Below are 108,904 nucleotides of genomic sequence, written 5' to 3'. Positions count from 1 at the left end.
GCGCGGCCGATGCCGCCGTACACCACCAGCTCCTTCGGGTTTTCAGCCACCTCCGGGTCGAGGTTGTTCATCAGCATGCGCAGCGGGGCTTCGGTGAGCCAGCTCTTGGCATTCAGCTGGTTGCCACGCGGGGCACGGATTTCGACGTCACGAAAACGGGTGGGCTTGGTCATGGGGGCCTCCGGAGAAGGGGGTTATCGCCTGTTCTTGTTCGTTTGCCACGTCAGGGCACGCAAATATGTAAGCATGTATATACAATCATAATCAAGAATATTTTTTGCGCCGCCGATAGCCGTTGCACGCCGTCTGCAAGCCCATGAATTACATGGTGCTCTCACTCCACCCGGGGACTCCGCCATCGTCCGGCAGCGAAGCCGGCACCGGAAAAATCGAGCGAAAAGGCCAGCCCCAAGAGAGCCCCGGTTGCCGCTCCGCCGTTCCTACGGCCTGACGCCACCCCCGACCCGAGCCTTCGATGACTCCCGGCACAGCCCATACGACGCGGGCTCCAGCGACTCGGCCCCGGCTTATGCATAACGGGAATAAAATTCCCGCGCGACGTAACAATGAGTAACAACGCGCTGCTTCCAGTCGCCTGTTCGGATTGTTCCCCAGCTGCAATGGCACCTTGCCGCACGGTTGTTTCCCGTGTGGGCAAAAGGCTTGGCCCGCATGTTGCTATCTACCTGTATATACAGGCTAGATCAATACAGCACGTATCCATAGCAAGCCCTCCTAAACAACAAGAGACGCCCATGAGAAAAATCCTGTCGATGCTCCTGCTTTCCACCTGCGCACTCACCGGGCTGACGGCCCATGCCGGCGCCATTGATGACGCGGTCAAGCGGGGCTCCCTGCGCGTCGGCATGGACCCGACCTACATGCCCTTCGAGATGACCAACAAGCGCGGCGAGATCATCGGTTTCGAAGTGGACCTGCTCAAGGCCATGGCCAAGTCCATGGGCGTCAAGCTGGAGCTGGTGTCCACCAGCTACGACGGCATCATCCCGGCCCTGCTGACCGACAAATTCGACATGATCGGCTCGGGCATGACCCTCACCCAGGAGCGCAACCTGCGCATCAACTTCTCCGATCCCTTCATCGTGGTCGGCCAGACCCTGCTGATCCGCAAGGAGCTGCAAGGCGAGATCAAGTCCTACAAGGACCTGAACGATCCGAAGTACCGCATCACCTCCAAGATCGGCACCACCGGCGAGATGGTCGCCAAGAAGCTGATCGGCAAGGCCCAGTACCACGGCTTCGATAATGAGCAGGAAGCGGTGATGGACGTGGTCAACGGCAAGTCCGACGCCTTCATCTACGACGCGCCCTATAACGTGGTGGCGGTGAACAAGGCCGGCGCCGGCAAGCTGGCGTTCCTGGAGAACCCCTTCACTTACGAGCCGCTGGCCTTCGGCCTGAAGAAGAACGACTACGACAGCCTCAACTGGATCAACAACTACCTGCGCCAGGCCCGGGAAGACGGCTCCTACGAGCGCATCCACAGCAAGTGGTTCAAGGACACCGACTGGCTGAAAGACATGGAATAAGCAGCCTGATATCCGGCGGGTCCCGGCATCGCTCCGGGCCCTGCCCCGCATGACCTCAACGCCTACGGTCGAGATCTCTCTATGAATACGCTTATACGACGCCTGCTGCCTGGCGCCGCCCTGGCCGGACAGCCGTCCGCGAAAAGCCCCCGCAAGCAGGGCCAGTGGCCCTGGCATGCGCTGACCATTTTCCTGCTGATCGCGCTGGCCTATGGCCTCTGGTACTCGACCTCGCTGATCTCCTACGAGTGGCGCTGGAACCGCGTGCCGCAGTATTTCGCCTACCACGCCGAGGACACCCAGCGCGCCGCCGAGGCAGGCACCGTGGCAAAGATCGCCGACGACGGCGACCTCGCCCGCGTGACCCTCACCGGCGAGAACGGCAAGGAGCAGGTACTGAGCGTTGCCCGCGACAGCCTGCAGGTCAGCCAGGGCGATGACATCGCCGAAGGCGACGCCGTCGGCGTGACCCGCCACTGGGCCGCCGGCCCGCTGTTCTGGGGGCTGTGGACCACCCTGTGGATCTCCTTCGTGTCCGGCGCCGTCGGCCTGCTGATCGGCCTGTTCACCGGGCTCTGCCGCCTGTCGAGCAACCCCACGCTGCGCGATCTGTCCACCGTCTATGTCGAGCTGGTGCGCGGCACGCCGCTGCTGGTGCAGATCTTCATCTTCTACTTCTTCATCGGCACCGTGCTGAACCTCTCCCGCGAGTTCGCTGGGGTGGCCGCGCTGGCGCTGTTCACCGGCGCCTATGTGGGCGAGATCGTCCGCGCCGGCGTGCAGTCCATCGCCCGTGGCCAGAACGAGGCGGCGCGCTCCCTGGGCCTGAACGCCGCGCAGTCGATGCGCCACGTGATCCTGCCGCAGGCCTTCAAGCGCGTACTGCCGCCGCTGGCCGGGCAGTTCATCAGCCTGGTGAAGGACACCTCGCTGGTCTCGGTGATCGCCATCACCGAGCTGACCAAGAGTGGCCGCGAGGCGATCACCACCTCGTTCTCCACCTTCGAAATCTGGTTCTGCGTTGCAGCGCTCTACCTGCTGATCAACCTGCCGCTGTCGCAGATCGCCAACAAGCTGGAGCGGAGGCTCGGGAAAAGTGATTGAAGTCCGTGATCTGATTAAGACCTTCGACGCCCGTGGCCAACTGGTCCGCGCGGTGGACAACGTCGGCACCTCCGTGGCCAAGGGCGAAGTACTGGTGGTACTGGGGCCGTCCGGCTCGGGCAAGTCCACCTTCCTGCGCTGCCTGAACGGCCTGGAAGAACTGGACTCCGGCTCGATCGTCATCGATGGCGTCGACCTGGCCAACCCGAAGACCGACATCAACGCCTACCGCCGCGAAGTCGGCATGGTGTTCCAGCACTTCAACCTGTTCCCGCACATGACCGTGCTGGAAAACCTCTGCCTGGCTCAGAAGGTCGTGCGCAAGCGCGGCAAGGCCGAGCGCGAGGAGAAGGCCCAGGCGCTGCTGGCCAAGGTCGGTATCGCTCAGAAGGCCAACGAGTATCCCTCGCGCCTTTCCGGCGGCCAGCAGCAGCGCGTGGCCATCGCCCGCGCACTGTGCATGGAACCCAAGGTAATGCTGTTCGACGAGCCCACCTCGGCGCTCGACCCGGAGATGGTCGGCGAGGTGCTGGATGTGATGAAGACCCTGGCCCAGGAAGGCATGACCATGGTCTGCGTCACCCACGAAATGGGCTTCGCCCGCGAAGTGGCCGACCGCGTACTGTTCTTCGATCACGGCAAGCTGCTGGAAGACGCACCGCCCGCGCAGTTCTTCGACCGCCCGCGCGATCCGCGTGCGCAGGCGTTCCTCAAGCAGGTGCTTTGAGGTCGGGAGCGTGTTGAAAGGAATGCCGCCTTCGGGCGGCTTTCTTGTGCCTGCTCGACGGCGATGGGTTGGCTCTGTGGCTCTCGTAGGAGCAACTGTCTTCTACCGGGCTAATCCCTGCCTGCACTTCCCCCTCACCCCAGCCCTGGCTACGCGCCCCGCTCCTCAGGGAGAGGGAGCCGTCCGTGCCGGCTGAGACTACGGCCTCATCCTGCACCGAACGGTCTCCTCTCCCGCTCCTCAAACGAGAAAACACTGGGGTGAGGGAACGCAGGCACAAATTGCCCAAAGGAAGACAACTACCGCGCCGCGTACAACCGCGAACGGTTGTACGCCCTACAGGGCTGCTCTCAGCGGGGAAGCAGCTCGATCAGGCAGCAGGCACCGCCCGCCTCGGCCCGCAGCTCGAACGCCGCCAGCTCCGCCTCGCCCTCGATACGCAGGCAATCATATCGACCGACTTCCGCCAGCGAGGCGCCGCCCCGGCGCAGCTCAAGCCCTTGAGCGGCACTGAACAGCAGCAAGGTGGCGGCGGAACTGAAGAAGCGTTGCGGCTGCTCCAGCGACAACCACTGCAGGCGCGCGCGGTAACGTACGGGGGAATAGATCAGGTTGAAATCACGGATGGCGCCGCCCAGCAGACGGCAATCCACCTCGCTGTCGCCAGAGAAGGCGAAGGCATCGAGCTGGCGCAGCGGCCGGGACTTCTCGCCATCGACCGTCAGTTGCATCCCCTCGCCTTCCAGCACCGTGATGATCCGCTGGTAACCGGTGAACGCGGAGAAGCCGCCGTCGGCGCCGACATCGGCAATCGACAGGCGCCAGCCGAAGCCATCCAGCCCCGCCCCGGCATCACGGGCGATTTCCAGCGTGCTGCCGGCACCATTTTTCCAGGGCATGCGCGGATAGTCGGCTGCCTTGAAGTGTTGAATCTGCGTCATGAACTGAAACGCCCCTCCAGGCGATGTCGCGAGCCCGGATGGATCAGGCGCGCGGAAGTAACGGCCTGGTTGCCGGACCAGGTACGGCGGCGAATCAGCAGGCAAGGCTCGTTATGCTCGATCTGCAGCAGCCGGCACTCCTCCGCCTCGGCGAGCACCGCCTCGACCACGTGCTCGCCCTCGGTCAGCGGGGCGACGCGGGAGAGGTAGGCGTAAGGCGTCTGGACGGTGAAGTCCTGCTTGAGATAGTCGGGTGCCACCGCCGCATTCACGTAGCGGTCTTCCAGCTGGATCGGCACCCCGTTCTCGTAGTGCACGATCAGCGAATGGAACACCCGCTGGCCGCTGCGCAGGTCGAGGGCCAGCGCCCGCTCGGAATTGGCCAGCTCCTCGGCCAGGCGAATCACCTTGCAGTGATGACGGTGACCCCGCGCGGCGATTTCATCGGCGATGTTGTTCACCGAAAACAGCGCGGAACGCCCCTTCGGCTCGGCGACAAAGGTTCCGACCCCCTGCATGCGCAGCAGCAGCCCTTCGGCGGTGAGCTCGCGCAGGGCGCGGTTGATGGTCATGCGGCTGAAGCCCAACTCCTCGACCAGCTCGCTCTCCGACGGGACACGGTGGTGCGCAGGCCAGGTTCCGCTCTGGATCTGCTGGACGATCATCTGCTTGACCTGGGCATAGAGCGGCGCAGGCGTATCGCTGAGCTGAGCCGCCAGCGACGAGGACCTCGACGGCGTTTTGATCACGGTGATTCTCCTTGTCATCTGCGAAAGCAGTTTACGCTCGATGCAAACACATGTATATGTATATACAAATAAATATGAGTTACACAGGTAACAAATCATGCCCGCTTTGATCGCACCCTGCGCATTGCTGCCCGAGGGCTGGGCCTACGACGTGCGCCTGGATATTTCCGCTTCGGGCGTCCTGGAGAAAATCTCCATCGGTGGCTCCAGCGAAGGCGCCGAGCGCCTGCGCGGCCCGGTGCTGGCCGGCATGCCGAACCTCCACTCGCACGCCTTCCAGCGTGCCATGGCGGGCCTGGCGGAAGTCGCCGGCAACCCCAACGACAGCTTCTGGACCTGGCGCGACCTGATGTATCGCCTGGTCGGCCGCCTGTCGCCCGAGCAGGTCGGGGTGATCGCCCGCCAACTCTACATCGAGATGCTCAAGGCCGGTTACACCGGCGTCGCCGAATTCCATTACGTGCACCACGACGCCGACGGCAAGCCCTACGCCAACCCGGCGGAGCTGGCCCTGCGCGTCAGTCAGGCCGCAGCCGACGCCGGCATCGGCCTGACCCTGCTGCCAGTGCTCTACTCCCATGCCGGCTTCGGTGGCCAGGCGCCGAGCGAAGGCCAGCGCCGCTTCATCAACAGCACCGAAGGCTACCTGAAGCTGATCGACGGCCTGCGCTCGCACCTGGCGCCCCAGCCGCAGCAGAGCGTCGGCCTGTGCTTCCACTCCCTGCGCGCGGTTACCCCGCAGCAGATCGCCGAAGTGCTCGGCGCCGACTCCACCGGTTGCCCGGTGCACATCCACATCGCCGAGCAGCAGAAAGAGGTCGACGACTGCCTGGCCTGGAGCGGCCGCCGTCCGTTGCAGTGGCTGTACGAGAACGTCGCGGTGGACGAGCGCTGGTGCCTGGTCCACGCCACCCACGCCGAAGCCGACGAAGTGACCTCGATGGCGCGTAGCGGCGCCGTGGCCGGCCTGTGCCTTACCACCGAAGCGAACCTGGGTGACGGCATCTTCCCGGCGGTGGACTACCTCGCCCAGGGCGGCCGCTATGGCATCGGTTCGGACAGCCACGTCTCCCTGAGCGTGGTCGAGGAACTGCGCTGGATGGAATACGGCCAGCGCCTGCGCGACCAACGCCGCAACCGCCTGTATGGAGCCAACCAGCCCATGGTCGGCCGCACCCTGTTCGACGGTGCCCTCGCCGGCGGTGCCCAGGCCCTTGGCCAGCCCACTGGCGCACTGGCCGCCGGCAAGCGCGCCGACCTGCTGGTGCTCGATGGCAGCGATCCGTATCTGCAGACCGCCAGCGGCGATGCGATCCTCAACCGCTGGCTGTTCGCCGGTGGCGACCGCCAGGTGCGCGACGTGATGGTCGCCGGCCAGTGGCGGGTACGCGATGGCAAGCATGCTCTCGAAGAACAGAGCACCCGCGAGTTCACCGATGTGCTGCATGAACTGCTGAACTGATCTGCGCGTAGCCGGCTTTTGTTCGCGATCCTATGAAGAGCGGTCCGGCGTACGTGTAGGAGCGAGCTTGCTCGCGAACCGCACGGCACCGGGGCAATCACGGACAAAGTCCGCTCCTACGCTTTTCCGCACCCAATAAAAAACGCCCCGAGGGGCGTTTTTTATTGGAATGCGAAAGCACGGTCGCATCCGACCCTGGCGCCAGCTTCCGCCGGCTTACTTCAGGCCCTGGGCGGAGAACAGCAGCACCTTGTCACCGGCGTACTGGATGCTGATGAAGGCCTTGTCATCACCCCAGGTGCAGCTGGATACGCCCAGCGCGCCGGAGCATTCGGTCGGCTTGCCGAGCAGGCCCTCGACCTCGGCCTTGGTCATGCCGGTTTTGATCTTGGAATAGTTATCCTGGTTGATCTTGCTGCAGGCAGCCAGGACGACACAGAACGCGACGAGCGCAAGGCGGCGGAAGGACATCGACAACTCCATTGTGTAAGGGGCATGCCAACAAGCTTGGCACAGGGCGACCGGATCGGCCGCCGTGTTGGAGTCAAAAACGCGAGCCGGGTTCCGTGAGGAACTGCGTTTCCTCGTCGCTGCATGGGCGCCCGAGAATGGCATTGCGGTGGGGGAAGCGGCCGAAGCGGGCGATTACCGCCTGATGCTTGCGCGCATAGGCGAGATACCCGGCGAACAGGACCTTTTCGCGGTCGCTGGATTCGGCCTGCAGCGCCTCGTACAGGCGCACCGCCTCGTCCTGGCTGGCCAGGTCCTCGGCGTGCTCCAGCACGATGTAGACGAACACCCGCTCGATGCGCGGAAGCTTGCGATCGAAACCAGCCTCCAACCCCCGGCGCACCAGTTGCTGGGCGCGGGCGTCACCGGCATAGGCGCGCGGGCTGTCGCGAAAGATCATCCGCGGCAGCTGGTCGAGCAGCAGGATCAGCGCCAGCCAACCCTGCGGCTCCTCGGCCCAGTCTTCCAGGCCACCACCGTCCAGGGCCTGGCGCACCAGGCCGCCGAAACGGTTCTCGGAGTCCACGTCCTGGCAGGCGCTCTTGCCGAACCACAGCGAGTTACGCTGCTCGGACACCTCGACGGCGTCCAGCGAGCTGCCGAACCACCAGTCCAGCAGTGCCTGCCAGTGAGACTCCGCGGCCATCAGCCTTCCTTGTGGTAGGCGGTGGCGCGCTCGACTTCTTCCTTGGAACCCAGGAACACCGCAACGCGCTGGTGCAGGTTCTCCGGCTGGATGTCGAGGATGCGCTGGTGGCCGTTGGTGGCGGCGCCGCCGGCCTGTTCGATGATGAAGGACATCGGGTTGGCTTCGTACATCAGGCGCAGCTTGCCCGGCTTCTCCGGCTCGCGGGAGTCGCGCGGGTACATGAACACGCCGCCGCGGGTCAGGATACGGTGCACGTCGGCCACCATGGAGGCGATCCAGCGCATGTTGTAGTTCTTGCCCAGCGGGCCTTCCTTGCCAGCCAGCAGTTCGCTGACGTAGCGCTTCACCGGGGCTTCCCAGTGGCGCTCGTTGGACATGTTGATGGCGAATTCGGCGGTGCTGGTGGGAACGGTGATGTTCTCGTGGGTCAGCACGAAGCTGCCCAGCTCGCGGTCCAGGGTGAAGCCCTTGACGCCGTTGCCCAGGGTCAGGATCAGCATGGTCTGCGGGCCGTAGATGGCGTAGCCGGCGGCGACCTGGGTGGTGCCCGGCTGGAGGAAGGCTTCCTCACGCAGGCTGTCGTTCTGGCTCAGGTACTCATGCGGGCAGCGCAGCACGGAGAAGATGGTGCCGACCGAGACGTTGACGTCGATGTTGGAGGAGCCGTCCAGCGGATCGAAGACCAGCAGGTAGGCACCTTTCGGGTACTTGCCGGGGATCTGGTAGGGATGGTCCATTTCCTCGGAAGCCATGCCGGCCAGGTTGCCGGCCCACTCGTTGGCTTCCAGCAGGATTTCGTTGGACATCACGTCCAGCTTCTTCTGCACTTCGCCCTGCACGTTCTCGGTGCCCATGCTGCCCAGCACGCCACCGAGGGCACCCTTGGACACGGCATGGCTGATTTCCTTGCAGGCGCGCGCCACCACCTCGACGAGGAAGCGCAGGTCGGCCGGGGTGTTGTGACTGCGGGTCTGCTCGATCAGATAGCGGCTCAGGGTAACGCGGGACATGAAAGGCTCCAGGGGAGAAGGGGAAAAATCAGGGCGCATTCTAGCGTGGAATCGGGCGCGTTGCCTCCTGCACGGTGGCCGCGCCGATTGCTTGGAACCCGCCAGCCACGGGCAGTTCCCCGGGCCAAAGCGCAGCTGCGGCCTTCAGCCGCGTCCCATCTCGCCGTTGAGCGAGGCCTGGACGATCTCGACCCAGTAACCATCGGGGTCGGCAATGAACGCGACGTTCTTCATGCCCCGCGCCAGCGGCTTGACGAACGGTACGCCCAGCGCCTCGAAGCGCGCGCAGGCCGCCTGGATATCCGGCACCGAGAAACAGATGTGGCCGAAGCCGCGCGGCTCGCCATTGCCGTTGTGGTACTGGCTGTCGTCGGACTCGGTGCCCCAGTTGTGGGTCAGTTCCAGCACCGACTCGCGGCCGAAGGTGTAGCGCTGGCGCTCGCCGGTGTCATCGGGCACGTCATGTCCCTTGGTGTGGGCGAGGAAGTACAGGGAGAAGCGGCCTTCCTCGAAGTCCAGCCGGCGCAGCAGGCGCATGCCCAGCACGCGGGTGTAGAAGTCCAGCGACGGCTCCGGGTTCTTCACCCGCAGCATGGTGTGGTTGAACACATAGTCCTGGGTGACGGCTTCCGGCTCGGCACAGACGCCGGGCTGCAGTTCGGTGGTGAAGGTCATGGCGGGTCCTCGTGAATCGGACCGCCAGTGTAGGGAGGCGCGGGATTGGCGGGGTAACAGCGGGGTATTACGGGGTACTGGTCTGGCATTGGCGCGGAAGCGAAACCCCCTCCCCCCAGCCCTCTCCCCAGGGGAGAGGGAGCGGGTCGGTGCGCGACTGCATTACGGAGTCATCCTTCCACCGAAACTGGGGCGAAGCTGCGCACGCGGTAACCGAGCACTTCGATCAGCCCCCTCTCCCTCCGGGAGAGGGTTGGGGGGAGGGCGACGCCTGGCACCAGGTCCCGCCCATCCCCGTACCGATCAGAAGTCCAGGCTCAACGCCAGGTTCACGCCCTGCTGCAGGTCATCGCTGCTGTGGTGCGCGCTGTAGCCGCCGCGCAACGACAGCTCCGGCGTCAGCTTCTGCGAGAAGCCCAGCGACAAGCGCTGCATGTGGCTCTGCGGGGTGTAGCCATCCAGGGTGAAGCCATTGGCCGGCAGGCTGGTGAAGTTCATCCCGACGTTCTGGGTGTCGTCGGCGTACTCGCGCTCCACCGCTACTTCGCCGAACAGCTGGGTGGCGGCGGACAGGTCGAGCTTGCCCTGCAAGCCTGCACCGAGACGACGGGAGTAGCGATCCTGCTCGTCGAAGGCCAGCGACGTGGAATGGCCGCCATCCTCTTCGTAGCTGTCCACTTTCACCCGCGCCCAGTCGGCGCTGACGAAGGGCGACAGGTGCCAGTTCTCGCCGCCCTGGGCGATGTCGTAGCCAAGACGACCGCTGAGGGCCAGCAGGCTGCCGTTGGTGTCGCCCTTTTCCTCGACGGTGCGGTCGACAAGGGTGAACTTGCGATTGGCCTCGTCGTAGTCGAGGTGGCCGCCGGTCACCGCGGCGTCGGCCCACCAGCGGTTCTGCTGGTACTGCGCGAACAGGCTGCCGAGGTAGCTGTTGAGCTTGTAGTCGGAGTCCTCGGCGCCGGCCTCCAGCTTCTGCCGGTAGAAGCCGACAGCGGCGCCGACGCGCCAGGCGTCGTCGAGGCGGTAGCTGCCGCCCAGGGTCAGGTTGTAGCCGAAGCCATCGCCGCTGGCGGCGCTGTCCTGGTCGTCGTAGTCCAGGTGCTGGCCGCCCCCGGAGATGAAGCCGCGCCATTGGCCCGTGGCCTGCCAGCTCTCCCAGTCCGCCAGCCATTGGCTGTGCAGCGTGTCCTGGAAGCCGTTATAGGTACCCAGCGCCATCTCCGGCAGCAAGGTGGCTTCCCAGGGGGCGGCCAGTACCGAATAGGCATAGTCGGCGATCAGGCGCTGGCCGGCGATGGTCGGGTGCACGCCATCGTTGAAGATCAGCTTGGTCGGGTCGGGGTTGCTGCCGTGGCGTCCGTAGACCGGGTTTTCCGGGCAGTTGTTGCCGCTGAAGCAGGTACCCACCAGGTTGGTGCCGGTAGCCAGGCCGTAGGCGCCCGGGTCGGTCAGGACTTCCTTGAGCAACCCCGGGATGTTCAGCGGGATGACGTTGGCGTCGGAGGCGGCGAGCTGGCTGACCAGCTCCTGGTTGAAGATGCCGGACAGCTGGGTGCCGATGGCCTGCAGCGGGCCGCCGTTGGTGGCCGGCGCCAGGCCCAGATCGGGCAGCAGCCAGACCATGATGTAGCGCGCGCCGGCGTTGTGAAGCGCATCCACGCTGTCCACCAGGCGCCCGGCCGCCGCGCGCGCGGTGGGGTCGTTGGTGATTCGCAGCTGGAGGAAGTCGTTGCCGCCGCCGGTAAGGTAATAGAGCGCGTTCGGGTCCGCCCGACGCCCCACCAGATAGCCGTCGCGGGTGCGGGTGTTGCCCCCGGCGCTGACCACCGAGCCCCCCGGCGCGGTGATGGAGTCGTAGATCTGGTCGGTACGGTAGCCGCCCACCGCCCAGTTGTTGCCGTCCTGGGTGCCGCTGACCAGCGAGGTGGAGGGGTTGAGGTCGGCGGAGGAGACGCCCAGCTTGCCACCGAGGATCATCGGCGCGGTCGGCCCGAAGGCTTCGCCGTGGCCTTCCAGGTAGGTCGGGCCGGTGCGGTTGGTGAAGCGCGTGGAGCCGCCCGCCGGGCCGCCGGCGTCGGGGAACTGGCCCGAATCGCTGAGGCTGTCGCCGAACACCACCATGGTCGAATAAGGGGAAGGGGCTGCCGAGGCCTGCGAGGCAATCGCCAATACGCAGGCAGCCGCCAACGGGGTGAGCGCCTGTCTGATCATCCTGCTACTCCGTGCTTGTTTTTATTGGGCGGACAGAACGCCCTCACAGTAGCAGAGTTTTCCCAGGCGGCACCCCTATCTCGCGGCTATCTCCGTGAACCTTGCTCAGTTTTGCGCTCGACTGCCGCGCAACAGGCTCAGCGCCATCAACCCGAGCAGGCCGACGCCGGCGAGCAGCACAGCCCACAATCCATAACGCTTCCAGCGGCCATCCGCCTTGGGCGGCGCGCCAGGTGTCTCGACGGCCTGGGTCTGCAGGCTTCCCTTCAGATGGGCTTCGCCCATGGCGGACAAGCGCTTGGCGTCGAAGCCCGGCACCAGGGTGGGCAGCGGCAGGCTGCCATCGGCCGCCGACGAACTGCCGACCGCCAACTGGTAGGGCTCGCCGCCACGGGCGAGGAAGACCACCTCGGTGGCGCGCACGCCAATGCTCAGGTTCGCCGTCGCGCCGCCCAGGCCACCGCCCCGTGCGTCCAGTTGCAGGCGCAGCTGGCTGACCGACGCGCCGGGCAGTTCCAGCTCTTCCTGGGTGATCTCGCCGCCCTCCCCCGGCAAGCGGTAGAGCACGCCGCGCGCCAGCGGCGTCCATTGCACATTGCCGTCGTGGCGGCCGGAAAGCGCCACCGGCGCCAGGGTGTTGGCCTGCGCCAGCGGAATCCGTACCCGCTCCACCGGCAGCGCCAGCGGCAGGCTCCAGCTGAACTCGCCATTGGCGTCGGCCTTGGCCACCAGCGGCGCGGACCACAGCATGGGGACAGGCCCGGTGCTGCTGCGGCTGCCGCTCAGGGTGGCGCCGCTCAACTGCGCGGCCCGCTCCGGCGACTCCCACCACAGGCGCAGGTAACGCGCGGTCTCGCCAGGCAAGGCGATGTCGTTCTGCTCGATGCGCTGGCCATTGAAGTCCAGCCGCGCCAGCTGCCCTTCGCCGAGGGAGCGCCAGTGCTCCAGGTCGTCGCTGGCCTCGATGCGCAGGCGCTGGAAGCCATCGGCCTCGGCCGTCCATTCCAGCTGCAGGCGATCCAGCGGCAGGTCGCCGCTGCCGGTTTCCAGCAGCCAGCCGCGCAGGACCTGCTGCGGGTCCTGGGCCGGCGCGCTCGGGGTGATCTCCAGAATGGTGCCCGTGGTGCTGCGTACGACTTTCACGCTGTCGGCGGCGGCGCTGCCGCTCTGCCCGCGCAGCGGGAAGATGCGCGCCTGCACCTCGCTGCGCACCCGGCTCTCACTGGCCGCGCCAGTGCGCAGGCTGTAGGGCAGCGCCTCGCCTTCGGCGTTGAAGATGCGCACATCGCGCAGGTCGCCATGACGGGCAGCGAACAGCACCTCGATCGGCAATTGCAGGCGGTACCAGGGCCCCTTGCCGGCGATCTCCAGCGGCACCTGGTTGGCGAAGTCCGCCGGGGCCGGCGCGGCGCCGGCGGTGGAACCCAGCACCCAGGCGCTGGCGATCAGGAAAAACGGTTTCAGCTTCATGCAGAGGGTTGCTCCTGTTGCGGCGGCGGGGCTGGCCGACGCGGCGGCAGCGGCGCGAAGTAGCCGACGATCAGCATCAGCACGCCGACGCCGATGAAGGAAATGATGCGTTCCAGGCTGCCGCCGCTGGCGCGGTCGACGAGGAACAGCTTGATCACCACGACCGCCAGCAGTGCCGCGCCGACCAGCCAGAAATCACGGCGGCCGCGCAGGTGCCCGGCAATCATCAGACCCAGCGCGATCAGCGCCCAGACGATGGACAGGCCCGCCTGTACCAGCATCGACTCGCGCAGGGCGAAGGCGTCGAACGGCACGCCACCCCAATGGTGCGCGGTCCGGCACACCGCCAGGGTCAGCAGGGCGAACAGCGAGGCGCCCAGCACGGCCTGCACCGGCAGGCGCAGCCTGGATTCGGCGAATCCGAGCTGCGGCAGGCCCAGGCGCGTCCACTGGAACACCGCCGCCAGCACGATCAGCATGCCCAGCTCCAACGGGTTGAGCAGCGGCAGATAAGGCAGCGGCTCCGCCGAACCGTCGCTGAACAGGTTGACCAGCCAGAACCAGCCCAGCAACGCCACGGCCACCGGCACGGCGGCAATCGCCCGGTACTCGCGCTCGAAGGCCGCCACCGGCCACGGCAGGCGCCGCACGCCGCCCATCAGGATCAGGTAGAAGCTCGGCACCAGCGCCCAGCCCAGCCAGCGCCAGGCGTTGTAGTGCTCGGCCAGGGCAAAGAACAGGTAGCGCAGCTCCAGCGCCGCCACCCCGAGGATCAGCCAGCAACCCAGCACATGGGCCGCCTGCGCCGCCACTCGGGGCAGCAGCGCATCGAGTCGGCGCAGCGCGAAGAAGTGCACGGCGAACAGCGCCAGCCAGCCGAGCCAGCCCAGTTGTGCCAGCGGGTGGTATTCCAGGTTCCAGGCACTGGCCAGCGCCACGACGCCCAGCGGCGACAGCGCCAGGCACAACAAGGCCAGCGCGCGCCATTGCTCGCGGCGCGCCAGCAGCGACCAGAGCGCCACGCTGACGGCGGCGACCAACAGCGCCACGTGCTCGCGCATCTGCGCCGGCACGAAGCGGGCGATTTCCCACAGCGCCGTCAGCGCCCACCAGCCGGCGCCCCAGATCAACAGCAGTTGCGACAGCTGCTCCAGGCCCAGCCCGCCCAGCGCCAGGCGACGTTCATGCTCGCTGGCCCGATGCAGGCGCCAGGCACCGACCAGCGCCGCCAGCGCCAGCACCGCCGGTGTCCAGAAGCCCATGTGCGCCAGCGGCTTCAGCCCCTCTCTGGGCAGATCGCCGAACAGCGCCGGGCCGCCGATCAGGAAGGCACCCGCGCCGATCACCTGCAGCACCAGGCCGAAGACGAAGGCCGCACGCTGCTGCAATTGCAGGCTCAGCCCGAGGATCAGCAGGCCGCTGCCGGCCCAGACGGCGGCCGCGGTCTGCCACGGCAACACGAAGAGCACGGCGAGGTTGATGAAGGCCAGGCCCAGCAGCAGGACGACGCTCAGGCCGAGCATCAGCCGGCGGTCGTCGCGCACCAGGGAATCGCGCGCGGCGATCAGCATGGCGGCGATCAGCGCCAGGCCGATCAGCGAAGCCGTCACCAGTCCACGCCAACCCGAGCCGAGCACACCGCTCCCCGCCTCGGCCCCGCGCAGGTGCAGGAGGAAGATCGCACCGCCCAGCAATTGCACCGCGAAGGCGCAGGCCAGGAAGGTGCGTGAACGCAGGCGCAAACCGGCGAACAGCGTGGCCAATCCCGCAACCGCCCAGACCATCGCGGTGCCGTCGGCCCGCAGGCACAGCGGCGCGATCAGGTAGAGGAAGCCCAGGCCGAAGGTCGCCAGCAGCGGGCGCACGTTCGGCTCCCAGCCGCGCAGCGTCTGCGGATCGGCATTACGCAGGTTCCAGAAGCTGAACAGCAGCGCCACACCGAGCATCAGTGCGCCCAGCGGCGCGCCTTCCAGCAGCTGCAGCGACAGCGGATCGGAGCGCAGGTCGGCGAGGAACGCCAGCGCCGCGCCGATCTGCAACAACAGCGCGAAGATGCGCGCCAGCGGCCGCTGCTGGCGCAGGCCCAGCCAGTAGATGCCGGCGCCCTCCACGGCCCAGGCGGCGGAGGTCCAGCGTGCGTCGAGGCCCAGCGGGATCGCCAGCGTGCCGAACACCACGCCCAGCGCCAGGCAGGTTTCCACCAGCAGCAGCGCGCGGCCGGCGGTGCGCCCGGCCAGCAGGCGGGCGAGGACCATGTAGAACAGACCGAGCGCCAGCGCACTGAACGCCGCGCCGAACTCCAGGTGCTGGATGACGCCGTATTGCAGGCCGAAGCCCAGCAGCGGCGTGCCGAACAGCACGGTGCCGTCAACGTAGTCGGCCTGCCGCGCCGACCAGCGCAGCAAGGCGTCACGGGAATCGTCCGATGGCCCGCCCGCCGCTTCATGCAGACGGCGACGGGCAAACAGCAGGCCGATGGCGACGTAGGTAAGGAAGAACAGGACCAGGAACGGCTCGGTGGTGGCGAGCAGCTCTGGTTTGTAGGAGCGCAGCCCCCAGGCCAGGCCGATGCCGAAGGTACCGAAGAAGCCGATCAGGTTGAGCATCCGCCAGGCCTTGAACCAGGCGATGGCGAAGATGCCGGCGTTGAGCAGGGCGAAGTAGCTGAACAGGGCGACATGGTTGCCGCCACCGGTGGATGCCAGAATCGGCGCGGCGAAGCCACCCAGCGCGGCGGCGGCGGCGAGGCCGAGGGCGTCCTGGAGAATGGCGAGGATCGCCGAGAACAGGGTGACCGCCACCAGCAGCAGGAAGCCGGCCTGCGGGTCGATCAGCACCTCGCCGTGGTTCATGGCCGGGTACAGCTTGATGCCGGCGAACACCGTCAGGTAAAGCACGGCAATGCCGGTGCCCTGCAGGACCAGCGCGTAGGCCGGGCGCCTCTGGCGCAGCCACCAGCCCAGGCCGAGGAGCGCCAGCGCCGCGGCGGCGGTACCGATGTAGGGCCCTTGCGGCGGCATGGTCATGCCTTCGGTGGCGTAGCGCAGCAGGAAGGCCAGGCCGAGGAACAGCAGCACCACGCCGACACGCAGCACGGTGTTGCCGCCCAGCAGCCAGTCGCGGGCGGCGCCAAAGGCGCGGTCGAACAGTGAAGGAGCCGGAGGCAGTGGCGGCACTGGCGGTGCGGCGGGAGATGCCTGGGGTTGAGGCACCTCGGCTCGTGCTTGCGGCGCTTCCGCGCGGGGAACAGGCACTTCCAGCGGTTCGAGGGCCAGTTCGGACCATTCGATGGGCGCTTCGACAGACGCAGCGGCGGCCGCTGGCGCGGGTACCGGCTCGGCGGGCAGCTCGATGTCCCAGTCGAGATCAGCGGCCTCGGCAACGGCAGGTGCCGGCTCGGGCGCTTCAGGCGCAAGCGCCTGCGCCAATGGCTCAGGTGCAGGTGCGCCCTGCCTGTCCTGGACGGATTGCTCAACCTTGAGCAGGCGCTCGTAGAGCTTTTCGGTACCGAGTTCGAAGCGATCAGCGAATGCCGACAACTCCCGACTCATCGCCGCGTTGCGCCGCTGCAACGCCTGCAGTGCGATCGCCTGCCCCAGCGCGAGGCCAACCACCGCGCCCAACACCGCCCCGGTGATCGACTCGCCCGCAGCGGCGCCGATGACCAGGCCGACCAGCATGAAAATCCATTGCATGCTTTCGAATCCTTGAAGTTCTGAACGAATCCATCCCGAACCGGGCGGCAACGCCCGAAAGGCTGAGTATACCGGTCCGCCTCCGTGACCGGTCTCCTACAGACTCACAGCCTTGAATATTCAGACGACACAAAACCGCTTCGCAGCCACGCGGAAACGAAAAAGCCGGGCATAAGCCCGGCTCTATCGTCGTACTGGTCGACTTAGACCTTGCTGCGCTCGTAGCGCTTGCGGTCGTTCTCGTCGAGCAGCTTCTTGCGCAGACGGATCGACTTCGGCGTCACTTCCACCAGCTCGTCATCAGCGATGAATTCCAGCGCCTGCTCCAGGGTGAAGCGGATCGGCGGAACCAGGGCGATGACTTCGTCCTTGCCCGAAGCGCGCATGTTGTCGAGCTTCTTGCCTTTGGTGGGGTTGATCACCAGGTCATTGTCACGGCTGTTGATGCCGGCCAGCTGGCCTTCGTAGATCTCGTCGCCTGGGCCGAGGAACAGCTTGCCGCGGCTTTGCAGGGTTTCCAGCGAGTAGGTCAGCGCGGTGCCGGTGGCCATGGAGACCAGTACGCCGTTCTGACGGTTGCTGACTTCGCCGGCCTTGATCGGGCCGTAGTGGCTGAAGGTCGAGGTCAGGATGCCGGTGCCCGAGGTCAGGGTCAGGAAGTTGTTACGGAAGCCGATCAGGCCACGCGCCGGGATGGTGTATTCCAGGCGCACGCGGCCCTTGCCGTCGGGGATCATGTTGGTCAGATCGCCCTTGCGCAGGCCCATCTGCTCCATCACCGAGCCCTGGTGCTGCTCTTCGATGTCGATGGTGACGTTCTCGTAGGGCTCCTGCTTCTCGCCGTCCTTCTCGATGATCACCACTTCCGGACGGCCTACGGCCATCTCGAAGCCTTCACGGCGCATGGTTTCGATCAGAACCGAGAGGTGCAGTTCGCCACGGCCGGAGACCTTGAACTTCTCCGGGCTCTCGCCTTGCTCGACGCGCAGGGCCACGTTGTGCAGCAGTTCCTTGTCCAGACGCTCCTTGATGTTGCGGCTGGTGACGAACTTGCCTTCCTTACCGGCGAACGGCGAGTCGTTGACCTGGAAGGTCATGCTCACGGTCGGCTGGTCGACGGTCAGCGGCGGGCGGGCTTCGACGTTCTGCGGGTCGCACAGGGTGTCGGAGATGAACAGCTCGTCCATGCCGGACACGCAGACGATGTCGCCGGCTTCGGCGTCGGCGACTTCAACGCGCTGCAGGCCCGAGTGGCCCATGATCTTCAGGATGCGACCGTTGCGCTTGGTGCCGTCGTCGCTGATGGCAACTACCGGGGTGTTGGCCTTGACGCGGCCACGGGCGATACGGCCGATGCCGATCACGCCGAGGAAGCTGTTGTAGTCCAGCTGGGAGATCTGCATCTGGAACGGGCCGTCGACGTCCACTTCCGGAGCTGGAACGTGGTCGATGATCGCCTGGAACAGCGCGTCCATGTTGTCGTCCATCTTCTCGTGGTCCATGCCGGCGATGCCGTTCAGGGCACTGGCGTAGACGATCGGGAAGTCCAGCTGCTCGTCGGTGGCGCCGAGGTTGTCGAACAGGTCGAAGATCTGGTCGATGACCCAGTCAGGACGCGCGCCCGGACGGTCGATCTTGTTCACCACCACGATCGGACGCAGGCCGGCCTTGAAGGCCTTCTGGGTCACGAAGCGGGTCTGCGGCATGGGGCCGTCCTGGGCGTCAACGACCAGCAGTACGGAGTCCACCATGGACATCACACGCTCTACCTCGCCGCCGAAGTCGGCGTGGCCGGGGGTGTCCACGATGTTGATGTTGTAGCCGTTCCACTTGATGGCGGTGTTCTTCGCCAGAATGGTAATGCCGCGTTCTTTTTCCTGGTCGTTGGAGTCCATCACGCGCTCGCTTTCCGCTTCTTTGCGGTCGAGGGTGCCGGACAGCTTCAGCAGCTTGTCAACGAGGGTGGTCTTGCCATGGTCGACGTGGGCGATGATGGCGATATTGCGCAGTTTTTCGATCACAGTGTCAGTCTCGAGAGTGAATCTTCGGCTGCCTTCAGGCAGCGGGGCCGGGCCGTGGCGCGGCAGTGCAAAAGGTCAGGGCGTGAGCCTACGCACCGAATGTGTCGGGTGGTCGATGGCGGATACTGCCGCCGAACAGTCCAGGCTGGCGGCGTTGGTCCGCACCTTTATTGCGGACGGTAAACACGCACATTGGTGTGCCCTTCGTTGACCAGGTGGTGGGCGTGCAGGCGACTCATCACGCCCTTGTCGCAGTACAGGAGGTACTGGCGGTTGGGGTCCAGTTCCTTGAACTTGCTGTTGATCGCGTAGAACGGCATCGGCAGCACTTCGATACCTTCGAGCGCCAGCGGTTCATCTTCCTGGGCATCCGGGTGACGGATGTCCACCACGATCTGACCCGGCAGCACTTCGTCGACCATCTCCACCGGCAGATCCTTGCCCAGCTCGTCGATCACCCGATCGACGGTCATCTGGGTGGAGCGCTCCAGGGCGCGGTCGAGCACGGCCATGTCGAACTTGGTTTCTTCGTGTTCGACGCGGTACGGCTTGGCCTGGGTGGTCGGGTTCACCGAGATCACGCCGCAGTATTCGGGCATGTGCTTGGCGAACTCGGCGGTGCCGATCTGGGTCGCGGTGTCGATGATATCCTGCTTGTGGCTGACGATCAGCGGGCGCAGCACCAGGGTGTCGGTCACCCGGTCGATCACCGAGAGGTTCGGCAGGGTCTGGCTGGACACCTGGGAGATCGCCTCGCCGGTCACCAGGGCGTTCAGCTCAAGGCGCTCGGCCACACGGCTGGCGGCACGCAGCATCATGCGCTTCAAGGTCACGCCCATGTAGCTGTCGTCGACCTTGGTGAGAATCTCGCCGACCACTTCCTCGAAGGGCACGCTGACGAACAGCACGCGCTGGGAACGACCGTACTTCTCCCACAGGTAGTGCGCCACTTCCATCACGCCTAGCTCATGGGCACGGCCACCGAGGTTGAAGAACACGAAGTGGCTGATCATGCCGCGACGCATCATCTGGTAGGCCGCCACGGTGGAGTCGAAGCCACCGGACATCAGCACCAGCACCTGCTCCAGCGCGCCCAGCGGGTAGCCGCCGAGGCCCTCGTGCTGGGCGTGGATCACGTACAGGCGGTCATAGCGGATTTCCACCCGCACCTGCACTTCCGGATTCTTCAGCGATACGCCCGCGGCGCCGCAGTGCTGGCGCAGGCCGCCGCCGACGTAGCGCTCGACGTCGATGGAGGTGAACGGGTGCTTGCCGGCGCGCTTGCAGCGCATGGAGAAGATCTTGCCCGGCAGCTTGTCGCCGAAGTGCAGCTTGCACTTCTCCAGGATGTCGTCGAAGTCGCCCAGCGGGTACTCGTGCACTTCCAGGAAATGGCCGATGCCCGGTGTGCAGGTCAGGCGCTCGATCATCTCGCGCAGGACCTTCGGATCGGTGACCTGGGTCTCGACGTCCAGGTTGTCCCACTCGCCTTCCACCCGCAGCTCGGGATCGAGGTCGCGGAGCACCGTGCGAATGTTCTTCGCCAGCTGGCGGATGAAGCGCTTGCGCACCGGCCGGCTCTTGATGGTGATTTCCTGGAAGACCTTGACGATGAGTTTCATGCGGACCGGGCGATTGCCATGGGACAGAAAAAAAGGGGCAAGATTATATCCGAAATTGCTCAAGACTTGAGCAGAATTCGGAGACTTTCTTTTAGGTGCACCAAAATGGACGGACGCACCATGACTAAGCACTAAAACGGTGCACAATTACCCTGCAATTCCTGGTTGCGCTCGCCAAAGCCCCGGAAATCAGCGCTTCTGCACGATTGCGGGCACTGGCACGCAACTTGCTCTCTTGTGAGGCAGGTTGCCCTGGCGGAGTATTCCGGCCGGCATCACCCGATACTGGGGCACAGAAAGCTCCCAGCTCTAATCCCTCCTGGAGGACAGCATGTCGTACAAGTCGCAACAACTGATCAAAGATCATGACGTGAAGTGGGTTGACCTGCGCTTCACCGATACCAAAGGCAAGCAGCAGCACGTCACCATGCCGGCTCGCGACGCCCTGGACGATGACTTCTTCGAAGCCGGCAAGATGTTCGACGGCTCCTCCATCGAAGGCTGGAAAGGCATCGAAGCCTCCGACATGATCCTGCTGCCGGACGACAGCACCGCCGTGCTCGACCCGTTCACCGAAGAGCCGACCCTGATCATCGTCTGCGACATCATCGAGCCGAGCACCATGCAAGGCTACGAGCGCGACCCGCGCAACATCGCCAAGCGCGCCGAGGAATACCTGAAGTCCACCGGTATCGGCGACACCGTATTCGTCGGCCCGGAGCCGGAGTTCTTCATCTTCGACGAAGTGAAGTTCAAGTCCGACATCTCCGGCTCGATGTTCAAGATCTTCTCCGAGCAGGCTTCCTGGAACACCGACGCTGACATCGAGTCGGGCAACAAGGGCCACCGCCCGGGCGTGAAAGGCGGCTACTTCCCGGTACCGCCGGTCGACCACGACCACGAAATCCGTACCGCCATGTGTAACGCCATGGAAGAAATGGGCCTGGTCATCGAGGTTCACCACCACGAAGTGGCCACCGCCGGCCAGAACGAGATCGGTGTGAAGTTCAACACCCTCGTTGCCAAGGCTGACGAAGTGCAGACCCTGAAGTACTGCATCCACAACGTGGCCGACGCCTACGGCAAGACCGTGACCTTCATGCCGAAGCCGCTGTACGGCGACAACGGCTCGGGCATGCACGTTCACATGTCCATCTCCAAGGATGGCAAGAACACCTTCGCAGGCGAAGGCTATGCCGGCCTGTCCGATACCGCCCTGTACTTCATCGGCGGCATCATCAAGCACGGCAAGGCCCTGAACGGCTTCACCAACCCGGCCACCAACTCCTACAAGCGTCTGGTTCCGGGCTTCGAAGCCCCGGTCATGCTGGCCTACTCGGCCCGCAACCGTTCCGCCTCGATCCGTATCCCGTACGTTTCCAGCCCGAAAGCCCGCCGCATCGAAGCGCGCTTCCCGGACCCGGCTGCCAACCCCTACCTGTGCTTCGCAGCTCTGCTGATGGCCGGTCTGGACGGCATCCAGAACAAGATTCACCCCGGCGATGCCGCCGACAAGAACCTGTACGACCTGCCGCCGGAAGAGGCGAAGGAAATCCCGCAGGTTTGCGGCAGCCTGAAAGAGGCGCTGGAAGAACTCGACAAGGGCCGTGCGTTCCTGACCAAGGGCGGCGTGTTCACCGACGAGTTCATCGATGCCTACATCGAGCTGAAGTCGGAAGAAGAAATCAAGGTGCGCACCTTCGTGCACCCGCTGGAATACGACCTGTACTACAGCGTCTGATCCACGAATACCTATAAATAGCGTCAGCATTAAGGCCTCCTTCGGGAGGCCTTTTTTATGGGCGATGGAAGCACCTATGAAGAGCCCAGGACGGAGGATGCTCGTCGTTATCCGCCGGCCAAGCATTGCCAGCGAAGCTCGCTCAGAGCAGTCGATAGCGAATCCCCATCTCGCCATCGCGAATCCGCCGGCCGTAACGCGCCGGCAGATTTGCCTCCAGCATCCCCTGCTGCACCGCGCCCTCGTAGGTGCAGATCTCACTCTGCCCGGCATCCTTGTGGTGCAGCGTCCAGACGACCCGGGTGCCGTCAGCCGCGTCGACCGGCAGGCTGAAGCACGTGGCGCCCTCCGCGGCACCGACGTGAAGCTCGACCGGTACGGTGCCGCCGGGGAAAGGCCGGCCATCCAGGAAACCGAACTGCGAGTCATGCTGCAGCAGGCTCTGCTGGGCGTAAGGCCAGACCCACGAACGCAGGAAATACTGGTCGGCGAAGTGCTCCGAGGACACTGGCTGGGCGAGGAAGTTGTCCATCAAGGTGCGCATCGGCGGCAAGGCTCCGGCGCAGACGCCCCAGAGGCCGGCGAGGATCAGCTCGGTATGGGTGGCGTAATCGCGCATGAGGTGGAAACGCTCGCCACCGTTGATCCACTCCTGCACGGCCTCCGCTTCTCGCTGGCCGATCACCGAGTCGGCATCGCGGAAGATCACCCGATGCACGTCCGGCAGGTCGTAGGCCAGGAACCGCCACATGGGCCCGGGCGCCTTCAGTAGCAGAGGATCGGAGACTTCGATCACCCGGCCGCCCTGACGCAGCCGCCCGACGACGGTTGGCGGAACGCTGCCGTCGACGAAGAACACGCAACGCCAATGGGGATAGACGGATGGCTGCTCCAGCACGTTGAGCACGGCGGTCTCGCAGTACTTGGGGTTGGCACCGAACAGCGAGAAGGCAATCAGGTTGCTGTCACGGGTCTGCTCGGAGGGCGGCGGCAGCAGGGGAGCACCCAGCACATCATGCTCCAGCGCCGGGGCGCCGCCGAACTGCTCCAGCCGGCGGTTCAGCGCGGCCGCGCCCCAGCGGCGCACCTCCTCCGGGTTCCGCTTGGCGCCCCAGGCGTGAGCCAACGCGTCATAGATGGCCAAGCCGCTGCCCTTGGCCTTCAGCGCACGCTGGGCGGACTGGATGGCATCGTCCCATTGCTCGAGTTTGATGTTGTAGACCGCCGCATCCATCCACAGCACGGCGTGCTGCGGAGCCATGCGCAGGGCCTGCTGCGCGCATTGCAATGCCGTGTGGTAGTCGCCTCGAGCGCTGGCCGCAATGGCGGGCACTCTAATTGGCCAGCGCTGACGCCCCCATCAGAGAAACCTGATCAGACGTACAGGGATGACTGAAGCCAGTCAGTCCCGCTTCGACGCCTCGTGCGGCCCGCCTTCTTCGCGCGAGCTTGGCGGCCGGGAAAGCTGCACGTTCAGGCGCGGCATCGACAGCTCCAGACCCGCCTTGTCCAGCCGCTGGCGCAGGCGCAGGTTGAAGGCGCGCTGCACCTCCCACTGGCGGATCGGCGCGGTCTTCAGGCGGAAGCGGAGGATCGCCTGGCCGTTGTCGAAGCTCTCCACGCCCTGCATCTCCAGGGCCGACCACATGGCGCGGCTGATGGTGCGGTCGCCGCGCAGGTCGCGGGTGACCTCGTGGACCAGCGCCACCGCATCGTCGATCGGCATGCTGGCGGGCACCGGCCAGCGGAACATCGCGTAGCCGAACTCCCGCGAGTAGTTCTTGATGCTCTTGATCTCGCTGAAGGGGATGGTGTGCACCACGCCGTCCAGGTCGCGCAGGCGTACGGTACGGATGGTGAGGCCCTCGACGGTGCCGAGGTGGCCGCCGACGTCCACGTAGTCGTCGATGGACAGCGAGTCTTCGATGATGATGAACAGGCCGGTGATCAGGTCCGCCACCAGCGACTGCGCGCCGAAACCGATGGCCAGGCCGATGACGCCCGCGCCCGCCAGCAGCGGGGTGACGTTCATGCCCATGTTGGCCAGGGCGACGATCAGCGCGATGACCGCGATGGTCACGAAGAGCACGTTGCGGATCAGCGGCAGCATGGTCAGCGCGCGGGTGTTGCTGCGGTTCTTGCCGCCCAGGCCGAGGCTGTGCTGGACCGCCGTGTCGGCCAGAATCCACACCAGCCAGGCCACCAGCAGGGTGGTACCGAAGCTGATCAGCTTGATGCTGATCGCCGAGCCGTCGCCCTCGGTGAATGCGATCAGCGACATGCCCCAGACGCGCAGGCCGATTTCCAGGAACACCAGCAGGGTGCCGATGTGCAGCAGGGTGTAGGCGAAATTCTGCAACTGCTCGACATAGGGCGCACTTCGGCGGCTGCCGTGGCGGGACGAGCGCAGGTGGGCGCGGCGGATCAGGCCGTTGACGGTCATCGCCACCACGGCGACCAGCGCGCACAGCAGTGCGCGGCGCAAGGCATAAGTGCTGTCGCCGGCGGTGACCACGGTGGCGAACAGGGAAATCCCCACCAGCACCAGTACCGGCAGGAACCACAGTGAGCCCACCAATTCGACCAGGTCATGCAGGCCGCGGCGCTTGATGCGGCGCTCCAGCGGCTGGTTGCGGATCAGGTGGGCGATGGGCCGGCGGAACTGCAGGACGAACAGCGCGGTGAACAGCGCCGCGAAGATGTTCGCCAGCGAGCCGACGCACAGCGCCGTGCTCGGGCCGAGGCTGTCGGTGACGCGCGGGTCGTGCATCACCTCACCCAGCGACGCCAGGCTGCCGATCAGCCACAACGGGCGGAAGGCGCGCCGCCGCAGGATGTCCAGCGCACGCATGCGGTGCGGGCCGCTGAGCAGCGACAGGGAGATCACGCACAGCGCGGAGAACAGCGTGCCGCACACCAGCACGTAAGCCATCACCATCGCCAGCAACTTGCCCAGGGAGCTGGGCAGCACCACCGACAGATAGAGGGTGATCAGGAAGGCCACCAGCCAGGGGCCGAGCTTACGAAGGGCGAACAGCAGCAGGTCGCGGGTCTTGGGGTGCTGCGGAAGCTCGTTGGCCAGCCCGAAGCGCTCCTGCATGCGCCGCGCCAGCCAGCGCAGCCCGAGGGCCACGCAGGCCCAGAGCAGGGTCACCAGGAAGAAGTCGAAGAGCATCCCCGACCACTCCTGCCAGGACGGGATGCGGGTCTCCAGTTCGTCGCGAGCCTGACTGAACAACTCGGTCCAGCGCAGCACCGGGCTGTTGGCGCCTTCGAACTGCTTCTCCAGGCTGCCCAGGGTATCGCCGATCAGGCCCAGCACGCCGCCCTGCTCGTCCGCGCTCTTCTTGCTCGCATCGCGCAACTGCTTGAGTTTCTTCAGCAGGTCAGCCCGCTGCTGGTCGTTCTCCAGCGTCTTGATGACCTGGTCCAGCGACTGCTGCAACTGCGCATCGCTGACCTTGTCGCCGCCCCCCGTCACATTGGCCAGGGGCCCCGGCAGCGCGGCCAGAGCGGTGCCTGTGAACAGGCCGACACTCAGACAGCACAGCAGCAGGCACTGACGAATACAGGAACGGAGCAGGTCGGTCACGGGCACACCCCAAGGCAGATAAAGGAAGGCTCGCCGGCATCATACAGAGGACTCGGGCCGGCAATGGACTACAGAGCCGTATGAAAGGTCCGTCAGCGAGCGGCAGCGCACACTGCGAGCTGCCATGCTGAATCACAATAGGCAACTTGCCAGCCGTCGTCGGCAGTGCAAGGCTTGGCATGACCATCCGGAGATCGCCCATGCGCCTGATCCTCACCGCCCTGCTGCTCGCCGCCGCGTTGCCAGCCAGTGCGCAGATCTACAAGTACACCGATGCCAACGGCAAGACGGTGTTCACCAACCAGCCGCCGAGCAACGTCGGCGCGCAGCCGGTGCAGTTGCCGCCAACCAATACCGTGGCCCCGCAGACGCCGGTGAACACCGACACCGGTGGCAACCCCGACGAGGCGCAGAACGCCTATACCATCCTGGCGCTGAGCAATCTGCCCAACGACGAGGCGATGCGCGCGAACAACGGCACCTTCGTCGTCGAGGTGGTGGTGCAGCCGGCACTGGCCATGGACCATCAGCTGCAACTGGTGCTCGATGGCCAGCCCTACGGCGCCCCGACCCATAACACCAGCATCACCATGGAAAACATCGACCGTGGCGATCACACCCTCGCCGTCGAGGTCCTGCAGGGCAGCCGGGTGATCCAGAGCAGCGCGCCGGCAAGCTTCACCCTGCAGCGCATCAGCACCAACAGCCCGCAACGGCCCCAGGTAGCCCCCAGGACGGGCGGCTGAGCATGCGCTACCTGGTGACTCTCGTGCTGTCGGCCCTGTTATCGGCGCTGGCCTGCCTGTCGGCCAACGCCGAGGTCTACACCTACATCGACAAGGACGGCAACCGCGTCTTCACCGACCAGCCTGCACGCGGCAACGCGCAGAAGCTGCAGCTCGCACCGCCCAACGCCATGCCGAACCAGCCCGGCGTGCGCATGCCGCCACCACTCTACGCACCCGTCACGCCGGCATTGCCGCCGGGCCCGCCGGCCTACCAGTTGCTGCGCATCCTCGTGCCGGAGCCCGATACCACCATCCGTGCCAACGATGGCGCGCTGATCGTTTCCGCTACCAGCGACCCGGCCCTGCTGCCCGGCCATCTCTACCGCCTGCTGCTCGATGGCAAGCCGGTGGGAGAACCCGGCCGCAGCCCAGTGTTCCCGCTGTACAACGTCGAGCGCGGCACGCACCAGTTGTCGGTGGAGATCATCGACACCCTGGGCCGCACCATCGAACAGACGCCCAACCAGCCCTTCCACATGTTCCGCGTTTCGGTAGCCGAATCGGCCACCTTGGACGCCAGCCACCCCCTCAGCGCCGCCAGCCATTGACGGAGGCGTGCGCTCCGGCGCAAATGCACCATATCGGTGCATTGGCCTGCACCACTTTCTATACTCTCCCCATTTCAGGTCACTTCCGCCGGCCGGATTGACTGTCTGCACTGCGCAAACCAGCGCCAGGCGGCGAAATACGCGGCCTTCCAGGGTCTGGTTTGTTTCTTGCATTTTCCCGCACAGTCTTGGGACATCTCTTACGCCATGCCTACAGAAACCCAGCTCCGCCTGTTGCTCGACAACCTCACCACGGCGGTGATCCTGCTCAACGCCGAGCTGCGCCTGGAGTACATGAACCCGGCGGCGGAAATGCTCCTGGCGGTCAGCGGGCAGCGCAGCCATGGCCAGTTCATCAGCGAGCTGTTCACCGAATCGCCCGAGGCGCTGCACTCGCTGCGCCAGGCGGTGGAAGAGGCGCACCCCTTCACCAAGCGAGAAGCGGCGCTGACCTCGCTGACTGGCCAGAGCATCACCGTGGACTACGCGGTGACGCCGATCCTCAACCGCCGCGAAACCCTGCTGCTGCTGGAAGTCCACCCGCGCGACCGGCTGATGCGGATCACCAAGGAAGAGGCGCAGCTGTCCAAGCAGGAGACCACCAAGCTCCTGGTCCGCGGCCTGGCCCACGAGATCAAGAACCCGCTGGGCGGAATTCGTGGCGCGGCGCAGCTGCTGTCCCGCGAGCTGCCGGACGAATCGCTCAAGGACTACACCAACGTCATCATCGAAGAAGCCGACCGTCTGCGGAACCTGGTGGACCGCATGCTCGGCTCGAACAAGCTGCCGCAGCTCTCGGTCACCAACATCCACGAAGTGCTGGAGCGCGTCTGCAGCCTGGTGGGGGCCGAGACCCAGGGCAGCATCCCGCTGGTGCGCGACTACGACCCAAGCATCCCCGACCTGCTGCTCGACCGCGAGCAGATGATCCAGGCGGTGCTCAACATCGTGCGCAACGCCATGCAGGCGATCGCCTCGCAGAACGAACTCAAGCTGGGCCGCATCACCCTGCGCACCCGCACCCTGCGCCAGTTCACCATCGGCCACACGCGCCATCGCCTGGTGTGCAAGGTGGAGATCATCGACAACGGCCCGGGCATCCCGGCCGAACTGCAGGACACCATCTTCTATCCCATGGTCAGCGGCCGTGCCGACGGCACCGGCCTGGGCCTCGCCATCACCCAGAACATCATCAGCCAGCACCAGGGCTTGATCGAATGCGAGAGCCACCCCGGCCACACCGTGTTCAGTCTGTTCCTGCCCCTGGAACAAGGAGTGCATTGACCATGAGCCGATCTGAGACCGTCTGGATCGTCGACGACGACCGCTCCATCCGCTGGGTGCTGGAAAAAGCCCTGCAGCAGGAAGGCATGACCACGGTCAGCTTCGACAGCGCCGACAGCGTGATGAGCCGCCTCGGCCGCCAGCAGCCTGACGTGATCATCTCCGACATCCGCATGCCCGGCGCCAGCGGCCTGGACCTGCTGGCGCAGATCCGCGAGCTGCACCCGCGCCTGCCGGTGATCATCATGACCGCGCACTCGGACCTCGACAGCGCGGTGGCGTCCTACCAGGGCGGCGCCTTCGAGTACCTGCCCAAGCCGTTCGACGTCGACGAGGCCGTCTCCCTGGTCAAGCGCGCCAACCAGCACGCCCAGGAGCAGCAGGGCCTGGAAGCGCCGGCCAACCAGGCGCGCACCCCGGAGATCATCGGCGAGGCGCCGGCGATGCAGGAGGTATTCCGTGCCATCGGCCGCCTCTCGCACTCCAACATCACCGTGCTGATCAACGGCGAGTCGGGTACCGGCAAGGAGCTGGTCGCCCACGCCCTGCACCGCCACAGCCCGCGCGCGGCCTCGCCGTTCATCGCGCTGAACATGGCGGCGATTCCCAAGGACCTGATGGAATCCGAGCTGTTCGGCCACGAGAAAGGCGCCTTCACCGGCGCAGCCAACCAGCGGCGCGGCCGCTTCGAGCAGGCCGACGGCGGCACCCTGTTCCTCGATGAGATCGGCGACATGCCGGCCGACACCCAGACCCGCCTGCTGCGGGTACTGGCGGACGGCGAGTTCTACCGCGTCGGCGGCCACACGCCGGTGAAGGTGGACGTGCGGATCATCGCCGCCACCCACCAGAACCTGGAAAACCTGGTGCGCGAGGGCAAGTTCCGCGAGGACCTGTTCCACCGCCTGAACGTCATCCGCATCCATATTCCGCGGCTGGCCGACCGCCGCGAGGACATCCCGGCCCTGGCCCGGCACTTCCTCGCCCGCGCCGCCCAGGAACTGGCGGTGGAGCCCAAGCTGCTCAAGCCGGAAACCGAGGATTACCTGAGGAACCTCGGCTGGCCAGGCAACGTGCGCCAGCTGGAGAACACCTGCCGCTGGATCACCGTCATGGCGTCCGGCCGCGAAGTGCACATCGACGACCTGCCGCCGGAGCTGCTGACCCAGCCACAGGACAGCCTGCCCGCCGCCAACTGGGAACAGGCCCTGCGCCACTGGGCCGACCAGGCCTTGGGGCGCGGCCAGTCGAGCCTGCTGGACACCGCCGTGCCGGCCTTCGAGCGGATCATGATCGAGACCGCGCTCAAGCACACCGCCGGCCGCCGCCGCGATGCCGCCGTGCTGCTGGGCTGGGGGCGCAATACCCTGACCCGCAAGATCAAGGAGCTGGGCATGAAGATCGACGGCCCGGACGAGGACGGCGACGACTGAATCGCTGGACGACAAAGGGGCCGCAAGGCCCCTTTTTTCATGCCATCAGGCTTTTTTGTAGGACCGAGAGGGGCGCCTGGCCCTTGCCCGCGAACCAACCCCACTGCAGCACCTTCCCGAACCCCGGCTGCGCGCCCCGTCCAGAGGGAGAGAGGACTGATCGGCGCACGCCGATGTCAGGGTTTTCGCCGGCTGACTCTGTTGTTTCCGCGCGCTCCGCACGGCCCCTCTCCCTTTGGGAGAGGGCTGGGGTGAGGCCAGTCGGAGTCATCGGCGTGCCCCCCTGTTCGCGAGCAAGCTCGCTCCTACAGACAGAGCACCTGAACTGGAATTTGGAGACCATTGCAGAAGCGCGATCAGCGTCACGTGCCGGCAATATCTACCCCCAAAACCTGTGGATAACACTGTGCACGGAACGGGGAAGGAACGTGCTACAGCCCAGAGCACGCGCGGTCTGCGGGTTTGCGTGGTTTCTGTGCAGGAAATTCGCGTTTGCCCACAAGCGCTGTGCGCCCGGCTGTGGATAAGCTTGGGGCAAGCCGCTGCACTCCCCGCCCCGCGCGGCTTTGCGCGAATCGCTCGAAAAACGCTCAGTCCATCGCGAAACCGTGCTGACGCCAGGCTTCGTAGACGGTCACCGCCACGGTGTTGGACAGGTTCAGGCTGCGGCAACCCGGACGCATCGGCAGACGCACGCGCTGTTCCGGCGGCAGGGCTTCGCGCACTTCTTCCGGCAGGCCACGGCTTTCCGGGCCGAACAGGAAGGCATCACCGCGCTCGTAGGCCACCTCGTGGAACGGCTGCGAACCCTTGGTGGTGAAAGCGAACAGGCGCGGATGGCCGAGCTGTTCCAGGCACTCCTCCAGAGTCGCGTAGCGGCGCACGCTGGCGTATTCGTGGTAATCCAGGCCCGCGCGGCGCAGGCGCTTGTCGTCCAGCTCGAAGCCCAGCGGCTCGATCAGGTGCAGGCTGCAGCCCGCATTGGCGCACAGCCTGATAATGTTGCCGGTATTCGGGGGAATTTCCGGTTGAAAAAGGATCACGTGGAACATGCAGCGCTCCGAGCCTGAGAACGGCGGGCATTCTACCCCCGCGCAGGCACAAATGCGGCCCAGGCCGTGGCTGAAGGTGATGGTTTCGCTGAGCATGCTGGGCCTGCTCGTCGGCCTGATGATCGGCCGCCTGGTAAACCCGCCGCCCGAGGGGCCGCCGCAGATCCTCGCCATCGAACCGACAGCGGACGGCCTGCTCGTTCGCTTGAATGCCCAGCCAGCGGTGCGCGCCGGTCATCTGGAGGGCGCCCTGGCCGTGCAGATCGATGCCAGAGGCAAGGCCCAGCAAGGCCAGCTGCGGATCGGTGACGCGCCGGTGCGCTGGAAGCTGGAGCCGCAAGGACAAGGGGTGCTGCTGACGTTGCTGTCGACCCGACGACTGCAAGGCGCCTGGGACGGCGCCGAAGCGGAGGGCCAGTGGCACCTGAAGGTCAGGGCGCGGCCTGAATAAAAGCGGGGTTCTCCCGGCCTGCCTGGTCCGGGGCCCCGAAGCGGGATGCAGGCCATCCACAAGGATGGCCGCGGGCATAAAAGGGGGGCTTACCCGGCCTGCCTGTACCAGGACCCCCAAACCGGTTGCGGCGGCCGCTGCTTCGAGCGGCGCACCCGCGGGGTGTAAAAGAGGGGTTCCCCAGCCTGCCTGTACCGAGGCCCCTGAAATCGCTGTTGTCAGGGGTATTGCAGAGGGCGTGCCAAGATCGCTCGCCGGACGTTTCGAGCAGACTCCTGCTCGATCCTGAAATGATTGAAAAGCGCGAAACCAGGGGCTTTCAGGGATATCTGCAATCTTCCGCAGCACGACGTGCCTGCGTCTGCGCCGGACATTTCCGGGCGGCACAGCAGCGCCCGGCCCTGCGCCCTCCCAGTGCGCACGCACCAAACTTGAACGCTCTACCCCGCGGATCATTACCCACAGCAACCTTGAGCAACCTACGGAACAGCCTGTGGATAAGCACCTCAGAGCGCGACCTGGCGTGGCCTGCAAGCCATCGTTCAAATTTCGACCAGAACGTAGGGCGTACAACCGTTAGCGATAGTACGCCGATACACCGCAGGCCCTCGCCACTCCATAGCCGCCCCGGAGCACCCTGACGCCAGCGCCCAGGCCAATCCCGAAGTGTCGGAAACCAAGGCCAATCGGCGGATAACGTCGAACGTTATCCGCCCCACGTTCAGCTCTTGGGCAAATCCCGGGCAAAGAAAAAGGCGCCCGAAGGCGCCTTTCTCATGCCGCAGCCAGGATCACTGGACTGCCGGGATCTCGCCGGAAGCCTGCATGCGGGCGATTTCCTGCGCGTACAGCGCATCGAAGTTCACCGGGGACAGCATCAGCGCCGGGAAGGAGCCGCGCACCACCAGGCTGTCCAGGGTTTCGCGGGCGTACGGGAAGAGGATGTTCGGGCAGAATGCGCCCAGGGTGTGGCTCATGCTGGAAGCATCCAGGCCCTTGATCAGGAAGATGCCGGCCTGCTGCACTTCGGCGATGAAGGCGGTTTCTTCGCCGTTCTTCACGGTCACGGAAACGGTCAGCACCACTTCGTAGAAGTCGCCGTCGAGCTGCTTCTGGCGGGTGTTGAGGTCCATGGAAATGCTCGGCTGCCACTCCTGGCGGAAGATTTCCGGCGCCTTGGGCGCTTCGAAGGAGAGGTCGCGGATGTAGATGCGCTGCAGCGAGAACTGCGGATTGCTGTCTTGCTGGCCTGCGCCGTTGGCTTGTTCAGTCATTTCGAGACCTTCTTGTGCATCGTTTCAGGATTGAGGATCACGCCGAGAGCAGCGTATCCAGCTTGCCCGCGCGTTCCAGCGCGTAGAGATCGTCGCAGCCGCCGACGTGGGTTGCGTCGATCCAGATCTGCGGCACCGAGGTGCGCCCCGCCTTGCTGGCCATCTCGGCGCGTACGCCGGGCATGCCGTCCACCGAGATCTCCTCGTAGGCGACACCCTTGCGGTCCAGCAGGGCCTTGGCGCGGATGCAATAAGGGCACCACGCGCTGGTGTAGATCAAGATCGACGGCATCTCACTTCACCAAAGGCAGGTTGTCGCCACGCCAGCTGCCGATGCCGCCGGACAGTTTGGCGGCGGTGAAGCCCGCCTTCTGCAGCACGCTGCACCAGGTGCCCGCGTGCTGGCCCATGCTGTCGACCACGATGATGGTCTTGGCCTTGTGCTTGTCCAGCTCGGAGAGGCGTGCGTTCAGCTTGTCCGCCGGGATGTTCAGCGCATCGACGATGTGGCCGGTGGAGAACTCCTTGGTCGGACGGATATCGAGGACCACGGCCTGCTCGGCGTTCACCAGGGCGGTCAGCTCGCGGGTCGACAGGGCGCGGCCGCCCTTGCGCATTTCGTGCAGGGCCAGCAGCACCAGCAGCACGACCAGGGCACCGACCAGCAGGTAGTGGTGGGTGGCGAATTCGATCAGACGGGGGAGGAACGAGGACATGGCGCAGGACATCCAGACGTAAAAATGCCGGCCAGTATACACGCGCGTATCTGACGGCTGCACCCTGCGGATCATGGCGTCTGTCGGCACCAATCGGTAAAATGTCGGTCCTTTTCTGACCCCTATTCTCGGAAAGAGCCGTACCTATGACTGCAACGCCCAAACCGCTGGTCCTGATCATTCTGGACGGCTTCGGCCATAGCGATAGCCCGGAATACAACGCCATCTACGCCGCCAAAAAGCCCAACTGGGACCGTCTGCTGGCCAGCCAGCCCAACGGCCTGATCTCCGGTTCCGGCATGGACGTCGGCCTGCCCGACGGCCAGATGGGCAACTCCGAGGTTGGCCACATGAACCTGGGCGCCGGCCGCGTCGTGTACCAGGACTTCACCCGCGTGACCAAGGCCATTCGCGACGGCGAGTTCTTCCACAACCCGGTCCTGACCGAAGCAGTCGACAAGGCCGCCGGCGCCGGCAAGGCGGTGCACATCCTCGGCCTGCTGTCCGACGGCGGCGTGCACAGCCACCAGGACCACCTGATCGCCATGGCCGAACTGGCCGCCCAGCGCGGCGCCGAGAAAATCTACCTGCACGCCTTCCTCGACGGCCGCGACACGCCGCCCAAGAGCGCCGAGCCGTCGCTGCAGCTCCTCGACGACGCCTTTGCCCGCATCGGCAAGGGCCGCACCGCCAGCATCATCGGCCGCTACTTCGCCATGGACCGCGACAACCGCTGGGACCGCGTCGAAGCCGCCTACAACCTGATCACCGAAGGCACCGCCGAATTCACCGCCGACACCGCCGTGGGCGCGCTGAACGCCGCCTATGAGCGCGGCGAGAGCGACGAATTCGTCAAGGCCACCCGCATCGGCGCGCAGGTGCGCGTGGAAGACGGCGACGCCGTGGTGTTCATGAACTTCCGCGCCGACCGCGCCCGCGAACTGTCGCGCGCCTTCGTCGAGCCGGGCTTCAAGGAATTCCCGCGCCAGCGCGCGCTGAAACTGGCCAGCTACGTGATGCTGACCCAGTACGCGGCGAGCATCCCGGCACCCAGCGCGTTCAAGCCCGAATCCCTGGACAACGTCCTGGGCGAGTACCTGGCCAAGAACGGCAAGACCCAGCTGCGCATCGCCGAGACCGAGAAATACGCCCACGTGACCTTCTTCTTCTCCGGCGGCCGCGAAGAGCCGTTCGAGGGCGAAGAGCGCATCCTCATCCCCTCGCCCAAGGTCGCCACCTATGACCTGCAGCCGGAGATGAGCGCGCCGGAAGTCACCGACAAGATCGTCGACGCCATCGAGAACCAGCGCTTCGACGTGATCATCGTCAACTACGCCAACGGCGACATGGTCGGCCACACCGGCGTGTTCGAGGCTGCGGTTAAAGCCGTCGAGTGCCTGGATACCTGCGTCGGTCGGATCGTCGAGGCGCTGGACAAGGTCGGTGGCGAAGCCCTGATCACCGCCGACCACGGCAACGTCGAGCAGATGGAAGACGCCATGACCGGCCAGGCGCACACAGCGCACACCTGCGAGCCGGTGCCGTTCGTCTATGTCGGCAAGCGCAGGCTGAGCATCCGCGAGGGTGGCGTACTGGCCGACGTGGCGCCGACCCTGCTGACCCTGATGGGTCTGGAGCAGCCGAAAGAGATGACCGGCAAGTCGATCGTCACCCTGCTTTGAGGGTGACGATTTGACGGGAACGTGAGCCATCTCCCGTCGGTCAGAGCAAACGCCCCACGCCATGCGGCCTGGGGCGTTTTTTTTAGCGCCCGCCACGGGCATACTAGGCCGTCCAGACTTCAGGTCCCCGCCGCCCAATGCCTCGCGCCCTCCTCCCGCTGCTGCTGATCTGCCTCCTGAGCCCGCTTGCGGCCGGTGCCGACGAACGTGCCGACACCCAGCGCCAGCTGGAGCAGACGCAGAAAGACATCACCGAGCTGAAGAAGAATCTGAAGAACATCCAGGACGAGAAGTCCGGGGTGCAGAAGCAGCTCAAGTCCACCGAGACCCAGATGGGCGACCTGGAAAAGCAGATCCAGCAGATCCAGGACGAGATGAAGAAGAACGAGGAGGAGCTGCAGCGCCTCGATGGGGAGAAAAAAAAACTCCAGGGCGCGCGCCTTGAGCAGCAGCGCCTGATCGCCATCCAGGCCAGAGCCGCCTACCAGAGCGGCCGCGAGGAATACCTCAAGCTGCTGCTGAACCAGGAACACCCCGAGAAGTTCAGCCGCACCCTCACCTACTACGAGTACATCAACAAGGCCCGCCTGGATCAGCTCAGCGCGTTCAACGAGACCCTGAGCCAGTTGAACAACGTCGAGCAGGACATCAACGCGCAGAAGAACCAGCAGGTCGAACAACAAAGCGCGCTGGAATCACGCCGTCAGGAGCTGGCCGACGCGCGCAAGGCGCGCCAGGAGACCCTGGCCAAGCTCAACAGCGACCTCAAGGACGGCAGCAGCAAGCTCAAGGATCGCGAGCAGAGCCAGGAGGACCTGAACAAAGTCCTCAAGACCATCGAGGAAACCCTGGCCCGCCAGGCCCGCGAAGCCGAGGAAGCGCGCCAGCGCGCCCTGGCCGCCGAGCGCGAACGCGCAAAACGCGAACGCGAGCTGGCTGAGCGCAGCGAGAAACCCGAGGCCCCGAGCAAGCCCCGCGCCGACTACAGCGGCCCGCTGGTATCCAGCGGCGCAGGCTTCGGGGGCTCCTTCGACGCCGCCAAGGGCCGGCTGCCCTGGCCGGTCAACGGCCGCGTGCTGGCGCGCTTCGGCAGCCCGCGCGGCGACGACCCCCGCGCCACCTGGGACGGCGTGCTGATCGGCGCCTCCGCTGGCAGCACGGTGCGTGCCGTGCATGGTGGCCGCGTGGTGTTCGCCGACTGGCTGCGCGGCGCCGGCCTGCTGGTCATTCTCGACCACGGTGGTGGCTACCTCAGCCTTTATGGGCATAATCAGAGCCTTCTGAAGGACGCCGGCGACACCGTCAAAGCAGGCGACCCCATCGCGACCGTAGGTGCCAGCGGTGGGCAGAGCACCCCGGCGGTATACTTTGCCATTCGCCATCAGGGCCGCCCGGCGGACCCTTCTACCTGGTGTCGCACGCAGGGATAAGCGGCGGACACGCCTTAGGAGCCCCAAACATGTCGCAAGCTTTCCGTCTCACCACCCTGGCCATGGCCCTGCTGCTCGGCGTCGGTGCGGCACAAGCCGCCGACGCCCCGTCCGCGGCAGCCCCGGCGGCGCCTGCGGCCAACGGCAAGGAGGCTCCGCTGCCGCTCGATGAGCTGCGCACCTTCGCCGAGGTCCTGGACCGGGTGAAGGCCGCCTATGTCGAGCCGGTGGACGACAAGACCCTGCTGGAGAACGCCATCAAAGGCATGCTCAGCAACCTCGACCCGCACTCCGCCTACCTCGGCCCGGAAGAGTTCGCCGAGCTGCAGGAAAGCACCAGCGGCGAGTTCGGCGGCCTGGGCATCGAGGTCGGCAGCGAAGACGGCTTCGTCAAGGTGATCTCGCCGATCGACGACACCCCCGCGGCCAAGGCCGGCATCCAGCCGGGCGACCTGATCGTCAAGATCGACGGCAAGCCGACCAAGGGCCAGTCGATGAACGAGGCGGTGGACAGCATGCGCGGCAAGGCCGGCTCGCCGATCACCCTGACCATCGTGCGCGGCGGCGGCAAGCCGTTCGACGTCGAACTCAAGCGCGCGGTCATCAAGGTCAAGAGCGTGAAGAGCCAGATGCTCGAACCGGGCTACGGCTACCTGCGCATCACCCAGTTCCAGGTCAACACCGGCGAGGAAACCGTCAAGGCGCTGACCAGCCTGCGCAAGGAAAACAACGGCCGGCTCAAGGGCGTGGTGCTGGACCTGCGCAACAACCCCGGCGGCGTGCTGCAGTCGGCAGTGGAAGTGGCCGACGCCTTCCTCACCAAGGGGCTGATCGTCTACACCAAGGGCCGCATCCCGAATTCCGAGCTGCGCTTCTCGGCCGACCCGTCCGATCCGTCCGACGCCGTACCGCTGGTGGTACTGATCAACGGCGGCAGCGCCTCGGCGGCGGAAATCGTCGCCGGCGCCCTGCAGGACCAGAAGCGCGCCATCCTCATGGGCACCGACAGCTTCGGCAAGGGCTCGGTACAGACCGTGCTGCCGCTGAACAACGACCGCGCCCTGAAGCTCACCACCGCGCTGTACTACACCCCCAACGGCCGCTCGATCCAGGCCCAGGGCATCACCCCGGACATCGAGGTGGAACGCGCCAAGGTGACCCGCGAGCAGAGCGAGTTCGATGGTTTCAAGGAAGCCGACCTGCAAGGGCACCTGGCCAACGGCAACGGCGGCAAGGACCGTCCCACCGCCGCTGGCAAGCGCCCGGAAGACCGCCCGCAGGAAAGCGACTACCAGCTCGGCCAGGCCCTCAGCCTGCTGAAGGGACTCAGCGTCAGCCGCGGCAACAACTGACCCATGCGCTGGGCCCGGCTGCTGTTCGGCCTAGGCCTGGGTGCACTGTTATGCCAACCGGCGGTGTCGGCTCCCCCGCCGGGTGGCGCCAAACCGCTGGTCAGCATCGTCATCGACGACCTCGGGCAGAACCTGGCGCGCGACCGCCAGGTGCTCGAACTCTCCCCCGCCATCGCCCTGGCGATCATCCCCGACACGCCCCACGCCGCCGAACTGGCCCGCGAAGCGCACAAGCTGGGGCGCACCGTGATGCTGCACATGCCCATGGACCCGGCCGGCGGTGAGTTCGCCTGGCGTCCGGAGCTGAGCCAGGAGGAGCGCGCCCGCCGGCTCGACGCGGCGTTGGCGCGGGTGCCTTACGCCCAGGGCCTGAACAACCATGAAGGCAGCCGCATGACCGCCGACCGCCCGGCCATGGCCTGGCTGGCCGCAGAGCTGCAGCGCCGCCACCTGTTCCTGCTCGACAGCCGCACCAGTGCCGCCACCGTGGCCGCGGCCGAGGCACAGAAGATCGGCCTGGCGAGCCTGTCGCGGGACGTGTTCCTGGATGACGATCCGAGCGAAACGGCGGTGATGGAGCAGATGCAGCACGGCCTGAAACTGGCGCGCAAGCAGGGCACGGTGGTGATGATCGGCCACCCGAAGCCGGCGACCCTGGCGGTGCTCAGGCGCGTATTGCCAACCCTCAAGGCCCAGGGCTTCGAACTGGTGCAGCCGGCGCTACTGATCGGCGAACGCGCCAACCGCGCCATGCAGGGGCATGGGCGGGATGGGGTTTACCGGTAAACGACAAGAGGATGCGGTTCGCGAGCAAGCTCGCTCCTACAGAGAGCAGCGAGCCTGCTTTTCGTAGGAGCGAGCTTGCTCGCGAACTTCCGGAATCCAGGCGGCGACCGCCCGGCCTTCCTTACAGATAGTTGTTGGTCGCCTGCTCGATGAAGCCATCCGCGCGCATCGACTCCAGCGCCTTCTGCAGACGCTGCACCACCTCATCCGGCGTGTCCTTGTTCAGCGCCAGGTAGAGCTGGTCCTCGTTGAAGCGAAGCACGGTCTGCAGGCCGGATACGCCTTCCTGCTTGGCAATGTAGCGCCCAACCGGGTCGGTGGTGGCCCACAGGTCGATCTCGCCAGCGGTCAGCTTCTTCACGTTTTCCTGGTCGCGCAGCGCGTTGATCACCGGGATACCCTGCTTCTCCAGCCCTTCGCTAACCGCGTCGTTCTTGTAGGCACCGATCTTGTACTTGGCGCCGGCTTCCTTGATGTCCTTCACCGTGATCTTGCTGCCAGCCGGCGCCAGCAGCACCCAGTTGGTCTTGGCGATGGGGCCGACCCACTTGAACAGCGGCACGCGCTCGGGGGTGTAGGCGGTGGAGAACAGCCCGTAGTCGGGCTTGTCGAGGGTCAGCTTGTACAGGCGATCCCAGGGGAAGCGCAGGCTCAGGCTGTACTGGATGCCGGCGCGCTTGAACATCTCGCGGACAATATCGGTGCTGATGCCGTCGATGCTGTCGTCTCGGGCGAAGTTCTTGTCATCCACCGCCATGTTGAAGGGCGGGAAGTTCTCCGTGAGCAGCACCACCTTGTAATCGGCGGGCACCTCGGCGCGGGCCGCAGCGGCCCCCAACAGCAGGCCCAGGGTCAGGGTCTTGGTAAGGACTTTCAGCATGGTCATACCGCTCGCATGGTTATCGTTATTGGCTTGCGGCATCCCTGCAAAGGGACGGAATACTCAGCTCGTCTGCCTTCCGTGGCAAATCCGGCGCCGATGGATGTCGGCGCGAAACACAAGGGCCGGCGCTTGGCCGGCCCGTGGGCATTACAGGTAACTGTTGAGCACGTCGTCGACGAAACCTTCGGCGCGCATCTTGTCCAGCGCGGCCTGCAGCTTCTGCACCACCTCGTCGGGCGTCTCGCGGTTCAGCGCCAGGAACAACTGGTCGCTGTTGAAGCGCAGCACGGTCTTCAGGCCGGAGACCCCGACCTGCTTGGCCAGATAACGCCCGGCCGGATCGCCGCTCGCCCACAGGTCGATCTCGCCTTCCTGCAGCTTGCCGGCATTCTCCTGGTCGCGCAGCGCCAGCACCGGCTCGAAGCCGTGCTTGGCCAGGTACTCGGCCATGGCATCGCCCTTGTAGGCACCGACTCGGTATTTCTTGGCTTCGTCCAGGTTGTTCAGGGTGATGGTGCTGTCGCCCTTGGCCAGCAGGACCCAGTCGTCCGGACCGATCGGGCCGACCCACTTGAACAGGCTCTCGCGCTCGGGCAGGCGGGCGGTGACGAATACGCCGTAACCGGGCTTCTCCAGCGCCAGCTTGTAGATACGGTCCCAGGGGAAGCGCAGGGTCAGGCTGTAGGAAACGCCGGCACGCTTGAACATCTCCTTGACGATGTCGACGGCGATCCCGTCAATATTGTCTTCCTGGGCGAAGTTCTTGCCGTTGATGGCCATGTTGTACGGCGGGAAGTTCTCGGTCAGCAGCACCATGCTGTAGTTCGAGCTCTCCGTTTCCGCCTTTGCCGCGCTGGCCAGCAGCAGGCCGCAGCCAATCCATGCGAGCAGAATGCGCTTCAGCATCTGGGAATTCCTGAGTGTGACAATTCTGAGAAGGCGCAGAGCTTACTCGGAGAATTGACGCCAAGAAACCCTACGCAGATGGCAATCGCACATCCAAACGCCATCACTTCGACCAGCGGTATCGAGCACTCGGGACTCGGGGCGAAAGGGTCTGCGACGACAGGGCGCAGGCCCTCGAGGGCCGGGAGAACCCCGGCCCGGAAGGAATCAGCGAACGACGATGCCGCGGCTGGCCAGGTAGGCCTTGGCTTCCGGCACGCTGTACTCGCCGAAGTGGAAGATGCTGGCGGCCAGCACCGCGTCGGCCTTGCCTTCGATGATGCCGTCGGCCAGGTGCTGCAGGTTGCCGACGCCACCGGAGGCGATCACCGGAACGTTCACCGCCTCGCTGATGGCGCGGGTCACGCCCAGGTCGTAGCCGCTCTTCACGCCGTCCTGATCCATGCTGGTCAGCAGGATCTCGCCGGCGCCCAGGCCTTCCATCTTCTTCGCCCACTCCACCGCGTCGAGCCCGGTGGGCTTGCGCCCGCCGTGGGTGAAGATTTCCCAGCGCGGGGCCTCGCCCGGCGCCGAAACCTTCTTGGCGTCGATGGCGACCACGATGCACTGCGAGCCGAAGCGCGCGGCGGCTTCGCCGACGAATTCGGGAGTGAATACCGCGGCGGTATTGATCGAGACCTTGTCCGCACCGGCATTGAGCAGGTTGCGGATGTCCTGCACGGTACGCACGCCACCGCCCACGGTCAGCGGGATGAACACCTGGCTGGCCATGCGCTCGACGGTATGCAGGGTGGTGTCGCGGCCATCGACGCTGGCGGTGATGTCGAGGAAGGTGATCTCGTCCGCGCCCTGCTCGTCGTAGCGGCGGGCGATCTCCACCGGGTCGCCGGCGTCGCGGATGTTCTCGAACTTGACGCCCTTCACCACGCGGCCGTTGTCCACGTCGAGGCAGGGGATGATGCGTTTAGCCAGTGCCATGTCAGGGTTCCCCGTGGTTCAGCTCAGCCCTTGAAGGCGTCGCACAGTGCCTGGGCCTCGGCGACGTCCAGCGTGCCTTCGTAGATCGCGCGGCCGGTGATGGCGCCGACGATGCCCGGGGTGCGGGCGTCCAGCAGCTTCTGGATGTCGCCCAGGTTGTGGATGCCGCCCGAAGCGATCACCGGAATGCGCGTGGCGTTGGCCAGGGCAGCGGTGGCTTCGACGTTGCAGCCCTGCATCATGCCGTCCTTGGAGATGTCGGTGTAGACGATGGCGGAGACGCCGTCGGCTTCGAAGCGCTTGGCCAGGTCGATCACCTGCACTTCGCTCACCTCGGCCCAGCCGTCGGTGGCGACGAAGCCGTCTTTGGCGTCCAGGCCGACGATCACTTTACCGGGGAAGGCGCGGCAGGCTTCACCGACGAATTCCGGCTGCTTGACCGCCTTGGTGCCGATGATCACGTAGCTGACGCCGGCGCGGACGTAGTGCTCGATGGTTTCCAGCGAGCGGATGCCGCCGCCGATCTGGATCGGCAGGTTCGGGTAGCGCTTGGCGATGGCGGTGACCACTTCACCGTTGACCGGCTTGCCTTCGAAGGCGCCGTTCAGATCCACCAGGTGCAGACGGCGGCAGCCGCCCTCCACCCACTTGGCGGCCATGGAAACCGGGTCGTCGGAGAACACGGTGGCGTCTTCCATCAGGCCCTGGCGCAGGCGCACGCAGGCGCCGTCTTTCAGATCGATTGCGGGGATGATCAGCATGGGTTGAACCTGCTCGAATCCAAAGTTGAATGGGGTCGGGTCAGCTCTTCTCGAGCGCCCACAAGTCGCTTTCGATGCTCTCGAACCGGTCTTTCAGGTGAGATTGCACGTCGAAGATCGCCTTGTTGTAGAACAGCGGGCCGAACTCGCGCATGAAGAAATCCAGCGCCTCCTCGGCCTCGAAGGAGCCCACGTCCAGCTCGAAGCGGTCTTCGAGGAAACGCTGGATGGCCCGCGCCGCGCTCTGGCGCTGGGCGCCGTCGAGTTCGAGGATCGCGGGCTTGTCCTTCTGGCGGGCCATGGCTTACCAGCGCCCGTCCCAGGCGGCGAAGTTCTGCAGCAACTGCAGGCCGTGGGTATGGCTCTTCTCCGGGTGGAACTGCACGGCGAAGCGCGAGCCGTCAGCCAGCGCGGCGGCGAAATCACGCCCGTAATGGCCGCGACCGACCACCTGGCGCGGGTTGCCCGCCTCGATGTAGTAACTGTGCACGAAGTAGAAGCGCGCGTTGTTCGGGATGTCGTGCCACAGCGGGTGGTCGACGCTCTGCGCCACTTCGTTCCAGCCCATGTGCGGCACCTTCAGGTGCTCGCCGTCCTCGTGCAGGTCCTTGCCGAAGAAGCGCACCTGGCCGGGGAACAGGCCGATGCAGTCGACGCCGTCGTTCTCTTCGCTGTGGTCCAGCAGCGCCTGCATGCCGACGCAGATGCCGAGGAAGGGACGATCCTGGCTGACTTCACGCACCAGGCTGTCGAAGCCCAGGCGCTTGATCTCAGCCATGCAGTCGCGGATCGCACCCACGCCGGGGAACACCACGCGATCCGCCTCGCGGATCACGTTGGCGTCGCTGGTCACCAGCACGCGCCCGGCGCCCACGCGCTCCAGCGCCTTGGACACCGAGTGCAGGTTGCCCATGCCGTAGTCGATGACGGCTACCGTCTGCATCACAGGCACCCTTTGGTGGACGGCATCTGGCCGGCCATGCGCTCGTCCAGCTCGATGGCCATGCGCAGCGCGCGGCCGAAGGCCTTGAACACGGTCTCGATCTGGTGGTGGGTGTTGTGGCCACGCAGGTTGTCGATGTGCAGGGTCACCTGGGCGTGGTTGACGAAGCCCTGGAAGAATTCCATGAACAGGTCGACGTCGAAGCCACCGACGCTGGCGCGGGTGAACGGCACGTGCATCTGCAGGCCGGGACGGCCGGAGAAGTCGATGACCACGCGCGACAGCGCCTCGTCCAGCGGCACGTAGGCATGGCCGTAGCGGCGGATGCCCTTCTTGTCGCCGATGGCCTTGGCGAAGGCCTGGCCGAGGGTGATGCCGATATCTTCGACGGTATGGTGGTCGTCGATATGCAGGTCGCCCTTGCACTCGATGTCCAGGTCGATCAGGCCGTGGCGGGCGATCTGGTCCATCATGTGCTCGAGGAAGGGAACCCCGGTATCGAAGCGGGCCTTGCCCGTTCCATCCAGGTCGATGGAAACCTTGATCTGGGTTTCCAGGGTGTCGCGCGCGACGGATGCCTTGCGTTCGGCCATCACCAGCTCCACAGCTAACACTGCACGTAATTATAAGAAGGGGCAGCATTATAGGCGCGCCAGGCCCGGCGCGGCTATGGGCGGTGGTCGGCGCTGGCCGATCGGTGCGGCTTCTCCTTAAACTGAGCGCCCTACTCTGCGGGACCGCCACCGAGGAATCGTCCATGCCCGTCATCGTCCAGCACCTGACCCAGCCCAGCGACCAGGACCGCCAGGATCTGCTGAAAGTCTACGCCGACGCGCCGGACTGGCTGCTGGCGCCCTTCGCCAACGCCGCGGAACTGGTGGATCGCGGCCTGAACGAAGGCCTGCTGCTGACGGGCCGCTTCAACGACCGCCTGCTGGGCGCCGCCTGGGTCGAACGCAACGCGGACACCTGGCGCCTCTCACGCCTGTGCGTACGCAAGGTTACCCGTGAGCGGGGCGTAGCCCGGCGCCTGCTGGAGGAAACCCAGCGCCTGGCCATCCTGCAGGGCGCCGCGCTGCGCCTGAGCGCGCCGGCCGACCAGCCGGACGCCGCCGCCTTCGCCGAACGCCTCGGACTGACGCTGCTGCCAGCCTGAGCCAGGCCGGCCAGATCCGCCGCCATTCTGCGACCGGATCGGCAGGAGCGACGCCGCAGGGAACCGTGCTCCAGCCCTCCGTTCAAACCTGGCAGCTCCAGCACCTTTCCCCTCCGCCTGAGGTGCGGGTGCGTCGTTGATATACTTTCCCGCTATCCCATCCGCTGCCTGAACAAGGACCCGTCATGAAAGCGTTCGGCAAAATCCTCGGCATCGCTGTCCTGGGCCTGCTGCTGCTCATCGTCGCAGCTGGCTTCGTGCTGACCCACTTCTTCAACCCGAACGACTACAAGGACGAAATCCGCCAACTGGCCCGCGACAAGGCCAACGTCGAGCTGAACCTCAAGGGCGACATCGGCTGGAGTCTGTTCCCCTGGCTGGGCCTGGAGCTGCACGACACCAGCGTCGCCACCCTGCAGACCCCCGGCCAGCCTTTCGCCGACGTGCAACTGCTGGGCATGTCGGTGCGTGTGTTGCCGCTGCTGCGCAAGGAGCTGCAGATGAGCGACATCCGCATCGAAGGCCTGACCCTGAGCCTGAGCCGAGACAAGAACGGCGCCGGCAACTGGGAAAACATCGGCAAGCCTCTCCAGCCGGCCGGCGCCGCACCCGTTGCCTCGCAGCCGGCGCCCGCCCCCAGCGCACCGGCCAAGCCGGCCACCGCCGATGCGCACCAGCCGATGAAGCTCGACATCGACAGCCTGACGGTGAAGAACGCACGCATCGACTACGCCGACGCGCAGAGCGGCAAGAACTACACGGCCGAAGGCATTGAGCTGGCCACCGGCGCCATCCGCGAGGGCAGCAACATCCCGGTCAAGTTCAGCGCCTACCTGGGCAGCAACCAACCGGTAATCCGCGCCCGCACCGAACTGACCGGCAACCTGCGTTTCGACCGCGCCCTCAAGCGCTATCAACTGGAGGACACCAAGCTCTCCGGCGAAATCTCCGGCGACCCGCTCCAGGGCAAGACCGCCAGCTATAGCGCCCAGGGCCAGCTGGTGCTCGACCAGGCCGCCCAGGTCGCCGAGTGGAATGGCCTGAAGATCACCGTCAATCAGTTGCGCGCCCTCGGCGAGATCAAGGCCCGCGAGCTGGACAAGGAGCCCAAGCTCGATGGCGGTCTGTCGCTGGCGCCGTTCAACCTGCGCGAATTCCTCAATGGCATCGGCCAGACCCTGCCGGAAATGGCCGACGCCAACACCCTGACCAAGCTGGAGCTGTCCACCCGCCTGGCCGGCACCCGCAACAGCCTGGACCTTGGCGACATCAAGCTGAAGCTCGACGACAGCAACTTCAGCGGCAACCTCGGCATCGCCGACTTCAGCAAGCAGGCCATCCGCGCCCAACTGAGCGGCGACCGCCTGGACCTCGACCGCTACCTGCCGGCCAAGGCCGCCAAGGCCCAGGAAGCCACCAGCGCCGCGCGCAAGGCCGAGGTCGAGGCCACCACCAGCAACGCTATCCAGGGCGACACCCCGCTGCCCAACGCGCCGACCCAGCAGGCCTGGAGCGACGCTCCCATGCTGCCGGTCGCCAAACTGCGCAGCCTCGACCTGGACGTCGCCCTGCAACTCGGCCAGCTGAGCCTCGACAAGCTGCCGATCGAGAATGCCATCCTCAAGCTGCACGGCCAGGACGGCCTGCTCAACCTCGACGACATGCGCGGCGAACTCTACGACGGCAAGTTCAACGCCACCGCCAGCCTCGACGTGCGCCAGGACGTGCCGCTGCTCAAGGCGCAGAAGCACATCGCCGACGTGCCGGTGGACCGCCTGCTCGAATCCCAGGGCCAGAAGCCGCCGGTGAAGGGCCTGCTCGACCTGGACGCCGACATCACCACCCAGGGCCTCAGCCAGAAGGCCTGGATCGACAACCTCAATGGCACCGCGCATTTCGTCCTGACCCAAGGCGTACTGCTCAACGCCAACCTGGAACAGCAGCTGTGCCAAGGCATCGCCACCGTCAACCGCAAGGCACTGGAGGGAACGCACGGCGGCAAGGACACGCCCTTCCGCGAACTGCAGGGCAACCTGACCTTCCGCAATGGCGTGGCCAGCAACCCGGACCTGAAGGCGAGCATTCCCGGCCTGACCGTCAAGGGTGACGGCGACATTGACCTGCGCGTGCTGGGCATGGACTACCGCATCGGCGTGATCATCGAAGGCGACAAGAGCGAAATGCCCGATCCGGCCTGCCAGGTGAACAAGCGCTACGTCGGCATCGAATGGCCGCTGCGCTGCCGCGGCCCGCTGGAACTGGGCGCCAAGGCCTGCCGCCTGGACAAGGACGGCCTCGGCAAGATCGCCGGACAACTGGCCGGGGAACGGCTGAACGAAAAACTCGAAGAGAAGTTCGGCGACAAGGTCAGTCCCGAACTCAAAGACGCACTCAAAGGGCTGCTCAAGAAGAAATGACCCCGGAACGTTTCAATTCGGCGGTGCTCGACTGGTTCGACCGCCATGGCCGCCATGACCTGCCCTGGCAGCAGAACATCACACCCTACAGGGTGTGGGTCTCGGAAATCATGTTGCAGCAGACCCAGGTCGCCACCGTGATGGGCTACTTCGACCGCTTCATGAGCGCACTGCCGACGGTGGCGGACCTCGCTGCCGCGCCGGAAGACGAAGTGCTGCATCTGTGGACGGGCCTGGGCTATTACACCCGCGCCCGCAACCTGCACAAGACGGCGAAATTGGTGATGGAACTGCACGGCGGCGAATTCCCCCGCGACGCCGAGCGGCTCGCCGAACTTCCCGGCATCGGCCGCTCCACCGCCGGTGCCATCGCCAGCATCTCCATGGGCCTGCGCGCACCGATCCTCGACGGCAACGTCAAGCGCGTACTGGCGCGTTATCTCGCCTGCGACGGCTATCCGGGCGAGCCCAAGGTGGCCAGGCAACTGTGGGACGCCGCCGAGCGCTTCACGCCGCACGCGCGGGTCAACCACTACACCCAGGCGATGATGGACCTGGGCGCCACCCTCTGCACCCGCAGCAAGCCGAGCTGCCTGCTCTGCCCGCTGCGCGAGGGCTGCCGCGCGCATCTGCTGGGCCGCGAGGCCGACTTCCCGGTGCCCAAGCCGCGCAAGGAACTGCCGCGCAAGCGCACGCTGATGCCGATCCTGGCCAACCGCGAGGGCGACATCCTGCTCTACCGCCGTCCCTCGACCGGCCTCTGGGGCGGGCTGTGGAGCTTCCCGGAACTGGACGACCTGGCAGCCCTCGACCCGCTGGCGCAGCACCACGCCCTGCGCCTGGGCGAGCGCCGCGAGCTGCCCGGCCTGATCCACACCTTCAGCCACTTCCAGCTGGCCATCGAGCCCTGGCTGGTGCGCGTCGAGGACGCAGCCCCCGCCGTGGCCGAGGGCGACTGGCTCTGGTATAACCTCGCCACCCCGCCGCGGCTCGGCCTCGCCGCCCCGGTGAAGAAGCTGCTCAAACGAGCCGCCGACGTGTTGAATGCAGGAGAAATGTCATGACCCGACTGGTGATGTGCCGCAAGTACAAAGAAGAGCTGCCCGGCCTCGATCGCGCGCCCTACCCCGGAGCCAATGGCCAGGACATCTTCGAGCACGTCTCGAAGAAAGCCTGGGACGAGTGGCAGAAACACCAGACCATGCTGATCAATGAGCGTCGCCTGAACATGATGAACGCCGACGATCGCAAGTTCCTCACCGCCGAGATGGACAAGTTCCTTTCTGGCGAGGAATACGCGCAGGCCGAGGGCTACGTCCCGCCCAGCGCGTAAGCTTCGGTATTATTTGAAAAATTTTTTCGCGGCACGCTTGACACCCTTTCCGAAAACCCTTTTAATGCGCGCCACGTTGCCCAGGTAGCTCAGTTGGTAGAGCAGGGGATTGAAAATCCCCGTGTCGGCGGTTCGATTCCGTCCCTGGGCACCAAGCATTCCGAAAGCCCCTGAAATCGAGAGATTTCAGGGGCTTTTTCGTTTCCGCCCGCACAAGTCCCTCCCGCTCCCGGCGCCTTCGCACGAATCGTGTCGAATGTTTGCCGAACTACACTGTCTACTGGCACGTAGCACGTTGTTCTTTCAGAATCATGACCGACCGGACGATTCCCGCCTTTTTCGCGGCATACCCTCCGGCATCCGATGTTTCATAGCGGAGTCACTGTGCGCGCACTCACTCGCTGGTGGAATTCACGGGGCAACCTGGCCACCCTGTCTGCCCTTTTCCTGTTGATCCCTCTGTTTGGCCGCTACAGCCTTGGCTGGGGCACGCCACTGGGCTATCTGTCCGACCTCACGCTCGGCACGCTGCTCGTGGTGGCGCTGCACAACCGACGACTGTTCATCGCCATCCCGGTGATGCTGGTCTGGGCGCTGTCGGTGATCGGCACCGCCGAGCTGGTCAGCGCCGTGGGCCGCATGCCCGCCCCGGAAGACCTGCGCTTCCTTGCCGACCCCACCTTCGTCGCCAACTCCACCGAAGGCGGTGGCATCAATCACCAGCATCTGGCTATCGCCATCGGCGTCGGCATCCTGCTCTGCGCCCTGCTCTGGCGCCGCCGGGAGCAACCGCTGCCGCGCTACGCCTATGCGGTGCCGGCCGCGCTGCTGGCCGGTCACTTCGGCCTGCAGTACTTCCAGCCCAGCGACGCGGAAATGTGGAAGCAGTTCAACCTGCCGCACCAACTGGTCTCCCGCGCCATCACCAGCGGTGAAATCGCCTACCAGGACTGGCGCGATCGCGACCTGCCGGAGGTCAGACCCAACGTCACTGGCCTGACCCAGCACGACCTCAATGGCACCCCGCTGCTGCCCGGCCGCGGCCAGGCGAAGAACGTGCTGATCATCGCCATGGAGGGTATTCCCGGCGCCTATGTCGCCACCAACCGCGCCGCGCTGAGCAGCAGCTACGAAGAATCGGTGATGCCCAAGCTCAGCACCTGGGCCGAGCGGGCAATGACCACCCCGGATTACGTGGTGCACAGCCACCAGACCATTCGCGGCCTGTACGCCATGCTCTGCGGCGACTACAGCAAGCTGGACAACGGCACGCCCAAAGGCGTCGAACTGCTGGGCAACCCGACTCGCGCCGCCGAGTGCCTGCCAGCGCAGATGCACCAGGCCGGCTTCAGCACCCACTTCCTGCAAGGGGCCGGGCTGCGCTTCATGGCCAAGGACAAGATCATGCCGGCCATGGGTTTCGACAAGACCCTGGGCCGCGACTGGTTCAAGAAGCAACCCTATCTGGAATTCGCCTGGGGCATGGATGACAAGGCCTTCTTCGAAGGTGCGCTGGACTACGTCGGCCAGCTGCGCCAGAAGAAGCAGCCGTGGATGCTCACCCTGCTGACCGTCGGCACCCACCAACCCTACTCGGCCACCCCGGAATACCTGGCCAAGTACTCGACGCCACGCCAGGCCGCCATTGCCTACCTGGACGACGCCGTGGACGCCTTCCTCAGGGGCCTGGAAGAAAAAGGCGTACTCAAGGACACCCTGGTGATCGTCACCTCCGATGAGTCCCACGGCATCGACAACGTACGCCTCGCTTCGGCCTGGGGCCTGAATCTGGTCTTCGCACCGGAGCAGGCCGCGCTGCCGCCGGTGAAGGACGGTGTTTATGGCCACGTGGACCTGGAGTCCTCGGTCCTCGATTACTTCGCCATCAAGGCGCCGCAGGACATTGCCGGCCGCTCGCTATTCCGCGAATACGAGACGGGCCGGGAGATGGTCTCCTTCACCAACGGCATGCAGCGCTATCACGACGGCAAGAGCACCTTCATCGAGTGCGACTTCCAGCAGGTCTGTAGGCGCTACAAGAGTGACGGCTTCATCGCCGACAGCGCCAAGTTCGAGGGCCGCTTCAGTGGCCGCGACGCGCGCCTGATGACCGCCCGCGCCGACATCCTCGACCAGTCGGTGGTCAACGCCCAGTCGGCACGGGAATACCAGTTCGCGACCAAGGAACGCATTCGCCTGAAGCCGCAGATCGACAATGAGTACACCGACAACCTGATCGGCGCTCAGTACCTGGAGTTCCCGGCCAACTCGCGCACCACGGTGAGCCTGAAGATTCGCGCCATCCAGATGGATGCCAACGGCGCCAAGGTCACGCTAAAGACCCGCTCCTTCGAGAAACCGGTCCCCATCCAGATGCCGGAGTTCCCGCTGGTGAAGCGTAACGAGCCATTGGCGGTCACCTTCTCCTTCGACAACGAAGAGGCACGCAAGGCGTTCTCCTTCCACCTGCTGGCCGAAGGCAAGGGCATCATCGAGATCACCGACTTCCACGTCACCACCCAGCCACGCAAGTCGCCGGTCAACGCCAGCGAGCCGGGCGCGAGTGGCCTGGCTGACGGCAAGGTACTGCCGATTCCCCGTCTCTCCGGCCACCCGAACCTGATGGCCAGCCAACCCCCGGAGTCCGAGGATGATGTGACGCCGGCCGAGGTCATCAGCGATCCATCACCGCAACTGCGCCAGCTGATGCAATGATCGAAGCCGGCGGCCCTCCAGGCCGCCGGTCTTTTCCCCGTCAGCGGAAGCTGGCACTATCGCGCCCCCCGCGACGCAGCGCCCTCTCCACACCGCGAGTTCAGCCCAAGCGACAACACACTGTGGCAATGCGACAACTTGCCGCTATCCCGGGGAACAGCGGCGGATGAGCGCTTGGCGCCCCCTGGGACGCGTGTTAGCTTGCCCCTCGCCAGGATGGCCCCGATTCTGCAGTACCCACTGCGAGAGCGTCCTAATAACAATAGAGGAGCCCCCTATGGCCGAGGCCATACCCGCACTGGAAATCCGTAATCTGCACAAGCGTTACGGTGACCTGGAAGTGCTCAAAGGCATTTCCCTGACTGCCCGCGACGGCGATGTGATTTCCATCCTCGGCTCCTCCGGTTCCGGCAAATCCACATTCCTGCGCTGCATCAACCTGCTGGAGAACCCGCACCAGGGCCAGATCCTGGTCGCCGGTGAAGAGCTCAAGCTGAAGAAGGCCAAGGACGGATCGCTGGTCGCCGCCGACGGCAAGCAGATCAACCGCCTGCGCAGCGAACTGGGCTTCGTCTTCCAGAACTTCAATCTCTGGCCGCACATGAGCATCCTCGACAACATCATCGAGGCCCCGCGCCGCGTGCTGGGCAAGACCCGCGCCGAAGCCACCGAGATCGCCGAGGCCTTGCTGGCCAAGGTCGGCATTGCCGACAAGCGCCACAGCTTCCCGTCCCAGCTTTCCGGCGGTCAGCAGCAGCGCGCCGCCATCGCCCGCACCCTGGCGATGCAGCCCAAGGTCATTCTCTTCGACGAGCCGACGTCCGCACTCGACCCGGAAATGGTCCAGGAAGTGCTCAACGTCATCCGCGCGCTCGCCGAGGAAGGCCGCACCATGTTGCTGGTCACCCACGAAATGAACTTTGCCCGCCAGGTTTCCAGCGAGGTGGTGTTCCTCCACCAGGGCCTGGTAGAAGAGCAAGGCCCGCCGCAGCAGGTCTTCGAGAACCCGCAATCGGCACGCTGCAAACAATTCATGTCCAGCCACCGCTAACGGAGCATCACTGCATGAAAAACTATAAGAAAGTCTTCCTGGCTGTCGCGGCCACCCTGGCCATCGGGGGCAACGCCATTGCTGCGGAGAAGCTGCGCATCGGCACCGAAGGCGCCTACCCGCCCTTCAACGGCATCGACGCCAGCGGCCAGGTCATCGGCTTCGACATCGACATCGCCAAGGCCCTGTGCGCCAAGATGAAGACCGAGTGCGACGTCGTGACCTCCGACTGGGACGGCATCATCCCGGCGCTGAACGCCAAGAAGTTCGACTTCATCGTCGCTTCCATGTCGATCACCGACGAGCGCAAGCAGGCCGTGGACTTCACCAGCCCGTACTACACCAACAAGCTGCAGTTCGTGGCGCCCAAGTCGACCGACTTCAAGACCGACAAGGGCTACCTGAAAGGCAAGGTGATCGGTGCCCAGCGCGCGACCGTTGCCGGTACCTGGCTTGAGGACAACATGTCCGACACCGTCACCATCAAGCTGTACGACACCCAGGAAAACGCCTACCTCGACCTGTCCTCGGGCCGCCTCGACGGCGTGCTGGCCGACAAATTCGTGCAGTACGACTGGCTGAAAAGCGACGCCGGCAAGGACTTCGAGTTCAAGGGCGAGCCGGTGTTCGACAACGACAAGATCGGCATCGCCGTGCGCAAGGGTGACCCGCTGCGTGACAAGCTGAACGCCGCTCTGAAGGAAATCGTCGACGACGGTACCTACAAGAAGATCAACGAAAAGTACTTCCCCTTCAGCATCTACTGATGCACGTGCCGCGCCGCCCGGCCTCGGGCGGCGCGTGCCCTCAGGCGTGATTCCCCATGATTTTCGACCTGCACGGCTTTGGCGATCAGCTGATCGCCGGCACCTGGATGACGCTCAAGCTCTCGCTTTCCGCAGTCTGCGTCGGACTGATCCTCGGTCTGCTGGGCGCGGTAGCCAAAACGTCCAAGAACAATTTCCTGCGCATGCTCGGCGGTTTCTACACCACCGTGGTACGCGGCGTACCCGAGACCCTCTGGGTACTGATGATCTACTTCGGCACCGTGACCGGACTGAACGCCCTGGGTGACCTGTTCGGCCACCCCGAGTTCGCCCTGTCGCCCTTCGCCGCCGGTACCTGTGCACTGGGCCTCTGCTTCGGCGCGTACGCCACTGAGGTGTTCCGTGGCGCACTGCTGGCGATCCCCAAGGGACATCGCGAGGCCGGCCAGGCGCTGGGGCTTTCCGCTCCGCGCATCTTCTGGCGCGTCGTGCTGCCACAGGTGTGGCGCGTGGCATTGCCGGGCCTGGGCAACCTCTATCTGATCCTGCTGAAGGACACCGCGCTGGTCTCGCTGATCAGCCTCGACGAAATCATGCGCAAGGCCAGCGTCGCTTCCAACGCGACCAAGGAGCCCTTCACCTTCTACATGGTGGCGGCACTGATCTACCTGGGTCTGACCATCTTCGTGATGGCCGCCCTGCATTACCTTGAGCGCCGCGCCGGCCGTGGCTTCGTGAGGAACGAGCTATGACCGATTTCGAGCTGATTCTCAAGTGGATGCCGAAGATGCTCCTGGGCGTGCAGCTGACCCTGGAGCTGCTGGCCATCGCCGTGGTCGCCGGCCTGTGCCTGGCAATACCGCTGGGTATCGCCCGCGCCTCGCGCCATTGGTACGTGCGCGCAGTGCCCTATGCCTACGTCTTCTTCTTCCGCGGCACTCCGCTGCTGCTGCAGTTGGCCCTGGTCTACTACGGCCTCGCGCAGTTCGATGCGGTGCGCAAGAGCAGTCTCTGGCCGTACCTGCGCGATCCCTACTGGTGCGCGCTGTTGACCATGACCCTGCACACGGCGGCCTACATCGCGGAAATCCTCCGCGGCGCCATCCACGCCATCCCGTTCGGTGAAGTGGAAGCAGCCCGTGCACTGGGCATGTCGCGGCGCCAGGCGCTGTTCCACATCATCCTGCCGCGTGCGGCGCGCATCGCCCTGCCGGCCTACAGCAACGAGGTGATCCTCATGCTCAAGGCCAGCGCCGTGGTGTACACCGTGACCCTGTTCGACATCATGGGCATGACCCGCACCATCATCGCGCGCACCTATGAGGCCATGTTGTTCTTCTGCCTGGCCGGCGCCTTCTACCTGCTGATCACCCTGCTGCTGACCCGCGTCTTCCGCCTCGTCGAGCACTGGCTGCGCGTCGACATGATGCAGGGCCGCTGACCGGCGCGCCCGCCTGACCACGGGGCCGCTATAATGCGCGCCCCGTGGCTTCCTCCCGCTTCACACCGTGCACTCTGACGACACTCCCCTGACCGGCTCCGACCTGATCCAGCGCTTCCAGGCATTGGACGGTTTCCTGCTGGAGCACCAGGCGTTGTGGCGCCCGAAACCGTTCACCGTGCTCGAACTGCCGTGGGAACGCGAACACCCGGAGCTGGCCAACTGGCTGCGTGGCCGCAGCCTGGAAGAGGCCGATGCGGATCATCACCTCACCGCACAGCTGCACGCTCCCGCCCCCTTTCCCGAACTGGCCGAGACTGCCGCGCGCCTGTCCGCCGTCGGGGAGTTGCCAGCGGTCGCGCTCGGCCCGTTACCCACGGCCCTGACGGTCGACGTGCCCGGCCGCAAATGGCAACAGATCGAGGCATTCGCCAGCCGCCTGCGCTTCGCCCAACCGCCCCGCCAGTGGCTCGACTGGTGCGCGGGCAAGGGTCATCTCGGCCGTCTGCTGGCACGCGATGGCACCCCCCTGCTCAGCCTGGAGTACGACGCCGCCCTGGTGGAAGACGGGCAGCGTTTGAGCGATCGGCTAAAGCTGCGGGCCATGCACCGTCAGCAGGATGTGCTTGAACAGGATGCGGTCGAACATCTGGAGAGCGAGCAGACGGCAGTCGCCCTGCACGCCTGCGGCGACCTGCACGTGCGCCTGCTGAAATTGGCCAGCGAGCGCGGTTGCCGCCAGCTGGCCGTCGCCCCCTGCTGTTATAACCGTATCGACAGCGACCACTACCGCGCCCTTTCCAACGCGGCGCAAGGCTCGGCGCTGCTCCTGTCGCGGGACGACCTGCGCCTGCCGCTGGCCGAAACCGTCACCGCCGGGGCCCGCGTGCGCCGGCAGCGTGACAGCTCGATGGCGCGCCGGCTGGCATTCGACCTGCTGCAGCGTGATCTGCGGGGAATCGACGACTATTTGCCGGTGCCTTCGGTCCCGCCGGCATGGCTCGATAAACCCTTCGCCGACTACTGCCATGATCTCGCCGCACTGAAAGGCCTGCCATTACCCGCCGAGCGCGACTGGCCGGCCCTGGAGGGGCAAGGCTGGAAGCGCCTGGCCGTGGTGCGCAACCTGGAGCTGGTGCGTGGGCTATTCCGTCGCCCACTGGAACTGTGGCTACTGCTGGATCGAGCGCTCTTTCTCCAGGAGCGTGGTTATAAGGTCACCCTCGGCAGCTTCTGCGAGCCACGCATGACACCTCGCAACCTGCTTCTGCTCGCGGAACGCTTCTGAGACGCACGTTCCAGCCATCCATCCACAACAGCTGTGGATAACTCTGTTGAAATCGCCGAGAAAAATCGCGCTCATGCCCAGTCCAGAGAGCACCGGGGCAGTTTGGCCATTTTCCGAACTTTTTCTTAACTCCTTTAAAAACAAATAATTAGAAAAAGCCGTGATGGAGCTCACAACGAATATTCAATTTCTTCCGAAAAGCGCCGGGCACTGTGAATAAGCCGCGGCTTTCACACCCGCCCCCCCCCCCCCCGACAGAACCTGTTGCTCCAAGCACATCAATTTCGATTCATGGAATTGATTGTTCCCCCATGGCGACAATCAGCCCTTGTCAATCCCTGCCTAAGCAGTAATATTTCGAAATATATCCCTGCCTAGACAGCAATTAGTCTTGCCATGAATCACTACGACGTCGCGGATTTTCCCTTCAAGGGCTCCATCGGCCACCTGCTGGGGGCCAGTGCGCTCCTCAAGGACCGCCTGCTGGACAAGCACCTGGCACACCTGGACATCACCGCGGCCCAGTTCAAGGTGCTGTTCTTCATCGGCCACGACCGCGCCAATACCCCGGCCGAGCTGTGCCGCGAGCTGTCCATCGACAGTGGTTCGATGACGCGGATGCTCGATCGCCTGGCGCGCAAGGACCTGCTGGTCCGCCAGCCCTGCCAGAACGATCGGCGCAGCGTACGCCTGCACCTCAGCGCGGCCGGCCAGGCAGTGCACGCCCAGTCTCCACAGATCGCCGCGGCGGCGATGAACGAGTTGGTCGGCAGTCTGTCCCGCGAAGAACTGCACACCCTGACCAGCCTGCTCGACAAGATCCTGCAAGCCCACGGCGTGCTGCCCAACGACCAGGCCCAGGAGAACAGAGCATGATCTCCTTGCGTATCGCCCGAGTGCCGGCTTGCGTACTCGGCACCATGCTGAGCCTCGCGGGTTGCGTCAGCTCGTCGGGCCTCCTGCCCAGCGGCGAGGCCACCGACCCCGCCAGCCTGAAAGCAGGAACCACCCTCGACGGCACAACGCTGTCTCCCGCCGCCTGGCCCAGCCAGCGCTGGTGGACCGCCCTGGGTGATCCGCAACTGGACAGCCTGATCGACGAAGCCCTGCGCGGCACCCCGGACCTGGACATCGCCAGCGCCCGCGCCCGCCAGGCCATCGCCGCGGCCCAGGCGCAGGACGCCGACCGCCTGCCCAGCATGAAGGGCACGGCCAGCTACGCCGGAATCCGCGCCCCCGAAAGCGTGATACCCGCCCCGATAGGAGGCCGTTATTCGGCGGTGAAGTATCTCTCGCTGAGTTTCAGCTATGACCTGGACCTTTGGGGCGGCAAGCGCGCCGCCTGGGAAGCGGCCCTGGGCCAGGCCAACGCGGCCGAAGTCGACCGCCAGGCCGCGTCGATCACCCTGTCGACCAACGTCGCCCGCGCCTACAGCAACCTGGCCCACGCCTTCGTCGTGCGCGATCTGGCCCACGACGAACTGGAACGCTCGCAACACCTCTACCAGCTCAGCCAGAAACGCATGGATGCAGGCCTGGACAGCAAGGTCCAGTTGCAGCAGACGCAGACCCAGGTCGCCAGTGCGAAGCAGCAACTGGCCGCCGCGGAACAGGAGATCGCCAGCGACCGCATCGCCCTGGCCGTGCTGCTGGGCCAGGGACCCGATCGCGGGCAGAACCTGCAACGCCCGCAGGTGCTGAAGCCTGGCGCGCTGGCACTGCCGTCGAACCTGCCCGCCGAACTGCTCGGCCGCCGCCCGGACATCGTCGCCGCGCGCTGGCGCGTCGAGGCGAGCGCCAAGGACATCCAGTCGGCCAAGACCGAGTTCTATCCGAACCTCAATCTCGGGGCGATGGTCGGCCTGGCCGCCCTGCACACCGAGGACGTGCTGAAGGCGCCGAGCCGCTTCTTCCAGATCGCCCCGGCGATTTCCTTGCCGATCTTCGATGGCGGCCGCTTGCGCGCGAAACTCGCCGGAAAGGACGCCGACTACGACCTGGCCGTGGCCCAGTACAACAAGACCCTGGTCAACGCCCTCGGCGAAGTCACCGACGACCTCGGCAGGCTGCGCTCGCTGCAGCAGCAAATCGATGACCAGCGAGAAGCGCGGGACATCGCCAAGTCCAACTTCGACCTGGCCATGCGCCGCTACGGCGAAGGCGTCGGCAACTACCTCGACGCCCTCAGCGTGCAGCAGCAGTTGCTGGTGGCCGAGCGCCAACTGGCCAACCTGGACGCCGAGCGCATCGACCTCTCGGTCCAGCTCGTCCAGGCCCTGGGCGGCGGTTACCAGCCCGACACCACCTCCACTCCCGCCCCGCTCGCCCAGGCGAACGCGGCCGCCGCGCATTGAACGAGGCACCCGACATGAGCACCCCCACGCAAGAAATCCAGAACGGCAATTCCAAGCGCAAGCGCTGGCTGCTGATCCTGCTCGCCGTCGTCGTGCTGGCCGGCCTCGCCAGCGTGGCCTGGCAAATCCTCTACGGCCGCTGGCACGAGGACACCGACGACGCCTATGTGAACGGCAACGTGGTGCAGATCACCCCGCAGATCACCGGCACCGTGGTCAGCATCGGCGCCGATGACGGCGACCTGGTGCAGAAGGGCCAGGTGCTGGTGAAGTTCGACCCGAGCGACGCCGACATCGCCCTGCAGCAGGCCGAAGCCAACCTCGCGCGCACCGTGCGTCAGGTACGCGGCCTGTTCAGCAACGTCGATGGCTACAAGGCTGATGTGGCGGCGAAGAAGGTCGCCCTGGCCAAGGCCGAGGCGGACTTCAAGCGCCGGCAGAATCTCGCCAACGACGGCGCCATCTCCCAGGAAGAATTGGCCCACGCCCGTGACGCCCTGGACACCGCCCGTAGCTCGCTGACCAGCGCCGAGCAGCAGCTGGACACCAACCGCGCCCTGGTCGACGACACCGTCATCTCCTCCCATCCGGACGTCAAGGCCGCCGCCGCCAAGCTGCGCCAGGCCTACCTGGACGACGCCCGCGCAGTGATCATCGCGCCGGTCACCGGCTACGTCGCCAAGCGCACCGTGCAGGTCGGCCAGCGCGTACAGCCGGGCGCCGCATTGATGGCAGTGATTCCGCTGGACCAGGTGTGGATCGATGCCAACTTCAAGGAAACCCAGCTCAAGCACATGCGCATCGGCCAACCGGTGGAAATCCGCTCCGACCTCTATGGCAGCGAAGTGAAGTACTCCGGAACCGTCGACAGCCTCGGCGTCGGCACCGGCAGCGCCTTCTCCCTGCTGCCGGCGCAGAACGCCACCGGCAACTGGATCAAGATCGTCCAGCGCGTGCCCGTGCGCATCCGCATCAGCCCGGACGAGCTGGCCAGGCATCCGCTGCGCATCGGCCTGTCGATGGACGTCAACGTCAACCTGCACGACCAGAGCGGCCCTGCCCTGGCCCAGCAACCGCCGCGCGAAGCGTTGTTCTCCACCGACGTCTATCAGCAGCAACTGGCCTCGGCCGATCAACTGATCGAGCAACTGATCCACGCCAACCTAGCCGACGCCAACCACCGCACCGCGCAGCGCTGATGCCCCCGACGCCATGAGCCAGAACAGCAGCTTTTCCCCGCCCAGCCTGGTGATGGCCACCATCGGCCTGTCGCTGGCGACCTTCATGCAGGTGCTGGACACCACCATCGCCAACGTGGCGTTGCCGACCATCTCCGGCAACCTGGGCGTCAGCTCCGAGCAGGGCACCTGGGTGATCACCTCCTTCGCGGTGAGCAACGCCATCGCCCTGCCGCTGACCGGCTGGCTCAGCCGGCGCGTCGGCGAGGTGCGGCTGTTCATCGCCGCCACCGTGCTGTTCGTGATCGCCTCCTTCCTCTGCGGCGTTGCGCAGCAGATGAGCATGCTGGTCGGCTTCCGCGCACTGCAAGGCTTCGTCGCCGGACCGCTCTACCCGATCACCCAGACCCTGCTGATCTCCATCTATCCCCCCGCCAAACGGGGGATGGCATTGGCGCTGCTGGCCATGGTGACCGTAGTCGCGCCGATCGCAGGGCCGATCCTCGGCGGCTGGATCACCGACAGCTACAGCTGGCCATGGATCTTCTTCATCAACGTGCCCATCGGCCTGTTCGCCGCCATGGTGGTCTACCAGCAACTGCGCGAGCGCCCGGTGGTGATCAAGCACGCGCCGATGGACTACATGGGCCTGGCGATGCTGGTACTGGGCGTCGGCGCCTTGCAGATCGTGCTCGACAAGGGCAATGACCTGGACTGGTTCGAATCCGACTTCATCATCGGCGGCACGGTGGTCGCGGTAATCGCCCTGGCCGTGTTCGTGATCTGGGAGCTGACCGACCGCCACCCGATCGTCAATCTGCGACTGTTCGTGCACCGAAACTTCACTGTCGGAACCCTGGCCCTGGTCGGCGGCTACGCCGGTTTCTTCGGCATGGGCCTGCTGCTGCCGCTGTGGCTGCAGACACAGATGGGCTACACCGCCACCTGGGCGGGCCTGGCGGCTGCGCCGATCGGCGTCCTGCCGATCTTCCTCTCACCGATCGTCGGACGCTACGCACAGAACTTCGACCTACGCCTGGTCTCCAGCCTGGCCTTCCTGACGATGGCTGCGACCTGCTTCATGCGCGCAAGCTTCACCACCGAGGTCGACTACACCCATGTCGCCCTGGTGCAGATGTTCATGGGCCTGGGCGTGGCGTTCTTCTTCATGCCGATCCTCAGCATCCTGCTCTCGGACCTGCCGCCCGACCAGATCGCCGACGGCTCGGGCCTGGCCACCTTCCTGCGCACCCTCGCCGGCAGCTTCGCCGCGTCCCTGACCACCTGGTTGTGGAACCGCCGAGCGACCATGCACCACGCCTACCTGACCGAAAACCTCAGCCCGTACGACCCAGTCACCCGAGCGACCGTCGATCAGCTCGGCGGCCCTGGCCAACACAGCGCCGCGATGCTCGATCGCATGGTGGAAAGTCAGGCCTACATGATCTCCACCATCGACTACTTCACGCTGCTGGGCTGGCTGTTCCTCGCCATGCTGGTGGTCATCTGCCTCGCCAAGCCACCCTTCGGCGCCAAACCCGGCGCAGCTACAGCTGGCGGGCACTGATCAGACACTGCATCACACTGCAAAATCAGTGGTTTACACCCCAGGCGACGCCGCTATAATGGCGGCCCTCCTTGCCGGTATAGCTCAGCTGGTAGAGCAACTGACTTGTAATCAGTAGGTCCCGGGTTCGATTCCTGGTGCCGGCACCATAGATTTCAATCTTCTGCAACGTCCTGAAGACCAATCAGGAGGTTGTAGCAGGGCTCAGCAAATTCTCTGCTGATTGATCTCGTCACACCTTTTGCGACGCATTCCAAGACGTGGGAACAGCCACCCGCGTTGGCTGGCCGAGTAATCGCCCTCAATTCACTCCACACCCTAGGCAGCGCTGCTCGGCTTTTTGAATCAGTAGCGGCCAGGTGGGCTGCGCCCGCGGAACGGACAATCCCATCGTAGCACTGGCTTCCTATAGCCTCCCCCATCCGCGCCAGGGCTAAATCGGCGGCAGGCCCAGGCCAGTCTTACTCGGGATCGCGCTTGAGGAGTCACCAGGACGCCTAGCTACCACTTCAGGCCAAACGGTATCCGCGAGGTGACGCATGTCCCTATTCGGTACGATGGCGGGGGAGTTAAGATAACCGTTTTTTAAGGTGAGATTTTCGATGATTTTCGTTACGGGTGGCGCCGGCTACATCGGTTCACATACTTGTCTCGAACTGCTGACAGCAGGCCAGGAAGTCGTTGTCTTCGACAATTTCTGCAACAGCCACCGCGAGTCACTGCGTCGGGTTGAGGAATTGACCGGCAAGTCAGTCATCCTTGTTGAAGGTGACATCCGCGATCAAGCGGCAATCGAGGCTGCGCTACGCACCTACGACTGCACTGCAGTGATCCATTTCGCCGGTCTCAAGGCTGTCGGTGAATCAGTCGAGCAACCTCTTGCCTATTATGACAACAACGTCATTGGCACACATCGACTGCTCAGCGCGATGGACACCTGCGGGATACGTCGCCTGGTATTCAGCTCATCGGCGACAGTATACGGTGAGCCGCAGCGTCTACCGCTGACTGAAGACCATCCACTGTCAGCTACCAACCCGTATGGTCGCAGCAAGCTGATTGTCGAGGACATGCTCCACGATCTGTATCGCTCCGACCCAACATGGCAAATTGCCATTCTTCGCTATTTCAACCCGGTTGGCGCACATCCCAGCGGACGAATCGGTGAGGATCCACAAGGCATTCCGAACAACCTGATGCCCTTTGTCGCGCAGGTCGCTATCGGTCGACGGGAGCAACTGATGGTCTGGGGTAACGACTATCCCACGCCCGATGGCACCGGTGTGCGCGACTACATCCATGTTGTTGATTTGGCTCGGGGCCATCTAAAAGCACTCGAGCGACTAAATGGCTCGCAATGCTTTACTGCCAACCTCGGCACCGGCACCGGTTACAGTGTGCTGGACGTAGTTCGCGCCTTCGAGCAGGCCAGCGGCCAATCGATTCCTTACCAGATTGCAGCCCGTCGCCCCGGTGACGTTGCCGCATGCTACGCAGCCCCAGCCCACGCCGCGCAATACCTCGGCTGGAGTGCCGAAAAGGACTTGTTGAGTATGTGCGTCGATGCCTGGCGCTGGCAGACGCAGAACCCAAACGGTTACCCAACAGAGTAAACCGAAACCCTTTTCTGGCTCCCGCCCGCACCACGGCCCCACCACCGGCTAAAATGTCCAGCGACATTTATAAGCCCGATGGCCGCGAGGCAGCCGGAGACAACGAAATTTCTCGTTGACTGGCGGAACGAATTCGACTTTGAAAGGTCGTTGTAGTCCGTTCCGCTAACCGAGTCCCCATCCAGTTAATTTCTGCACATGCCCAGGGGACAAGAGTGCGGGAGGCTCATGGAGGTTTTGATGACTGCCCCCTACCAACATGCTGGCCACCAGGAGGCCGCCTATGCAGCACCGGATAACGGGAAGCCGCCAAAAGTAGCCATTTTGATGGGGACCTACCAAGGTCAGCACTACCTCCCGGAGCAACTCGATTCGTTCACTGTCCAGACGCACAGCAACTGGGAAGTCTGGGCATCGGATGATGGCTCCAGAGATGGCACGCGGGCAATTTTCGATGCCTATGCACAGCATTGGCCCGCCGATCGCTTACGTGTACTTACAGGACCGGGTAAAGGGTTTGCCGCTAACTTCCTTTCACTGACCTGCAATCCGGATATCAAGGCGGACTACTACGCCTACGCCGATCAGGACGACATCTGGGAGGCGGACAAACTAGCGCGAGCCCTGCTGTGGCTGGAGACCGTTGCCGCCGACAAGCCTGCGCTCTATTGCTCCCGCACCCGACTCGTCGATGAAGACAACCACGAAATTGGCTTGTCTCCGCTGTTTTCCCGGGAACCCAGCTTTGCCAATGCTCTGGTACAGAGCATTGGCGGCGGCAACACCATCGTTTTTAACAATGCAGCCAGGGTACTGCTCCGTGGGGCAGGGTACGACTTCCCCGTCCCCTCTCATGATTGGTGGGCCTATATCGTGGTTGCTGGCTGTGGCGGCTCAGTCTTTTTCGACCACTATCCGTCGCTACGCTATCGCCAGCACGGCAAGAATCTTGCAGGAATGAACACCAGCTGGCAAGGCCGGCTAAAGCGCATCAGCCAGCTAGGGGCAGGTCACTTCCGCATCTGGAATGATGCTAACATCGCCGCACTCCGCAAGCTGAATGACAAACTGACACCGGAAAGTCGGGAAATGCTCGAACGCTTCAGCAGGGCGCGCCAGATGAGCCTTATCCCCCGCCTTTACCACCTCAAGTACAGCGGCATCTACCGCCAGACTCTGCTCGGTAACCTTGGATTGGTCGCCGCAGCTCTTCTCAAGAAAATTTAAGCCATGGCAATCCTAGTGACTGGCAACACGGGCTTCGTTGGTAGCAGTTTTGTAGTCGATCGGCGGCCCCGGTCTAGCGAAGCAAGCAACGCTGTCCGCCTGTCGCTCCACGCAACCAACCTGAAACCCGGCACACCGACAGGCGGGAGCATCGCATGCGCTCATCCAAGAGCGATCTCGACGCTTCCGCTCCGAGTTGTGCCCTTCCAGCCAAACTCAGGACGCCTGTCATATCCAACGTCGCAGCCAAAGACCTTGTGGAGGGCTGCAGCTGGCGGCCAAGCAGCTCGCCACGGCGATGCCTTGCGTTAACCCCTAGGCGCTCGCAAGAAACAAACAAAGGAACACACATGAATCCACACGCAACTCGATCAGTATCGCCATTAGCATTTTGGCGATCGATCCTGACTCACCGAAGTTTGATATTCAATCTGGTCAAGCGCGACGTGGTAGGGAAGTACCGAGGATCGGCCATGGGGCTTCTTTGGTCATTCTTCAACCCGGTACTGATGCTGACCGTTTACACATTCGTATTCAGTGTTGTTTTCAAGGCTCGCTGGCAGGGGGGCTCTGGCTCGAAGGTCGAGTTTGCCTTGGTACTGTTTGCCGGACTTCTCATATTCAATTTATTTTCCGAAGTCATCAACAGGGCGCCAAACCTTATTCTGAATAACGCAAACTATGTGAAGAAGGTAATATTCCCACTGGAGATATTGCCAATCATCGCATTGGGCGCAGCCTTATTTCACATGGTGATCAGCCTGCTCGTATGGCTCGGATTCTATATCATCTTCTTCGGCATACCACCCGCGACCATACTGATTCTCCCCCTGATCATGGTCCCCCTATGCCTGCAGATACTGGGACTGTCATGGCTTCTTGCATCGCTGGGTGTCTACCTGCGAGACGTAGGCCAGTTCATTGGTGTAGTCACAACGGTTTTGATGTTCCTGTCTCCGATCTTTTACCCCATTGGAGCATTACCCGCAGAATATCAATGGTTCATGCATCTCAACCCGCTGACCTACATCGTTGAAGATGCTCGCAATCTCATGCTCTGGAATCGAGCCCTTGACTGGTTCAGCTGGGCCAACTGGAGTGCAGTGTCGCTCGTCTTCGCCTGGCTCGGATTTATCTGGTTCCAGAAAACACGAAAAGGTTTTGCCGATGTCCTCTGACTTCTCTATCCGTGTTCAAAATCTGGGGAAGTGCTACCAGATATATGAGAAACCTCATCATCGACTGCTGCAGATGCTCTTGGGGCGTTTTGGAAAGAGCTATTTCAAAGAATTCTGGGCAATCAGGGATGTTTCGTTCTCCATCCCCAGAGGAAAGGTCATTGGCATTCTGGGCAAGAATGGGGCTGGCAAATCAACACTTCTGCAGATTATATGCGCGACGCTTTCACCAAGTCATGGCGATGTCGAGGTCAACGGTAGAGTAGCTGCACTGCTGGAGTTGGGATCCGGCTTCAACCCTGAATTCACCGGCATCGAGAATATCTACCTGAATGGTCAGATTCTTGGACTTTCTCCGGAGGAGGTCAGCAGAAAGCTCGATGACATTCTCGCCTTTGCCGATATCGGTGATTTTGTCCACCAGCCCGTCAAGACTTATTCCAGCGGCATGTTCGCGCGACTGGCCTTCTCAGTGGCCGTCAACGTGGAACCGGACATCCTTATCGTGGACGAGGCATTGAGTGTGGGGGACGCATGGTTCCAGCACAAAAGCATGGCCAGAATGCGCACCCTGATGGAAAGCGGCTGCACCGTTCTTTTCGTGAGCCACTCCATCGAAGCCGTACGTGCCCTTTGTGACGAAGCCGTCTGGCTCGAGAAAGGAACCATCAAGATGCAAGGCGGAGTCACTGAGGTGACCAACGCCTATATGAATGACGTGTTCATCGAGCATAACCGGATCACATTGCAATCTGCCCAGCACCATGAAGTCCCAGAGACTCCCGAGATGCAGGTACCCGACTCTCCGGAGCACGTTGAACATGCTGCGACGGCCGAGACGACTGAAAACGCCACCACGCCCACTGCCCTGGATGGTGGATCCGTTCTATCGGTACTCACCAAGCAAGTCAGAAACTCACAGGGCCAGATAACCGACTACCTGCAGCAAGGAGAGCGGTTCGCCCTGGAGTTTGATCTGGAGGCGCATCAAGCGGTCCGGAATATCAGCGTCGGATTCCTGATCAAGGATCAGTTCGGCCAGGAACTGACCGGGGAAAGCTATTTCAATACCCATCGCCAAAGCCTCAACCTCGCTGCCGGTCAGAAGGTGCGCTTCACCTTCATGTCGAGCATGTTGTTGCGGGGAGGGCAGTCCTATTCGGTTGCCCTCCGGATAAATCAGGTCAGCAAGTGGGATCGTAGCGACAATGTGGTGGTGTTTGCCGATGAACTAGCCATGGTGTTCGATGTGCTCACCGACAATGAGAATCCCATGTGGTTTAAATTTAAAATGCCATTCGAAGTGACATACCAAGGATGAAAATGGACGTTAGCATTGTTTTGAATATTCATAGGGAATCTCTTTACCTGAGGCCCACGCTTTATTCATTGGATGCCTGTGCTAGCGAGGCGGCCCGACATGGAATCACCGTCGAGTTGGTAGTCGTATTCGATCGAAGCGACGCGGCGACCTTGGCTGTATTTCAGTCAACACCGCTCAAAAGCTTTACAGCGATCAAGACGACTGAAGTCGACGTAGGCTCGCTAGGCCTAGCACGCAATGCCGGCGTAGCATTGGCCGACGGGGAATTTGTCTGGACTGCCGATGCGGATGATCTGGCTGCACGCAACGCCATCGTCCAACTCGTACAGACAGCGCGCAAACACCCTGACAAGAACGTCGCGGTCTTTATCGAATATCTCGCTGCATTCGGCAGCCACTATCATGTTGCGCGCTATTTTGGCTCAGAGTGGCTGACTGCGGCAGACTTTGCTTTCCAGCACCCCTATGTATCCCGGATATTTGTAAGAACCTCCGTATTTAAAGAGTTGCGCTACCTTGATCTCAAGGTCACAACTGGGTTTGCCTATGAGGACTGGGATTTCAATTGCCGCTTGCTCGCCGCCGGTTTCACCTTCCTAGTTGCTCCCGGCACGGTATTTTTCTACCGACAGCGAGGGGATAGCCTCCTTAAGCAGGCCAACGCGGTTTCCGCGCGACTGATTCCGCACTTACCGCTGTTTGAGCCGTCGTACTTCCGCGACTTTATGGTAAGAGCACGGGATGAGCACCCCGCTTGGGAATCCTTCTTGCGTGAACGCCAATACCTCCATGGGAGAAATTTTGCGCAAGAATTGCTGGCCCTGGAAGGGATGGCAAGGGATATAGCAGAAGCGGCTGCACTCGACCCGGAAATTGAGCCGCAACGCATAGAGAGCGCGCCTAGCTATTGCCCCGTTCCGTGGGATGGACAGCATTGGGGATTTCGACTTGAAAGGCTGTACGGACTGCTCGGCCCCCGGCCTTTCACCGACGTAGTGCTCCTGCCATGGCTCAAGCCTGGCGGTGCGGAAAAATATATTCTTCAAATACTGGAAAACCTACAGAGCCAAGGTATCTCTAAACGGATACTGGTTCTGACAGGGCAGGCTGCGAGCAAGCACGAATGGGCCTCTTTACTACCTAAAGGCAGTGTGTTCGTCGACCTGTTCAACAGCTTCCCCTCATTGAATGATGCGGACAGAAACGCTCTTGCTGTTCGCGCCATCCTTGCAACCGTCACCCAGGACGCTCGCCTGCACCTTAAGGCAAGTGAGTTCGCTCACAACTTAATGGATAGCTATGGCCCAGCACTGTCTGTCAGACTGGAGACTATCTATTATCGTTTCTGTGACGACAACCATAGTTGGCGCGACTATCGCGTCCCGAGTGCCTGGGGTGCAAAATTCTTGCGCCGAAACATCGCTTTCATTGACAAGCTTGTTTCAGATTGTCAATCCATAAGACTAAAAGACTCTGAGTTCCTCGGACAGCAAGACTCCAAATATCATGTGATTTATGCGCGCTGCAACAGCTCACGCGAACTCTCTACCAACATCGAAAAGCCTCGCATGCGCTTGTTATGGGCATCGCGGGTTTCCACACAGAAACGACCGGACCTGATGCGCTTGGCAGCGGAAGCATTGCGTCGAAGCATGCCTGACCTGTGCATTGATGTTTATGGGCATATCGAACCCCCTTACAGCCCGGCGCTTTTTGATGTCCTGGGACTGACCTGGAAGGGCGAGTTCTCAAAATTCGCCGATCTTCCTATCGATCAATACGACGCACTTCTCTACACGAGCGCGTTCGACGGCTTGCCAAATATCATCCTGGAAGCTATGGGAGCGGGACTTCCAGTCATTGCTCCGGACATAGGAGGAATTTCCGAAGCTGTTTTAGATGGAAAGACAGGCTACTTGGTTCCTAACCTGGTCGATGAAGCCGCCTTGGTAGGGGCTTATGTAGAGACCGTGAAACGCATGTATGATCGATGGTCCCTGATTTCCTCCGTACGAGAAAATGCACGTGCGCTTATACAAGAGAGACATGGGGAACATGAGTTCTTCCAGAGAGTCTCCGAGGTTTTTTGAAATTTAACGGCGTAAAAATAACTATGAGCAATCTCTACCTTTATGCAGATGAGTCCAGCCTGAGTGTTCTAAAAAATACGCAACAGAAGATCATACTGATTGGTGGCGACTTTGGCTATGGCAACTTTGGCGACGTGCTGCAACATCTGAACACCATTCGCCTAGCCAAAGAGACGGAGCGATACGCCACTATTTCAGTCATGGCGGCAAATTCCATCGGGTTTCCCAGCTTTCCCCAATGGGCCAGATCGGCATATGGCGCTGACGCTATAATCTATATTGCCGACTACCCCCTCGTTCTCGACGAAAACTCTCCAAAACTGAGTCCGGTTGGCGAAATTCGGAATCTTTCCGCCGTTCATCTCTATGGAGGCGGGCACCTCAACAACATGTGGGGGGACTTTGTCCTTTCGGTTGCCAGTTACTTCCTTCGCCTGACACCTGGAATAGGGTACTTCGTCTCGGGGCAACAAGTGACGACCCCCTATCAGGAGAAGGTTGCTCAACATATCAAGGAATTTTCGCCAACGCTCTTTGGTGTGAGGGACGAACTTTCGCGACAATGGTTGATGGAAGCGGGCTTCGAACCTCATTACTCCTTTGATGATGCGACCGAAGCACTACAGGATCTTGCCCAACGCACCCGATTGAAGCGCGGCGACGGCCTGCTATTGCATCTTAATGCGTCGGACTACACCGCTAATCTATCCCTACAGGCTGAACTGAGCGCTCTGCAGGCCACGACTCCCGCTAAGGAACAAATTACAATATTCCAGGCGTTCCGGGACAAACGCCAAGAGGTTGTCGACACCTTCGAAACGATCAAGAGACTCGACGCTCAATTCCCGTTTTATGACGCACGATTTATTGATCTAGTTGGGCTGATTTTTGCGAATCCGGCTGATCGCGATCAGCCAAAAATAACTGGCCAGGTCGGTTACTCCTGCTCCTACCATGTAGCGCTCTGGTTACAGCTCGCGGGCATTCCGTGCTGGTTACGCAGCAGCAATTCCTTTTACGATCAGAAATCGAAAGCCCTGCAAGTCACACAAAGCCTGGAAGACTTCATACAGGCTCCCAAACTTGCGGATCACGGATTTAATCTGGAAAGACGTGCCAGTTGGCGCACTCTGCTGTTGCGCGAACTAATCAACCATCCTGAAGTCAATAACCTGTGCTTGATTCCCGGCAACCCGGACGGACCCGCACCCTGGCCATTTTTCTTCAAGGGAACACCGACGCTGGAGGACAGGCTTGCCGACGCCCTACGGGACATCGACTGGCATCGTCAATGCGCAGATAACAAGGCAGACGAACTTTCTGCAACGAAAGTTCGGCAGGAGGACCTCGTCAGAGAAGTTGATACCCTTTCTGCACGACTCAATGAACTCGACCGTGCAAGTCAGCTTCAATTTCAACGCGCAGAAACGGCGGAGAATGCGCTAGTTGAGGCTCAGTTCGAGAGCGATGCTCTGGCAGGGCAAATCGGCGCACTCAACCAGCAGGTCACCGAGCTTGGAAACGAAGTGCATCAGCAACGTACGCGTGCGAGTGTCGCCGAAAACCAATTCGCTGAAGCCCGCGCCGAAAACGATATTCTAACCGGACAAATCGATGCGCTTATTTCACAGATTACTGAAATCGGGCATCACGCACATTTGCAACACGCAGATATCAAGTCGGTCCAAACTCGACTTAGTTCAGCGGAAGGGACGCTGGCCGAGATATATCGCAGCCGCTCGTGGCGACTCACGCGCCCCTTGAGAGGGATGACTCGCTTCGTCCGCTCCGGCCATTTCGACTCTCATGGCAAAGTCGGAATTTTTGCGATGACACAGCGTTTGGCGCGCCGCCTACCGATACCAGAAAAAATTAGATCCAGTATCGGTCGTTTTCTACAACGATTTCGGCGGAAGTGATTCCTGTGCCTGTGAATCTGATCTATTTCTCAAGTTGTGAGTGAAAGGTTGAATTGATGCGGTTTCTATCGCCAAAGCTTTATGCAGTCGCCCGGAGGGTTTATCACCAATTACCCTTGCCGCAAACCATCAAGTGGCGTTTAAGGGAGCGGCTTACTCCACTGCTGCAGGCGATCAATTCGGCCTCCACTCCGCGAGCTTTCGCCCAGGCATTGGGGGCTGTATTGCTCCCTACCGAGAATCGGGGAGCACTCAAGAGCGATACGGTGCGGGAAGTCGCTCTGGCGAACATCCTGCAATCGATCAGCAGGCACGCTCAACAATATGGCCCACCCGACAACTGGATCGCTTTGCCGTTCCTGGCGACCGGTGGGGCGGAAATGGTGGCCATGAACCTGTGCCGCGCATTGCGCCAGCTTCGCCCTGACCAGTCCGTTGTCCTGCTGCTTACCGACCGCAAGCTCATCAGTGACCGCATGGTGATACCCGATGGGGTGCACCTTGTAGTGTTCGACGACTACCTGGCCGATGACTTGAGCCATGCCCGCAAACAAGCCCTGCTGCGGGAATTGCTGCTGGCTGCTCAACCTGGGTGTTTCCACAACATCAACAGTGAGGTGGCCTGGCACCTGATTCTGGCCGAGGGCGAGCGCCTGAAGCGATTCACGCGGATCTTCGCCAGCATTTTTGCTTTCCAGTTCACGCCCGACGGCCAACAGAAGATCGGTTACGCGGCTTATTTCCTGAAAAAGGGCATGCCTCATCTCGCGGGCCTTCTTTCGGATAATCAGCGCTTCATTGACGATGCCATTCGGGAGTACGAGCTGCCCGACGAGGAGCAGGCACGAATGGCCGCGCTGTACCAGCCCTGCCGACTGCTTCACGGCGCAGGGCTGGAGCTGGGCCATCAGCGTCTCGCGCGACGTCAGCGCCATTGGCGGGAGGAGTCCGGCCAGAGAAAGGAACGTCCCCAGATTCTCTGGGCCGGAAGACTCGATGCTGAGAAACGGGTCGACCTGTTCCTGGATGTGGTGCGCCGTTGCACCTTCGCCGACTTTCGCGTTTTCGGCCAGGTGGTGCTTGAGAGCGGAGCCGCGCTTCCGACGTTGCCCAACCTGAGTTACGAAGGCCCCTTCTCGTCCCCACTGGAATGGCTGGAGCGCTTCGACTTCGATGCCTTCGTATTCACCTCCCGTTGGGAGGGGATGCCCAACATACTTATCGAAGTGGGTGCATTGGGCATTCCTGTAATTGCCCCGACAGTGGGCGGGGTGGGCGAGTTGGTGTCTACAGAGACCGGCTACCCGCTGCCGGAACGCCCTGGCGTCAGCGACTACGAGCAGGCCCTGCGGGCCCTGAGTGACGCGCCCCAGGAGGCCGAAGCCCGTGCGGCCCGGATGCTGGAGCGGGTACTGACGCGCCATGGCTGGGACAGTTTCGTCAGCGCGCTGAATGACGTACCAGGGTACGTGGGCGAGTCGTCTCCCCTGGCAGCCCGTGCTCCGGCGGAGCAGGCTGTGGCCAGCGAAAGCGCACCGCTCGTCTCTGTGGTAATCCCTTGCTACAACCAGGCACGCTACCTGCCGGAGTCGGTTGCTTCGGTACTTGCCGCGTCACGTCACTCGCTGGAAATCATCGTGGTTGATGACGGCAGTACCGATCCGAAAACTGATCGGCTTCTCGCCGAAGCTGAACGGATGGCGCCAGGCGTGGTGCGCATTCATCGGCAAGCCAACCAGGGGCTATCCGGGGCGCGCAACAGCGGCATCGCTATGGCTCGGGGACAGTTCATCCAGCTGCTGGATGCGGACGATCTGCTGACTCCCGGCAAGATCGATGCTCAAGTCGCGCAGTTGCAGGTGAGTCCGCACCTGGATGTCTCGGTCTGCAACTTCTTGCTGTGCGACGAGTCCCGCACCATCTTCTCGAAGGCCGGCGAAGCCATTGCACAGTTCGACCTGAGCGAACAGGATTTCCTGTACCACTGGGAGCGTGGTTTCTCCGTCCCCATCCATTGCGGCCTGTTCCGGCGCAAGGTGTTCGGCGATGTGCCTTTCGACACGCACGCCCGGGCCAAAGAGGATTGGCTGTTCTGGACGTCACTGGCCATGGCCGGAACGCGCTTTGGCTACATTCATGGCCATTGGGCCATGTACCGCCAACACGAAGGCAGCATGCGACGTTCGTACGTCAACATGGGACGATCCTGGCTACAGGCCGGGCTCAAGATCGATGGCATGCTTGCAGGGCGCGAGCCGTTGTTCTTCGAATCAGTGGTCTCGTGGTTCGAGCAGTGCTATCGAGCACATCCGACCTACAGACAGGAGATCGCGGCGATCCACGCCCGCCCAGACCAGCAGAAGATGGAGGCGAAGCCGCTTGCCGCACCGATATCTGTCGACCCTCAGCAGATTCTTCGCCAACTGGAAGTGCTTCCCAGGGATGCAGAGGCTCCGCTGATTTCAGTTGTGATCCCCATCTATGGCCATTACCAGTACCTGCCAGGCTGCCTCGCGTCGCTGGCCAAGCAGGGCGATGTTTCGATGGAGATCGTTTGCGTGGACGATGCGTCGCCGGACCCGCGCGTAACCGACTTGCTGAATGCGCTGATGGCCCGCCATTCACGTCTACGGATTCAAATCCAACCCAGCAACGGCGGGATCAGCCAAACGCAAAACGTGGCCGTCGACCTGGCGCGCGGTGAGTTCGTGGCATTCCTCGATTGCGATGACGAGTTGGAGCCCGGCGCCCTGGCAGCAGTGCGCGATTGCTTGCAGGCGCATCCGGAAGTGGACTATGTCTTCACCGACCGCACAGACGTGGACGAGAAGGGGCAGCCTGTTCGCGTGGCTCGTTATGGCGGCTATGCCAATCTGCACTTCTCGACGCAGGAGCGCATCCGTACTGACCTGCTCGATGGCATGGTGGCTTCGCATCTGAAGGTCATCCGCCGTTCCGTGTACCAGAAGGTCCGTGGCAGCAATTCGGAGTTTTCAGGTGTGCAGGATTGGGATCTCGCGCTGAAGATCGCCGAAGAACACCGGATTCACTATCTGGATAAGCCCCTGTATCGACATCGCGTACATTCTGGCTCGGTCACCCAAGGCGATGCCGTTGCGCAATTCAGGAAAACCAACCTGGTTCGCCGTCGTTACTCCACTCGCTGGCTCAGGAATGGAGCGGATAACTTCAAGTGGAAAGACTACAGGACGTTCACAGGACGGGATTTCCCCTTGTCCCTCAGCTCGCTCAAGACCTGCTGGGAAAATGGATTGTATTGCGTGCTGGACTGCCAAGGTGCTGATCCGCAGGTAATACATTTCCTGAGAGAATTCAATTCCTACTTCGACGGAATTGTATGGAATGACCCTCGCCTGCCTGTTGCGTTGTACGGCTATCTCTGGGATGACTCAATTCTAGTCAGTGCCGAATCGAGAAAGGGTTGAGCCTGGTAGTCAGCTTTAAATTTCGCGCCGCCCGGATTGGCGGCTTGAGGCGCTGGCGATTTTTTGTGTCTAGATACCAGACTTCGCCTGACTGGCCATCACGGGGCTATGGCGCACCCCCTTCCGCCCCTAAATGCCCGAACGGGTCTTGGTTCACTGCTCACTCCCCCGCCCATTTTCCACTGTTTGTCGCTTGTCACTTGTCGCGTGACGGCGGAGTACTGGCGCTCCCTTGCGTAATGCAGGCATAGCCTGAAGCACAGCCCTAAGCGATCTAAAATACCTTGGATAAGACGGCGAATGACCCAGCGGTAGCCCATCAAAATTGCGTTTCTGCTAATCGCTACCACTCTCGCCGAGAACACACCCATTCTCTTGCCGACAACCCCAGTCCCAAGCTTCCTCCAGACGATTTAATGAGGGCCAAGACAACATGACTATTCTTGTCACCGGCAGTGCCGGCTTCATCGGCGCCAACTTCGTGCTCGACTGGCTGGCCGGCCATGACGAAAAGGTCATCAGCCTCGACAAACTGACCTACGCCGGCAACCTCCAGAATCTGGCCAGCCTGAACGGCGACGAACGACATGCATTCGTGCAGGGCGACATCGGAGACGGCGAACTGGTCACGAGCCTGCTGGCCAGGTACCAGCCGCGCGCCGTGCTGAACTTTGCAGCGGAATCCCATGTGGACCGTTCCATCCATGGCCCGGAAGACTTCATCCAGACCAACATCGTGGGCACATTCCGCCTGCTGGAAGCGGTCCGAGCGTACTGGAATGCCCTGCAAGACGAGGACAAGGCGCGCTTCCGCTTCCTCCATGTGTCCACCGATGAAGTCTACGGATCGCTGGATGTCGGCGAGCCGGCCTTCCGCGAAAGCAACAGGTACGAGCCCAACAGCCCCTACTCGGCATCCAAGGCTGCATCCGACCACCTGGTTCGCGCCTATCATCACACTTATGGGTTGCCGGTACTGACGACAAACTGTTCAAACAATTACGGCCCCTACCACTTCCCCGAGAAGCTGATCCCTCTGGTCATCCACAATGCCCTGGCCGGCAAGGCTCTGCCGATTTATGGCGACGGCCAGCAGATTCGCGACTGGCTGTACGTGAAAGACCACTGCGCGGCCATACGGCGAGTACTGGAAGCCGGCCAACTGGGCGAGACCTACAATGTTGGAGGCTGGAACGAGAAGGCCAATCTCGAGGTGGTCCACACGCTCTGCGACATCCTCGATCAGGAAAAGCCTCGGGCCGATGGAAGGAGCTATCGTGAGCAGATCACCTTCGTAAAGGACCGCCCAGGCCATGATCGCCGCTATGCCATAGACGCGTCTCGCCTGGAGCGCGAACTCGGCTGGAAGCCCGCTGAAACCTTCGAGACCGGCATCCGCAAGACCGTACGCTGGTACCTGGAGCATCAGGACTGGGTGAATAACGTGACCAGCGGCGCATACCGGGAATGGGTAGGTAAGCAATACGCATGAAAAAGATTCTTCTGCTGGGTGCCAATGGGCAGGTCGGCTGGGAGCTACAACGTGCCCTGTCCCCCCTCTCACCGCTTACGATCTGCGGTCGGCAGAGCGCTGACCTGGGCGACTTGCAAGGCCTGGCAAGGCTCGTCGCTGCTGAGCGACCCAGCGTGATCGTCAACGCCGGCGCCTACACGGCAGTGGACAAGGCCGAAAGCGACATCGACAGTGCCCGCCGGATAAATGCCGAAGCACTCGCCGTCCTGGCCAACGCGGCCAACGAACTGGGGGCGTGGCTGGTGCACTACTCGACGGACTACGTCTTCGATGGCAGCGGGAGCAATCCTTTCGACGAGGACGCCGCCACTGGTCCGCTGAGTATCTACGGCCAAACCAAGCTGGAAGGCGAGCAGGCTATTCGGGACAGTGGCTGTAGCCACCTTATCTTCCGCACCAGCTGGGTATACGCATGCCGCGGCGCCAATTTCGCCAAGACCATGCTGCGTCTAGCCAAGGAGCGCGACGAACTTCGAGTGATTGCCGATCAGTTTGGCGCACCGACCAGCGCCGAACTGATCGCAGATGTCACAGCCCTGGCCTTGCAACAGCTGGCCCAGGACGCCAATCTGCGCGCCCAAGCCAGCGGTACCTATCATCTGGTGGCCAGTGGCGAAACCAGTTGGCACCGCTACGCGCAGTTCGTTATCGCCGAGGCCGTCCGCCTGGGCGTCAAGTTACGCGCGCCCCCAGAGCGCGTGACGCCAATCTCCACCAATGAGTACCCACTGCCGGCCAGACGCCCAGCCAACTCGCGCCTGGCCAACGGCAAGTTGCAACACACTTTCAACCTGGTGCTCCCCGACTGGAAGTACCACGTCCAGCGCATGATCAGAGAGCTCGTGGATCAGGGAACAGTATGAAACGCAAAGGAATCATCCTGGCCGGTGGCTCGGGCACGCGCCTGCACCCAGCGACCTTGGCCATCTCCAAACAACTGCTGCCGGTGTACGACAAGCCGATGATCTATTACCCGCTGAGCACACTGATGCTGGCGGGCATCCGCGACATTTTGATCATCTCTACGCCTCAGGACACTCCGCGCTTTGACCAACTGCTCGGCGACGGCAACCAATGGGGCCTGAACCTGCAGTATGCCGTGCAACCCTCGCCGGACGGCCTGGCCCAGGCGCTCCTGATCGGAAAGGAGTTCATCGGTGACGACCTTTGCGCTCTGGTGCTGGGCGATAACATCTACCACGGCCACCACCTGCAGGAGCTCCTGGCCAGCGCCATGCAGCAGAAAAGCGGCGCCACCGTCTTCGCATACCACGTGCATGACCCCGAACGGTACGGCGTTGTGGAGTTCGACGCAGGCGGCAAGGCCATCAGTCTGGAAGAAAAACCCACACAGCCAAAATCCAGCTATGCCGTGACAGGGCTGTATTTCTACGACCAGCGTGTCGTCGAAATCGCCAAGAGCCTCCGCCCTTCCGCGCGCGGAGAGTTGGAGATCACCGACGTCAATCGCCACTACCTGGAGCAGGGCGAACTGTCGGTAGAAATCATGGGCCGCGGCTATGCCTGGCTGGACACCGGCACCCACGAGTCGCTGCTCGACGCCAGCCAATTCATAGCCACCCTGGAGAACCGACAGGGACTCAAGGTAGCGTGCCCGGAGGAGATTGCCTTCCGCCAGGGCTGGATCAGTCCGGAAGACCTACAACGTCTGGCTGCACCGCTGTCCAAAAGCGGCTACGGTCTGTATCTCCAACACCTTTTGACGCAAACGGTCTACTGATGAAAGTCACCCCGCTGGCCATCCCCGATGTTCTAGTGATCGAACCTCAAGTCTTCGGCGACAGTCGTGGCTTCTTTCTCGAAAGCTACAACCAGCAGAAGTTCGAGCAGGCGATAGCTCGCAAGGTCGATTTCGTTCAGGACAACCATTCCCGCTCATCCCGCGGAGTGCTGCGCGGGCTGCACTACCAGATCCATCAGGCCCAGGGAAAACTGGTGCGCGTAGTCCACGGCGAGGTGTTCGACGTCGCCGTGGACATCCGCCGCAGCTCACCAACCTTCGGTCAGTGGGTCGGTCAACTCCTTAGCGAAGAGAACAAGTTGCAGATGTGGGTTCCCGAGGGATTCGCCCACGGCTTCCTGGTACTCAGCGACAGTGCTGAGTTCCTCTACAAGACCACGGACTACTGGGCCCCTGAGCACGAACGCTGCATCGCCTGGGACGATCCGGAACTGGCCATCGACTGGCCGCTCGATGGCGAGCCCACACTCTCCGGGAAGGACCGCGAAGGCCGTCGGCTGGCGGACGCCGAACTCTTCGGCTGAAAGCCCCGTGTCGATGCCCTCGCGCGAGCTCTGAGCAGAGGTGCCGGTGCTCTGGCAAAAACCAGCCACCTCTCCAGGGCACCGACACCGGGCCACCCTTCTGATACGACAAGCGAATCCGCTTGCTGCAGCCTCCCCAGCACTGATCGGTGTAGCATCCACAGCGGACACGACCCCACGCGACGTATGCCGACTTGAACCATCACCTCACCCGCTGGCGCTCGCTGGCCCTTCTCATGCTTCTGCTGGCACCGCTGCTCTGGCCCCTCCACCACCTCGCCGAGCGCTACTACAGCGAGCAGATAGGCCAGCAGAACCAGCAGACCCTCGACCTCTACGTCGCCAACCTGCTTGGCACGCTGCGCCGCTACGAGGACCTGCCGCCGATCCTCGGCGAACTGCCCACGCTGCGGGCGACGCTGCAGTCTCCCGGCGACCTGGCCCTGCAGAAGGCCGCCAACCTCGAACTGGCGCGGATTCGCGGACGCACCGGCGCCGATGTCATCTACCTGATGCAACCGGACGGCCTGACCCGCGCCGCCTCAAACTGGGACCAGCCCGACAGCTTCGTCGGCCGCAATTTCTCGTTCCGTCCCTACTACAAGGAAGCGATGCAGGGTCGCCCGGCGCGCTTCTTCGGCCTGGGCACCACCTCCAAGCGCCGTGGCTACTTCTTCGCCAGCGAGGTGCGTGACGGGGAAACGTTGCTGGGCGTGCTGGTGGTGAAGGTCGATCTGGAGCACATGGAGCAGCTGTGGGGCAATACACCCGACCAACTGCTGGTGATGGATAGCGATGGCGTGGTCATCCTCTCGTCCAACAACGCCTGGCGCTTCCATGCCAGCCGGGAGCTGTCGCCGGCCAAGCAGCGCGAGATCGCCGAGAACATTCCGTACCCGGTCCTGCATCCGCTGCCACTGAAGATCGACCAGCGCCGCTGGATCAGCCAGAGCCGCGAACTGACGGAGACCGGCTGGACCGTCAGCATCTACACCCCCCGCACTCAGGTCGACGGACCGGTGCGCAGCTTCGTGCTGATCGGCGCGGCCACCCTCATCGCACTGCTCCTGCTGCTGTCGCTGCTGACCATCAGCCGCCGCCACTACCTGGAACGCATCGAACTCGAAGCACAGGCCAAGCACGAACTGGAGCTGCGGGTGCAGGAACGCACCCAGGAACTGGAGGGCGCCAACAGCCGCTTGCAGGAAGAAGTCAGCAACCGCGAGCAGGCACAGCGCGAACTGATGCATGCCCAGGACGAAGTGGTGCAGGCCGGCAAGCTGACCGCCCTGGGCACCATGTCCGCCAGCATCAGCCACGAGCTCAACCAGCCGTTGGCGGCGATCCGCAGCTACGCCGACAACGCCCGCGTACTGCTCGATCACGAGCGCTACGACGACGCCCGCGGCAACCTGCAGCAGATCGGCGAACTGACCGGGCGCATGGCCTCGATCATCGGCCATCTCAAGGCCTATGCCCGGGGAGCGCGACGCGCGCCGGAAAACGTCGCCCTGCAACCGGCGATCAACGATGCCCTGGCGCTGGTCGCGCCGCGCCGCCAAGCGATGAACGTGGAGCTGCTGCGCGACCTGCCGGATGCGGTGATCTGGGTCCAGGCCGGTGAGACCCGGCTGCGGCAGATTCTCTCCAACCTGCTGTCCAACGCCCTCGACGCGCTCACCGAGAAGGCGCCACCGCGACGCATCTGGCTGACGGCCGAGCAGACGCCCGGGCGCATCATCCTGTCCCTGCGCGACAACGGTCCAGGTTTCTCCGAGCAGGCGCTGGCCCACGCCCGCGAGCCGTTCTTCACCACCAAGACCAGCGCCAAGGGCCTCGGCCTCGGCCTGGCCATCTGCGACACCCTGTTACGGACTCTCGGCGGGCACCTGGAATTGGGTAATCACCCCGAGGGCGGCGCTCTCGTACAATTGCACCTGTTGCCGGGCATACCCGGCGTGACTTCGACGCCGCAGGAGGAAACCCGCGCATGAGTTCCGCAGCGCCTTTCGACTCCACCACCCAGGTGCTGTTGATCGACGACGATCCGCATCTACGCCAGGCGCTGTGCCAGACCCTCGATCTGGCCGGCTTCAAGGTCGTCGCCCTGGCCGATGCGCGCCAGCTCGACACCCAACAGGCGCGTGATTGGCCCGGGGTGATCGTCAGTGATATCCGCATGCCCGGCATCGACGGCCTGCAACTGCTTGAGCAGTTGCACGCCCAGGATGCCGAGCTGCCGGTGATCCTGGTCACCGGACACGGCGACGTCCCGCTGGCGGTCAAGGCCATGCGCTCGGGCGCCTACGACTTCCTGGAAAAACCCTTCCCCAGCGATGCATTGCTCGACAGCGTACGCCGTGCCCTCGACGTACGTCGCCTGGTGCTGGAGAACCGCAGCCTGCGCCTGGCGCTGTCCGAACAGAAGGAGTTGCGTGGCCGCCTGGTCGGCCAGTCCGCCCCCATGCAGCGCCTGCAGCAGCAGGTCGCCTCGCTGGCGGCGATCCAGGCGGACGTGCTGATCCTCGGTGAGACCGGCTCCGGCAAGGAAGTGGTCGCCCGTGCCCTGCATGATCTGTCCAGCCGCCGCAACGGCCCCTTCGTCGCCATCAACGCCGGCGCACTGGCCGAATCGGTAGTGGAAAGCGAGCTGTTCGGCCATGAGCAGGGCGCCTTCACCGGTGCACAGAAACGGCGCATCGGAAAATTCGAATACGCCAATGGCGGCACGCTGTTCCTCGACGAAATCGAAAGCATGAGCCTGGATGTGCAGGTCAAGCTGCTGCGCCTTCTACAGGAGCGCACGGTAGAACGCCTGGGCTCCAACCAGCTCATCCCGCTGGATATCCGCATCATCGCAGCGACCAAGGAGGACCTGCGCCTGGCCTCCGACGAAGGCCGCTTCCGCGCCGACCTGTATTACCGCCTGAACGTCGCCAGCCTGCGCATCCCGCCGCTGCGCGAGCGCGGCGACGACATCCTGCTACTGTTCCAGCACTTCGCCGAGCGCGGTGCGCAGCGGCATGGCCTGGCAGTGCGCCCCCTGGATTCCGCACAGCGCGCACAGTTGCTCTCCCACGGCTGGCCGGGGAATGTGCGCGAACTGCAGAACGCCGCGGAACGCTATGCGCTGGGGCTGGACCTGGGGCTCGACGAGAGTGGCGGCCAGGCGGCCCCAGCCGCTGCCGGCGCGGGGCTGAACGAACAGGTCGAAGCCTTCGAGCGTTCGTTGATCGCCGCCGAGATGAGCCGTCCGCACAACTCGCTGCGCAGCCTCGCCGAAGCTCTCGGCGTGCCGCGCAAGACCCTGCACGACAAGCTGCGCAAGCACGGACTGCTGTTCTCCGGTGGCGGGAATCCCGCCGACGATGCCGAAGGCTGAGCAAGAATCCGCCTATTCGGCTGGCGATTGCGTCAGGCCAGGCCCGGAAACCGGGGGTGCGGCAGACTGGCACACCCCTTGCTGTTCATTTACCGATGCGCCCAGCGCGTTACTTCGTGCCCTATCTGCTTGCGGCACGCCCTCCGGGCCACAAACCCGGCGGTGTCCTCCGGCCTCCATGCCATCCAGCGCCTTCGGCGCCCAGCCGGGTGCAGTGACCCTGCCCCGGCCAATCCCCCCGAGGGATCCCGGCCGCCCTGCGCGGCTCCCACTTGCATCAGATTGTTCCTACAGCCCTCCCTAACCGTCCATCGACGGAAAACTACCGTTCGCCGCCAGCGCACCGCCTACACGCCCCGCATACCCCAGCACGCCTGAATGACCCGCTCCTAAACTGTCATGACGCGGTCATATCAACGCGATCAAACTTTCACGAAACCCTCTCTAAATCGGGCATTACTGGAAAAGTCCTTCTATCTTGTCTGCGGGGTGAACGGATGACGGAGTACCGTTCGAAAACATTGGATAGCAAGCTATTGACCTACATCAGGGAGTGTCCCTGACAAGCGGCGCCTAATAGCTACACTCTCCAACTTCCTATAGGGAGATTCTTAAATGTCGCAAGAAAGCAGCCAAAAATTAAAACTCGGCGCGCTGACTGCCCTGGTCGTCGGCTCCATGATTGGCGGGGGTATCTTCTCCCTCCCGCAAAACATGGCCGCCAGCGCAGACGTCGGTGCCATCCTCATCGGTTGGGCCATTACCGCGGTCGGGATGCTGACACTCGCATTCGTCTTCCAGACCCTGGCCAACCGCAAACCTCAACTCGATGGTGGTGTGTACGCCTACGCCAAGGCTGGCTTCGGCGACTACATGGGCTTCTCCTCGGCCTGGGGGTACTGGATCAGCGCCTGGCTCGGCAACGTCGGTTACTTCCTCCTCCTGTTCAGCACCCTGGGCTACTTCTTCCCGATCTTCGGCAAGGGCGACACCCTCGCGGCAGTGATCTGTGCCTCGGTGTTGCTGTGGGCCCTGCACTTCCTGGTACTGCGCGGGATCAAGGAGGCGACGTTCATCAACACCATCACCACGGTGGCGAAGATCGTCCCGCTGTTCCTGTTCATCCTGATCTGCCTGTTCGCCTTCAAGCTGGACATCTTCAGCGCTGACATCTGGGGCGCAAGCAATCCGGACCTGGGCAGCGTGATGAATCAGGTGCGCAACATGATGCTGGTCACCGTCTGGGTGTTCATCGGCATCGAAGGCGCGAGCATCTTCTCCTCCCGTGCGGAAAAACGTTCCGACGTCGGTAAAGCCACTGTGATCGGCTTCATCACCGTACTGCTCCTGCTGGTACTGGTGAACGTACTGTCCATGGGCGTGATGACCCAACCGGAACTGGCCAAGCTGCAGAACCCGTCGATGGCCCTGGTACTGGAGCACGTCGTCGGTCACTGGGGTGCAGTGCTGATCAGCGTCGGTCTGCTGATCTCCTTGCTGGGTGCTCTGCTCTCCTGGGTCCTGCTGTGCGCCGAGATCATGTTCGCCGCGGCCAAGGACCACACCATGCCGGAGTTCCTTCGCAAGGAGAACGCCAACCAGGTGCCGGCCAACGCCCTGTGGCTGACCAACATCTGCGTACAGGTCTTCCTGGTGATCACCTTCTTCACCTCGGGCAGCTCCGACGGGATGGACCCGTACACCAAGATGCTGCTGCTGGCCACCTCGATGATCCTGATCCCGTACTTCTGGTCCGCCGCCTACGCCCTGCTGCTGGCAGTCAAAGGCGAGACCTACGACAAGGACCCGGGTGATCGCAGCAAGGACCTGATCATCGCCGCCATCTCGGTCATCTATGCCATCTGGCTGATCTACGCCGGTGGCCTGAAATACCTGCTGCTGTCGGCGCTGCTGTACGCGCCGGGCGTCATCCTCTTCGCTAAAGCGAAACATGAAGTGGGCCAACCCATCTTCACCAATGTCGAGAAGCTGATCTTCGCGGGTGTCGTCATCGGCGCCCTGATTGCGGCCTACGGCCTCTACGACGGCTTCCTCACTCTGTAACTCCTGGAGACATCTCATGAGCACGGAAAAAACCAAACTTGGCGTTCATTCTGAAGCTGGCAAATTGCGCAAAGTGATGGTCTGCTCGCCTGGACTTGCCCACCAACGCCTGACCCCGAGCAACTGCGACGAGTTGCTGTTCGACGACGTAATCTGGGTAAACCAGGCCAAGCGCGACCATTTCGACTTCGTCACCAAGATGCGCGAGCGTGGCATCGACGTCCTCGAAATGCACAACCTGCTGACCGAGACCGTCCAGAACCCCGAGGCCCTGAAGTGGATCCTCGACCGCAAGATCACCAACGACAGCGTTGGCCTGGGCCTGACCCAGGAACTGCGCGGCTGGCTGGAAAGCCTGGAGCCGCGCAAGCTGGCCGAGTTCCTCATCGGTGGCGTGGCCGCTGACGACATCCCCGACAGCGAAGGCGCCAAGGCGCTGAAGATGTACCGCGACTACCTGGGCCACTCCAGCTTCCTGCTGCCGCCGCTGCCCAACACCCAGTTCACCCGCGACACCACCTGCTGGATCTACGGCGGCGTGACCCTGAACCCGATGTACTGGCCGGCGCGACGCCAGGAAACCCTGCTGACCACCGCCATCTACAAGTTCCACCCGGAATTCACCAACGCCGAATTCGAAGTCTGGTACGGCGATCCGGACAAGGACCACGGCATGTCCACCCTCGAAGGTGGCGACGTGATGCCGATCGGCAACGGCGTCGTCCTGATCGGCATGGGTGAGCGCAGCTCCCGCCAGGCCATCGGCCAGGTTGCCCAGGCGCTGTTCGCCAAGGGCGCTGCCGAGAAAGTCGTCGTTGCCGGTCTGCCGAAGTCCCGCGCCGCGATGCACCTGGACACCGTCTTCACCTTCTGCGACCGCGATCTGGTCACCGTCTTCCCGGAAGTGGTGAAAGAGATCGTTCCCTTCGTCCTGCGTCCGGACGAGAAGAGCCCCTACGGCATCAACGTCCAGCGCGAAGACAAGGACTTCCTCACCGTCGTCGCCGAATCGCTGGGCCTGAAGAAACTGCGCGTCGTGGAAACCGGCGGCAACAGCTTCGCCGCCGAGCGCGAGCAGTGGGACGACGGCAACAACGTGGTCTGCCTGGAGCCGGGCGTAGTAGTCGGCTATGACCGCAACACCTACACCAACACCCTGCTGCGCAAGGCCGGTGTGGAAGTCGTCACCATCAGCGCCGGCGAACTGGGCCGGGGCCGTGGCGGCGGTCACTGCATGACCTGCCCGATCCTGCGTGATCCGGTCGATTACTGATCCCAACTGAGCGCACAAACCCTGCTGGGCGGCCCGAACGGGGCCGTCCACCTCGCCAGCCACTAATGCCGCTGGCGAGGCCGAGAATTCCATCCAAGGAGAAAGATCATGGCTTTCAACATGCACAACCGTAACCTGCTCAGCCTGATGCACCACAGCACCCGCGAGCTGCGCTATCTCCTCGACCTGTCCCGCGACCTGAAACGCGCCAAGTACACCGGCACCGAGCAGCAACACCTCAAAGGCAACAACATCGCGCTGATCTTCGAGAAAACCTCGACCCGCACCCGTTGCGCCTTCGAAGTCGCCGCCTATGACCAGGGCGCCAACGTTACCTACATCGACCCGAACTCCTCGCAGATCGGCCACAAAGAGAGCATGAAGGACACCGCCCGCGTGCTCGGCCGCATGTACGACGCCATCGAATACCGTGGCTTCAAGCAGGAGATCGTCGAAGAACTGGCGAAATTCGCCGGCGTCCCGGTGTTCAACGGCCTGACCGACGAGTACCACCCGACGCAGATGCTGGCCGACGTGCTGACCATGCGCGAGCACAGCGACAAGCCGCTGCACGAGATCACCTACGCCTACCTGGGCGACGCCCGCAACAACATGGGCAACTCCCTGCTGCTGATCGGCGCCAAGCTGGGCATGGACGTGCGCATCGCCGCACCGAAGGAACTCTGGCCGACCGACGAGCACATCGCCGCCTGCAAGAAGTTCGCTGAAGAAAGCGGTGCCCGCATCACCATCACCGAAGACCCGAAAGTGGCGGTCAAGGGCGTGGACTTCATCCACACCGACGTGTGGGTCTCCATGGGCGAGCCGGTCGAAGCCTGGGGCGAACGCATCAAGGAACTGCTGCCCTACCAGGTCAACATGGACATGATGAAGGCCGCCGGCAACCCGCGCGTGAAGTTCATGCACTGCCTGCCCGCCTTCCACAACAGCGAAACCAAGGTCGGCAAGCAGATCGCCGAGCAGTACCCGAACCTGAAGAACGGCATCGAAGTCACCGAAGACGTCTTCGAGTCCCCTTACAACATTGCCTTCGAGCAAGCGGAAAACCGCATGCACACCATCAAGGCAATCCTCGTTTCGACCCTCGCCGACATGTAATGCCGGGCCGTCCCCGGACCGCGACGCCGTCGCCGGTCCGGGGGCGTTTCCACTCTTTCGGAGGTAATGAATATGCGTATCGTCGTCGCATTGGGCGGCAACGCCCTGCTGCGTCGTGGCGAGCCCATGACTGCCGACAACCAGCGCGCCAACGTTAAGATCGCCGCCGAGCAGATCGCCAAGGTCGCTCCGGGCAACGAACTGGTGATCGCCCACGGCAACGGCCCGCAAGTCGGCCTGCTGGCCCTGCAGGGCGCGGCCTATGAAAAGGTCTCCCCGTACCCGCTGGACGTTCTGGGCGCCGAGACCGAAGGCATGATCGGTTACATGATCGAACAGGAAATGGGCAACCTGCTGCCGTTCGAAGTACCGTTCGCCACCATCCTCACCCAGGTCGAAGTCGACGCCAAGGACCCGGCCTTCCAGAACCCGACCAAGCCGATCGGCCCGGTCTACTCCAAGGAAGAGGCCGAAGCCCTCGCCAAGGAAAAGGGCTGGAGCATTGCTCCCGATGGCGACAAGTTCCGCCGCGTGGTCGCCAGCCCCCGTCCGAAGCGCATCTTCGAGATCCGTCCGGTCAAATGGCTGCTGGAGAAAGGCACCATCGTCATCTGCGCAGGCGGCGGCGGTATCCCGACCATGTATGACGAGTCCGGCAAGAAGCTCTCCGGCGTCGAAGCGGTGATCGACAAGGACCTCTGCTCCTCGCTGCTGGCCCAGGAACTGTCGGCTGACATCCTGATCATCGCCACCGACGTGGACGCGGCCTACATCGACTGGGGCAAACCGACCCAGAAGGCCATCGCCCAGGCCCACCCGGACGAACTGGAACGCTTGGGCTTCGCCGCCGGCTCCATGGGGCCGAAGGTCATGGCGGCCATCGAGTTCGCCCGCAGTACCGGCAAGGACGCGGTGATCGGCTCGCTGGAAAACATCGTGGCCATCACCGAAGGCAAGTCCGGCACCCGCGTCAGCACCAAAAAGGCTGGCATCGAGTACCGCTGAGCAATACCCGCAGTACCTCCGGGAGCCCATCGTGGCTCCCGGTTCTCCCTTCCTCCCGTAGTCCTCGCTCTATCTGTACGGAAATTCGTCGCCTTCTTCCGCCAAATCCTGGCGTTGGCGTGACTCGACGGTCATCATCCTCGTCAGCTAAAGCATTCGAATCACTCAAGCCACCGCTGGCTTTGTGCCACTGGGCCGCCCTGCCACGGGCAACTACCGCCCGAACGCACAAGATGGACTTGCTGAAGGAGTTTCCGAGAGATGTCTCGACTACCGGTCATCGTTGGTTTTGGTGGGTATAACGCTGCGGGTCGCAGCTCGTTCCACCATGGGTTCCGCCGCACCGTCCTCGAATCCATGGAGAGCACCGCTCGCCAGGAAACCCTCGCCGGCCTCGCTGTCATGATGAAGCTGGTGAAGTTCGACGCCGGGCAATACCGCGACGCCGAAGGCCAGGCCCTGACCCTGGCCGAGATCGAACAGCGCTTCGCCGATCAGATCCGCCAGTCCACCCTGATCCGCCGCATCGAACGGCAATACCTCGACGTCGATGCCGCCCACTGCCACAAGAGCATCACCCTCGGCGCCGCCGGCAGCCCGGTCACCTTCAGCACCCAGCGCAAGCAACTGCCCGAGCCGCTGCCAGCCAACTGGTCGGTGGAAGAGCTCGAAGGCGGCGAAGTCCGCGTCACCCTGCACGACAGCTGCGAATTCAAGGTCGACAGCTACCGCGCGCTGCCGGTGAAGTCCGCCGGCCAGCTGCCCACCGGCTTCGAGCCGGGCGAACTGTACAACTCGCGCTTCCACCCGCGCGGCCTGCAGATGTCCGTGGTCGCCGCCACCGACGCGGTACGCTCCGTCGGCATCGACTGGCAGACCATCTGCGACAAGGTGCAACCCGACGAGATCGCCGTGTTCTCCAGCAGCATCATGAGCCAGTTGGACGAGAACGGTTACGGCGGCCTGCTGCAATCGCGCCTGCGCGGCCACCGCGTGTCGGCCAAGCAGCTGCCGCTGGGCTTCAACAGCATGCCCACCGACTTCATCAACGCCTATGTGCTGGGCAGCGTCGGCATGACCGGCAGCATCACCGGCGCCTGCGCCACCTTCCTCTATAACCTGCAGAAAGGCATCGACGTCATCACCACCGGCCAGGCCCGCGTGGTCATCGTCGGCAACGCCGAAGCGCCGATCACCTCCGAGATCATCGAGGGCTACGCCGCCATGGGCGCGCTGGCCACCGAGGAAGGCCTGCGTCACATCGAAGGCCGCGATGACGTCGACTTCCGCCGCGCCAGCCGCCCGTTCGGCGAGAACTGCGGCTTCACCCTGGCCGAGTCCGCGCAGTACGTGGTGCTGATGGACGACGCCCTGGCCCTGGAGCTGGGCGCCGACATCCACGGCTCGGTACCGGACGTGTTCATCAACGCCGACGGCTTCAAGAAGTCCATCTCCGCCCCCGGTCCGGGCAACTACCTGACCATGGCCAAGGCCGTGGCCGCCGCCGCGCAGATCGTAGGCCCGGATAGCGTGCGCCAGCACAGCTTCGTCCACGCCCACGGCTCCAGCACCCCGGCCAACCGCGTCACCGAATCGGAAATCCTCGACCGCGTGGCCACCGCCTTCGGCATCAGCGATTGGCCCGTCACCGCGGCGAAGGCCTTCGTCGGCCACTCCCTGGCCACCGCCAGCGCCGACCAGCTGATCTCCGCCCTGGGGACCTTCCGCTACGGCGTCATCCCCGGCATCAAGACCGTGGACAAGTTCGCCGACGACGTCTTCAAGGACCACATCGCCCTGTCCAGCACCGATGTGCGCCGCGACGACCTGGAAGTCTGCTTCATCAACTCCAAGGGCTTCGGCGGCAACAACGCCACCGGCGTGCTGCTGTCCCCGGCCGTCACCGAGAAGATGCTGCGCAAACGCCACGGCGATGCCGCCTTCGCCAGCTACCAGGAACGCCGCGAAGCCACCCGCAGCGCTGCCCGCCAGTACGACGAGGCCGCGACCCAGGGCCGCTTCGAGATCATCTACAACTTCGGCAACGACATGATCGACGAGCAGGCCATCGAGATCAGCGAAAAGGGCGTACAGGTGCCGGGCTTCAGCCGTGCCATCGCCTACAAGAAGGACGCGCGTTTCAGCGACATGCTCGACTGATCGCCGCCGTTCGACGAAAAAGCCGGGCAAATGCCCGGCTTTTTCATATCTGAAGCCCCGCTTCACACGATGCCTCTTGTAGGAGCGAGCTTGCTCGCGAACAGGGCTCCCCGGCCACCTTGGCGTTGGGCGGTTCGCGAGCAAGCTCTCTCCTACAGGGCTCAGTGCGGGGATCAGTACGTCCCCGCCACGCACCCAGCGCGTCATGCGCCAAAGTCAGTAGGTGCCTTGCCCCACACCCAACTCGAGAATGCTGGCCTTGAGGTTCTCGAAGTCGTACTCCGACAGCCCGACGTAATCCAGCACCTTGGCGCGGATGCTCTCCCACTCGTGGTCTTCCGGCTGGTTGCCCAGCACGCGGTGCGAGCCGCAGATGTGCTCGGCCATCTTGAGGATCGCCAGCAGGTTCTTCAGTTGCGTATCGCGGGCGCTGTCGTCGCTGAAGATCGACAACGCATTGTGGTGGTTGGCGATGGCCTCGCAGACATGCTCCGGCAAACGCCAGGAGCGCGCGGTGAAATAACCGACCACCGCATGGTTGGTGTTCAGCACGCGGTTCTCGGTGTCCACCACCCGGCGCTCGTCGCTGGCGCTGGCGTAGGCCTCTTCCAGCACCGCCATGTAATGCGGGAAGCGCTTGAGCATCAGCGGAATGCCGCAGTTGTGGAACAGCCCCAGCGCGTACGCCTCGTCCACCGACTCGTAGCCGATGCGCTTGGCCAGGGTCAGGCAGCTCATGGCCACGTCCTGCGCGGTGTCCCAGAAGCGGTTGAGGGTGACGATGGTGTCGTCGGTCATCTCGCCTTTGATCGACTGCGCGTTGATCAGGTTGATCACCGAGCGGCTGCCCAGCAGGTTCACCGCGCGCTGGATCGAGGTAATGCGGTTCGCCAGCCCGAAGAAGGGCGAGTTCACCAGTTTCAACAGCGCGCCGGACAGCCCCGGGTCCTGGCTGATCAGCTTGGCGATCGCCTTCAGGTCCGGGTTGGGCATGAACTGCTCCATCTGCAGGTCAACCATGATCTGCGGCTGCGGCGGCACACTGATGCCCTGCAAGGCCTGGCGGATCTGTTCGGCGGAAAGTTCTTGGGACATGAGCGGGCAGCAGGCTGGATGTTGATGGGGCGCACAGTTTACCCAGAGCGCGGCGTTCTGGAACCGGCGTTTTAGACTGAACTTTCATCGGCGGCAGTGTCGGAATCTTTACACCCAGAAGGACCACACGGGAGATTCGCCATGACGCAGAAACTCAACGGCAAGACTGTCGCCATCCTGGTTACCGACGGCTTCGAGCAGGTGGAACTGACCGGCCCGCGCAATGCCCTGGAACAGGCCGGGGCCAAGGTACGCATTCTTTCCGACAACAAAGACAAGGTCCGCGGCTGGAACCATGACCGGCCCGGCGACAACTTCAAGGTGGACGGCACCTTCGAGACGGCCCACATCGACGAATACGACGCCGTGTTGCTGCCCGGCGGCGTGATCAACTCCGACCAGATCCGCAGCCTGCCCAGGGCCCAGGAACTGGTGCGCCGCGCCGATTACGCCGGCAAACCCATCGCGGTGATCTGCCACGGCGCCTGGCTGCTGGTCTCCGCCGGGCTGGTGAATGGCCGCACCCTGACCAGCTGGAACTCGCTCAAGGACGACATCAACAACGCCGGCGGCCATTGGGTCGACCGCCCGGTGGTCAAGGACGGCCACCTCATCAGCAGCCGCAAGCCCGACGATATCCCGGTATTCAGCAAGCAGCTGATCGAAACCCTCACCCTCTGAGCGACCACCCCGAATCGACCAAAAGCGCACGCGCCCTGCTCCGGCGGCGCGTGCCGCTGCGGTATAATCGCGCTCTTTTGCCGGAGCCTTTCCCCATGACCCTGCCCAGCCTGCGTCTGAAAGCCAACGCCGAGCGCCGCCTGCGCGCCGGCCACCTGTGGGTCTACAGCAACGAGGTGGACGTTGCCGCCACCCCGCTGAACGGTTTCGGCGCCGGCGAGCAGGCCATCCTGGAAATGGCCAACGGCAAGCCGCTGGGCATCGTCGCGATGAGCCCGAACAATCTCATCTGCGCCCGCCTGATTTCCCGCGACACCAAGCACGTTCTCGACAAATCCCTGCTGGTTCACCGCCTGAACGTTGCCCTGAGCCTGCGCGAGCGCCTGTTCGACAAGCCCTTCTACCGCCTGGTCTACGGCGACTCCGACCTGCTGCCGGGCCTGGTGGTCGACCGCTTCGGCGACGTGCTGGTGGTCCAGCTCGCCTCGGCGACCATGGAAAAGCACCGCGACGACGTGCTCGCCGCCCTGCTGCAGGTGCTCAAGCCCAGCGCCGTGCTGTGGAAGAACGACTCCAGCGCCCGCGACGCCGAAGGCCTGGAGCGCTACGTCGAGAACGCCTACGGCGAAGTCCCGGAATGGGTCGCCCTGGAAGAGAACGGCGTGAAGTTCGAAGCCCCGGTGCTGGCGGGCCAGAAGACCGGCTGGTTCTACGACCACCGCATGAACCGCGCCCGCCTGCAGCCCTACGTACAGGGCAAGCGCGTGCTCGACCTGTTCAGCTACATCGGCGGCTGGGGCATCCAGGCCGCGGCCTTCGGCGCCAGCGACGTGATGTGCGTGGACGCCTCCGGCTTCGCCCTCGACGGCGTGGAGCGCAACGCCGCGCTGAACGGCGTGGCCGACAAGGTCGCCTGCGTCGAAGGTGACGTGTTCGAGGCCCTGCGCGAACTGAAGGCCGCCGACGAGCGCTTCGACGTGATCGTTGCCGACCCGCCCGCCTTCATCAAGCGCAAGAAGGACCTGAAGAACGGCGAGGCCGCCTACCGCCGCCTGAACGAACAGGCCATGCGCCTGCTGTCCAAGGACGGCGTGCTGGTCAGCGCCTCCTGCTCCATGCACCTGCCCGAGGACGACCTGCAGAACATCCTGCTGGGCAGCGCCCGCCACCTGGACCGCAACATCCAGCTGCTCGAGCGCGGCGGCCAGGGCCCGGACCACCCGGTCCACCTGGCGATCCCGGAAACCCGCTACATCAAGAGCCTGACCGTCCGCCTGCTGCCCAACGGCTGATGATCTGCCCTTGTAGGGCGCCTAAAGCGGAACGCTTTATCCGCCGGCTCCATTCCCAAGGCGGCGGATGACGCTTGGGGCGTTATGCGCCCTACAGCACCAAGGCATTGCGCGTTAGAGAACGGGGCGCTTCCCAGTCGGAAGCGCCCCGTTTTTCATTTCAGCGGCATCAGCGAATCCGCCTCGCTGATCGCCGCCTTGCCCGTCTTGCGCTCGAACAGGCACAGCTCGCGGCCCTGTTTACCCTGCATGTGCTTTTGCGAGCTCTTTTTCCCGGAGTACTGACCACCGATCATCAGCGCCGTGTAACCCACGCTGTCGTCGAACAGCACCGGCGTGCCCAGCACCTTCTTGTTCTGCAGATGACTCAGCGCCAGGCAAGCTTCGCGCTGCTGCTTGTCCTGCGCCTGCCAGGCCTGGTCGGACGAGGCCTGCACACTGCCGACGAAGAGCGCCGCCAGCACGGCGATGTGGGTGACTTTCATGGGGTTGCTCCTTCAACGAACGGGACGAGAAAAACGCCAGCGGCCATTCAGACCACGCCAGGGCAGTGAAAGTCTATGGCGTGGGCCGACCGCCAGCCTTTCCCTGGCGGCAAGGGCCGGCGTAGAATCCGGGCATTCCTGCCATTTATCCCCCGGCGGGCCTGTGAGCCCCGGCCGAGCAGGCGGTGACCCCGCCACGCCCCGCGCCGACCTCGCCCATGCAAGGCCATCTGCTGTTTGCATCCGGTGCGTACCGCGCTCACGATACGAAATCAGAGTCCGCTCAAGGTCTCGCCGGCCAGCCCTACCCGCTGTACGCCGCCGCATGAAAAGACCCGGATCGACTCCCACCGTGACCTGATGCGCAGGAACCTGTCATGCCCGATTACCGCTCGAAAACCTCCACCCACGGCCGCAACATGGCCGGCGCCCGCGCCCTGTGGCGCGCCACCGGGATGAAGGACGAAGACTTCAAGAAGCCGATCATCGCCATCGCCAACTCCTTCACCCAGTTCGTGCCCGGCCACGTGCACCTGAAGGACCTGGGCCAGCTGGTCGCCCGCGAGATCGAAAAACACGGCGGCGTGGCCAAGGAATTCAACACCATCGCCGTGGACGACGGCATCGCCATGGGCCATGACGGCATGCTCTATTCCCTGCCGTCGCGCGAGATCATCGCCGACTCCGTGGAATACATGGTCAACGCCCACTGCGCCGACGCCATCGTCTGCATCTCCAACTGCGACAAGATCACCCCCGGCATGCTGATGGCCGCCCTGCGCCTGAACATCCCGGTGGTGTTCGTCTCCGGCGGCCCGATGGAAGCCGGCAAGACCAAGCTGGCCAACCACGGCCTGGACCTGGTAGACGCCATGGTGGTCGCCGCTGACGACTCCTGCTCCGACGAGAAGGTCGCCGAGTACGAGCGCAGCGCCTGCCCGACCTGCGGCTCCTGCTCCGGCATGTTCACCGCCAACTCGATGAACTGCCTGACCGAAGCGCTGGGCCTGTCCCTGCCGGGCAACGGTTCGACCCTGGCCACCCACGCCGACCGCGAGCAGCTGTTCCTGCGCGCCGGCCGCCTGGCCGTCGAACTCTGCCAGCGCTACTACGGCGAAGGCGACGAGTCCGTACTGCCGCGCAACGTCGCCAGCTTCAAGGCGTTCGAGAACGCCATGACCCTCGACATCGCCATGGGCGGCTCGACCAACACCATCCTGCACCTGCTGGCCGCCGCCCAGGAGGCGGAGATCGCCTTCGACCTGCGCGACATCGATCGCCTGTCGCGCAAGGTGCCGCAGCTGTGCAAGGTTGCGCCGAACATCCAGAAGTACCACATGGAAGACGTGCACCGCGCCGGCGGCATCTTCTCCATCCTCGGCGAGCTGGCCCGTGGCGGCCTGCTGCACACCGACGTGCCGACCGTGCACAGCCCGAGCATGGCCGACGCCATCGCCGAGTGGGACATCACCCAGACCCAGGACGAGAAGGTCCACACCTTCTTCAAGGCCGGCCCCGCCGGCATCCCGACCCAGGTGGCGTTCAGCCAGAGCACCCGCTGGCCGACCCTGGACGATGACCGCGCCGAAGGCTGCATCCGCAGCGTCGAGCACGCCTACTCCCAGGAAGGCGGCCTGGCCGTGCTGTACGGCAACATCGCCCTCGACGGCTGCGTGGTGAAGACCGCCGGCGTGGACGAATCCATCCACGTGTTCGAAGGCAGCGCGAAGATCTTCGAAAGCCAGGACGCCGCCGTGAAGGGCATCCTCGCCGACGAAGTGAAGCCGGGCGACATCGTGATCATCCGCTACGAAGGCCCGAAAGGCGGCCCGGGCATGCAGGAAATGCTGTACCCGACCAGCTACCTGAAGTCCAAGGGTCTGGGCAAGCAGTGCGCCCTGCTCACCGACGGCCGCTTCTCCGGCGGCACCTCGGGCCTGTCCATCGGCCACGCCTCGCCGGAAGCCGCCGCGGGCGGCGCCATCGGCCTGGTGCAGGACGGCGACAAGGTACTGATCGACATCCCCAACCGCAGCATCAACCTGCTGGTGAGCGATGACGAACTGGCTGCCCGCCGCGTCGAACAGGACAAGAAAGGCTGGAAGCCGGCCCAGCCGCGCGCGCGCAAGGTGAGCACCGCGCTGAAGGCCTACGCCCTGCTGGCCACCAGCGCCGACAAGGGTGCGGTGCGCGACAAGGCGCTGCTGGACGGTTGAGTCTGGCGGTGAAATGAAAAAGCCCGGCGAATGCCGGGCTTTTTTGTTCCGGTTGTGGTGCTTTTCGTAGGAGCGAGCTTGCTCGCGAACCCCGTTCAGCCTCGGCATCACAGGCATGCTCTGTTCGCGAGCAAGCTCGCTCCTACAGGCTCATGCGACTCCGCGATCAGATGGCCGGCAGAGGGTTTCGTTAAGCCTTACGAGTCGCCTTTCGCCGCCTTCGGACAATCCCCGGAGCCCGGTTTGAGCCCACGCTCCGCATTGCAGATCGTGCCGCTTTCCGTCCATACGATGTTTCCCAACTTGTCGTCCTTCTTCGGTGTCAGCACGATGGTCAGCGAATCGCCATCGGCATTGGTCGCTCCGGTAGTCGCTTTAATGACGCCACCCTCCACCGAATAACCTCCGGTGATGTTTGCCGTCTCCGCGATCCCTTCGGGAATCCCGTAGGCGCCAGCCTTACACTCTTCCTTCTTCGTCTCGGCGAGGCAGAGACTGACCGCCGTCTTCACGCCGGAAAGCTCCGTCTTCGCCGCCGCGGCGCGCGAACGCGAGGAGTAGTCCGAGTACAACGGCAGAGAGACCGAAGCCAGGATGCCGATGATCGCCACGACGATCATCAGTTCGATCAGGGTGAAACCGTTCTGTACGTTCTTCATCTTCAATTCCGTCCTCTGGATAGGTCCGGAAACCTGGATGGTTCCGGATGCAGTCCAGTGAAGTCGCGGAATCACGGGCGAACATTCAGACGCGTCCGCGCATCCAGTTGAAAATTCGCCTCTTTTTTCAACGTCGAAGGGCTCAGCGGTACTCCTGTCGAGCCACGGCGTAGGAAAGCGGGCTTCCCCGTTCATCCCCCCTTGCTTCATGGCACTGTGCGATCCCGGCCGAGGCCAGTAAAATCGCGCTCTTTTTTCCGGACCGCCCCCATGAGCTCCTTCGAGAACCCGTCCGCCGCCAAGGACCAGCCCGACCTGGTCTACGGCCTGGAAGACCGCCCTGCCCTGCCCATCGCCCTGCTCGCGGCGCTGCAGCACCTGCTGGCGATCATCGTGCCCATCGTCACCCCCGGCCTGCTGATCTGCCAGGCGCTGGGCGTGTCGCCGCGCGACACCAACCTGATCGTGTCGATGTCGCTGGTGATCTCCGGCATCGCCACCTTCGTCCAGTGCAAGCGCTTCGGGCCGTTCGGCGCGGGGCTCTTGATCGTCCAGGGCACCAGCTTCAACTTCGTCGGCCCGCTGATCGCCGGCGGTGCGCTGATGGTGAAGAACGGCACTCCGGTGGAAGCGGTGATGGCGGCGATCTTCGGCGTGGTCATGGCCGGCTCCTTCGTGGAGATGGGCGTGTCGCGCATCCTGCCCTTCGTGAAGCGCCTGATCACCCCGCTGGTCACCGGCATCGTGGTGCTGATGATCGGCCTCACCCTGATCAAGGTCGGCCTGATCAGCATGGGCGGCGGCTTCTCCGCCATGAGCAACGGCACCTTCGCCAACGGCGAGAACCTGATGCTGTCTGGCCTGGTGCTGGCGATCATCGTCATCCTCAACCGCATCCCGGTGGTGTGGATGCGCAGCGGCGCCATCGTCATCGCGCTGGCCGTGGGCTACGCGCTGGCCGGCTACCTGGGCCGCCTGGACTTCACCGGCATGCACGAGGCGCCGGCCTTCCAGGTTCCGGTGCCGCTGCACTTCGGCCTGGGTTTCTCCTGGAGCCTGTTCATCCCGATGCTGGTGATCTACCTGGTGACCTCGCTGGAAGCCATCGGTGACGTCACCGCCACCAGCAAGATCTCCAGGCAGCCGGTGGAAGGCCCGCTGTGGATGCAGCGGATCAAGGGTGGCGTGCTGGTGAACGGCGCCAACTCGCTGCTGGCCGGCCTGTTCAACACCTTCCCCAGCTCCGTGTTCGCGCAGAACAACGGCGTGATCCAGCTGACCGGCGTGGCCAGCCGCCACGTCGGCCTGTGGATCGCCGCGATGCTCGTCGTGCTGGGCCTGTTCCCCAGCGTGGCCGGGGTGATCCAGGCCGTGCCGGAACCGGTGCTCGGCGGCGCGGCGATGGTGATGTTCGGTGCGGTCGCCGCCTCCGGCATCAACATCCTCGCCGGCACCCACCTGGACCGCCGCGCGCTGCTGATCATCGCCGTCAGCCTGGCGCTGGGCCTGGGCATCTCGCAGGTGCCGGAGTTCCTCGCGCACATGCCCCACGCCATCCGCAACGTGCTGGAATCCGGCGTCGCCACCGGCGGCATCTGCGCCCTGCTGCTGAACTGGTTCCTACCCGAGTCCGACGCCGCCAAGGCCTCGCACAACGGCTGATCCGCCACGACGCCACCTCCGGGTGGCGTCGTCGTTTATGCTCCCTGGCATGAACACTTCCCTGCGCATCGGCGTCATCGCCGACACCCACGGCCTGCTGCGCCCCGAAGCGCTGGCGGCACTGCAAGGCTGCGAGCGCATCCTGCATCTGGGCGATATCGGCCCCGCCTCGATCCTCGACCAGCTCCGCGCACTGGCGCCGCTGGACGTGGTGCGCGGCAACAACGACACCGAGGACTGGGCCGCCGCGCTGCCGGAAACCTTGCTGCTGGAGCTGGGTGGGCTGCGGCTCTACCTGATCCACAACCTCAAGCAGTTGGCCATCGACCCGGTCGCGGAAGGTATCGACGTGGTGCTGGCGGGGCATTCGCACAAGCCGCTGAACGAGGTGCGTGATGGGGTGCTGTACCTGAATCCAGGGAGCGCGGGGCCGCGGCGGTTCAAGTTGCCGATTGCGTTAGCGATTCTGGAAATACGCGAAGGGCGGCCATTGGTGGAGATGGTTTCGCTCGTCTAAGAGCGTTCGCGAGGCCGTATCCGTTCCCTACGGAAAACGGCATTCCCCACATTCATGTGGGTCACAAGCTCGCTCCTACAGGGTAATCCGGCGCTCATGCTTGCCCTCACCCTAACCCTCTCCCAGAGGGAGAGGGGACCGTACGGCGCAGGCTGAAACAACAGCGTCAGCCGGCACGATCTGCTCCCTCTCCCACCGGGAGAGGGCTGGGGTGAGGGGGCGCCAGCCGTGCCGGAATTGAACTTATGGCTCCAGCAACTGGGCGGCCAACTGCACCACCACCTCTTGCCGCTCAGTCTTCTCGCTTCGCCGCCCGCCATTGAGACTCGACCACTCCGGATGCGCCCGCGCCTTGCGCAGGGCCTCGGGCAGCTTGCCCTCGCGCCACTGCTTGTCCTCGGGCGATTGCAGATGGATCGCTTCCACCGCTGCATGCCCGCGCGTCTGCAAGGCCGCCAGCAGTTGCCGCTGCCGCAACGCCAGCAGGCGCAAAACGCTGTCGTCCACGGAGAGCTCGCGGCTGCCCTTGAGCTTGCCCAGCAGACGCTGGCCGTAGTGGCCGACGGTTTGCCAGGCGCCGCCGGCGATGGCACCCAGCGCGGTGGCCGCGCCGAGAGTCAGGCCACCCACCAGCAGGTCGATCCCTGCCCCCGCCGCCGCGCCGGCCGCGACGCCGCCACCGAGGCGGATGCCCAGTTGGCGCAGGGTTTCCGGGTTGAACAGGTCGTCGCCCCAGCGCCCATCCAGCAGCGGCAGGTCGGCGGCGCGGGCGTCGTCCTTGCGGAAGGCGTAGAGGCTGAGCAGCGCCTTTACGCAGGTGTCTTCGCGCTTGCGCACCTGATTGCGCAGCGTCTCGGTAGCGGCGCGTACGGCGGCATCGCCGGCGGGCACCAGTTGGCGGCAGGCGGCGACGTCCACCAGCAGCTCGGCGATCAGTCGCGCCCCGGCTTCGCGGCGGGCGACGGCCTGGGCCTCGTGATCGGCCACAAGCCGGTCCAACTGCGGGCGCGCGCGCTCCAGCAGCAGCGCGAGGCTTTCGTAGAGACGGCGCTCGCCATCCAGCGGCGGCGCCACACTGTCAAAGCGCACCAGCGCGTGCAGGCCGAGGCGGGACAGCGCCTCGCGCCACAGCTCCTCACGGTGCTGCGGACTGGCGACAAAGTTGAGCACCGGTAGCAGTGGGCGGGCACAGGCGGCGAGCACCGCCAGCTCGTCGCGGTACTTGGCCAGCACCGGCTCGCGGGCGTCGATCACGTAGAGGCCGGCATCGGAGGCCAGCAACTGGCGCAGCACCTTGGCCTCCTGCTCGAAGCGGCCACGGGCTTCGCTGCCCTCGAGGAAGCGGTGCAGTTTCTCCGGACCGTCCAGGCGTTCGCCGGGGCGTTCCAGGCCGTCGAGGAAGTCGCGCAGGGCGATGGCGTCCTCCAGGCCAGGCGTGTCGTACAGCTCCAGCAGCGGCTCGCCGTCCACCGACAGCCGTGCGCCTTCCACATGGCGCGTGGTGCTGGGGCGGTGGGACACCTCGCCGAAGCCCACGTCACGGGTCAGGGTGCGCAGCAGGGAGGTCTTGCCGACGTTGGTATGGCCGACCACGGCCAGCTTCAGCGCATCAGTCATGCCCGCTCTCCAGCCAGCCCAGGGGCGACGCCGAGGTGTGCGGCAGGTTCAGGCGGTCGACCGCCGCGTGCCAGTCGCCCAGGCGGTCGGCATCCAGCGCCTCCCCCATGGGTGCCTGCAGCAGCCAGACGCGGGTGGCGGCAGCACAACGCGAGAGTTCAGCGATCAGCGCGAGGGTGCCGCGGTCCGGCGAACGGCGCGGGTCGCAGGCGATCACCAGGCGAGCCGGCGGGTAGCGCGTGAGTTGTTCGAGCAGGCGGCGGCGCTGGGCACCGTCGTCGAGGTCGCCGGCATTGGCGATGCTGGCCGGCAGCTTCGGCGGCCAGTGGGGCCGGTCCAGCAGCTCGATGGAAACCAGCAGCGCGCCCTCGGCGATGGCGGCCGGGGCTTGCGCCAGCGGCTCGATGAGTTCGTCCGGCGCGGCATCGCTGACGCCCAGGCGCTCGCTGGCCGGCATCAGGCGTTCGCGCAGCAGGGCATAGCCGGGCAGCGAGACATCCAGCGCCAGCTGCGCCCGTCCGCGCTTCCAGCGCCACAGGCAAAGCAGCCAGAGCGCGCCGCGCAGCAGCACGCCGTACACCAGCAGGATGCCCACCAGCCAGCCGGCCCAGGCATGGCGAGCGTTTTCGCTGGCCACCAGCGCATCGCCGCTGGCACGCACCAGCTCCGAATCCGGCTGCGGGAAGCCGAGCAGCGCCGGCAAGGCGCCGAGGCCGTGAGTCAGGGCGATGAAGGTATCGCCGCCAAGAATGGTGGTCTCCCAGACGAAGCCGTAGCGCCGCGTCGCCAGCAGCGCCAGCATCACGCCCAGTGCGCTGGTGAGCACAACGAACCACAGGCCATGGACCAACAGGCCGAGTGCCCAGCGGGTCAGCTTCTGGCGGTCCAGCAGCACCAGCAATGCCGGCGCCAGCTGCGCGGCCTGGGCGTCGCGGGCAAGCTTGCCGCTCAGCCACAGCCACAGGCGCCCTAAAGCGCCGGCCGCCTCGCCGCCAGCGAAGAAGGCCAGGGCCCAGCCGGTCAGGGTAATCAGGTGCAGGCCGAGCAGACTGGCCAGAGCCCAGAACACGTTCACCGGGCGTAGACCGTCGCCCAGTGCCGCAAGAGCCAGGCCGCCGCCGCTGAACAGGGCCAGCGCCAGCAGGAGATAAAGCGCCAGGCGCGCGCCCTGGGTCCAGGTGCGCAGAGCCGTACGCTGTCCGTCGCGTTCGGCCAGCAGCAGCGCACGGTGCCGCAGGCGCCGGGCAAGATCGCCACCGCCGACGATGGCGCGGCGGTTGGCTTCGTTGTCCTCCAGGGGACCGACCTGCTCCTCGCGCAGGCGCACGGCCTCGCACAGCCACAGGGATTCGAGGGCGGACTCGCTCACGGGTTCTCCGACAATCGGTACTCAGGGGCAAGCATAACCGCTGCTCGCCCTCGCGTCCGCCGGGACCGCCGGTAACACCGGCGAGCGTCAACCAAACCAAGGAAGGGCTCCCGGCGCCGCCCGCCGGCCTCAGACTCCCCAGGCAACAATCGCTACAACAATGCCTACAACAACAAGAACGAGGCCTCGCCATGCTGCGCTCGCTGCTCAGTGCCTTGCCCCTGCTGCTCGCCGCCGCCAGCGCGGCGGCCGTGGAAACGCCCCCGGTGCGCCCTTCCGAGTGGGGCCCGGACACTCCACTGATGCAGGCCGTACCGCCGCGCCAACTGGACGCCAGCGTCAGCGCCCGGCAGTCCGCCAGCAACACCTCGCAACTGTGGATCAGCCACACCGACTTCCGCCTGCACGACGACATCGGCTTCTTCATCCGCCGGATGCTGATCCAGATGAGCCCGGTGGCAGGCAGCAGCACGCCGCTGATGCTGGACGACCCGAAATCCATGGTCGCGCGCATCCAGGCCGGGGACATCTTCGTCGCCGACGCTACCCTCGCCAGCCTGCTCAACGAGGAGCTGCGCAACGCCAACGCGCCGGTCCGCAACCTGAAACTCAGCACCCGCGCCGACGGCCAGGAAGTCCACGGCGAACTCCTGCGCAAGGGCCGCTGGCGGCCGTTGCGGATGGTCACCGGGATCGAGCAGGCCGGGCCACTGAAGGTGGCGCTGGTTCCGCAACGCATCTACGTCGACGGCGTGGACGTAACGCCATCGCTGAGCGCCGCCTCCATCGAGATGTCCGAGGTGCTGCAACTGCACACCGCGCACATGCAGCTGATCGGCAACCGCATCCTGGTCGACCTCGACGGCCTGTTCCCGCCGCCGCGCCTGGACTTCACCGTGCGCAGCCTGAAGCTCGCCGACGGCGGCATGGACCTGCTGCTGGGCGGCGAGCTGGCCGAGCTGAAATGGCCGCAGCTCAAGGCGCCGCAGAGCTACATGTTCATCGAGGGCGGCGACATCAAGATGGCGCGGACCATTCTGGTGAAGGCCTACGCGCTGTTCACCAGCCTGAGCCCCGACGCGCCGCTGCTGTTCAACCTCTACGACTACCGACGCCAGCTGCAGTACGGCGAAATCCGCCTGCGCGAGGACGGCATGGTGCATATCGCGGTATCTCCCATAAAAGCGCCGGTAAAGGCGCCCGCCCCGGAGGAGAAAGCCCTATGAGAACCCTCCTCGCTTCCCTGCTCTGCCTGACGTTGGCCGGCCAGGCCGCCGCCGAGAGCGCCATCGACAAACAGCAGCGTGAACTGGGCGTGCTGCGCCAGGGCTGGTTCCAGCAGACGCCGCCGGCGCCGGACTTCAAGGCCAGCCGCCCCGGCGGCCTGCGCGACTCCGGCCAGGACGGCGTGGGCATCCTGCTGAACAACGTGGACATGTACTTCCAGGGCGGCGTCGGCTTCCACAGCCCGCAGCTCAAGGGCTGGCTGGTGCCGCTCAAGGCCGGCGAGCCGATCGACTTCGACCGCCCGCAGGACATGCGCATCGAGGTGTCCGAGGGCGAGGTGATCCTGAGCCCCGAGCAGCTCGACAACCTGTTCAACCAGCACATCCTCGCCTACCCGGAAACCATGCTGCGCAACTTCAAGCTCAGCGTCGAAGGCGACCGGCTGCTGGTGGCCGGCGAAGTGCAACCGCTGGGCTTCGGGCCCTGGCTGCCGCTGCGGCTCTCCGGCACGGTGAAGCTCGATGGTGACAACCTCGACTACCAGCCCGACAGCGTGAAGGTGCTCGGCGTGCCCAGCTACGGCGCCATGAGCCTGGTGGGCCTGCGCCTGGATTCGCTGGTGACCCTGGAACGCCCCGGTGCGGTACTGCAGGACAACGTGATGCACCTGAACTACCACCAGGTCTTCCCGCTGGTGGGCATCGGCGGCCGGGTGGAATCCAGCTGGCTGGACACCCAGGGCCTGCACCTGAAGTTCGCGCCCAAGCCCGGCGCCGCCTCGCTGGCCTTCGAGCCGCCGCGCCAGGCCGGGCCGTCCTACATCTGGCTGCAGTCGGGCGACCTGAAGATCTTCGAGATCCTCATCACCTATTCCCAGGTGCTGCTCAAGGCCGAACGGCCGGAGCAGACGCTGGCCTTCAACCTCAAGGACTATCGCAAGGTGCTGGCGACCGGCATCACCCAGGTCAACGAAGACGGCACCTTCTTCATGCGCGTTCCACCCTCCGGTCCCACCGGGGAGGTGCGACTGGTATCCTCTGGCAACGGGAGTTCCCGCTGATGTTCACCATTGGAGTCACGATGTCCGAAGTCCTGCCCCTGGCGATGATCGCCGCCCTTGCCGACAACCGTGTGATCGGCGTCGACAACCGCCTGCCCTGGCACCTGCCGCAGGACCTCAAGCACTTCAAGGCCATGACCCTGGGCAAGCCGGTGATCATGGGCCGCAAGACCTGGGATTCGCTGGGCCGTCCGCTGCCGGGCCGGCTCAACATCGTGATCACCCGCCAGGAGGGCCTGGAGCTCGAAGGCGCGGAAGTCTTCACCAGCCTCGACGCCGCGCTGGAACGCGCCGCGCAGTGGGCCAGGGAAGAGGAAGCCGAGGAGCTGATGCTGATCGGTGGCGCGCAGCTTTACGGCGAAGCGATGGCGCGAGCCGAGCGCTTGTACCTGACCCGCGTGGGGCTGAGCCCGGAAGGCGATGCGCACTTCCCCGAAGTGAACCAGAGCCAGTGGCACCTGGCGTCGAGCATCGAGCACGAGGCAGACGGCGAGACGCCGGCCTATGCGTTCGAGGTGTGGGAGCGGGCTTGAGTCGTTAGAGCAAGAGCCCCTCACCCTAGCCCTCTCCCGGAGGGAGAGGGAACTGTCCAGCGCGCATGGATGATCCAGTGTCAGCCGGAACTTCAGGGAGCGCAGGTCTCATCTCGGCACGTACGGCCCCCTCTCCCCCTGGGAGAGGGCTGGGGTGAGGGAAACCCCTGCGCCGGCACCACAATGAAAAACGCCGCCCCGGTCCCCCGGCGCGGCGCTTTTTCTTTACCCCGAGAATCAGAACGCAAAATGCTCCGCGTCCAGCGCCATCAGGCAGTCCGCGCCGCCCAGCAGGGCTTCGCGGTGCATGCTGGCGCGCGGCAGGATGCGTTTGACGTAGAACTCCGCGCTGGCGAGCTTGGCGCGGTAGAAGTCCGCATCGCCCTCTCCGGCAGCCAGCTTCGCCTGCGCGACGCCAGCCGCCTGTAACCACAGGCCGCCGAGTAGCCCGTAGGAGCAGTACTGCAGGAAGTCCACCGAGGTGGCGCCGATTTCCTGCGGGTCGCGCTGGCAGGCGGCGATCACGTCGCGGGTGAGGTTGCGCCATTCCAGCAGGCGTTGGCGCACGGTTTCCGCCAAGCCGGCCAGCTCGGCGCGGGCGCCAACGGTTTCGCAGACCGCCGCCAGCTCGCCGATCAGCGCGTTCAGCTCCGCACCGCCGTCGCCCAGCAGCTTGCGGCGGATCAGGTCGAGCGCCTGGATGCCGTTGGTGCCTTCGTAGATCTGGGTGATGCGGCTGTCGCGCATCAGCTGCTCCATACCCCACTCGCGGATGTAGCCGTGGCCGCCATACACCTGCACGCCAAGGCTGGAAACCTCCTGGCCGACGTCGGTGAAGAAGGACTTCACGATGGGGATCAGCAGCGCCGCGCGCTTGCTCGCGGCCTTGCGCGCATCGGCCTCGGGATGGCCGTGCTCCAGGTCCAGCTCGCGGGCGCAGAGCGCGGCGATCATCCGACAGCCTTCTGTGAGGGTCTTCTGGGTCAGCAGCATGCGCCGCACGTCCGGGTGGACGATGATCGGGTCGGCGGCCTTGGACGGCTCCGCCGCGCCGGTCAGCGCGCGGGATTGCAGGCGCTCGCGGGCGTAGGCCAGCGCGCCCTGGCAGGAGCGCTCGGCGATGCCCAGGCCCTGCAGGCCGACCTGGAAGCGCGCGTCGTTCATCATGGTGAACATGCACGCCAGCCCCTGGTTGGCCTGGCCGATCAGCCAGCCGGTGGCGCCGTCGAAGTTCATCACGCAGGTGGACGCGCCCTTGATGCCCATCTTGTGCTCGATGGCGCCGCAGCTCAGTGAGTTGCGTGCGCCCGGGGTCCCGTCGGGGTTGGCGATGAACTTGGGCACGAGGAACAGGCTGATGCCCTTCACCCCGACCGGTGCATCCGGCAGGCGCGCCAGCACAAGATGGACGATGTTCTCGGACAGGTCCTGCTCGCCACCGCTGATGAAGATCTTGCTGCCGCTGACACGGTAGCTGCCGTCCGCCCGGGGTTCGGCTCGGGTGCGCAGCAGGGCCAGGTCGGTGCCGGCCTGGGGCTCGGTGAGACACATGGTGCCGGTCCACACGCCGCTGACCATCTTCGCCAGATAATCGCGTTGAAGCTCCGGCGCGCCATGCTTGTACAGCGCCAGCACAGCGCCCTCGGTCAGGCCGGAATAGACGCGGAAGGACAGCGAGGCGGCCATCAGCATCTCGTGGAAACTGGCGGAGACCATCTGCGGGAAGCCCTGGCCGCCGAATTCGGTCGGGCCGGTCATGCTCGCCCAGCCGTTGTCGCAGTACTGCCGGTAGGCCTCGCGGAAGCCGTCGGGAGTGGTGACTTCGCCATTGAGCAAGGTTGCGCCCTGCTCGTCGCTGTTGCGGTTCAGCGGCGCGATCACTTCGCCGGTATAACGCGCGCCCTCCTCCAGCACGCCATCGATCAGCTCGCGGTCGAGACCGTTGCCCAGCAGCGTGCAGTGGGCGCTGACGTCGAACAGCTCGTGGAGGACGAAGCGCATGTCGCGCAGGGGTGCCTGGTAACTCATGCGAAGGGCTCCTGTTTCACGTCGGCAAAGCGACCATTGGCGGCGGCCAGGCGCTCGATCAGCGCGGCCGGCTGCCAATGCGCGCCAAGTGCGCCGGCCAGGTCACGCAGGCGCGCCAGCACGCTCTGCAGCCCCTGTGCATCGGCCCAGGCCATTGGGCCGGACTTGTCCTTCGGGAAGCCATAACCATTGAGGTAAACAGTGTCGATGTCGGCACTGGTGGAAGCGATGCCTTCGTCGAGGATCTTCGCGCCTTCGTTGACCAGCGCCAGCAGGCAGCGCTCGAGGATTTCCTCGGCGCCGATGTCGCGGCGCGCGTAGCCCAGGCGCTCGGATTCGCGCACCACCAGCGCGTCCACCTCAGGGTCGTGCTCGGCCTGGCGGCTGCCCGGCTCGTAGTGGTAGAAGCCGTTGCCGGTCTTCTGGCCGAAGCGGCCCATCTCGCACAGGCGGTTGTCCACCTGCACGGTCGGCGCGTCCTGACCCTTGCCGGCCAGCTCGCGGGCGCGCCATTCGAGGTCGATGCCGACCACGTCGAACATGCGGAACGGCCCCATGGCGAAACCGAAGCCCTGGATCGCGGAGTCAACCTGGTGCGGCAGCGAGCCTTCGAGGATCAGCCGGCGCGATTCCTGGACGTACTTCTCCAGCATGCGGTTGCCGATGAAGCCATGGCAGTTGCCGGCCACCACGCTGACCTTGCCCATGCGCTCGCCCAGTTCCAGCGCGGCTTCGAGCACGGCGGGCGCGGTCTTCGCGCCACGCACGATCTCCAACAGCTTCATGATGTGCGCCGGGCTGAAAAAGTGCAGGCCGAGTACCTGGGAGGGGCGCGAGGTCACGGCGGCGATGGCGTCGACGTCCAGGTAGGAGGTGTTGGAAGCCAGGATGGCCGAGGGTTTCAGCGCCGCGTCCAGCTCGCGGAAGATCGACTGCTTGAGCTCCAGGTTCTCGTACACCGCCTCGATCACCAGGTCCACCTCGCGGATCGCCGCGTAGTTCGCCGCCTGGGAGATGCGCGCACGGCGACGGGCAGCTTCGGCCTCGTCGATGCGCCCATGGCGCACGTTGTGGGCATAGGTGTCGGCCACGGCGCCGAGGGCCTGGGTGAGCATCTGCGGGTTGTTGTCCAGCCACAGGACCTGCACGCCGGCGTTCGCCAGGCACATGGCAATGCCCCGGCCCATGGTGCCGGCGCCGATCACTGCGGCGCTGGCGATGCGGATGTTCTGGCTCATGTTGTTCCTCTTGTCAGCCTGAAACGCTCGTTTGAAGACCACTCACCTTAGGGAAGGCGCTACTATTTTTGAAATTTTGAGTTGTGATAAGTGGCATTCAGCCAATGAATATGAATACGTTCGACCTCAACCTGCTGCGGGTGCTGGATGCGCTGCTGCGCGAGCGCAACGTCTCGCGCGCGGCGGAGCGCCTGTCGCTGAGCCAGCCGGCGGTGAGCAACGCGCTGAACCGCCTGCGCGAGCTGCTCGATGACCCGCTGCTGGTGCGCGTGGGCCGGGCCATGCAGCCGACGCCTCGGGCACTGGAGCTGGAAGCGCCGATCCGCGACGCCTTGCAGCGCATCGGCCAGAGCCTGGCCGGCGGCGACACCTTCGACCCGGCGCGCAGCCGCCAGCGCTTCACCCTGGCGCTGACCGATTATGTCGAAGCGTTGTGCATGCCACCCCTCCTGCAAAGAGTGGGCACCACTGCCCCAGGAGTGGGGTTGGTCGTGCAGCACCTGGCGCCTAGCCTGCCGGCGGAAGCACTGGATAAGGGCCAACTCGACCTGGCGCTGGGCCGCTTCGAAGACCTGCCGGCGCGCTTCCAGCGCCGCCCCTGGGCCAGCGAGACGTTGCGCTTGCTGGCCCGGCGCGGGCATCCGCAGGTGGATGGCGCGATCGACCTGGAGACCTTTCTCCGGCAGCGACACCTGTGGGTTTCCGGCGGGCAGACCCGGGGCATGGTCGACCAGTGGCTGGCCAGCCAGGGGCTGAAACGGCAGATCGCCTACACCACGCCGAACTACCTGCAGGCGGCACATCTGGTGGCGACCACGGATCTGCTGACGGTGCTGCCGACACGGCTGGCGGCCTACTTCGCGGAGTTGTTGCCGTTGCAGGTGCTGGAGCTGCCGTTCGACGTGGGGCAGTTCCACCTGGAGCTGGTGTACCTCGCCCAGCGCGAGCGGGATACGGCGTTGCAGTGGCTGATCGAGCGGATTGTCGAGGCGGCGCCAGAGTGACCTGTGCAAGATCAAAGGCCCCTCTCCCGCACGCGGGAGAGGGGACCGGTCGGTGCAGGATGAAACCTCGGCGTCAGCCGGCTCGGACTGCCCCCTCTCTCTGAGGGAGAGGGCTGGGGTGAGGGGGATGCACTAGCGCGGAGATCCCAGGAAAAATTCGGTTCCGCAGGAACAGAAACGCGCCCGGAGGCGCGTTTTGCTGGAGATCAGAAGCGATCGCGAATGATCGTCTCGTCCGCCGGCAGGCGGCCGATGCGCGGCTTGGCTTCCACCGCCTGCTTGCCCACGGCGACCATCAGGCCGATCACATGGTTGTCCGGCAGGTTGATCAGCTTGCCCACGGCGTCGAAGTCGAAGCCGTCCATCGGCACGCTGTCCAGGCCACGGCCACGGGCGGCGAGCATCAGGGTCTGGGCCACCAGGCCGCAGCTGCGCATGGTTTCGTCGCGCTGGGTCTGCGGCTTGTCGCGGTAGTAGCCGTCGATGGCGCCGGTCATGAAGCTCTGCACTTCCGCCGGGGCGCCGTCCCAGACGCGGCTGGCGTTGGCTTCCCAACTGTCGGTGCGGGCGCAGACCACCACCAGCATCGAGGCCTCGGTCATCTGCGCCTGGTCCCAGCCCACTTCGCGGATGTGCGCGCGCAATTGCGGGTCGCTGACCTCGACCAGACGCACGTGCTGCAGGTTGAAGGCGGTTGGCGCGAGCAGCGCCAGTTGCAGCAGCTCGTCCTTCTCCTCGCGGCTCATCACATAGGAAGTGTCGAAGCCACGGATGGAACGGCGGCTGCGGATGGCGTCATCGATATGCATGGGAACTCCTCTGGCCTGCATGTTTGCGAAAGGCGCGCATGGTAAGCCGAGCGGGAGCCGCGTTGCAGAGCGGCGTATCGATAATGTCTATCCGATGCTTCGATGATTGGGCATCGATGGAGCGGCGCGAGCCCCGCCGTGAAGGCGGGGCCCGCTGGCGGGATCAGCCCTCCAGCGCCTCCACCGGCGCCGCCGTGGCCTGGCGCTGCTTGGGCGAGGTGAAGGTCAGGTAGCCGTCCTCGACCTTGCCGAAGCGCAGCAGCGCAAGGTCCAGCGCGTAGTTCTGGTAGAGCTTCCACGGCGTGCGGTCGCCCTGCTTGGGCATGCGGTCGGCGGCGCGCTGGATGTAGCCGGAGTTGAGGTTGAGGAAGGGTTCTTCCTTGACCGAGCCGTCGGTCTGGCGCGGCGTGCACTGGCGCATGCCGATGGCGTCGAGGTGGTTGATCAGGCGGCAGAAGTACTCGCTGGAAAGGTCCGCCTTGAGCGTCCAGCTGGCGTTGGTATAGCCGACGATGGCAGCAAGATTGGGCAGGTCGCGCAGCATGATGCCGCGATAGCCCATGCTCTGGGTGACGTCGAAGGGCTTGCCGTCGATGGCCAGTTCGGCGCCGCCGAACATCACCAGGTCCAGCCCGGTGGCGGTGACGATGACGTCCGCCTCCAGCACCTGCCCGGACTTGAGCAGGATGCCTTTCTCGGTGAAGCGCTCGATGTGGTCGGTGACCACCGAGGCGCGGCCCTGGCGCAGCGCCTTGAACAGGTCGCCGTCCGGCACGCAGCACACCCGCTCGTCCCACGGCTTGTAGCGCGGGCTGAAGTGGCGCATGTCGAAATTCTTGCCCAACTGCAGGTTGGCCAGCTTGAGCATCAGCTTGCGCACCGCGCCGGGGAACGCCTTGGAGGCCATGAAGAAGATCATCTGCATGGTCACGTTGCGCGCCCGTGCCTGGCGGTACACCCACTTCTCCGGCAGGAAGTTGCGCAGGAAGTTGGAGATCGGGTCCTTCGCCGGCAGCGTGATCACGTAGGACGGCGAGCGCTGCAGCATGGTGACGTGGGCGGCCTTGTCGGTCAGCGAGGGAATCAGCGTGACGGCGGTGGCGCCGCTGCCGATCACCACGATGCGCTTGCCGCTGTAGTCGAAGTTTTCCGGCCAAAGCTGCGGGTGGATGACCTGCCCGCCGAAGCTCTCGCGCCCGGCGAAGTCCGGGGTGTAGCCGGCGTCGTAGCGGTAGTAGCCGGTGCACATGAAGAGGAACTGCGCGCTCATGCGCACCGGTTCCGCTTCGTCGCCACGCTGCACGGTAAGGTTCCAACGCGCACCGGCGCTGTCCCAGTCGGCCTTGAGCACGCGGTGGCGGTAGCGGACCTTGTCCGCGACGCGGTACTCGCGGGCGGTCTCGCGGATGTAGTTGAGGATCGACGGGCCATCAGCGATGGCCTTCGGATCGGTCCAGGGCTTGAAGTTGTAGCCCAGGGTGTACATGTCCGAGTCGGAGCGGATGCCGGGGTAGCGGAACAGGTCCCAG

General features: G+C 64.3%; 88 protein-coding genes, 2 tRNA genes and 1 pseudogene (1 of these 91 cut by a window edge). 57 read left to right on the top strand and 34 right to left on the bottom strand.

Annotated elements, in window-relative coordinates:
• A pseudogene (locus ACNFBT_RS18350) lies at positions 1-173 on the bottom strand (urocanate hydratase); the annotation flags it as partial.
• A gap of 582 nt (positions 174-755) precedes the next feature.
• Here ACNFBT_RS18350 and ACNFBT_RS18345 point away from each other — a divergent pair.
• The 3 genes from ACNFBT_RS18345 (at position 756) to ACNFBT_RS18335 (ending at position 3,381) form a co-directional block, all read left to right on the top strand.
• Positions 756-1,550, top strand: a complete 795-nt coding sequence (locus tag ACNFBT_RS18345) for a transporter substrate-binding domain-containing protein (RefSeq protein ID WP_416751712.1) — start codon at positions 756-758, stop codon at positions 1,548-1,550.
• Positions 1,551-1,631: 81 nt separating this feature from the next.
• Positions 1,632-2,654 carry an ABC transporter permease subunit gene (locus ACNFBT_RS18340; RefSeq protein WP_416751710.1) on the top strand — a complete coding sequence of 341 codons (1,023 nt, stop codon included), beginning with the start codon at positions 1,632-1,634 and terminating at the stop codon, positions 2,652-2,654.
• Positions 2,647-3,381, top strand: coding sequence for an amino acid ABC transporter ATP-binding protein (locus ACNFBT_RS18335; protein ID WP_416751708.1), 735 nt, complete (start codon positions 2,647-2,649; stop codon positions 3,379-3,381). Before ACNFBT_RS18340 ends, ACNFBT_RS18335 begins: the two co-directional genes overlap by 8 nt.
• A 350-nt stretch (positions 3,382-3,731) precedes the next feature.
• Here ACNFBT_RS18335 and ACNFBT_RS18330 read toward each other — a convergent pair whose 3' ends face one another.
• Both ACNFBT_RS18330 and hutC read right to left on the bottom strand, forming a co-directional pair.
• Complete coding sequence (locus ACNFBT_RS18330) at positions 3,732-4,322, bottom strand: HutD family protein (RefSeq protein WP_416751706.1); 591 nt, start codon at positions 4,320-4,322, stop codon at positions 3,732-3,734.
• Positions 4,319-5,071: a histidine utilization repressor gene (gene hutC, locus ACNFBT_RS18325; protein ID WP_416751704.1), complete on the bottom strand. Its 753-nt coding sequence runs from the start codon at positions 5,069-5,071 to the stop codon at positions 4,319-4,321. The genes ACNFBT_RS18330 and hutC overlap by 4 nt, the downstream gene beginning before the upstream one ends.
• A gap of 97 nt (positions 5,072-5,168) precedes the next feature.
• Here hutC and ACNFBT_RS18320 point away from each other — a divergent pair, with 97 nt between their 5' ends.
• Positions 5,169-6,533 (top strand): formimidoylglutamate deiminase, encoded by a 1,365-nt coding sequence (locus ACNFBT_RS18320; RefSeq protein ID WP_416751702.1) that lies wholly within the window; start codon positions 5,169-5,171, stop codon positions 6,531-6,533.
• 216 nt (positions 6,534-6,749) lie between these two features.
• On the opposite strand, the gene bamE is transcribed toward ACNFBT_RS18320, so the two are convergent.
• From bamE to thiI, 9 genes are all read right to left on the bottom strand, one after another.
• A complete protein-coding gene (gene bamE / locus ACNFBT_RS18315; protein ID WP_416751700.1) occupies positions 6,750-7,004 on the bottom strand; it encodes an outer membrane protein assembly factor BamE domain-containing protein in 255 nt (84 codons plus the stop codon).
• Between the two features lie 73 nt (positions 7,005-7,077).
• The gene (locus ACNFBT_RS18310) at positions 7,078-7,689 is read right to left on the bottom strand and encodes a DUF924 family protein (protein ID WP_416751698.1); all 612 of its coding nucleotides are present in this window, start codon (positions 7,687-7,689) and stop codon (positions 7,078-7,080) included.
• Positions 7,689-8,702: a class 1 fructose-bisphosphatase gene (locus ACNFBT_RS18305; RefSeq protein WP_416751696.1), complete on the bottom strand. Its 1,014-nt coding sequence runs from the start codon at positions 8,700-8,702 to the stop codon at positions 7,689-7,691. The genes ACNFBT_RS18310 and ACNFBT_RS18305 overlap by 1 nt, the downstream gene beginning before the upstream one ends.
• A gap of 144 nt (positions 8,703-8,846) precedes the next feature.
• Positions 8,847-9,377 (bottom strand): lactoylglutathione lyase, encoded by a 531-nt coding sequence (gene gloA / locus ACNFBT_RS18300; protein WP_416751694.1) that lies wholly within the window; start codon positions 9,375-9,377, stop codon positions 8,847-8,849.
• Between the two features lie 303 nt (positions 9,378-9,680).
• On the bottom strand, positions 9,681-11,588 hold the full coding sequence (gene estP, locus ACNFBT_RS18295; protein WP_416751692.1) for an esterase EstP: 1,908 nt from the start codon (positions 11,586-11,588) through the stop codon (positions 9,681-9,683).
• A 105-nt stretch (positions 11,589-11,693) separates the two neighbouring features.
• Positions 11,694-13,058, bottom strand: a complete 1,365-nt coding sequence (locus ACNFBT_RS18290) for a DUF3999 domain-containing protein (RefSeq protein ID WP_416751690.1) — start codon at positions 13,056-13,058, stop codon at positions 11,694-11,696.
• Positions 13,055-16,753, bottom strand: a complete 3,699-nt coding sequence (locus ACNFBT_RS18285) for a DUF2339 domain-containing protein (protein ID WP_416751688.1) — start codon at positions 16,751-16,753, stop codon at positions 13,055-13,057. The genes ACNFBT_RS18290 and ACNFBT_RS18285 overlap by 4 nt, the downstream gene beginning before the upstream one ends.
• A 203-nt stretch (positions 16,754-16,956) precedes the next feature.
• On the bottom strand, positions 16,957-18,774 hold the full coding sequence (gene typA, locus ACNFBT_RS18280; RefSeq protein WP_416751686.1) for a translational GTPase TypA: 1,818 nt from the start codon (positions 18,772-18,774) through the stop codon (positions 16,957-16,959).
• Positions 18,775-18,941: 167 nt separating this feature from the next.
• Positions 18,942-20,396, bottom strand: a complete 1,455-nt coding sequence (thiI, locus tag ACNFBT_RS18275) for a tRNA uracil 4-sulfurtransferase ThiI (RefSeq protein ID WP_416751684.1) — start codon at positions 20,394-20,396, stop codon at positions 18,942-18,944.
• A 331-nt stretch (positions 20,397-20,727) separates the two neighbouring features.
• Between thiI and glnA the strand changes: the two genes are divergently transcribed.
• Complete coding sequence (gene glnA / locus ACNFBT_RS18270; RefSeq protein WP_207886279.1) at positions 20,728-22,137, top strand: glutamate--ammonia ligase; 1,410 nt, start codon at positions 20,728-20,730, stop codon at positions 22,135-22,137.
• A gap of 142 nt (positions 22,138-22,279) precedes the next feature.
• On the opposite strand, the gene ACNFBT_RS18265 is transcribed toward glnA, so the two are convergent.
• Positions 22,280-23,470, bottom strand: coding sequence for a tetratricopeptide repeat protein (locus ACNFBT_RS18265; RefSeq protein ID WP_416751681.1), 1,191 nt, complete (start codon positions 23,468-23,470; stop codon positions 22,280-22,282).
• A 69-nt stretch (positions 23,471-23,539) separates the two neighbouring features.
• Entirely contained in the window at positions 23,540-25,735 is a 2,196-nt protein-coding gene (locus ACNFBT_RS18260) for a mechanosensitive ion channel family protein (protein WP_416751679.1), read from the bottom strand.
• A 194-nt stretch (positions 25,736-25,929) separates the two neighbouring features.
• Between ACNFBT_RS18260 and ACNFBT_RS18255 the strand changes: the two genes are divergently transcribed.
• The 4 genes from ACNFBT_RS18255 to ntrC all read left to right on the top strand — a co-directional run bounded on the left by ACNFBT_RS18255 (position 25,930) and on the right by ntrC (position 29,782).
• Positions 25,930-26,475: a DUF4124 domain-containing protein gene (locus tag ACNFBT_RS18255; RefSeq protein ID WP_416751677.1), complete on the top strand. Its 546-nt coding sequence runs from the start codon at positions 25,930-25,932 to the stop codon at positions 26,473-26,475.
• 11 nt (positions 26,476-26,486) lie between these two features.
• Positions 26,487-27,065 carry a DUF4124 domain-containing protein gene (locus tag ACNFBT_RS18250; RefSeq protein WP_416751738.1) on the top strand — a complete coding sequence of 193 codons (579 nt, stop codon included), beginning with the start codon at positions 26,487-26,489 and terminating at the stop codon, positions 27,063-27,065.
• A gap of 207 nt (positions 27,066-27,272) precedes the next feature.
• Positions 27,273-28,349, top strand: a complete 1,077-nt coding sequence (glnL, locus tag ACNFBT_RS18245; protein ID WP_416751675.1) for a nitrogen regulation protein NR(II) — start codon at positions 27,273-27,275, stop codon at positions 28,347-28,349.
• Positions 28,350-28,351: 2 nt separating this feature from the next.
• Positions 28,352-29,782, top strand: coding sequence for a two-component system response regulator NtrC (gene ntrC, locus ACNFBT_RS18240; RefSeq protein ID WP_416751673.1), 1,431 nt, complete (start codon positions 28,352-28,354; stop codon positions 29,780-29,782).
• 590 nt (positions 29,783-30,372) lie between these two features.
• On the opposite strand, the gene trmL is transcribed toward ntrC, so the two are convergent.
• A complete protein-coding gene (gene trmL / locus ACNFBT_RS18235) occupies positions 30,373-30,834 on the bottom strand; it encodes a tRNA (uridine(34)/cytosine(34)/5-carboxymethylaminomethyluridine(34)-2'-O)-methyltransferase TrmL (RefSeq protein ID WP_331319697.1) in 462 nt (153 codons plus the stop codon).
• On the opposite strand from trmL, the gene ACNFBT_RS18230 reads away from it, so the two are divergent.
• On the top strand, positions 30,833-31,285 hold the full coding sequence (locus ACNFBT_RS18230) for a hypothetical protein (protein ID WP_416751671.1): 453 nt from the start codon (positions 30,833-30,835) through the stop codon (positions 31,283-31,285). The two genes, trmL and ACNFBT_RS18230, sit on opposite strands and share 2 nt — an antisense overlap.
• A gap of 791 nt (positions 31,286-32,076) precedes the next feature.
• Here ACNFBT_RS18230 and secB read toward each other — a convergent pair.
• The 3 genes from secB to ACNFBT_RS18215 are packed head-to-tail and all read right to left on the bottom strand — an operon-like array spanning position 32,077 to position 33,275.
• Entirely contained in the window at positions 32,077-32,559 is a 483-nt protein-coding gene (gene secB / locus ACNFBT_RS18225) for a protein-export chaperone SecB (protein ID WP_416751669.1), read from the bottom strand.
• Between the two features lie 37 nt (positions 32,560-32,596).
• Positions 32,597-32,851, bottom strand: coding sequence for a glutaredoxin 3 (gene grxC / locus ACNFBT_RS18220; RefSeq protein WP_416751667.1), 255 nt, complete (start codon positions 32,849-32,851; stop codon positions 32,597-32,599).
• A 1-nt stretch (position 32,852) separates the two neighbouring features.
• The gene (locus tag ACNFBT_RS18215; RefSeq protein WP_416751665.1) at positions 32,853-33,275 is read right to left on the bottom strand and encodes a rhodanese-like domain-containing protein; all 423 of its coding nucleotides are present in this window, start codon (positions 33,273-33,275) and stop codon (positions 32,853-32,855) included.
• Between the two features lie 146 nt (positions 33,276-33,421).
• Between ACNFBT_RS18215 and gpmI the strand changes: the two genes are divergently transcribed.
• The 4 genes from gpmI to ACNFBT_RS18195 all read left to right on the top strand — a co-directional run bounded on the left by gpmI (position 33,422) and on the right by ACNFBT_RS18195 (position 38,525).
• Positions 33,422-34,957, top strand: coding sequence for a 2,3-bisphosphoglycerate-independent phosphoglycerate mutase (gene gpmI, locus ACNFBT_RS18210; protein WP_416751663.1), 1,536 nt, complete (start codon positions 33,422-33,424; stop codon positions 34,955-34,957).
• A gap of 137 nt (positions 34,958-35,094) precedes the next feature.
• Entirely contained in the window at positions 35,095-36,387 is a 1,293-nt protein-coding gene (locus ACNFBT_RS18205) for a murein hydrolase activator EnvC family protein (protein ID WP_416751661.1), read from the top strand.
• Between the two features lie 29 nt (positions 36,388-36,416).
• Complete coding sequence (locus ACNFBT_RS18200) at positions 36,417-37,739, top strand: S41 family peptidase (RefSeq protein ID WP_416751659.1); 1,323 nt, start codon at positions 36,417-36,419, stop codon at positions 37,737-37,739.
• A gap of 3 nt (positions 37,740-37,742) precedes the next feature.
• Complete coding sequence (locus ACNFBT_RS18195) at positions 37,743-38,525, top strand: divergent polysaccharide deacetylase family protein (protein ID WP_416751657.1); 783 nt, start codon at positions 37,743-37,745, stop codon at positions 38,523-38,525.
• 121 nt (positions 38,526-38,646) lie between these two features.
• On the opposite strand, the gene ACNFBT_RS18190 is transcribed toward ACNFBT_RS18195, so the two are convergent.
• The 7 genes from ACNFBT_RS18190 to hisB all read right to left on the bottom strand — a co-directional run bounded on the left by ACNFBT_RS18190 (position 38,647) and on the right by hisB (position 43,589).
• A complete protein-coding gene (locus ACNFBT_RS18190) occupies positions 38,647-39,405 on the bottom strand; it encodes a substrate-binding periplasmic protein (RefSeq protein WP_416751655.1) in 759 nt (252 codons plus the stop codon).
• A gap of 150 nt (positions 39,406-39,555) precedes the next feature.
• Complete coding sequence (locus ACNFBT_RS18185) at positions 39,556-40,314, bottom strand: substrate-binding periplasmic protein (protein WP_416751653.1); 759 nt, start codon at positions 40,312-40,314, stop codon at positions 39,556-39,558.
• A gap of 207 nt (positions 40,315-40,521) precedes the next feature.
• On the bottom strand, positions 40,522-41,292 hold the full coding sequence (gene hisF / locus ACNFBT_RS18180; protein WP_207886296.1) for an imidazole glycerol phosphate synthase subunit HisF: 771 nt from the start codon (positions 41,290-41,292) through the stop codon (positions 40,522-40,524).
• A gap of 23 nt (positions 41,293-41,315) precedes the next feature.
• The gene (gene hisA / locus ACNFBT_RS18175) at positions 41,316-42,053 is read right to left on the bottom strand and encodes a 1-(5-phosphoribosyl)-5-[(5-phosphoribosylamino)methylideneamino]imidazole-4-carboxamide isomerase (protein WP_043256078.1); all 738 of its coding nucleotides are present in this window, start codon (positions 42,051-42,053) and stop codon (positions 41,316-41,318) included.
• Between the two features lie 40 nt (positions 42,054-42,093).
• Positions 42,094-42,354, bottom strand: a complete 261-nt coding sequence (locus ACNFBT_RS18170; RefSeq protein WP_015479328.1) for a DUF2164 domain-containing protein — start codon at positions 42,352-42,354, stop codon at positions 42,094-42,096.
• 3 nt (positions 42,355-42,357) lie between these two features.
• Positions 42,358-42,996, bottom strand: coding sequence for an imidazole glycerol phosphate synthase subunit HisH (gene hisH / locus ACNFBT_RS18165; protein ID WP_416751650.1), 639 nt, complete (start codon positions 42,994-42,996; stop codon positions 42,358-42,360).
• Complete coding sequence (hisB, locus tag ACNFBT_RS18160; protein ID WP_152226950.1) at positions 42,996-43,589, bottom strand: imidazoleglycerol-phosphate dehydratase HisB; 594 nt, start codon at positions 43,587-43,589, stop codon at positions 42,996-42,998. The genes hisH and hisB overlap by 1 nt, the downstream gene beginning before the upstream one ends.
• A gap of 164 nt (positions 43,590-43,753) precedes the next feature.
• On the opposite strand from hisB, the gene ACNFBT_RS18155 reads away from it, so the two are divergent.
• The 34 genes from ACNFBT_RS18155 to ACNFBT_RS17990 all read left to right on the top strand — a co-directional run bounded on the left by ACNFBT_RS18155 (position 43,754) and on the right by ACNFBT_RS17990 (position 87,883).
• Positions 43,754-44,152 carry an acetyl-CoA sensor PanZ family protein gene (locus ACNFBT_RS18155; protein WP_416751647.1) on the top strand — a complete coding sequence of 133 codons (399 nt, stop codon included), beginning with the start codon at positions 43,754-43,756 and terminating at the stop codon, positions 44,150-44,152.
• 185 nt (positions 44,153-44,337) lie between these two features.
• Positions 44,338-46,569, top strand: coding sequence for an AsmA family protein (locus ACNFBT_RS18150; protein ID WP_416751645.1), 2,232 nt, complete (start codon positions 44,338-44,340; stop codon positions 46,567-46,569).
• Positions 46,566-47,633, top strand: coding sequence for an A/G-specific adenine glycosylase (gene mutY / locus ACNFBT_RS18145; protein ID WP_416751643.1), 1,068 nt, complete (start codon positions 46,566-46,568; stop codon positions 47,631-47,633). Before ACNFBT_RS18150 ends, mutY begins: the two co-directional genes overlap by 4 nt.
• Positions 47,630-47,902, top strand: a complete 273-nt coding sequence (locus ACNFBT_RS18140; RefSeq protein WP_416751641.1) for an oxidative damage protection protein — start codon at positions 47,630-47,632, stop codon at positions 47,900-47,902. The genes mutY and ACNFBT_RS18140 overlap by 4 nt, the downstream gene beginning before the upstream one ends.
• Before the next feature lie 78 nt (positions 47,903-47,980).
• A tRNA-Phe gene (locus ACNFBT_RS18135) sits at positions 47,981-48,056 on the top strand.
• Between the two features lie 230 nt (positions 48,057-48,286).
• Positions 48,287-50,617 carry an LTA synthase family protein gene (locus ACNFBT_RS18130; protein WP_416751639.1) on the top strand — a complete coding sequence of 777 codons (2,331 nt, stop codon included), beginning with the start codon at positions 48,287-48,289 and terminating at the stop codon, positions 50,615-50,617.
• 277 nt (positions 50,618-50,894) lie between these two features.
• A complete protein-coding gene (locus ACNFBT_RS18125) occupies positions 50,895-51,668 on the top strand; it encodes an ABC transporter ATP-binding protein (protein ID WP_207886302.1) in 774 nt (257 codons plus the stop codon).
• A 14-nt stretch (positions 51,669-51,682) separates the two neighbouring features.
• Complete coding sequence (locus tag ACNFBT_RS18120; RefSeq protein WP_416751636.1) at positions 51,683-52,435, top strand: ABC transporter substrate-binding protein; 753 nt, start codon at positions 51,683-51,685, stop codon at positions 52,433-52,435.
• 56 nt (positions 52,436-52,491) lie between these two features.
• A complete protein-coding gene (locus ACNFBT_RS18115; protein WP_275609070.1) occupies positions 52,492-53,187 on the top strand; it encodes an ABC transporter permease in 696 nt (231 codons plus the stop codon).
• The gene (locus ACNFBT_RS18110) at positions 53,184-53,876 is read left to right on the top strand and encodes an ABC transporter permease (RefSeq protein ID WP_416751634.1); all 693 of its coding nucleotides are present in this window, start codon (positions 53,184-53,186) and stop codon (positions 53,874-53,876) included. The genes ACNFBT_RS18115 and ACNFBT_RS18110 overlap by 4 nt, the downstream gene beginning before the upstream one ends.
• A 67-nt stretch (positions 53,877-53,943) precedes the next feature.
• Positions 53,944-55,164, top strand: a complete 1,221-nt coding sequence (locus ACNFBT_RS18105; RefSeq protein WP_416751632.1) for a methyltransferase — start codon at positions 53,944-53,946, stop codon at positions 55,162-55,164.
• 396 nt (positions 55,165-55,560) lie between these two features.
• A complete protein-coding gene (locus ACNFBT_RS18100) occupies positions 55,561-56,040 on the top strand; it encodes a MarR family winged helix-turn-helix transcriptional regulator (protein WP_416751630.1) in 480 nt (159 codons plus the stop codon).
• The gene (locus tag ACNFBT_RS18095; protein WP_416751628.1) at positions 56,037-57,518 is read left to right on the top strand and encodes an efflux transporter outer membrane subunit; all 1,482 of its coding nucleotides are present in this window, start codon (positions 56,037-56,039) and stop codon (positions 57,516-57,518) included. Before ACNFBT_RS18100 ends, ACNFBT_RS18095 begins: the two co-directional genes overlap by 4 nt.
• Positions 57,519-57,532: 14 nt before the next feature.
• The gene (locus ACNFBT_RS18090) at positions 57,533-58,717 is read left to right on the top strand and encodes an efflux RND transporter periplasmic adaptor subunit (RefSeq protein ID WP_416751626.1); all 1,185 of its coding nucleotides are present in this window, start codon (positions 57,533-57,535) and stop codon (positions 58,715-58,717) included.
• Between the two features lie 13 nt (positions 58,718-58,730).
• Complete coding sequence (locus ACNFBT_RS18085; RefSeq protein ID WP_416751624.1) at positions 58,731-60,263, top strand: DHA2 family efflux MFS transporter permease subunit; 1,533 nt, start codon at positions 58,731-58,733, stop codon at positions 60,261-60,263.
• 73 nt (positions 60,264-60,336) lie between these two features.
• Positions 60,337-60,412, top strand: a tRNA-Thr gene (locus tag ACNFBT_RS18080).
• A gap of 453 nt (positions 60,413-60,865) precedes the next feature.
• A complete protein-coding gene (galE, locus tag ACNFBT_RS18075; RefSeq protein WP_416751622.1) occupies positions 60,866-61,876 on the top strand; it encodes a UDP-glucose 4-epimerase GalE in 1,011 nt (336 codons plus the stop codon).
• Between the two features lie 240 nt (positions 61,877-62,116).
• Positions 62,117-63,103, top strand: a complete 987-nt coding sequence (locus tag ACNFBT_RS18070; protein ID WP_416751620.1) for a glycosyltransferase family 2 protein — start codon at positions 62,117-62,119, stop codon at positions 63,101-63,103.
• Positions 63,104-63,453: 350 nt separating this feature from the next.
• On the top strand, positions 63,454-64,281 hold the full coding sequence (locus ACNFBT_RS18065) for an ABC transporter permease (RefSeq protein ID WP_416751618.1): 828 nt from the start codon (positions 63,454-63,456) through the stop codon (positions 64,279-64,281).
• Positions 64,271-65,602, top strand: a complete 1,332-nt coding sequence (locus tag ACNFBT_RS18060; protein ID WP_416751616.1) for an ABC transporter ATP-binding protein — start codon at positions 64,271-64,273, stop codon at positions 65,600-65,602. Before ACNFBT_RS18065 ends, ACNFBT_RS18060 begins: the two co-directional genes overlap by 11 nt.
• Complete coding sequence (locus ACNFBT_RS18055; protein ID WP_416751614.1) at positions 65,599-67,695, top strand: glycosyltransferase; 2,097 nt, start codon at positions 65,599-65,601, stop codon at positions 67,693-67,695. Before ACNFBT_RS18060 ends, ACNFBT_RS18055 begins: the two co-directional genes overlap by 4 nt.
• A gap of 23 nt (positions 67,696-67,718) precedes the next feature.
• The gene (locus tag ACNFBT_RS18050; RefSeq protein ID WP_416751612.1) at positions 67,719-69,614 is read left to right on the top strand and encodes a polysaccharide pyruvyl transferase family protein; all 1,896 of its coding nucleotides are present in this window, start codon (positions 67,719-67,721) and stop codon (positions 69,612-69,614) included.
• Between the two features lie 116 nt (positions 69,615-69,730).
• On the top strand, positions 69,731-73,060 hold the full coding sequence (locus ACNFBT_RS18045) for a glycosyltransferase (RefSeq protein WP_416751610.1): 3,330 nt from the start codon (positions 69,731-69,733) through the stop codon (positions 73,058-73,060).
• Between the two features lie 433 nt (positions 73,061-73,493).
• On the top strand, positions 73,494-74,552 hold the full coding sequence (gene rfbB / locus ACNFBT_RS18040) for a dTDP-glucose 4,6-dehydratase (RefSeq protein ID WP_416751608.1): 1,059 nt from the start codon (positions 73,494-73,496) through the stop codon (positions 74,550-74,552).
• Positions 74,549-75,457 (top strand): dTDP-4-dehydrorhamnose reductase, encoded by a 909-nt coding sequence (gene rfbD, locus ACNFBT_RS18035; protein ID WP_416751607.1) that lies wholly within the window; start codon positions 74,549-74,551, stop codon positions 75,455-75,457. Before rfbB ends, rfbD begins: the two co-directional genes overlap by 4 nt.
• Positions 75,454-76,335: a glucose-1-phosphate thymidylyltransferase RfbA gene (gene rfbA, locus ACNFBT_RS18030; RefSeq protein WP_416751605.1), complete on the top strand. Its 882-nt coding sequence runs from the start codon at positions 75,454-75,456 to the stop codon at positions 76,333-76,335. Before rfbD ends, rfbA begins: the two co-directional genes overlap by 4 nt.
• A complete protein-coding gene (rfbC, locus tag ACNFBT_RS18025) occupies positions 76,335-76,880 on the top strand; it encodes a dTDP-4-dehydrorhamnose 3,5-epimerase (protein WP_416751603.1) in 546 nt (181 codons plus the stop codon). The genes rfbA and rfbC overlap by 1 nt, the downstream gene beginning before the upstream one ends.
• A 236-nt stretch (positions 76,881-77,116) precedes the next feature.
• Complete coding sequence (locus ACNFBT_RS18020) at positions 77,117-78,874, top strand: sensor histidine kinase (protein WP_416751736.1); 1,758 nt, start codon at positions 77,117-77,119, stop codon at positions 78,872-78,874.
• On the top strand, positions 78,871-80,262 hold the full coding sequence (dctD, locus tag ACNFBT_RS18015; protein ID WP_416751601.1) for a two-component system response regulator DctD: 1,392 nt from the start codon (positions 78,871-78,873) through the stop codon (positions 80,260-80,262). The genes ACNFBT_RS18020 and dctD overlap by 4 nt, the downstream gene beginning before the upstream one ends.
• 615 nt (positions 80,263-80,877) lie before the next feature.
• Positions 80,878-82,326, top strand: a complete 1,449-nt coding sequence (arcD, locus tag ACNFBT_RS18010) for an arginine-ornithine antiporter (protein ID WP_416751599.1) — start codon at positions 80,878-80,880, stop codon at positions 82,324-82,326.
• A gap of 16 nt (positions 82,327-82,342) precedes the next feature.
• Positions 82,343-83,599 (top strand): arginine deiminase, encoded by a 1,257-nt coding sequence (gene arcA / locus ACNFBT_RS18005; protein ID WP_416751597.1) that lies wholly within the window; start codon positions 82,343-82,345, stop codon positions 83,597-83,599.
• A 108-nt stretch (positions 83,600-83,707) separates the two neighbouring features.
• Positions 83,708-84,718 (top strand): ornithine carbamoyltransferase, encoded by a 1,011-nt coding sequence (locus tag ACNFBT_RS18000; protein ID WP_416751593.1) that lies wholly within the window; start codon positions 83,708-83,710, stop codon positions 84,716-84,718.
• 72 nt (positions 84,719-84,790) lie between these two features.
• Positions 84,791-85,723: a carbamate kinase gene (gene arcC / locus ACNFBT_RS17995; protein WP_416751591.1), complete on the top strand. Its 933-nt coding sequence runs from the start codon at positions 84,791-84,793 to the stop codon at positions 85,721-85,723.
• Positions 85,724-85,984: 261 nt separating this feature from the next.
• Complete coding sequence (locus tag ACNFBT_RS17990; protein WP_416751589.1) at positions 85,985-87,883, top strand: beta-ketoacyl synthase; 1,899 nt, start codon at positions 85,985-85,987, stop codon at positions 87,881-87,883.
• A gap of 216 nt (positions 87,884-88,099) precedes the next feature.
• Here the strand turns inward: ACNFBT_RS17990 and ACNFBT_RS17985 are convergent, their stop codons facing one another.
• Positions 88,100-88,924: an HDOD domain-containing protein gene (locus tag ACNFBT_RS17985; protein WP_416751733.1), complete on the bottom strand. Its 825-nt coding sequence runs from the start codon at positions 88,922-88,924 to the stop codon at positions 88,100-88,102.
• A 195-nt stretch (positions 88,925-89,119) separates the two neighbouring features.
• Between ACNFBT_RS17985 and ACNFBT_RS17980 the strand changes: the two genes are divergently transcribed.
• Both ACNFBT_RS17980 and ACNFBT_RS17975 read left to right on the top strand, forming a co-directional pair.
• Positions 89,120-89,659 (top strand): type 1 glutamine amidotransferase domain-containing protein, encoded by a 540-nt coding sequence (locus ACNFBT_RS17980; protein WP_416751587.1) that lies wholly within the window; start codon positions 89,120-89,122, stop codon positions 89,657-89,659.
• Positions 89,660-89,754: 95 nt separating this feature from the next.
• Positions 89,755-90,951: a class I SAM-dependent rRNA methyltransferase gene (locus tag ACNFBT_RS17975; RefSeq protein WP_416751585.1), complete on the top strand. Its 1,197-nt coding sequence runs from the start codon at positions 89,755-89,757 to the stop codon at positions 90,949-90,951.
• A 155-nt stretch (positions 90,952-91,106) separates the two neighbouring features.
• On the opposite strand, the gene ACNFBT_RS17970 is transcribed toward ACNFBT_RS17975, so the two are convergent.
• The gene (locus ACNFBT_RS17970; protein ID WP_416751583.1) at positions 91,107-91,436 is read right to left on the bottom strand and encodes a hypothetical protein; all 330 of its coding nucleotides are present in this window, start codon (positions 91,434-91,436) and stop codon (positions 91,107-91,109) included.
• 377 nt (positions 91,437-91,813) lie between these two features.
• On the opposite strand from ACNFBT_RS17970, the gene ilvD reads away from it, so the two are divergent.
• Positions 91,814-93,652, top strand: coding sequence for a dihydroxy-acid dehydratase (gene ilvD / locus ACNFBT_RS17965; protein ID WP_416751581.1), 1,839 nt, complete (start codon positions 91,814-91,816; stop codon positions 93,650-93,652).
• 197 nt (positions 93,653-93,849) lie between these two features.
• Here the strand turns inward: ilvD and ACNFBT_RS17960 are convergent, their stop codons facing one another.
• Positions 93,850-94,311 (bottom strand): pilin, encoded by a 462-nt coding sequence (locus ACNFBT_RS17960; protein ID WP_416751579.1) that lies wholly within the window; start codon positions 94,309-94,311, stop codon positions 93,850-93,852.
• 270 nt (positions 94,312-94,581) lie between these two features.
• Between ACNFBT_RS17960 and ACNFBT_RS17955 the strand changes: the two genes are divergently transcribed.
• Positions 94,582-95,973: a nucleobase:cation symporter-2 family protein gene (locus tag ACNFBT_RS17955; protein ID WP_416751577.1), complete on the top strand. Its 1,392-nt coding sequence runs from the start codon at positions 94,582-94,584 to the stop codon at positions 95,971-95,973.
• Positions 95,974-96,022: 49 nt separating this feature from the next.
• Positions 96,023-96,490, top strand: coding sequence for a metallophosphoesterase family protein (locus ACNFBT_RS17950; protein ID WP_416751576.1), 468 nt, complete (start codon positions 96,023-96,025; stop codon positions 96,488-96,490).
• Between the two features lie 243 nt (positions 96,491-96,733).
• Here ACNFBT_RS17950 and ACNFBT_RS17945 read toward each other — a convergent pair whose 3' ends face one another.
• A complete protein-coding gene (locus ACNFBT_RS17945) occupies positions 96,734-98,107 on the bottom strand; it encodes a GTPase/DUF3482 domain-containing protein (RefSeq protein WP_416751574.1) in 1,374 nt (457 codons plus the stop codon).
• Positions 98,100-99,476: a DUF2868 domain-containing protein gene (locus ACNFBT_RS17940; protein ID WP_416751572.1), complete on the bottom strand. Its 1,377-nt coding sequence runs from the start codon at positions 99,474-99,476 to the stop codon at positions 98,100-98,102. The genes ACNFBT_RS17945 and ACNFBT_RS17940 overlap by 8 nt, the downstream gene beginning before the upstream one ends.
• Before the next feature lie 191 nt (positions 99,477-99,667).
• On the opposite strand from ACNFBT_RS17940, the gene ACNFBT_RS17935 reads away from it, so the two are divergent.
• From ACNFBT_RS17935 to ACNFBT_RS17925, 3 genes are read left to right on the top strand one after another with little or no spacing between them, the layout of a single operon-like run.
• Positions 99,668-100,702, top strand: coding sequence for a hypothetical protein (locus ACNFBT_RS17935; protein WP_416751571.1), 1,035 nt, complete (start codon positions 99,668-99,670; stop codon positions 100,700-100,702).
• The gene (locus ACNFBT_RS17930; protein WP_416751569.1) at positions 100,699-101,763 is read left to right on the top strand and encodes a hypothetical protein; all 1,065 of its coding nucleotides are present in this window, start codon (positions 100,699-100,701) and stop codon (positions 101,761-101,763) included. Before ACNFBT_RS17935 ends, ACNFBT_RS17930 begins: the two co-directional genes overlap by 4 nt.
• A gap of 20 nt (positions 101,764-101,783) precedes the next feature.
• A complete protein-coding gene (locus tag ACNFBT_RS17925) occupies positions 101,784-102,296 on the top strand; it encodes a dihydrofolate reductase (RefSeq protein ID WP_416751731.1) in 513 nt (170 codons plus the stop codon).
• Between the two features lie 237 nt (positions 102,297-102,533).
• Here ACNFBT_RS17925 and ACNFBT_RS17920 read toward each other — a convergent pair whose 3' ends face one another.
• Together ACNFBT_RS17920 and ACNFBT_RS17915 are read right to left on the bottom strand one after the other, a co-directional pair.
• The gene (locus tag ACNFBT_RS17920; RefSeq protein ID WP_416751567.1) at positions 102,534-104,324 is read right to left on the bottom strand and encodes an acyl-CoA dehydrogenase C-terminal domain-containing protein; all 1,791 of its coding nucleotides are present in this window, start codon (positions 104,322-104,324) and stop codon (positions 102,534-102,536) included.
• The gene (locus ACNFBT_RS17915) at positions 104,321-105,562 is read right to left on the bottom strand and encodes a 3-hydroxyacyl-CoA dehydrogenase NAD-binding domain-containing protein (protein ID WP_416751566.1); all 1,242 of its coding nucleotides are present in this window, start codon (positions 105,560-105,562) and stop codon (positions 104,321-104,323) included. The genes ACNFBT_RS17920 and ACNFBT_RS17915 overlap by 4 nt, the downstream gene beginning before the upstream one ends.
• A 104-nt stretch (positions 105,563-105,666) precedes the next feature.
• Between ACNFBT_RS17915 and ACNFBT_RS17910 the strand changes: the two genes are divergently transcribed.
• Complete coding sequence (locus ACNFBT_RS17910; protein ID WP_416751564.1) at positions 105,667-106,566, top strand: LysR family transcriptional regulator; 900 nt, start codon at positions 105,667-105,669, stop codon at positions 106,564-106,566.
• Between the two features lie 206 nt (positions 106,567-106,772).
• Here the strand turns inward: ACNFBT_RS17910 and ACNFBT_RS17905 are convergent, their stop codons facing one another.
• Both ACNFBT_RS17905 and ACNFBT_RS17900 read right to left on the bottom strand, forming a co-directional pair.
• Positions 106,773-107,375 (bottom strand): nitroreductase family protein, encoded by a 603-nt coding sequence (locus tag ACNFBT_RS17905; protein WP_416751562.1) that lies wholly within the window; start codon positions 107,373-107,375, stop codon positions 106,773-106,775.
• 163 nt (positions 107,376-107,538) lie between these two features.
• On the bottom strand, positions 107,539-108,904 hold the 3' portion of the coding sequence (locus ACNFBT_RS17900) for a flavin-containing monooxygenase (RefSeq protein WP_416751560.1). The gene runs 134 nt beyond the window's last position; only the last 1,366 of its 1,500 coding nucleotides appear in the window; the start codon falls outside the window, past its right edge; the stop codon is at positions 107,539-107,541.

The sequence above is a fragment of the Pseudomonas sp. NY15181 genome, from assembly GCF_048068055.1.
Lineage (GTDB): Bacteria > Pseudomonadota > Gammaproteobacteria > Pseudomonadales > Pseudomonadaceae > Pseudomonas.
Note: the sequence above shows the minus strand (reverse complement) of the source record. Positions and strands in the feature narration are given on the sequence as shown.

Excerpts from the sequence above, each read along its gene's own strand:
- ACNFBT_RS18345 (WP_416751712.1), top strand. The coding sequence starts at position 756 with ATGAGAAAAATCCTGTCGATGCTCCTGCTTTCCACCTGCGCACTCACC.
- ACNFBT_RS18340 (WP_416751710.1), top strand. The coding sequence starts at position 1,632 with ATGAATACGCTTATACGACGCCTGCTGCCTGGCGCCGCCCTGGCCGGA.
- ACNFBT_RS18330 (WP_416751706.1), bottom strand. The coding sequence starts at position 4,322 with ATGACGCAGATTCAACACTTCAAGGCAGCCGACTATCCGCGCATGCCC.
- ACNFBT_RS18320 (WP_416751702.1), top strand. The coding sequence starts at position 5,169 with ATGCCCGCTTTGATCGCACCCTGCGCATTGCTGCCCGAGGGCTGGGCC.
- bamE (WP_416751700.1), bottom strand. The coding sequence starts at position 7,004 with ATGTCCTTCCGCCGCCTTGCGCTCGTCGCGTTCTGTGTCGTCCTGGCT.
- ACNFBT_RS18310 (WP_416751698.1), bottom strand. The coding sequence starts at position 7,689 with ATGGCCGCGGAGTCTCACTGGCAGGCACTGCTGGACTGGTGGTTCGGC.
- ACNFBT_RS18305 (WP_416751696.1), bottom strand. The coding sequence starts at position 8,702 with ATGTCCCGCGTTACCCTGAGCCGCTATCTGATCGAGCAGACCCGCAGT.
- gloA (WP_416751694.1), bottom strand. The coding sequence starts at position 9,377 with ATGACCTTCACCACCGAACTGCAGCCCGGCGTCTGTGCCGAGCCGGAA.
- estP (WP_416751692.1), bottom strand. The coding sequence starts at position 11,588 with ATGATCAGACAGGCGCTCACCCCGTTGGCGGCTGCCTGCGTATTGGCG.
- ACNFBT_RS18290 (WP_416751690.1), bottom strand. The coding sequence starts at position 13,058 with ATGAAGCTGAAACCGTTTTTCCTGATCGCCAGCGCCTGGGTGCTGGGT.
- ACNFBT_RS18285 (WP_416751688.1), bottom strand. The coding sequence starts at position 16,753 with ATGCAATGGATTTTCATGCTGGTCGGCCTGGTCATCGGCGCCGCTGCG.
- thiI (WP_416751684.1), bottom strand. The coding sequence starts at position 20,396 with ATGAAACTCATCGTCAAGGTCTTCCAGGAAATCACCATCAAGAGCCGG.
- glnA (WP_207886279.1), top strand. The coding sequence starts at position 20,728 with ATGTCGTACAAGTCGCAACAACTGATCAAAGATCATGACGTGAAGTGG.
- ACNFBT_RS18255 (WP_416751677.1), top strand. The coding sequence starts at position 25,930 with ATGCGCCTGATCCTCACCGCCCTGCTGCTCGCCGCCGCGTTGCCAGCC.
- glnL (WP_416751675.1), top strand. The coding sequence starts at position 27,273 with ATGCCTACAGAAACCCAGCTCCGCCTGTTGCTCGACAACCTCACCACG.
- ntrC (WP_416751673.1), top strand. The coding sequence starts at position 28,352 with ATGAGCCGATCTGAGACCGTCTGGATCGTCGACGACGACCGCTCCATC.
- ACNFBT_RS18230 (WP_416751671.1), top strand. The coding sequence starts at position 30,833 with ATGCAGCGCTCCGAGCCTGAGAACGGCGGGCATTCTACCCCCGCGCAG.
- trmL (WP_331319697.1), bottom strand. The coding sequence starts at position 30,834 with ATGTTCCACGTGATCCTTTTTCAACCGGAAATTCCCCCGAATACCGGC.
- secB (WP_416751669.1), bottom strand. The coding sequence starts at position 32,559 with ATGACTGAACAAGCCAACGGCGCAGGCCAGCAAGACAGCAATCCGCAG.
- grxC (WP_416751667.1), bottom strand. The coding sequence starts at position 32,851 with ATGCCGTCGATCTTGATCTACACCAGCGCGTGGTGCCCTTATTGCATC.
- ACNFBT_RS18215 (WP_416751665.1), bottom strand. The coding sequence starts at position 33,275 with ATGTCCTCGTTCCTCCCCCGTCTGATCGAATTCGCCACCCACCACTAC.
- gpmI (WP_416751663.1), top strand. The coding sequence starts at position 33,422 with ATGACTGCAACGCCCAAACCGCTGGTCCTGATCATTCTGGACGGCTTC.
- ACNFBT_RS18205 (WP_416751661.1), top strand. The coding sequence starts at position 35,095 with ATGCCTCGCGCCCTCCTCCCGCTGCTGCTGATCTGCCTCCTGAGCCCG.
- ACNFBT_RS18200 (WP_416751659.1), top strand. The coding sequence starts at position 36,417 with ATGTCGCAAGCTTTCCGTCTCACCACCCTGGCCATGGCCCTGCTGCTC.
- ACNFBT_RS18195 (WP_416751657.1), top strand. The coding sequence starts at position 37,743 with ATGCGCTGGGCCCGGCTGCTGTTCGGCCTAGGCCTGGGTGCACTGTTA.
- ACNFBT_RS18190 (WP_416751655.1), bottom strand. The coding sequence starts at position 39,405 with ATGCTGAAAGTCCTTACCAAGACCCTGACCCTGGGCCTGCTGTTGGGG.
- ACNFBT_RS18185 (WP_416751653.1), bottom strand. The coding sequence starts at position 40,314 with ATGCTGAAGCGCATTCTGCTCGCATGGATTGGCTGCGGCCTGCTGCTG.
- hisF (WP_207886296.1), bottom strand. The coding sequence starts at position 41,292 with ATGGCACTGGCTAAACGCATCATCCCCTGCCTCGACGTGGACAACGGC.
- hisA (WP_043256078.1), bottom strand. The coding sequence starts at position 42,053 with ATGCTGATCATCCCCGCAATCGATCTGAAAGACGGCGCCTGCGTGCGC.
- ACNFBT_RS18170 (WP_015479328.1), bottom strand. The coding sequence starts at position 42,354 with ATGGCCCGCCAGAAGGACAAGCCCGCGATCCTCGAACTCGACGGCGCC.
- hisH (WP_416751650.1), bottom strand. The coding sequence starts at position 42,996 with ATGCAGACGGTAGCCGTCATCGACTACGGCATGGGCAACCTGCACTCG.
- hisB (WP_152226950.1), bottom strand. The coding sequence starts at position 43,589 with ATGGCCGAACGCAAGGCATCCGTCGCGCGCGACACCCTGGAAACCCAG.
- ACNFBT_RS18155 (WP_416751647.1), top strand. The coding sequence starts at position 43,754 with ATGCCCGTCATCGTCCAGCACCTGACCCAGCCCAGCGACCAGGACCGC.
- ACNFBT_RS18150 (WP_416751645.1), top strand. The coding sequence starts at position 44,338 with ATGAAAGCGTTCGGCAAAATCCTCGGCATCGCTGTCCTGGGCCTGCTG.
- mutY (WP_416751643.1), top strand. The coding sequence starts at position 46,566 with ATGACCCCGGAACGTTTCAATTCGGCGGTGCTCGACTGGTTCGACCGC.
- ACNFBT_RS18140 (WP_416751641.1), top strand. The coding sequence starts at position 47,630 with ATGACCCGACTGGTGATGTGCCGCAAGTACAAAGAAGAGCTGCCCGGC.
- ACNFBT_RS18125 (WP_207886302.1), top strand. The coding sequence starts at position 50,895 with ATGGCCGAGGCCATACCCGCACTGGAAATCCGTAATCTGCACAAGCGT.
- ACNFBT_RS18120 (WP_416751636.1), top strand. The coding sequence starts at position 51,683 with ATGAAAAACTATAAGAAAGTCTTCCTGGCTGTCGCGGCCACCCTGGCC.
- ACNFBT_RS18115 (WP_275609070.1), top strand. The coding sequence starts at position 52,492 with ATGATTTTCGACCTGCACGGCTTTGGCGATCAGCTGATCGCCGGCACC.
- ACNFBT_RS18110 (WP_416751634.1), top strand. The coding sequence starts at position 53,184 with ATGACCGATTTCGAGCTGATTCTCAAGTGGATGCCGAAGATGCTCCTG.
- ACNFBT_RS18100 (WP_416751630.1), top strand. The coding sequence starts at position 55,561 with ATGAATCACTACGACGTCGCGGATTTTCCCTTCAAGGGCTCCATCGGC.
- ACNFBT_RS18095 (WP_416751628.1), top strand. The coding sequence starts at position 56,037 with ATGATCTCCTTGCGTATCGCCCGAGTGCCGGCTTGCGTACTCGGCACC.
- ACNFBT_RS18090 (WP_416751626.1), top strand. The coding sequence starts at position 57,533 with ATGAGCACCCCCACGCAAGAAATCCAGAACGGCAATTCCAAGCGCAAG.
- ACNFBT_RS18085 (WP_416751624.1), top strand. The coding sequence starts at position 58,731 with ATGAGCCAGAACAGCAGCTTTTCCCCGCCCAGCCTGGTGATGGCCACC.
- galE (WP_416751622.1), top strand. The coding sequence starts at position 60,866 with ATGATTTTCGTTACGGGTGGCGCCGGCTACATCGGTTCACATACTTGT.
- ACNFBT_RS18070 (WP_416751620.1), top strand. The coding sequence starts at position 62,117 with ATGACTGCCCCCTACCAACATGCTGGCCACCAGGAGGCCGCCTATGCA.
- ACNFBT_RS18065 (WP_416751618.1), top strand. The coding sequence starts at position 63,454 with ATGAATCCACACGCAACTCGATCAGTATCGCCATTAGCATTTTGGCGA.
- ACNFBT_RS18060 (WP_416751616.1), top strand. The coding sequence starts at position 64,271 with ATGTCCTCTGACTTCTCTATCCGTGTTCAAAATCTGGGGAAGTGCTAC.
- ACNFBT_RS18055 (WP_416751614.1), top strand. The coding sequence starts at position 65,599 with ATGAAAATGGACGTTAGCATTGTTTTGAATATTCATAGGGAATCTCTT.
- ACNFBT_RS18050 (WP_416751612.1), top strand. The coding sequence starts at position 67,719 with ATGAGCAATCTCTACCTTTATGCAGATGAGTCCAGCCTGAGTGTTCTA.
- rfbB (WP_416751608.1), top strand. The coding sequence starts at position 73,494 with ATGACTATTCTTGTCACCGGCAGTGCCGGCTTCATCGGCGCCAACTTC.
- rfbD (WP_416751607.1), top strand. The coding sequence starts at position 74,549 with ATGAAAAAGATTCTTCTGCTGGGTGCCAATGGGCAGGTCGGCTGGGAG.
- rfbA (WP_416751605.1), top strand. The coding sequence starts at position 75,454 with ATGAAACGCAAAGGAATCATCCTGGCCGGTGGCTCGGGCACGCGCCTG.
- rfbC (WP_416751603.1), top strand. The coding sequence starts at position 76,335 with ATGAAAGTCACCCCGCTGGCCATCCCCGATGTTCTAGTGATCGAACCT.
- ACNFBT_RS18020 (WP_416751736.1), top strand. The coding sequence starts at position 77,117 with ATGCTTCTGCTGGCACCGCTGCTCTGGCCCCTCCACCACCTCGCCGAG.
- dctD (WP_416751601.1), top strand. The coding sequence starts at position 78,871 with ATGAGTTCCGCAGCGCCTTTCGACTCCACCACCCAGGTGCTGTTGATC.
- arcD (WP_416751599.1), top strand. The coding sequence starts at position 80,878 with ATGTCGCAAGAAAGCAGCCAAAAATTAAAACTCGGCGCGCTGACTGCC.
- arcA (WP_416751597.1), top strand. The coding sequence starts at position 82,343 with ATGAGCACGGAAAAAACCAAACTTGGCGTTCATTCTGAAGCTGGCAAA.
- ACNFBT_RS18000 (WP_416751593.1), top strand. The coding sequence starts at position 83,708 with ATGGCTTTCAACATGCACAACCGTAACCTGCTCAGCCTGATGCACCAC.
- arcC (WP_416751591.1), top strand. The coding sequence starts at position 84,791 with ATGCGTATCGTCGTCGCATTGGGCGGCAACGCCCTGCTGCGTCGTGGC.
- ACNFBT_RS17990 (WP_416751589.1), top strand. The coding sequence starts at position 85,985 with ATGTCTCGACTACCGGTCATCGTTGGTTTTGGTGGGTATAACGCTGCG.
- ACNFBT_RS17980 (WP_416751587.1), top strand. The coding sequence starts at position 89,120 with ATGACGCAGAAACTCAACGGCAAGACTGTCGCCATCCTGGTTACCGAC.
- ACNFBT_RS17975 (WP_416751585.1), top strand. The coding sequence starts at position 89,755 with ATGACCCTGCCCAGCCTGCGTCTGAAAGCCAACGCCGAGCGCCGCCTG.
- ACNFBT_RS17970 (WP_416751583.1), bottom strand. The coding sequence starts at position 91,436 with ATGAAAGTCACCCACATCGCCGTGCTGGCGGCGCTCTTCGTCGGCAGT.
- ilvD (WP_416751581.1), top strand. The coding sequence starts at position 91,814 with ATGCCCGATTACCGCTCGAAAACCTCCACCCACGGCCGCAACATGGCC.
- ACNFBT_RS17960 (WP_416751579.1), bottom strand. The coding sequence starts at position 94,311 with ATGAAGAACGTACAGAACGGTTTCACCCTGATCGAACTGATGATCGTC.
- ACNFBT_RS17955 (WP_416751577.1), top strand. The coding sequence starts at position 94,582 with ATGAGCTCCTTCGAGAACCCGTCCGCCGCCAAGGACCAGCCCGACCTG.
- ACNFBT_RS17950 (WP_416751576.1), top strand. The coding sequence starts at position 96,023 with ATGAACACTTCCCTGCGCATCGGCGTCATCGCCGACACCCACGGCCTG.
- ACNFBT_RS17945 (WP_416751574.1), bottom strand. The coding sequence starts at position 98,107 with ATGACTGATGCGCTGAAGCTGGCCGTGGTCGGCCATACCAACGTCGGC.
- ACNFBT_RS17935 (WP_416751571.1), top strand. The coding sequence starts at position 99,668 with ATGCTGCGCTCGCTGCTCAGTGCCTTGCCCCTGCTGCTCGCCGCCGCC.
- ACNFBT_RS17930 (WP_416751569.1), top strand. The coding sequence starts at position 100,699 with ATGAGAACCCTCCTCGCTTCCCTGCTCTGCCTGACGTTGGCCGGCCAG.
- ACNFBT_RS17925 (WP_416751731.1), top strand. The coding sequence starts at position 101,784 with ATGTCCGAAGTCCTGCCCCTGGCGATGATCGCCGCCCTTGCCGACAAC.
- ACNFBT_RS17920 (WP_416751567.1), bottom strand. The coding sequence starts at position 104,324 with ATGAGTTACCAGGCACCCCTGCGCGACATGCGCTTCGTCCTCCACGAG.
- ACNFBT_RS17915 (WP_416751566.1), bottom strand. The coding sequence starts at position 105,562 with ATGAGCCAGAACATCCGCATCGCCAGCGCCGCAGTGATCGGCGCCGGC.
- ACNFBT_RS17910 (WP_416751564.1), top strand. The coding sequence starts at position 105,667 with ATGAATATGAATACGTTCGACCTCAACCTGCTGCGGGTGCTGGATGCG.
- ACNFBT_RS17905 (WP_416751562.1), bottom strand. The coding sequence starts at position 107,375 with ATGCATATCGATGACGCCATCCGCAGCCGCCGTTCCATCCGTGGCTTC.